At 71.4% G+C, this 110,300-nt stretch carries 97 protein-coding genes, 4 tRNA genes and 1 pseudogene (1 of these 102 running past the window's edge); 74 read left to right on the plus strand and 28 right to left on the minus strand.

The features are described 5' to 3' along the window. Both IF61_RS0112810 and IF61_RS0112815 read right to left on the minus strand, forming a co-directional pair. Nucleotides 1–487, minus strand: the 5' portion of a protein-coding gene (locus tag IF61_RS0112810) for an amino acid permease (RefSeq protein WP_030366462.1). 926 nt of this gene lie to the left of the window's left edge; only the first 487 of its 1,413 coding nucleotides appear in the window; it begins with the start codon at nucleotides 485–487; its stop codon lies beyond the left edge, outside the window. Nucleotides 488–658: 171 nt separating this feature from the next. Then, on the minus strand, nucleotides 659–2,053 hold the full coding sequence (locus IF61_RS0112815; RefSeq protein WP_030366463.1) for an amino acid permease: 1,395 nt from the start codon (nucleotides 2,051–2,053) through the stop codon (nucleotides 659–661). 294 nt (nucleotides 2,054–2,347) lie between these two features. On the opposite strand from IF61_RS0112815, the gene IF61_RS0112820 reads away from it, so the two are divergent. Next, nucleotides 2,348–2,950, plus strand: coding sequence for a biotin transporter BioY (locus IF61_RS0112820; protein ID WP_030366464.1), 603 nt, complete (start codon nucleotides 2,348–2,350; stop codon nucleotides 2,948–2,950). A gap of 74 nt (nucleotides 2,951–3,024) precedes the next feature. Here IF61_RS0112820 and IF61_RS0112825 read toward each other — a convergent pair whose 3' ends face one another. Then, nucleotides 3,025–4,467: an amino acid permease gene (locus IF61_RS0112825; protein ID WP_107043033.1), complete on the minus strand. Its 1,443-nt coding sequence runs from the start codon at nucleotides 4,465–4,467 to the stop codon at nucleotides 3,025–3,027. A gap of 168 nt (nucleotides 4,468–4,635) precedes the next feature. Between IF61_RS0112825 and IF61_RS0112830 the strand changes: the two genes are divergently transcribed. Both IF61_RS0112830 and IF61_RS0112835 read left to right on the plus strand, forming a co-directional pair. Then, complete coding sequence (locus tag IF61_RS0112830) at nucleotides 4,636–5,124, plus strand: ribose-5-phosphate isomerase (RefSeq protein ID WP_030366466.1); 489 nt, start codon at nucleotides 4,636–4,638, stop codon at nucleotides 5,122–5,124. A 105-nt stretch (nucleotides 5,125–5,229) separates the two neighbouring features. Continuing rightward, a complete protein-coding gene (locus IF61_RS0112835) occupies nucleotides 5,230–6,036 on the plus strand; it encodes an Fpg/Nei family DNA glycosylase (protein ID WP_030366467.1) in 807 nt (268 codons plus the stop codon). A 34-nt stretch (nucleotides 6,037–6,070) separates the two neighbouring features. Here the strand turns inward: IF61_RS0112835 and IF61_RS0112840 are convergent, their stop codons facing one another. Beyond that, nucleotides 6,071–7,300 (minus strand): GNAT family N-acetyltransferase, encoded by a 1,230-nt coding sequence (locus IF61_RS0112840; RefSeq protein WP_030366468.1) that lies wholly within the window; start codon nucleotides 7,298–7,300, stop codon nucleotides 6,071–6,073. 149 nt (nucleotides 7,301–7,449) lie between these two features. On the opposite strand from IF61_RS0112840, the gene IF61_RS0112845 reads away from it, so the two are divergent. Both IF61_RS0112845 and IF61_RS0112850 read left to right on the plus strand, forming a co-directional pair. Further along, on the plus strand, nucleotides 7,450–8,589 hold the full coding sequence (locus tag IF61_RS0112845; protein WP_030366469.1) for a PP2C family protein-serine/threonine phosphatase: 1,140 nt from the start codon (nucleotides 7,450–7,452) through the stop codon (nucleotides 8,587–8,589). Between the two features lie 41 nt (nucleotides 8,590–8,630). Then, nucleotides 8,631–9,077: an HD domain-containing protein gene (locus IF61_RS0112850; protein ID WP_030366470.1), complete on the plus strand. Its 447-nt coding sequence runs from the start codon at nucleotides 8,631–8,633 to the stop codon at nucleotides 9,075–9,077. A gap of 155 nt (nucleotides 9,078–9,232) precedes the next feature. Here IF61_RS0112850 and IF61_RS0112855 read toward each other — a convergent pair whose 3' ends face one another. Next, on the minus strand, nucleotides 9,233–10,333 hold the full coding sequence (locus IF61_RS0112855) for an acyltransferase family protein (RefSeq protein ID WP_043188917.1): 1,101 nt from the start codon (nucleotides 10,331–10,333) through the stop codon (nucleotides 9,233–9,235). A 238-nt stretch (nucleotides 10,334–10,571) separates the two neighbouring features. Here IF61_RS0112855 and IF61_RS0112860 point away from each other — a divergent pair, with 238 nt between their 5' ends. Then, nucleotides 10,572–10,766 carry a hypothetical protein gene (locus tag IF61_RS0112860; protein WP_030366472.1) on the plus strand — a complete coding sequence of 65 codons (195 nt, stop codon included), beginning with the start codon at nucleotides 10,572–10,574 and terminating at the stop codon, nucleotides 10,764–10,766. A 103-nt stretch (nucleotides 10,767–10,869) separates the two neighbouring features. Here the strand turns inward: IF61_RS0112860 and IF61_RS0112865 are convergent. Beyond that, nucleotides 10,870–10,943 (minus strand) — tRNA-Gly (locus IF61_RS0112865). 196 nt (nucleotides 10,944–11,139) lie between these two features. On the opposite strand from IF61_RS0112865, the gene IF61_RS0112870 reads away from it, so the two are divergent. From IF61_RS0112870 to IF61_RS0112905, 8 genes are all read left to right on the plus strand, one after another. Continuing rightward, nucleotides 11,140–11,216, plus strand: a tRNA-Pro gene (locus IF61_RS0112870). Nucleotides 11,217–11,401: 185 nt separating this feature from the next. After that, nucleotides 11,402–12,778: a trigger factor gene (gene tig / locus IF61_RS0112875; protein WP_030366473.1), complete on the plus strand. Its 1,377-nt coding sequence runs from the start codon at nucleotides 11,402–11,404 to the stop codon at nucleotides 12,776–12,778. 365 nt (nucleotides 12,779–13,143) lie between these two features. Next, a complete protein-coding gene (locus IF61_RS0112880) occupies nucleotides 13,144–13,749 on the plus strand; it encodes an ATP-dependent Clp protease proteolytic subunit (protein WP_030366474.1) in 606 nt (201 codons plus the stop codon). An 81-nt stretch (nucleotides 13,750–13,830) separates the two neighbouring features. Further along, nucleotides 13,831–14,499, plus strand: a complete 669-nt coding sequence (locus IF61_RS0112885; RefSeq protein ID WP_374206189.1) for an ATP-dependent Clp protease proteolytic subunit — start codon at nucleotides 13,831–13,833, stop codon at nucleotides 14,497–14,499. A 142-nt stretch (nucleotides 14,500–14,641) separates the two neighbouring features. Next, entirely contained in the window at nucleotides 14,642–15,931 is a 1,290-nt protein-coding gene (clpX, locus tag IF61_RS0112890) for an ATP-dependent Clp protease ATP-binding subunit ClpX (RefSeq protein ID WP_030366476.1), read from the plus strand. Between the two features lie 162 nt (nucleotides 15,932–16,093). Further along, a complete protein-coding gene (locus IF61_RS0112895; protein ID WP_030366477.1) occupies nucleotides 16,094–16,987 on the plus strand; it encodes a hypothetical protein in 894 nt (297 codons plus the stop codon). 83 nt (nucleotides 16,988–17,070) lie between these two features. Beyond that, on the plus strand, nucleotides 17,071–17,487 hold the full coding sequence (locus IF61_RS0112900) for an ACT domain-containing protein (RefSeq protein WP_030366478.1): 417 nt from the start codon (nucleotides 17,071–17,073) through the stop codon (nucleotides 17,485–17,487). A gap of 192 nt (nucleotides 17,488–17,679) precedes the next feature. Further along, entirely contained in the window at nucleotides 17,680–18,201 is a 522-nt protein-coding gene (locus tag IF61_RS0112905; RefSeq protein WP_030366479.1) for a DUF4232 domain-containing protein, read from the plus strand. Nucleotides 18,202–18,208: 7 nt separating this feature from the next. Here IF61_RS0112905 and IF61_RS0112910 read toward each other — a convergent pair whose 3' ends face one another. The 3 genes from IF61_RS0112910 to IF61_RS0112920 form a co-directional block, all read right to left on the minus strand. Then, a complete protein-coding gene (locus IF61_RS0112910) occupies nucleotides 18,209–18,451 on the minus strand; it encodes a hypothetical protein (RefSeq protein WP_030366480.1) in 243 nt (80 codons plus the stop codon). Nucleotides 18,452–18,468: 17 nt separating this feature from the next. Further along, the gene (locus IF61_RS0112915; protein ID WP_030366481.1) at nucleotides 18,469–18,753 is read right to left on the minus strand and encodes a hypothetical protein; all 285 of its coding nucleotides are present in this window, start codon (nucleotides 18,751–18,753) and stop codon (nucleotides 18,469–18,471) included. A gap of 225 nt (nucleotides 18,754–18,978) precedes the next feature. Next, nucleotides 18,979–19,212: a GntR family transcriptional regulator gene (locus IF61_RS0112920; RefSeq protein WP_030366482.1), complete on the minus strand. Its 234-nt coding sequence runs from the start codon at nucleotides 19,210–19,212 to the stop codon at nucleotides 18,979–18,981. A gap of 153 nt (nucleotides 19,213–19,365) precedes the next feature. On the opposite strand from IF61_RS0112920, the gene IF61_RS37575 reads away from it, so the two are divergent. Continuing rightward, on the plus strand, nucleotides 19,366–19,791 hold the full coding sequence (locus IF61_RS37575; RefSeq protein WP_342667989.1) for a hypothetical protein: 426 nt from the start codon (nucleotides 19,366–19,368) through the stop codon (nucleotides 19,789–19,791). 545 nt (nucleotides 19,792–20,336) lie between these two features. On the opposite strand, the gene IF61_RS0112930 is transcribed toward IF61_RS37575, so the two are convergent. After that, a complete protein-coding gene (locus tag IF61_RS0112930; RefSeq protein WP_030366484.1) occupies nucleotides 20,337–21,266 on the minus strand; it encodes a hypothetical protein in 930 nt (309 codons plus the stop codon). Nucleotides 21,267–21,400: 134 nt separating this feature from the next. Beyond that, entirely contained in the window at nucleotides 21,401–22,147 is a 747-nt protein-coding gene (locus tag IF61_RS0112935; protein WP_030366485.1) for a hypothetical protein, read from the minus strand. A gap of 99 nt (nucleotides 22,148–22,246) precedes the next feature. Here IF61_RS0112935 and IF61_RS0112940 point away from each other — a divergent pair, with 99 nt between their 5' ends. After that, complete coding sequence (locus tag IF61_RS0112940; protein WP_030366486.1) at nucleotides 22,247–24,880, plus strand: valine--tRNA ligase; 2,634 nt, start codon at nucleotides 22,247–22,249, stop codon at nucleotides 24,878–24,880. A gap of 153 nt (nucleotides 24,881–25,033) precedes the next feature. On the opposite strand, the gene IF61_RS0112945 is transcribed toward IF61_RS0112940, so the two are convergent. From IF61_RS0112945 to IF61_RS0112965, 5 genes are all read right to left on the minus strand, one after another. Then, nucleotides 25,034–26,206 (minus strand): hypothetical protein, encoded by a 1,173-nt coding sequence (locus IF61_RS0112945; protein ID WP_030366487.1) that lies wholly within the window; start codon nucleotides 26,204–26,206, stop codon nucleotides 25,034–25,036. 197 nt (nucleotides 26,207–26,403) lie between these two features. Continuing rightward, complete coding sequence (locus IF61_RS0112950; RefSeq protein WP_030366488.1) at nucleotides 26,404–27,771, minus strand: XrtP-associated glycosyltransferase; 1,368 nt, start codon at nucleotides 27,769–27,771, stop codon at nucleotides 26,404–26,406. Nucleotides 27,772–27,986: 215 nt separating this feature from the next. After that, nucleotides 27,987–29,117, minus strand: a complete 1,131-nt coding sequence (gene wecB / locus IF61_RS0112955; RefSeq protein WP_030366489.1) for a non-hydrolyzing UDP-N-acetylglucosamine 2-epimerase — start codon at nucleotides 29,115–29,117, stop codon at nucleotides 27,987–27,989. A gap of 122 nt (nucleotides 29,118–29,239) precedes the next feature. Further along, nucleotides 29,240–29,968 (minus strand): response regulator transcription factor, encoded by a 729-nt coding sequence (locus tag IF61_RS0112960; protein ID WP_052392664.1) that lies wholly within the window; start codon nucleotides 29,966–29,968, stop codon nucleotides 29,240–29,242. Then, the gene (locus IF61_RS0112965; RefSeq protein ID WP_245684495.1) at nucleotides 29,965–31,032 is read right to left on the minus strand and encodes a sensor histidine kinase; all 1,068 of its coding nucleotides are present in this window, start codon (nucleotides 31,030–31,032) and stop codon (nucleotides 29,965–29,967) included. Before IF61_RS0112965 ends, IF61_RS0112960 begins: the two co-directional genes overlap by 4 nt. A gap of 168 nt (nucleotides 31,033–31,200) precedes the next feature. Between IF61_RS0112965 and folC the strand changes: the two genes are divergently transcribed. The 15 genes from folC to obgE all read left to right on the plus strand — a co-directional run bounded on the left by folC (nucleotide 31,201) and on the right by obgE (nucleotide 51,735). Continuing rightward, nucleotides 31,201–32,727, plus strand: a complete 1,527-nt coding sequence (gene folC / locus IF61_RS0112970) for a bifunctional tetrahydrofolate synthase/dihydrofolate synthase (RefSeq protein ID WP_030366492.1) — start codon at nucleotides 31,201–31,203, stop codon at nucleotides 32,725–32,727. Between the two features lie 2 nt (nucleotides 32,728–32,729). Then, nucleotides 32,730–33,074 carry a DUF4233 domain-containing protein gene (locus IF61_RS0112975; protein ID WP_030366493.1) on the plus strand — a complete coding sequence of 115 codons (345 nt, stop codon included), beginning with the start codon at nucleotides 32,730–32,732 and terminating at the stop codon, nucleotides 33,072–33,074. A gap of 108 nt (nucleotides 33,075–33,182) precedes the next feature. Next, nucleotides 33,183–33,596 (plus strand): nucleoside-diphosphate kinase, encoded by a 414-nt coding sequence (ndk, locus tag IF61_RS0112980; protein ID WP_030366494.1) that lies wholly within the window; start codon nucleotides 33,183–33,185, stop codon nucleotides 33,594–33,596. A gap of 290 nt (nucleotides 33,597–33,886) precedes the next feature. Continuing rightward, nucleotides 33,887–34,906, plus strand: coding sequence for a rod shape-determining protein (locus IF61_RS0112985; RefSeq protein ID WP_004950903.1), 1,020 nt, complete (start codon nucleotides 33,887–33,889; stop codon nucleotides 34,904–34,906). Nucleotides 34,907–35,191: 285 nt separating this feature from the next. Beyond that, nucleotides 35,192–36,124, plus strand: coding sequence for a rod shape-determining protein MreC (mreC, locus tag IF61_RS0112990; RefSeq protein WP_030366495.1), 933 nt, complete (start codon nucleotides 35,192–35,194; stop codon nucleotides 36,122–36,124). A 3-nt stretch (nucleotides 36,125–36,127) separates the two neighbouring features. Next, a complete protein-coding gene (mreD, locus tag IF61_RS0112995) occupies nucleotides 36,128–36,757 on the plus strand; it encodes a rod shape-determining protein MreD (protein ID WP_030366496.1) in 630 nt (209 codons plus the stop codon). 136 nt (nucleotides 36,758–36,893) lie between these two features. Then, complete coding sequence (gene mrdA, locus IF61_RS0113000) at nucleotides 36,894–39,032, plus strand: penicillin-binding protein 2 (RefSeq protein WP_030366497.1); 2,139 nt, start codon at nucleotides 36,894–36,896, stop codon at nucleotides 39,030–39,032. Continuing rightward, nucleotides 39,029–40,228: a rod shape-determining protein RodA gene (gene rodA / locus IF61_RS0113005; protein ID WP_030366498.1), complete on the plus strand. Its 1,200-nt coding sequence runs from the start codon at nucleotides 39,029–39,031 to the stop codon at nucleotides 40,226–40,228. Before mrdA ends, rodA begins: the two co-directional genes overlap by 4 nt. 230 nt (nucleotides 40,229–40,458) lie before the next feature. Then, complete coding sequence (locus IF61_RS0113010; protein ID WP_030366499.1) at nucleotides 40,459–42,012, plus strand: CYTH and CHAD domain-containing protein; 1,554 nt, start codon at nucleotides 40,459–40,461, stop codon at nucleotides 42,010–42,012. Nucleotides 42,013–42,076: 64 nt separating this feature from the next. Next, entirely contained in the window at nucleotides 42,077–44,002 is a 1,926-nt protein-coding gene (locus IF61_RS0113015) for a TIGR03960 family B12-binding radical SAM protein (protein WP_030366500.1), read from the plus strand. A 140-nt stretch (nucleotides 44,003–44,142) separates the two neighbouring features. Beyond that, complete coding sequence (locus tag IF61_RS0113020) at nucleotides 44,143–44,928, plus strand: TIGR03936 family radical SAM-associated protein (RefSeq protein WP_030366501.1); 786 nt, start codon at nucleotides 44,143–44,145, stop codon at nucleotides 44,926–44,928. Between the two features lie 224 nt (nucleotides 44,929–45,152). Beyond that, on the plus strand, nucleotides 45,153–49,331 hold the full coding sequence (locus tag IF61_RS0113025) for an Rne/Rng family ribonuclease (RefSeq protein WP_030366502.1): 4,179 nt from the start codon (nucleotides 45,153–45,155) through the stop codon (nucleotides 49,329–49,331). A 257-nt stretch (nucleotides 49,332–49,588) separates the two neighbouring features. Continuing rightward, nucleotides 49,589–49,909 (plus strand): 50S ribosomal protein L21, encoded by a 321-nt coding sequence (gene rplU, locus IF61_RS0113030; RefSeq protein WP_030366503.1) that lies wholly within the window; start codon nucleotides 49,589–49,591, stop codon nucleotides 49,907–49,909. 14 nt (nucleotides 49,910–49,923) lie between these two features. Further along, nucleotides 49,924–50,178 carry a 50S ribosomal protein L27 gene (gene rpmA / locus IF61_RS0113035; RefSeq protein ID WP_030366504.1) on the plus strand — a complete coding sequence of 85 codons (255 nt, stop codon included), beginning with the start codon at nucleotides 49,924–49,926 and terminating at the stop codon, nucleotides 50,176–50,178. A 120-nt stretch (nucleotides 50,179–50,298) separates the two neighbouring features. Next, nucleotides 50,299–51,735 carry a GTPase ObgE gene (obgE, locus tag IF61_RS0113040; protein ID WP_030366505.1) on the plus strand — a complete coding sequence of 479 codons (1,437 nt, stop codon included), beginning with the start codon at nucleotides 50,299–50,301 and terminating at the stop codon, nucleotides 51,733–51,735. A gap of 335 nt (nucleotides 51,736–52,070) precedes the next feature. On the opposite strand, the gene IF61_RS0113045 is transcribed toward obgE, so the two are convergent. Then, nucleotides 52,071–54,107 (minus strand): hypothetical protein, encoded by a 2,037-nt coding sequence (locus tag IF61_RS0113045; protein WP_052392665.1) that lies wholly within the window; start codon nucleotides 54,105–54,107, stop codon nucleotides 52,071–52,073. Nucleotides 54,108–54,381: 274 nt separating this feature from the next. Here IF61_RS0113045 and proB point away from each other — a divergent pair, with 274 nt between their 5' ends. The 5 genes from proB (at nucleotide 54,382) to IF61_RS0113070 (ending at nucleotide 59,490) form a co-directional block, all read left to right on the plus strand. Further along, entirely contained in the window at nucleotides 54,382–55,482 is a 1,101-nt protein-coding gene (gene proB / locus IF61_RS0113050) for a glutamate 5-kinase (protein WP_030366507.1), read from the plus strand. Between the two features lie 312 nt (nucleotides 55,483–55,794). Then, nucleotides 55,795–56,178, plus strand: coding sequence for a hypothetical protein (locus IF61_RS0113055; protein WP_397945236.1), 384 nt, complete (start codon nucleotides 55,795–55,797; stop codon nucleotides 56,176–56,178). Between the two features lie 101 nt (nucleotides 56,179–56,279). Beyond that, the gene (locus IF61_RS0113060; RefSeq protein WP_030366509.1) at nucleotides 56,280–57,599 is read left to right on the plus strand and encodes a glutamate-5-semialdehyde dehydrogenase; all 1,320 of its coding nucleotides are present in this window, start codon (nucleotides 56,280–56,282) and stop codon (nucleotides 57,597–57,599) included. A 50-nt stretch (nucleotides 57,600–57,649) separates the two neighbouring features. Continuing rightward, nucleotides 57,650–58,291, plus strand: coding sequence for an SCO2584 family spore wall biosynthesis protein (locus IF61_RS0113065; protein WP_030366510.1), 642 nt, complete (start codon nucleotides 57,650–57,652; stop codon nucleotides 58,289–58,291). Nucleotides 58,292–58,446: 155 nt separating this feature from the next. Next, entirely contained in the window at nucleotides 58,447–59,490 is a 1,044-nt protein-coding gene (locus tag IF61_RS0113070; RefSeq protein WP_030366511.1) for an SCO2583 family membrane protein, read from the plus strand. 254 nt (nucleotides 59,491–59,744) lie between these two features. On the opposite strand, the gene IF61_RS0113075 is transcribed toward IF61_RS0113070, so the two are convergent. Beyond that, nucleotides 59,745–60,869: a M48 family metallopeptidase gene (locus IF61_RS0113075; protein ID WP_030366512.1), complete on the minus strand. Its 1,125-nt coding sequence runs from the start codon at nucleotides 60,867–60,869 to the stop codon at nucleotides 59,745–59,747. Between the two features lie 76 nt (nucleotides 60,870–60,945). On the opposite strand from IF61_RS0113075, the gene IF61_RS36285 reads away from it, so the two are divergent. The 9 genes from IF61_RS36285 (at nucleotide 60,946) to phsA (ending at nucleotide 67,526) form a co-directional block, all read left to right on the plus strand. Continuing rightward, nucleotides 60,946–61,113, plus strand: a complete 168-nt coding sequence (locus tag IF61_RS36285; RefSeq protein WP_043188928.1) for a hypothetical protein — start codon at nucleotides 60,946–60,948, stop codon at nucleotides 61,111–61,113. 138 nt (nucleotides 61,114–61,251) lie between these two features. After that, nucleotides 61,252–61,416, plus strand: a complete 165-nt coding sequence (locus IF61_RS36290; protein ID WP_030366513.1) for a hypothetical protein — start codon at nucleotides 61,252–61,254, stop codon at nucleotides 61,414–61,416. A 55-nt stretch (nucleotides 61,417–61,471) separates the two neighbouring features. Further along, entirely contained in the window at nucleotides 61,472–62,077 is a 606-nt protein-coding gene (gene nadD / locus IF61_RS0113090; protein ID WP_030366514.1) for a nicotinate-nucleotide adenylyltransferase, read from the plus strand. A 31-nt stretch (nucleotides 62,078–62,108) separates the two neighbouring features. After that, nucleotides 62,109–63,815 carry an LCP family protein gene (locus tag IF61_RS0113095; protein ID WP_030366515.1) on the plus strand — a complete coding sequence of 569 codons (1,707 nt, stop codon included), beginning with the start codon at nucleotides 62,109–62,111 and terminating at the stop codon, nucleotides 63,813–63,815. Nucleotides 63,816–63,960: 145 nt separating this feature from the next. After that, nucleotides 63,961–64,407 (plus strand): ribosome silencing factor, encoded by a 447-nt coding sequence (rsfS, locus tag IF61_RS0113100; RefSeq protein ID WP_030366516.1) that lies wholly within the window; start codon nucleotides 63,961–63,963, stop codon nucleotides 64,405–64,407. A 6-nt stretch (nucleotides 64,408–64,413) separates the two neighbouring features. Continuing rightward, nucleotides 64,414–65,061 (plus strand): histidine phosphatase family protein, encoded by a 648-nt coding sequence (locus IF61_RS0113105; RefSeq protein ID WP_030366517.1) that lies wholly within the window; start codon nucleotides 64,414–64,416, stop codon nucleotides 65,059–65,061. A 111-nt stretch (nucleotides 65,062–65,172) separates the two neighbouring features. Further along, a tRNA-Ala gene (locus IF61_RS0113110) sits at nucleotides 65,173–65,245 on the plus strand. 124 nt (nucleotides 65,246–65,369) lie between these two features. Next, nucleotides 65,370–65,603, plus strand: coding sequence for a hypothetical protein (locus tag IF61_RS0113115; protein WP_030366518.1), 234 nt, complete (start codon nucleotides 65,370–65,372; stop codon nucleotides 65,601–65,603). Between the two features lie 108 nt (nucleotides 65,604–65,711). Next, nucleotides 65,712–67,526, plus strand: coding sequence for an O-aminophenol oxidase PhsA (gene phsA / locus IF61_RS0113120; RefSeq protein WP_030366519.1), 1,815 nt, complete (start codon nucleotides 65,712–65,714; stop codon nucleotides 67,524–67,526). A 22-nt stretch (nucleotides 67,527–67,548) separates the two neighbouring features. Here the strand turns inward: phsA and IF61_RS0113125 are convergent. After that, nucleotides 67,549–68,733, minus strand: a pseudogene (locus IF61_RS0113125) (glycosyltransferase 87 family protein); the annotation flags it as partial. Between the two features lie 221 nt (nucleotides 68,734–68,954). On the opposite strand from IF61_RS0113125, the gene IF61_RS0113130 reads away from it, so the two are divergent. Then, nucleotides 68,955–69,027: transfer RNA gene (locus IF61_RS0113130), tRNA-Ala, on the plus strand. 50 nt (nucleotides 69,028–69,077) lie between these two features. Here IF61_RS0113130 and IF61_RS0113135 read toward each other — a convergent pair. Beyond that, nucleotides 69,078–70,613 (minus strand): NADH-quinone oxidoreductase subunit NuoF family protein, encoded by a 1,536-nt coding sequence (locus IF61_RS0113135; RefSeq protein WP_030366521.1) that lies wholly within the window; start codon nucleotides 70,611–70,613, stop codon nucleotides 69,078–69,080. Between the two features lie 313 nt (nucleotides 70,614–70,926). On the opposite strand from IF61_RS0113135, the gene IF61_RS0113140 reads away from it, so the two are divergent. The 7 genes from IF61_RS0113140 (at nucleotide 70,927) to IF61_RS0113170 (ending at nucleotide 82,699) form a co-directional block, all read left to right on the plus strand. Continuing rightward, nucleotides 70,927–72,894 carry a S53 family peptidase gene (locus IF61_RS0113140; RefSeq protein ID WP_030366522.1) on the plus strand — a complete coding sequence of 656 codons (1,968 nt, stop codon included), beginning with the start codon at nucleotides 70,927–70,929 and terminating at the stop codon, nucleotides 72,892–72,894. 344 nt (nucleotides 72,895–73,238) lie between these two features. After that, nucleotides 73,239–76,127, plus strand: coding sequence for a leucine--tRNA ligase (locus tag IF61_RS0113145; RefSeq protein WP_030366523.1), 2,889 nt, complete (start codon nucleotides 73,239–73,241; stop codon nucleotides 76,125–76,127). A 187-nt stretch (nucleotides 76,128–76,314) separates the two neighbouring features. Next, nucleotides 76,315–77,097: a hypothetical protein gene (locus tag IF61_RS0113150; RefSeq protein ID WP_030366524.1), complete on the plus strand. Its 783-nt coding sequence runs from the start codon at nucleotides 76,315–76,317 to the stop codon at nucleotides 77,095–77,097. Between the two features lie 133 nt (nucleotides 77,098–77,230). Then, nucleotides 77,231–78,076, plus strand: coding sequence for a DegV family protein (locus IF61_RS0113155; protein WP_030366525.1), 846 nt, complete (start codon nucleotides 77,231–77,233; stop codon nucleotides 78,074–78,076). 312 nt (nucleotides 78,077–78,388) lie between these two features. Continuing rightward, nucleotides 78,389–79,156, plus strand: a complete 768-nt coding sequence (locus IF61_RS0113160; protein ID WP_078660171.1) for a ComEA family DNA-binding protein — start codon at nucleotides 78,389–78,391, stop codon at nucleotides 79,154–79,156. A 106-nt stretch (nucleotides 79,157–79,262) separates the two neighbouring features. Further along, complete coding sequence (locus IF61_RS0113165; RefSeq protein ID WP_078660172.1) at nucleotides 79,263–81,875, plus strand: ComEC/Rec2 family competence protein; 2,613 nt, start codon at nucleotides 79,263–79,265, stop codon at nucleotides 81,873–81,875. A gap of 14 nt (nucleotides 81,876–81,889) precedes the next feature. Next, nucleotides 81,890–82,699 (plus strand): arylamine N-acetyltransferase family protein, encoded by an 810-nt coding sequence (locus IF61_RS0113170; RefSeq protein WP_043188933.1) that lies wholly within the window; start codon nucleotides 81,890–81,892, stop codon nucleotides 82,697–82,699. Between the two features lie 19 nt (nucleotides 82,700–82,718). On the opposite strand, the gene IF61_RS0113175 is transcribed toward IF61_RS0113170, so the two are convergent. Then, nucleotides 82,719–82,991, minus strand: coding sequence for a hypothetical protein (locus tag IF61_RS0113175; RefSeq protein WP_245684498.1), 273 nt, complete (start codon nucleotides 82,989–82,991; stop codon nucleotides 82,719–82,721). A 72-nt stretch (nucleotides 82,992–83,063) separates the two neighbouring features. Here IF61_RS0113175 and holA point away from each other — a divergent pair, with 72 nt between their 5' ends. After that, nucleotides 83,064–84,050, plus strand: coding sequence for a DNA polymerase III subunit delta (gene holA, locus IF61_RS0113180; protein WP_030366530.1), 987 nt, complete (start codon nucleotides 83,064–83,066; stop codon nucleotides 84,048–84,050). Nucleotides 84,051–84,362: 312 nt separating this feature from the next. Here holA and rpsT read toward each other — a convergent pair whose 3' ends face one another. After that, on the minus strand, nucleotides 84,363–84,629 hold the full coding sequence (rpsT, locus tag IF61_RS0113185; protein WP_030366531.1) for a 30S ribosomal protein S20: 267 nt from the start codon (nucleotides 84,627–84,629) through the stop codon (nucleotides 84,363–84,365). Nucleotides 84,630–84,835: 206 nt separating this feature from the next. Here rpsT and lepA point away from each other — a divergent pair, with 206 nt between their 5' ends. The 3 genes from lepA to hemW all read left to right on the plus strand — a co-directional run bounded on the left by lepA (nucleotide 84,836) and on the right by hemW (nucleotide 90,080). Continuing rightward, nucleotides 84,836–86,698 (plus strand): translation elongation factor 4, encoded by a 1,863-nt coding sequence (lepA, locus tag IF61_RS0113190; RefSeq protein WP_030366532.1) that lies wholly within the window; start codon nucleotides 84,836–84,838, stop codon nucleotides 86,696–86,698. Between the two features lie 220 nt (nucleotides 86,699–86,918). Continuing rightward, nucleotides 86,919–88,808, plus strand: coding sequence for an AMP-dependent synthetase/ligase (locus IF61_RS0113195; RefSeq protein WP_030366533.1), 1,890 nt, complete (start codon nucleotides 86,919–86,921; stop codon nucleotides 88,806–88,808). A 39-nt stretch (nucleotides 88,809–88,847) separates the two neighbouring features. Continuing rightward, nucleotides 88,848–90,080 (plus strand): radical SAM family heme chaperone HemW, encoded by a 1,233-nt coding sequence (gene hemW / locus IF61_RS0113200; protein ID WP_030366534.1) that lies wholly within the window; start codon nucleotides 88,848–88,850, stop codon nucleotides 90,078–90,080. Nucleotides 90,081–90,167: 87 nt separating this feature from the next. Here hemW and IF61_RS0113205 read toward each other — a convergent pair whose 3' ends face one another. Beyond that, on the minus strand, nucleotides 90,168–91,004 hold the full coding sequence (locus IF61_RS0113205) for a DUF3097 domain-containing protein (RefSeq protein WP_030366535.1): 837 nt from the start codon (nucleotides 91,002–91,004) through the stop codon (nucleotides 90,168–90,170). 160 nt (nucleotides 91,005–91,164) lie between these two features. Continuing rightward, entirely contained in the window at nucleotides 91,165–91,908 is a 744-nt protein-coding gene (locus tag IF61_RS0113210) for an MBL fold metallo-hydrolase (RefSeq protein WP_030366536.1), read from the minus strand. A 185-nt stretch (nucleotides 91,909–92,093) separates the two neighbouring features. On the opposite strand from IF61_RS0113210, the gene hrcA reads away from it, so the two are divergent. From hrcA to IF61_RS36540, 5 genes are all read left to right on the plus strand, one after another. Continuing rightward, nucleotides 92,094–93,110: a heat-inducible transcriptional repressor HrcA gene (gene hrcA, locus IF61_RS0113215; RefSeq protein ID WP_030366537.1), complete on the plus strand. Its 1,017-nt coding sequence runs from the start codon at nucleotides 92,094–92,096 to the stop codon at nucleotides 93,108–93,110. After that, nucleotides 93,111–94,247 (plus strand): molecular chaperone DnaJ, encoded by a 1,137-nt coding sequence (dnaJ, locus tag IF61_RS0113220; RefSeq protein WP_030366538.1) that lies wholly within the window; start codon nucleotides 93,111–93,113, stop codon nucleotides 94,245–94,247. 98 nt (nucleotides 94,248–94,345) lie between these two features. Beyond that, nucleotides 94,346–95,449 carry a nitronate monooxygenase gene (locus IF61_RS0113225; protein WP_211264878.1) on the plus strand — a complete coding sequence of 368 codons (1,104 nt, stop codon included), beginning with the start codon at nucleotides 94,346–94,348 and terminating at the stop codon, nucleotides 95,447–95,449. After that, entirely contained in the window at nucleotides 95,446–96,198 is a 753-nt protein-coding gene (locus tag IF61_RS0113230) for a 16S rRNA (uracil(1498)-N(3))-methyltransferase (RefSeq protein WP_030366540.1), read from the plus strand. Before IF61_RS0113225 ends, IF61_RS0113230 begins: the two co-directional genes overlap by 4 nt. Nucleotides 96,199–96,282: 84 nt before the next feature. Beyond that, nucleotides 96,283–97,029, plus strand: a complete 747-nt coding sequence (locus tag IF61_RS36540; RefSeq protein ID WP_078660173.1) for a response regulator transcription factor — start codon at nucleotides 96,283–96,285, stop codon at nucleotides 97,027–97,029. 130 nt (nucleotides 97,030–97,159) lie between these two features. Here IF61_RS36540 and IF61_RS34105 read toward each other — a convergent pair whose 3' ends face one another. After that, on the minus strand, nucleotides 97,160–97,360 hold the full coding sequence (locus IF61_RS34105) for a DUF397 domain-containing protein (protein ID WP_078660174.1): 201 nt from the start codon (nucleotides 97,358–97,360) through the stop codon (nucleotides 97,160–97,162). 10 nt (nucleotides 97,361–97,370) lie between these two features. Further along, a complete protein-coding gene (locus tag IF61_RS0113240) occupies nucleotides 97,371–98,222 on the minus strand; it encodes a helix-turn-helix domain-containing protein (protein WP_030366542.1) in 852 nt (283 codons plus the stop codon). A gap of 614 nt (nucleotides 98,223–98,836) precedes the next feature. On the opposite strand from IF61_RS0113240, the gene IF61_RS37720 reads away from it, so the two are divergent. From IF61_RS37720 to IF61_RS36545, 9 genes are all read left to right on the plus strand, one after another. Further along, nucleotides 98,837–99,073, plus strand: a complete 237-nt coding sequence (locus IF61_RS37720; RefSeq protein ID WP_397945212.1) for a DUF6255 family natural product biosynthesis protein — start codon at nucleotides 98,837–98,839, stop codon at nucleotides 99,071–99,073. Next, nucleotides 99,070–99,375, plus strand: a complete 306-nt coding sequence (locus IF61_RS0113245; protein WP_030366543.1) for a DUF6247 family protein — start codon at nucleotides 99,070–99,072, stop codon at nucleotides 99,373–99,375. The genes IF61_RS37720 and IF61_RS0113245 overlap by 4 nt, the downstream gene beginning before the upstream one ends. Before the next feature lie 217 nt (nucleotides 99,376–99,592). Then, the gene (locus IF61_RS0113250) at nucleotides 99,593–99,892 is read left to right on the plus strand and encodes a hypothetical protein (RefSeq protein WP_052392672.1); all 300 of its coding nucleotides are present in this window, start codon (nucleotides 99,593–99,595) and stop codon (nucleotides 99,890–99,892) included. Nucleotides 99,893–100,210: 318 nt separating this feature from the next. Next, nucleotides 100,211–100,801 carry a hypothetical protein gene (locus IF61_RS0113255; protein WP_052392668.1) on the plus strand — a complete coding sequence of 197 codons (591 nt, stop codon included), beginning with the start codon at nucleotides 100,211–100,213 and terminating at the stop codon, nucleotides 100,799–100,801. Nucleotides 100,802–100,941: 140 nt separating this feature from the next. Next, nucleotides 100,942–101,316 (plus strand): WXG100 family type VII secretion target, encoded by a 375-nt coding sequence (locus IF61_RS0113260; RefSeq protein ID WP_043188954.1) that lies wholly within the window; start codon nucleotides 100,942–100,944, stop codon nucleotides 101,314–101,316. A 38-nt stretch (nucleotides 101,317–101,354) separates the two neighbouring features. After that, nucleotides 101,355–105,623 (plus strand): HNH/endonuclease VII fold putative polymorphic toxin, encoded by a 4,269-nt coding sequence (locus IF61_RS0113265; RefSeq protein ID WP_245684501.1) that lies wholly within the window; start codon nucleotides 101,355–101,357, stop codon nucleotides 105,621–105,623. Between the two features lie 16 nt (nucleotides 105,624–105,639). Continuing rightward, on the plus strand, nucleotides 105,640–106,038 hold the full coding sequence (locus tag IF61_RS34110; protein WP_157848602.1) for an Imm50 family immunity protein: 399 nt from the start codon (nucleotides 105,640–105,642) through the stop codon (nucleotides 106,036–106,038). Between the two features lie 51 nt (nucleotides 106,039–106,089). After that, a complete protein-coding gene (locus tag IF61_RS0113270) occupies nucleotides 106,090–106,437 on the plus strand; it encodes a hypothetical protein (RefSeq protein WP_030366548.1) in 348 nt (115 codons plus the stop codon). Between the two features lie 62 nt (nucleotides 106,438–106,499). Next, nucleotides 106,500–107,702, plus strand: coding sequence for a barstar family protein (locus tag IF61_RS36545; RefSeq protein ID WP_211264879.1), 1,203 nt, complete (start codon nucleotides 106,500–106,502; stop codon nucleotides 107,700–107,702). On the opposite strand, the gene IF61_RS32300 is transcribed toward IF61_RS36545, so the two are convergent. Then, nucleotides 107,671–108,207, minus strand: coding sequence for a hypothetical protein (locus IF61_RS32300; RefSeq protein ID WP_245684499.1), 537 nt, complete (start codon nucleotides 108,205–108,207; stop codon nucleotides 107,671–107,673). The genes IF61_RS36545 and IF61_RS32300 overlap by 32 nt on opposite strands. Before the next feature lie 76 nt (nucleotides 108,208–108,283). Continuing rightward, the gene (locus tag IF61_RS0113290; RefSeq protein WP_030366550.1) at nucleotides 108,284–108,574 is read right to left on the minus strand and encodes a hypothetical protein; all 291 of its coding nucleotides are present in this window, start codon (nucleotides 108,572–108,574) and stop codon (nucleotides 108,284–108,286) included. Nucleotides 108,575–108,751: 177 nt separating this feature from the next. Here IF61_RS0113290 and IF61_RS33360 point away from each other — a divergent pair, with 177 nt between their 5' ends. From IF61_RS33360 to IF61_RS0113305, 3 genes are all read left to right on the plus strand, one after another. Next, entirely contained in the window at nucleotides 108,752–109,243 is a 492-nt protein-coding gene (locus IF61_RS33360) for an RICIN domain-containing protein (RefSeq protein WP_078660176.1), read from the plus strand. 246 nt (nucleotides 109,244–109,489) lie between these two features. Further along, a complete protein-coding gene (locus IF61_RS0113300) occupies nucleotides 109,490–109,996 on the plus strand; it encodes a hypothetical protein (protein WP_157848603.1) in 507 nt (168 codons plus the stop codon). A 34-nt stretch (nucleotides 109,997–110,030) separates the two neighbouring features. Then, nucleotides 110,031–110,300, plus strand: a 270-nt coding sequence (locus tag IF61_RS0113305) for a tetratricopeptide repeat protein (RefSeq protein ID WP_030366553.1), incomplete at its 3' end; no start/stop codon positions are given.

The raw sequence follows: 110,300 nt of genomic DNA on the forward strand, positions 1-110,300 counted from the left end.
CGAAGTTGCTGACCGCCGCGAGGTTCGTCCCGCAGAAGACGGCCATGAAGATCAGCACCCACATCCACGAGGCCGTGGAGGGGAACCAGGACTGCATGATGTGCGCGGCGCCGATCGCCTCGACGGCTATGCCCACGCACAGCTCGACCCAGAACATCCAGCCGGCGGTGAAGCCGGCCCAGGGGCCGATCGCCTTCTCGGCGTGCACGGAGAAGGTGCCCGAGGCCGGGTTGGCCGCGGCCATCTCGCCCAGCATCCGCATCACGAGCATCACGAGCAGCCCGGAGGCCGCGTACGCGAGCACGATCGCCGGACCGGCCGCGGCGATGCCCGCGCCGGAACCGACGAAGAGGCCGGCCCCGATGACCCCGCCGAGGGCGATCATCGACAGGTGGCGCTGCTTGAGGCCGTGCGACAGATCCGTGCCGCCCGGCGCCTGGCCATTGACCGCGCGCTCGGGCGCGGAGGTCGCAGAAGTCCGAGTCATGGTCGTGTGTGTCCCGTGGGGTGAGAGCGGAAAAGTTGCCTCAGTGTGGGGGTCATGTTCGCCCAGGACAACACCTGTGACAGAGCTGTCCGATATTCAGACGCAGGTATGACTGTGCGTGCCTGACATCTCGCCAGAAGGCGATGGAATCGAGCCGACCCGGCGGGCCGGTCAGGCCGCGCGGCGCAGCCGGAGCTCGCGCACCCAGGCCACCACGAGCACGGCGCCGGTCGCCGCCGCCGACCACAGCAGCTGCGGGCGGGCCCCCTCGTCGGTGATCATCAGCACCAGCACGCCGGCCATCCCGGCCAGAGCGACCCAGGTCAGATAGGGGAAGGCCCACATCTTCAGGGCGAGCCGCTCCGGCATCTCGCGCTCGATGCGGCGCCGCAGCCGCAGCTGCGAGACGGCGATCAGGCCCCAGACGAAGAGCAGTACCGCACCCACGGCATTCAGCAAGTACCGGAAGATCGAATCCGGCCACTCCAGATTGAGTATCACCGAGGCGAAACCGAACGCGACCGACGCCAGCACGGCCCGGCGCGGCACCCCGCCGCCCGACACCTTCAGCAGCCCCTTGGGTGCCTCGCCGCGCTCGGCGAGCGAGAAGACCATCCGCGACGAGCCGTAGAGGTTGGCGTTGAGCGCGGACAGCAGGGCCACGAAGACCACGATGTTCATGATCTGGCCGGCGGCCGGGATGCCGACGTGGTCGAGCACGGCCACGTACGGGCTCTTGCCCGGCTGCATCGACGACCACGGCAGGAGGGTGACGATGACGAGCATCGAGCCCACGTAGAAGAAGAGGATGCGCCACACGGCGCTGCGCACCGCACGGCCCACCGCGCGCGCCGGGTCGTCGGACTCGGCCGCGGCGATCGTGACGACCTCCAGGCCGCCGAAGGCGAAGACGACCGCGAGGACGCCGGAGACGACACCGCTCACGCCGTTCGGCAGGAAGCCGCCCTGACCCGTGAGGTTGGAGAAGCCCACCGCCTCGGTGTCCGGCAGCACGCCGAAGATCGCCAGCAGGCTCAGCGCCAGGAAGAGGACGATCGCCCCGACCTTGAGCGCGGCGAACCAGAACTCGAACTCGCCGAAGTTCTTCACCGCGGAGAGGTTGGCGGCCGTGAAGACCACCATGAAGATCAGCACCCAGGCCCACTGCGGGACGCCCGGCACCCAGCCGTTCGCGATCTGGGCCGCGCCCGTCGCCTCCACGGCCAGCACGACCACCAGCAGGAACCAGTACAGCCAGCCGACCGTGAAGCCGGCCCAGCGCCCCAGCGCCCGCTCCGCGTGCACCGAGAACGCGCCCGAGGCGGGCATCGCCGAGGACATCTCGCCGAGCATCCGCATCACCAGCATCGCGAGCGCGCCCGCGATCAGGTACGAAATGATGATGCCCGGGCCCGCGACGGCGATGCCGGCACCGGAGCCCACGAACAGGCCGGCGCCGATGACGCCGCCCAGTCCGAGCATCGTCAGATGACGCTGCTTGAGCCCGGCCGACAGGGGTTCTTTCTCGGCCGCGAGGGAATCGGCGGCGGGGGGTGCGTCGTGCATGGGCTTCGTACTCTCGGATCCGCGCGAAAAGCGCTGAGGATCTTCACGCAGGCGCAAAGAGCAGGCGCAAAGAGGTATAGGTGACTCCACATTCTCCCGAGGAGGCGCTCCGAGCCAAGCCTCAAGGGAATCCAGTGACGAGCATCACGCGTAATTCCGTCTGCCGAGGGAACCGCGCTGGGAAGTCTCCAAGCGGAACGGCCCGCCTTTGTCATTGCCGCGCGCTGTCCGCCCGAGACCACTCGGCTAACGTCACAAAGTCACTTGTCCCCACCACTTATCTGCGGAGTAACGATGGCCACCGCCGCTGCCTCTGTTCCCCGGACCGGTACGGTCCTCGCCGATCTGCTCCCTGCGTCCACCGCCGGGCGCGCCCGTGTGCGCGACGCGGCCCTGATCCTCGGTGGAGCCGCCCTCACCGGCCTCGCGGCGCAGATCGCCGTCCCCGTGCCCGGCTCCCCGGTCCCGGTCAGCGGCCAGACCTTCGCGGTCCTCCTGGTCGGCACCGCCCTCGGCGCCCGCCGCGGCTTCCTCTCCCTCGCCCTGTACGCCGTCGCGGGCGTCGCGGGCATGCCGTGGTTCGCCGAGGCCCGCTCCGGCGCCGCCTTCCCGTCCTTCGGCTACGTCCTGGGCATGCTGCTCGCCGCGACCGTCGTCGGCGCCCTCGCCCGCCGCGGCGCCGACCGCTCCGCCCTGCGCACCGCGGGCACGATGGCCCTCGGCTCGGCGATCATCTACGCCGTCGGCGTGCCGTACCTGGCCCTGTCCGTGCACCTGTCCTTCGCGGACGCCGTGGCGGCCGGTCTGACGCCGTTCCTCATCGGCGACGTCCTGAAGGCGACGCTGGCGATGGGCGCGCTGCCCACCGCGTGGAAGCTTCTGGGACGCCGGGGCTGACCGCTCTGCTCTGCAAACCGCGACGGGCTCGCGCCCCCGAAAGGGGGCGCGAGCCCGTCGCGGTTTTCGGGTTTTCAGCGCCCGGCGCTCACACGATGCTTGCGGTCCAGCACCAGGCCGATCGCCAGGACGACCGCGCCCACCAGGACGGAGGCGAGCACCGTCTCCCGGTTGTCACCGCCGGTGTAGAGCATGTAGCCCAGCACGAAGGTGATCATGCCGATCGTGGCCCACGTCAGGTACGGGAAGAGCCACATCTTCACCGTCAGCTTCTCCGGCATCTCCCGCAGGATGATCCCGCGCATCTTCAGCTGGGTGAAGCAGATCACCAGCCAGACGAAGAGGGCGACCGCACCGGAGGAGTTCAGCAGGAACTTGAAGACGGTGTCGGGCCACACGTAGTTGAAGAGGACCGACACGAAGCCGAAGACGACCGAGGCGAGGATCGCGACCTGCGGGACGCCCCGCTTGCTGACCGTGGCGAACGCCTTCGGCGCGTCGCCGCGCTGACCCAGCGAGAAGGCCATGCGGGAGGCCGTGTAGAGGCCCGAGTTCAGGCAGGAGAGGACGGCGGTCAGCACGATGACGTTCATGACCTGGCCGGCGTGCGGGATGCCGATCGAGTCGAGCGCCGCGACGTAGCTGCCCTTCTCCGCGATCTCCTTGCTGTCCCACGGGAGCAGGCTGACCACGACGAAGATCGAGCCGAGGTAGAAGACGCCGATGCGCCAGATGACGCTGTTGGTGGCCTGGCGGACCGCGCGCTGCGGGTCCTCGGACTCACCGGCGGCCAGCGTGACGATCTCGCTGCCCATGAAGGAGAAGACGACCATCAGCACACCGGTGAGGATCGCTCCCGCACCGTTGGGCAGGAAGCCGCCGTGCGCGGTGAGGTTGTCCAGCCCGGAGCCCGGGTTGTCCGAGCCCGGCAGCACACCGAAGACGGCCAGCAGACCGAGGACCACGAAGCCGGCGATCGCGACGACCTTGATGCCGGCGAACCAGAACTCGAACTCGCCGTACGAGCTGACCGAGGCGAGGTTGGTCGCCGTCAGCACGATCATGACGAGCAGGGCCCAGGTCCACTGCGGGACGCCCGGTATCCAGCCGTTGAGGATCTTGGCTCCCGCGGTCGCCTCGACCGCCTGCACCACGACCCAGAAGAACCAGTACAGCCAGCCGATGGTGAAGCCGGCCCAGCGGCCCAGCGCACGGTCCGCGTAGGCGGAGAACGACCCGGAGGTCGGGTTGGCCGCGGCCATCTCACCGAGCATCCGCATCACGAAGACGACGAGCGTGCCGACGAGGGCGTAGGAGATGAGGATGCCGGGGCCGGCGGCGGCGATGCCGGAGGACGAACCCACGAAGAGGCCCGCTCCGATGACACCGCCAATGGCGATCATGGACAGGTGGCGGTTCTTGAGTCCGGCCTTCAGGCCGTCCCCGCCCGCCTCCGGGGCGTTGCCGGGATCGCCGGTCGTCGACCCCTTCGTCATGGTCGGCGGTGTCGCGCTCATGTGCACGTTCCTTCGGGTTGTTCCTTAGGTTCTCGGGTTACGAGTGACCGCATTAGAACTTTTCGAAGGCGACTTTAGGAAGACCCGAATCCAATTCGTTGTGTTCACTCAGCGTTACCTCCCACCTGCTGGCCGATCGGCGGCCCGGGACGTGCCACACTCGGACGCATGCGCGTGTACCTCGGCTCCGACCATGCCGGCTACGAACTCAAGAACCACCTCGTCGAGTGGCTCAAGGCCCACGGCCACGAGCCCGTGGACTGCGGTCCCCACATCTACGACGCCCAGGACGACTACCCGCCGTTCTGCCTCCGCGCCGCGGAGCGGACCGCCGCCGACGCCGGCAGCCTCGGCATCGTGATCGGCGGCTCCGGCAACGGCGAGCAGATCGCCGCGAACAAGGTCAAGGGCGTCCGGGCCGCCCTCGCCTGGAGCGAGCAGACGGCCGCGCTCGGCCGCGAGCACAACAACGCCAACGTCATCAGCATCGGCGGCCGCATGCACACCGAGGAAGAGGCGACGAAGTTCGTCGAGATCTTCCTGGCCACGCCGTACTCGGGTGAGGAGCGGCACACCCGCCGCATCGAGATGCTGGCGCGCTACGAGGAGACGGGCGAGCTCCCGCCGATCCCGGCGCACCACCCGCAGGAAGGCTGACCCTTTTGTCCTTAATCGCCGGGCAAGCTGAATATTCGGCCTGTCCGGCGATTGAGGGCGCCGCGCGCAGCGCGGTCACACGGAAAGCGCACAGGAGACACCGCCGTGCCTGAAGGGCATACCATCCATCGCCTCGCGGCGGACCACAACCACGCCTTCGCGGGGCGCGCGGTCCGGGCGACCAGCCCCCAGGGCAAGTTCTCCGACGGCGCCGCCCTCGTCGACGGCCGCGTCCTCGAAACCGCCGAAGCCCACGGCAAGCACCTCTTCCTCGGCTTCGGCGACGACTGGGTCCACATCCACCTGGGTCTCTTCGGGAAGTACGCCTTCGGCGCAGGCCCCGTGCCGCCGCCGACCGAGACCGTCCGCCTGCGCCTGGCGAACCCCGACTCGTACGCGGACCTCCGCGGCCCCACCACCTGCGCCCTGATCACCGGCGCCGAGAAGCAGGCGATACACGACCGGCTCGGCCCGGACCCGCTGCGCCCCGGCGACGACCCCGGCAAGGCCTGGCAGCGCGTCTCCCGCAGCCGCACCAGCGTCGCCGCCCTGCTCATGGACCAGAAGGTCGTGGCGGGCGTCGGCAACGTCTACCGCGCCGAGGTCCTCTTCCGGCACGGCATCGACCCGTACCGCCCCGGCCGCGACCTCACCCGCTCCGAGTGGGACGGCATGTGGGCCGACCTGGCCGCCCTGATGCGCGAGGGCGTGCGCAACAACAGGATCGACACCGTGCGGCCCGAGCACACCCCGGAGGCCATGGGCCGCCCGCCGCGCGTCGACGACCACGGCGGCGAGGTGTACGTCTACCGCCGGGCCGCCATGCCCTGCCACGTCTGCGGCGGGGAGATCCGCACGGCCGGCCTGGCCGCCCGCAACCTCTTCTGGTGCCCGGGCTGCCAGCAGCGCTGACAGCCCGTCACCCGTACCGGCGGCTGCCGGGTGCTCAGAAGCCGTGCGGCAGCCACGGCGCCACGTCGCTGCCGAACGCCGTCGCCGCCTCCTCCAGCGCGCCCTCGCGCAGCTCCCGCACCCGGCCCGCCCCCGCGAGCGCGGCCAGGGACACCCCGCCCAGATAGGCCGAGCCCAGCTCCCGTACGGACAGGGCCAGGTCGGCCGCGTCCTCGGTGCGCTCGCAGGACGCGCCCTTCCGGTCGCCCGTCAGCCGCCACCGCCCCGCGTTCCAGGGGCAGAAGTCGTCGGCGACCTCCAGCACCACGTCCACCGCGCTGCGGTACGTCCGCGCGGCGAGCGCCGCCCCCACGTCGACCAGCCGCACGTGCAGCGAGTCCTTGACCCGCGCCTCGCACCGCCGCACGTCGCTGACCAGGTGCAGCAGCGGATCGTCCACGGGCCGGTTGTGGGCGGAGACGTACGACGTCAGGTCGATCTCCGTCAGATAGCGCCACAGCGCGGCGTACGCGGCCGGGGTCTGCGCCTCCGCGTCGCGCAGCAGCACCGTGCCGTTCGCGCCCGAGTCGGACCAGTCCGGGCGCACCGCGTACCGCGCGTACCCCACCGTCCGCCCGTCCTCCTCGGCGAGCACGCACTTCAGCGGCGACGCGCCCTCGCGGCCGGCCGCCGGGTCCAGCACCGGCAGGGCCTCCCAGCCGGGCTGCCGCGCGAGCATCCCCGGGCGGGCGGCTACCCGGCGTGCGTAGACCGCCTCGCAGGCGTCGCGTGCTTCAGCGGGCTCCGACAAGCGCAGCCGCACCCCCTCCGTGCCCGGCGGGACGGACAGCCGCACCCGGGCCGTATCGATACGGACGCTCAGCGAGTGGGTCGCGATGCCGTAGCCGAACCGCCCGTAGATGTCCGGCTCGGAGGCCGTCAGGACGGCCAGCGGCTCACCCCAGGCCCGCACGTCGTCCAGCTGCCGCCGCATCATCCGCCGCAACAGGCCCCGCCTGCGGTGCGTCGGCCGCACGGACACCATCGTCACCCCGGCGGCGGGAACCCGCTCCCCGCCCGGGACCGTGATCCGGAACGCGAACGCCCCGGTCGTACCCACCGTCTCCCCGCCGTCCCAGACCCCGATCGACCGGTCGAAGCCGGTCAGCTCACGCCACAGGGCGACTTCCTCGGGGGACTCGGGGACACCGCCGAACGCCAGCTCCAGGCTGGCGTACCACGTGTCGAATTCCGCATCGTGCAGGACCCGCAACTCCGTCGTCATGCCCCCATCCCTAGCAGCGATCCCGCCCCGCACGCGAAGGAATTTCACATAAGGGGCCGACCTCTCCGCACGGGACGTACCGCACCCCGGCCGTGTCGGCGCGGCGTGAGTCGACGCACCGCCGAATGGGTGGATAAGGTCACGATGCAATGACTGGCGGTGCGGAGACCCCGACGGCACGGATGCGCAAAGCATGGCACCGGGCCCGCACAAGCGTGCGCAAAGCCGGGGTGGACTACTTCCGCGGCGACGGCTCCGACTGGATCGCGCTGGCGGCCCTCCTCCTCACGGTCCCCGCGCTCGCCCTCACCACCATCGCGCTGCCCGCCTGGTGCGTGCCCACCGCCCTCGTCCTGCCCATCGTCGCCGGCGGTCTGCTGCTGCGCCCCGCCAGCCTGCTCGCCCTCTACGGCGCTTCCGCCGTGGCCCTCATCGCCGAGGCCGGCGTGCTGAACGCCGAGGCCTCCGGCGACGGCGTCCGCGTCACGCCCGGCACGATCCTCGTCGTCGCGGCCGTCGGCTTCCTCGGGCTGCTCATCGCCCAGTTCCGCAGCCGTGTCGGCGTGCCCTGGCGGCGCGGCGGCACCATGCTCTTCGACCTGCGTGAACGCATCCGCGTCCAGAGCAAGCTGCCGAAGCTGCCGCGCGGCTGGCACCGCGAGATGGCGCTCCGCCCGGCCGGCGGCCAGTCCTTCTCGGGTGACTTCGTCGTCGCGGCCCGCACGAACGGCGGCCGCACCCTGGAAGTCGTCCTCACGGACGTCTCCGGCAAGGGCATGGACGCCGCCTCGCGCGCCCTGCTGCTCTCCGGCGCCTTCGGCGGCCTCCTCGGCTCCCTGCCGCCCCACGCCTTCCTGCCCGCCGCCAACGGCTACCTGCTCCGCCAGGACTGGGACGAGGGCTTCGCCACCTCCGTGCACCTCGTCCTCGACCTCGACAGCGGCGACTACGAGATGTTCTCCGCGGGCCACCTCCCCGGCCTCCAGCTCAGCGCCGGCACCGGCCGCTGGGAGGAGAAGGCCGCGGAAGGCCCGCTCCTGGGCGTCTACGACGGAGCCCAGTTCGACCCCATAAAGGGCACCCTGCGGCCGGGCGACGTCCTGATGCTCTTCACCGACGGCCTAGTCGAGACCGCCGAGCGCGACCTCACCGAAGGCATGGACCGCCTCACCGGCGAGGCCGACCGCTACGTCTCGGCCGGCTTCCAGGGCGCGGCCTGGCACCTCATCGAGGCCGTCGCCAAGGACGTCAACGACGACCGCGCCCTGCTGCTGATCTGCCGGCACTGAACCCGGTGCCGGACCCCGGCACCGCACCACGGAGGACGCCCATGACCGCTCTCGACCTCGCCGCCGTAGAGGCCCTGGCGCGCCGCGCCCACGCCGCCCAGACGGACAAGGCCGGCCGCCCGTACACCGAGCACCTGGCGGCCGTCGCCGAGGGCGTGCGGCGGCGCGGCGGCAGCGACGAGCAGATAGCCGCGGCCTGGCTGCACGACGCCGTCGAGGACGGCGCGGTGAGCGAGGAGTGGCTGGCGGCCGCGGAGCTGCCCCCGGCGGTCAAGGACATGATCCTCGCGGTGACCAAGCGCCCGGGCGAGGCGCCGGAGGAGTACGCGGCCCGCATCCTGGCCACGCCCGGCGCCCTTCTGGTCAAGGAGTCCGACCTGGCCCACAACTCGGACCCGGAGCGCGCGAGGGAACTGGACGAGCCGACGCGGGAACGCCTGGCGGCGAAGTACGCGAAGATGCGGGGGTTGCTGGGCCTGGCGGGCTGACCGTTCGGCCTTCGCCTTTCGGCCGACCGTACGACCAATCTCCGCCGCGACGGCGATGAACCACAGCAGCGGAGACCGGCGGTGCCGAACGGGCGCGGCCAAGACATGATCGGCAACCCGCACCGGAGGTGAACCGCGGTGCCGAACAGGCCTGATCAGTGGGGCTTGTCGGTCGCGGAGGGAGCGCGGAACGCCCACTCCATCCGCGGTTCCATCACGCACCGGAAAACCCGCCGTACCGGCGGCGTACACAGCGCCGTCATCACTGCGATCGCGATCAGGGTGACCACGACCTCACCGACCGGCCGGCGGACCCACGCAGCCGCGTCGTACCACTCCCACCAGCGCGACAGCTTGATCAGGAAGCCGTGCAGCAGGTACCCGTACAGCGTTCCCGCGCCCAGTGACGTGAACCACGTGGCCCGGCGCGGGACCCAGGCGAGGAAGCCCGCCGTGAGCACGGCCGAGCAGAGGAAGAGGGCCAGCGTCATCACCGGCGCCGTCCAGACCGGCTCGTGCAGGTCCTGGACGGCGCTGTTCCGGTAGAACCAGCCGGTGTCCAGCGTGGGCGCCTGCCAGTACGCGACCGCCACCGCCGCCGCGAACACCGGCACCGCCGCGACCCGCACCCACCGCCGCCGCACCAGCTCGAAGTGCTCGCGCCGCAGGTGCAGGCCGATCACGAAGAACGGCAGGAACTGCAGCACCCGCTGCAGATCGAAGTCGCCGCCGATCTCGGGGGAGACCGCGGCCAGCACGGCCACCGCGAAGGCGACGGGCACGGGCCAGCGGATGAGTTTCCAGATCGGGGTCGTGATCCGCCAGACGAAGAGCGCGGCGAGGAACCAGTTCAGGTACCACGGGTTGAGCAGTGAGAGGGGCTCCGGCGCCGCGTCGGGCTCCGCCCAGTGCTGGAAGTACGTGTAAGCGACCTCGAAGACCAGGTACGGCACGACCACGCCCGTGAGCAGCCGCTTGAGCTTGGCCGGACTCATATCGAAACCACGGGAGAAATAGCCGGATATCAGGATGAACGCCGGCATGTGGAAGGTGTACACGGTCATGTAGAGAGCCATCGCGGCTCGGCTGGAGTGCGAGAGCGGCTCCCACGCGTGCCCCAGCGCCACCAGGACGATCGCGAGGTACTTCGCGTTGTCGAAGAAGGGATCGCGCTGCGCCGGGGCGCCGGCGGGCGCGGTTCCGGCCTGCTCCGAGGGGGTCACCGCGCGGGCGGGGGGTGTGACGGCGGGGGACATCCGACGCACCCTAGCGGCGTCTCGCCGCGACCGCCACGCCGTCCGCCAAGTCCCCCGATATCCACTGACCACGGCTTTGCGGACAGTTTCTGGACGAAGTGCCGATGAAATGTCACGGGCCCACAGAAACAGGCAAGTTGGTGGCACGATGGTTGACGGGCGAGGGCTGCGGGGAGCATGTCTCCCGGGCCGACCAGTGGGTGGACCGGTGTGTATCCGACCGAGGGTGTGATCAGTTGTGGCCATTTCACTGTCAGTGGTGCTGCTCTTGGCGATCGTGCTGGTGGTGCTCTTCCGCTCCGGCAGCATCAAGGGCGGCCCGGCCCTGGTCGCCATCCTCTTCGGCTTCTTCCTCGCCTCGACGGGAATGGCGCCGTCGATCCAGAGGTTCCTGAACTCGATCACCGAGACGATAAGCGCCATCAAGTTCTGAGGCGACGGGCGATGCGGCAGCCGCGAACACCCGGGAACCAGCGGAAAGCGGGCCCGTACGGCAGCCGTATGACAAACGCCCCCGGCAGGGCCGGAGGCGTCGGTGGAGCGGGCGACGGGAATCGAACCCGCGTAGCCAGTTTGGAAGACTGGGGCTCTACCATTGAGCTACGCCCGCACGCGCCGCGAGCCCGGAAGGGCTGTACGGCACGGTGTGCATCGTAGCGGGTCCGGGCGGTGCGCCGCACGTCACCCCTTCGGCCCCGGTCCCCGCGCGTCTCCGCGCCGGTCCCGCGCCGCCCCGCGCTCCCGGGCGCCGCCGGTAATCCGGCCACCGACCCCTCCGCGGGCATGTACCCTACGTCTCGCACTTACGGGGTGTGGCGCAGCTTGGTAGCGCGTCCGCTTTGGGAGCGGAAGGCCGTCGGTTCGAATCCGGCCACCCCGACCACACGAACGGCCGCGGCCACCGGGAACCACGGGGCCACGAGCAAGATCACATTGTGGGGCTCATCCTGCTTGCGGTTACTATGCAAGCTGCGTGCCCGTGTGTCTGCACTACCGAGTCTGCCTACCGGGCGCGATCCGCTGAACCTCAGCAGAATCACCAGAAGTCAGCCCCAAGGAGACCGAACCGTGAAGAGCGCCGTGGAGACCCTGAACCCGACTCGGGTTCGGCTCACTGTCGAGGTGCCCTTCGAGGAGCTCAAGGCCAGCCTCGACGCGGCGTACAAGAAGATCAACCAGCAGGTCACGGTGAAGGGCTTCCGTCAGGGCAAGATCCCGGCCCGTGTCATCGACCAGCGCTTCGGCCGCGGTGCGGTGCTGGAGGAGGCCGTCAACGACGCGCTTCCGAAGTTCTACACCGAGGCGATCAACGAGGCCGAGCTGAACCCGCTGGGTCAGCCCGAGGTCGACATCACGGAGCTGAAGGACGGCGAGCTGCTGGCCTTCACCGCCGAGGTGGACATCCGCCCGACCCTGGAGATCCCGGACTACTCCGGCATCGAGGTCACCGTCGACTCCGTCGAGGTCACCGACGAGGACATCGAGAAGTCGATCGAGCAGCTGCGCGACCGCTTCGCGACCACCGCTCCCGTCGAGCGCGCCGCCGCCGAGGGTGACATCGTCACCGTCGACCTGGAGGCCAAGGTCGACGGCGAGGTGCTGGAGGACGGCGTCGCCAAGGGCGTCGACTACACCATCGGCTCCGGCCAGCTGCTCGACGGCATCGACGAGGCCGTCACCGGCCTGGAGGCCGGCGGCACCGCCACCTTCACCTCCGAGCTCAAGGGCGGTTCCGCCGAGGGCAAGGAGGCCGAGGTCAAGGTCGACGTCACCGCCGTCAAGTCCCGCGAACTGCCGGAGCTCGACGACGACTTCGCCCAGCTGGCGAGCGAGTTCGACACGCTGGAGGAGCTGCGCGCCGACAGCCGCAAGCGCCTCGAGCGGATGAAGAAGTTCGACCAGGCCACGCAGGCCCAGGAGAAGGTCCTCGACGAGCTGATCAAGCTCGTTGAGGTCCCGATGCCGGAGAAGCTGCTCGAGGACGAGGTCAACACCCGCAAGCACAACCTCGAGCACCACCAGCTGGGCCAGATGGGCCTGGACCTGGCGAAGTACCTGGAGATCCAGGGCAAGTCCGCCGAGGAGTTCGACGCCGAGCTCAAGGAGCAGGCCGAGAAGGGCATCAAGACCCAGTTCATCCTCGACGAGATCGTCAACAAGGAGAAGGTCTCGGTCGGTCAGGACGAGCTCACGGAGCACCTGATGCGCCGTGCCCAGTCCTCCGGCATGAGCCCCGACCAGTTCGCCCAGGCGGTCGTCGAGGGCGGCCAGGTCCCGATGCTCGTCGGTGAGGTCGCCCGCGGCAAGGCGCTCGCCACCGTGGTCGAGGCCGCCACCGTCAAGGACGCGTCCGGCGAGGTCATCAGCCTGGACGACGAGGACGAGGAGACGGTCGAGGCCGCCACCGAGGCCGTCGAGGCGGCTGAGGGCACGACCGAGGCCTAAAGCCCCGGTCTCCCGCGCAGGCGCCGCAGGGCGCCCGTGAGGCAGCTACGGAACGGGTCCGGACGTGTTCGCACGTCCGGGCCCGTCCGTGTCCCCTGGGGCTGCTGCCCGCGCCTGTGCGACCTGCGGATCCCGTGCTGAGCCCGCACCGGTGTCACAGCGAACCTGCGCTCAGAGCGAACAGTTCCTGATGCGGGATGGCGGCCGCCGAACAGCGCGTTAGGGTCCGTAGATACGAGGGCAGGGGACCACGTGGCGACCGCCGGAAGCAGTCCGGCCGCGCCGGCCGGACCCCGGTCCCCGGAGAAGACGCGGAGACGGCCCGTTGCCGTCAGAGACGAGCAGGTGGATACGTGACGAATCTGATGCCTTCCGCCGCCGGTGAGATCGCCATCGGTGGTGGCCTCGGCGACCAGGTCTACAACCGGCTGCTCGGGGAGCGGATCATCTTCCTCGGCCAGCAGGTCGACGACGACATCGCCAACAAGATCACGGCGCAGATGCTCCTCCTGGCCGCCGACCCGGACAAGGACATCTACCTCTACATCAACAGCCCCGGCGGCTCGGTGACGGCCGGCATGGCGGTCTACGACACCATGCAGTACATCCCGAACGACGTGGTCACCATCGGCATGGGCCTCGCGGCCTCGATGGGCCAGTTCCTGCTGACCGGCGGCACCCCGGGCAAGCGCTTCGCGCTGCCCAACACCGACATCCTCATGCACCAGGGGTCCGCGGGCCTCGGCGGCACCGCCTCGGACATCAAGATCCAGGCCGAGCAGCTGCTGCGCACCAAGAAGCGCATGGCCGAGATCACCGCGCTCCACACCGGCCAGACCGTGGACACGATCATCCGTGACGGTGACCGCGACCGCTGGTTCACCGCGGACGAGGCCAAGGAGTACGGGATCATCGACGAGATCATCACCCACGCTTCCGGCGTTCCGGGCGGCGGCGGCACCGGGGCCTGACGCCCCGGCGCAGTACGAACCGCCAGACAGCCCGCATCCGGGCCGGGGAGGCTGCCTCCCGGCCCACCGACCGCCACCAGGATGGTGAAAACCCGCATGAACATCTCGTCCCCGAGCGGCCTGTACACCGGCCCGCAGGTTGACTCCCGCTACGTCGTCCCGCGCTTCGTCGAGCGCACCTCGCAGGGCGTCCGCGAGTACGACCCGTACGCGAAGCTCTTCGAAGAGCGCGTGATCTTCCTGGGCGTGCAGATCGACGACGCCTCCGCCAACGACGTCATGGCGCAGCTGCTGTGCCTGGAGTCGATGGACCCGGACCGCGACATCTCGATCTACATCAACAGCCCCGGCGGCTCGTTCACGGCCCTCACGGCCATCTACGACACGATGCAGTTCGTGAAGCCGGACATCCAGACGGTCTGCATGGGCCAGGCCGCCTCCGCCGCCGCGATCCTGCTCGCGGCCGGCACCCCGGGCAAGCGCATGGCGCTGCCCAACGCCCGCGTGCTGATCCACCAGCCCTCCAGCCAGACGGGCCGCGAGCAGCTCTCCGACCTGGAGATCGCCGCGAAGGAGATCATGCGGATGCGCACCCAGCTGGAGGAGATGCTGGCCAAGCACTCCACCCAGCCGATCGAGAAGATCCGGGACGACATCGAGCGCGACAAGATCCTCACTGCCGAGGACGCGCTCGCCTACGGCCTGGTCGACCAGATCGTTTCTACCCGCAAGAGTTCCGTAAACGTTTGATCGCCGTGCCGCTGGTATCCCCCTTGCGCTGACCGAGTAAGGGCAAGGGGGGCCCGCTCGGGGGGCCCGGCAAGGTACCGTCGATAGGCAAGCACCCGGGTTCGCAGTGCAAGGCGGATCCCAGGCGAAGGGGAAGCACCTCGTGGCACGCATCGGTGACGGCGGCGATCTGCTCAAGTGCTCGTTCTGCGGCAAGAGCCAGAAGCAGGTGAAGAAGCTCATCGCGGGTCCTGGTGTGTACATCTGCGACGAGTGCATCGACCTCTGCAACGAGATCATCGAGGAAGAGCTCGCGGAGACGAGCGAGGTCCGCTGGGAAGAGCTTCCCAAGCCCCGCGAAATCTACGAGTTCCTCGAGGGCTATGTCGTCGGCCAGGAAGCCGCGAAAAAGGCCCTCTCCGTCGCCGTCTACAACCACTACAAGCGGGTGCAGGCCGGTGAGACCGGCGCGCACAACCGCGACGACGGCATCGAGCTCGCCAAGTCCAACATCCTCCTGCTGGGCCCCACGGGCTCCGGCAAGACGCTGCTGGCCCAGACCCTGGCCCGCATGCTGAACGTCCCCTTCGCCATCGCCGACGCCACCGCCCTGACGGAGGCCGGCTACGTCGGCGAGGACGTCGAGAACATCCTGCTGAAGCTGATCCAGGCCGCCGACTACGACGTCAAGAAGGCCGAGACCGGCATCATCTACATCGATGAGATCGACAAGGTCGCCCGTAAGAGCGAAAATCCGTCGATCACACGGGACGTGTCGGGCGAGGGCGTCCAGCAGGCCCTGCTGAAGATCCTGGAAGGCACCACCGCGTCCGTTCCGCCGCAGGGCGGCCGCAAGCACCCGCACCAGGAATTCATCCAGATCGACACGACGAACGTGCTCTTCATCGTCGGCGGCGCCTTCTCCGGCCTGGAGAAGATCATCGAGTCGCGGGCGGGCGCGAAGGGCATCGGCTTCGGCGCCACGATCCGCTCCAAGCGGGAGATCGAGGCCAGCGACCAGTTCCAGGAGGTCATGCCGGAGGACCTGGTCAAGTTCGGCATGATCCCGGAGTTCATCGGCCGCCTGCCGGTGATTACTTCGGTGCACAACCTCGACCGCGAGGCGCTCCTCCAGATCCTCGTCGAGCCGCGCAACGCCCTGGTCAAGCAGTACCAGCGGCTGTTCGAACTCGACGGCGTCGAGCTCGAATTCGACCGCCCGGCCCTGGAGGCCATCGCCGACCAGGCGATCCTGCGCGGCACGGGCGCGCGCGGCCTCCGCGCCATCATGGAGGAAGTCCTCATGTCCGTGATGTACGAGGTCCCGTCGCGCAAGGACGTCGCGCGGGTCGTCATCACCGCGGACGTCGTCCACTCGAACGTCAACCCCACGCTGGTCCCGCGCGAGCCGCGGATCGTGGGGAAGGACGAGCGGCACGAGAAGAGCGCGTAGCGCGCTGCGCTGAGCTTGTGGGGGAGGGGTGCCCGGCGGTTTGCCGGGTGCCCCTTTTTGCTGTTTGCGGGTTCGTAGAACTGGTGAACAGCCCGATGCTCGAACGGGTGGCCGGGTTTGGAGCGCCGGACGTGATCGGGCTGGTGTCCCTACGGTCGGATCATGGTGACAGCGAACCACGAGGCATCGCACCGGATCTTCCAGGAACGGCCGGAGTTACTCGCGCCGGTGTTCCGGATCCTGGGCGTTCCCCTGCCGGAGGAGGTGTCCGTCGAAGTGCTCTCGCCGGACGCCACAGAGATCAGACCACTGGAGCGGCGCGTGGACAGCGTGCTGCGTATCCAGCCACGTGACAGTAGTAAGAGCTTTCTGCTGGCCATCGAGGCACAAGGGCGCCGCGACAGCGACAAGGCGGTCAGTTGGGCTTACTACCTCGCGTTTCTCAAGGCCAAGTACGGGCACCCGGCACTGCTGCTCGTGGTCTGCCAGGACAAGGCGACCGCCGAATGGGCGGCAGGCCCTTTCAAGCTCGGACCCGAGGGCTGGAAAGCGCTGTCCGTGCACCCTCTGGTTCTGGGGCCCGGAAACGTCCCGCCGATCATCGACGAAGAGGAAGCCGCCCAGAACCTGGCCATGGCGACCTTCTCGGCCATGACGCATGGGCGAGACCAGGATGCTCCGGCCATACTGGACGCGCTGGCGCGTGCCCTGGGGACGGTAGACGAAGAGTCCGTCGCGTACTACTCGGAACTGCTGGAAATCGGCCTGGGAGAAACCCCGGCGAGGGAGACCTGGAGGAATCTGATGACCATCCGCACGTACTTCCCTGGCCGGGGCACGCTCATCGAGGAGACGCTCCTGAAGGGTGAGGCCAAGGGCCGGGCAGCTGCGTCGTCGGCAATGGTGCTGCGCGTACTCGATCACCGGGAAATCTTCATGCCGGAGGCGGCCCGCGAGCGCATCACGAGCTGCACCGACCTGGACGTCCTGGAGCGCTGGATGGACCGCGCTCTCACCGCGTCCACGATCGATGAGGTCTTCGCCGAGGAGAGCTGAGCGGTAGCGTGGAGGAGGGCGTCCGGACGAGTGCCGGGCGCCCTTTCGCGTGTCCGTGCATGCTCGTACGTAGGGTGGCGGGCATGGCAGGAGAACGTGATCTGAGCAAGCTGCTGAGCGGAATGCGGCCGGAGCTGAACGCCGGCCGGTACGTCTACGCGACGGTGGAGGGGGAGCCGCCTGCGGGCGTCGCCCCCGTGGTGACGGTGCGCGAACCGGAGGGTCTGACCCTCGTCGTACGCCAGGAGGAGGCCGACGCGGCGGGCCTGTCGTACGGCTACGTGGCGGGCTGGATCACGCTGCGGATCCACTCGGCGCTGGAGGCGGTAGGACTGACCGCGGCGGTATCCCAGGCCCTGGCCCAGGCCGACCTCAGCTGCAACGTCGTGGCGGGGTTCCACCACGACCACCTCTTCGTCCCGTACGAGCGGGCGGAGGAGGCGGTGGGGGTCCTGGAGGCGCTGGCGAGCGCGGCCGAGTGGGATCGGTCCGGCGGCTGAGGAGCCCCGGTGCGTCCCGCTGCGGCATTCCAGGAGAGCGGTGTTTCCGCAGGTCAGGTGGAGTGAGAGCGTTCCGGTGTCCCGGATGGCGCGGTGGGGCCTTGTGGGCGGCGAAGATCCGCGGAGAGGCTGGCGGCACGCCCCGGGCAATCCCGCCCCGGGAGGCGATCCGTAACCATTGGAGACACCCGTATGCGTACCGCCCGCCTCACCGTCACCGGCCTCGCCCTCGCGGCCGCGCTCCTCGCCGGCACCGCCGCCACGACCGCCCAGGCGCAGGCCGCGGAGCCGGCGCCGATCCCGGCCTGCTCGCTCACCAACACCAAGACCACGGTGCAGAACGTGCCCCGCCCGATCAACCACCAGCTGCTCACGACCACCAACACCAGCTCCGAGCCGTGCTTCGCCTACGGCCACCCGCACCTGGCCTTCGACGCCGCGCAGCACGTGGTGCCGGTCGTGGACGACTCGATACCGCAGGCCGTCGTCACCCTGGAGCCGGGCCAGTCCGCCTACGCCGGCATCAACCTGTCCGCCGCCGACGGATCCGGCACGGACGGGCGCTACGCGAGCGTCCTGCGCGTGAGCTTCGACGAGGGCGACGGCACGGAGAGCCGGGCGCGCACGGTGACGCTCCCCGAGGGCACGTGGGTCGACAGCAAGGCGGCGGTGACGTACTGGCAGAGCGACGTCGAGAGTGCCCTGATGTGGTGACGCCGTATCAGCCGAGGTAGTCGATCTGGAAGATGTGCAGTGTCTTCGTCTGGTGGCCGAGATAGAGGACGACGAACAGGTCGCTGAGGACGAGGGTGCGCATGATCCCGTCGTCTTCGTCGTAGGGCTCTGTGGCGGCGATCGGGTCGGCGCAGGCCGCGGCGAGGGCGAGGGTGAGTCGTTCGCTGACGGGCTGGGGCAAAGAGTCCCAGACCGCCTGGTTCGTGGCGTTGCAGTGGAGGGCGTACACGGGCCCAGCGTGTCAGGTCAGGCGGCGCCGCGTGCCTGGATTCGGTCGGCTTCCCGCAAGACGCGGTCGGTGACGTCGGTCCACTGACCGGGGACGTCGCCGCCGGATTCCTGGGCGGCTGCGGCTTCGCGCCCACGCTGCACCGACGCGAGAGTGCGATCGGCGATGCCCTGCCACTTGGCGAACACGGCAAGGACGTCGTGCGCGGGCGCCTTGTTGATTTCGCTGAGGAAGCGCTGGGCGAGTGTGGGATTGCCGAGGGCGTCGTGGATGCGTTCGATGGTCCACGGTTGGGTGCTCATGAGTCCTCCACGCGTCGACTGCTCGCCGGGCCCACGGTAGCGGGTTCGCCGTGCTTGCGGGTGCGTGATGGCGCGGGACTGGGGCCGGGGCCGGGGTGGTCCAGGCCCTACGGGGCTGCATGATTTACGGACTCTGTCGCACGTTGGGCGAACCCGGAGCGTTTCCGCAAATCACGCTTTACGCCCCTTGCCGGGCCAGGACCACCCCGGCCCCTCCCGTGCGATCTACGGCTGCGGGGTGACGAACGAGCCCATTCCCGGCTCGGTGTAGATCAGCCCCTCCGAGCGGAGTGCTCGGTGCACCTTCTGGGCCGTCACGCTCGCGATGCCGAACTCTTCGGTGAGCTGGACGACGGACGGCACGCGTGATCGAGGGCCGTAGGTGCCGTCCTTGATGCGTTGCCGGATTACATCGGCCACCTGGCGCCAGCGCGGGATGTCGGGAGCGAATTCGATCACTTGACCACGCTACGTACACCATGGCGTCCTAGTCGAGATATTCCATGTTCCAGCGTGCTATAGCATGGCTACGCTAAGGTCTTGCACGTAAAGGACCCCGGCGGTCGCTGACGCGACCCCGGGGCATGGTCAACGCCGTAAAGGAGCGTCGACATGCGCAACCTTATCCGCCGCTGGTTCCGCCGTGAACGGCAGATTTCCGCCCCCGAATCGCCGCCTGTTCCCGAGCCTCGCGCCGCCGAACCTGAACCCCGCACCTCACAGGGCCCCACCTGTGGCGTCTACGTATGGGCCACCGCCCACGGCGTCAACCTTCAGTCCAGTTCCCCGCTGGGCATCTGCACCTGTTCCGAACGGGCGCACCAACCGCTCCCCGCCATCGGTTCGTTCGTCGTGGACAAGCGGGACGGCAGTGTCGGACAAGTCATGCGCAACGGCGGGTCGCAGCTCCTGCTGCGTGCGCCCTCCGGCGGGGGCGACTGGGAAGCTGACCCCGACGCGGTCCGACTCGCAACCGAGGCCGAGCTCCTCAGCGCCAAGGTTCAGGCCGCCAACACCGCCAGTAGGTGGGGCAGGTGATGTAGAGACCAAAGGCCGCTGCGAACCCTGTAGGGGTGCGCGGCGGCCTTGGTGGTGTTGAGCGCGCTTAGACCTGTGGCCAGGCTGGGTCTGATAAAGGTTGCGGAGAGGCATCAGTGGTATTCGCAAGCAAAGGTGGCCCGGTCATAGTTGACTCCGAGAGTCGTCAGGGCCAGCTGGCAGGGGCCTCCAAGAACATTCGTGTTCTCCCACCAGTCGTTTGCGGCAGCCTGGCACGCCTGCTTCACCTTGGGGCCGACGTTGTAGCCGTATGACTTCAGATACGACGTGCACTGGGCAGGGGTGGCCTGTGCCGAAGTGGATGTTGAGAGCTGAAGAGTGCCCGCTGCCAGGACCAGCCCTGCAGTAACTGCCACTCGCTGCGCCAACTTACGCACGATGTCGTCTCCCTCACGCATGCATAGCCTGCCGAACAGCCTCAACGGCTTGCTCGGCAGGCATGATCATTTTCGTGGGCGACGCTATCAGCCATGGCCAACGATCAAAGGTTGCTATTCAGTCACCTTTGATGCTGCCCCAACGGTTCACTTGTCCTTACGGACCTCGTTGCGGACCTTGGCGGTCGCCTCGGCCAGCTCCTGGGCGGACATAGCCTTACCGTTGGACGTCTCGCCTCCGTAGGGGCTGTTGCTTTGCGAAGCCGACTGCCGGACGTAGCCGACAGCGCTGGAGTCGCCCCAGATGCACGTGCTGGCCTGGCTCGTGGACGAGATGGCGCCAAGGCTGACCGTGGCCTTCTTGGTCGTGCACTTCATGACCGCGCCGTCGAAGCCGCTCGGCGAGAACTCCGTCCAGGGCGTGACCGTCTCGATCTTGAGTCCCTGCGCGCCCGCGGTGCTCTGCTTCTGGTTCTCTTCGTTCTTCGCGATCATTGCGTCGACTGTCTTCGTCGGGTCGGAGAGTTCGCCGTACACGCCCGACACTACGAGCGTCTCCTTCTCGGCGTTGAGGTAATGACCTGAAACGGCGGTGCCGTTGGAGATCCCGGACTCCTTGGCGTTCTTGTTGTCGGTCAGGTCCTGAGTGTCCGTCTGCTTCGCACCCGGCGCGCTCGCACTCGCCTTCGTGTACTTCCCGTCCAGCAGCTTGTCCGGCAGGACGATCGTGTACGGCGCCACATCCCCGCCGCCGCCCATGAAGTACATCGCACCCGCAATGAGCGCACCCACGACCGCCACCGCGCCGATCGTGATGCCGATCGCCTTGCCCTTGCCGCCGCCGCTCTGGGGCGGGACCGGCGGGGGGTACTGGCCGCCCGGGTAGCCCGGCTGGGGCTGCTGGGGGACGCCCCAGGGCTGCTGGGGTGCCGGGGGCTGCTGGCCGTACGGCGTGCCCGGGGGCGGCGGGGGCGGCGGCGGGTAACCGTAACCGGGCTGGCCGGCCGGGGCGCCCTGGCCGTACGGGCCCGGCTGCTGGGGCGGTTGGCCGTAGGGGCCCGGCTGGTTGTAGCTCATTGCGACTCTCTTCGATCCGTGGGGGGACTCGTGTGACAGTCCTGCCATCCTTCCGGATCTCTTACAGGGGACTTACCGCCGGGCGGCAACGGTTTCGGAACAGTTGCCGCACAGGAGCGGCAACTTCGGGCGAATCACCCCCGTGCCGCCCGCCGTAGCATCCCCGCCGCCTCCGCCGCCGCCGCGATCTCCGTCCGCTCTCCCAGGGCTGCGCCCACGACGCCCAGCGTGCTGTGGTCCGCCCAGACGCAGTACGGGAGGGTCAGGGGCGTGCCGGGCTCGCCCTCCGCCGGGGTGAAGCTCACCGGCTGGCACTTCATGACGGCACCGTCCACGCTCACCCGCTCCGGGCTGCCCATGACCTCCTCCCGCGCGCCCCGCCGCACCGGCTCCCGTCGCGCGTCCTCCGCCATCGCCTCGAACATGCCGTCCACGGCCCGCTCGGGGTCCCTCACCTCGCCCCAGATGCCGCTGAACATCAGCTTTCCGCGGGCCGAGGAGTAGCCGGCCGTGACGCTGCCCGCGTCCCGTACCCCCAGGCTCCGCAGCCGCTCCAGGTGGTCCGTCCGGAACGTCCGGCCGACCGGCGAGTCCATCCGGAAGCCGGCCACGCGCTCCGGGGCCGTCAGCCGGTACCGCGCGCCGCCGGCCGCCTTGCTGCCGCCGCCCGTGAGGAGCAGGAATCCGCCCAGAAGTGTGCACACCAGGATGAGTGAACCGATCACCACGCCGGCCACGACCCTGCCACTGCCGGCGCCCCGCCGGTCCGGGACCGGCGGTGGCCACACGGCTGCGCCGTAGCCGTTCGGGCCGCCCGGCCGGGCGTAGGACCGGGGCGTCACCGGGAGCGGCTCGTACAGGGTGGCCTGCTGCTTGCTCATCGTTCTCTCGCCGCTTCTCTCGTTGCGTGGGCGTCATCCTTGCCGATCCCGCGGGAATGGGTTCGAAACCCCCGCGCGTGCCCCCGTAGAATTCATCCCGTGACCGACAACACTCAGCGCCCCGACAGCGGGCACGCCGACCGCACCCCCGACCTGCCGACCCAGTACGCGCCGGCCGATGTAGAGGGGCCGCTGTACGAGCGCTGGGTAGAGCGGGGCTACTTCGAGGCCGACGCCAAGAGCGAGAAGGAGCCCTACACGATCGTCATCCCGCCGCCGAACGTCACCGGTTCCCTCCACCTGGGCCACGCCTTCGAGCACACGCTGATCGACTCCCTCACGCGCCGCAAGCGCATGCAGGGCTACGAGGTCCTGTGGCAGCCGGGCATGGACCACGCGGGCATCGCCACGCAGAACGTGGTCGAGCGCGAGCTGGCCAAGGAGGGCAAGTCGCGCCACGACCTCGGCCGCGAGGCGTTCGTCGAGCGCGTGTGGCAGTGGAAGGGCGAGTCCGGCGGCCAGATCTCCGGCCAGATGCGCCGTCTGGGTGATGGCGTTGCGTGGTCGCGCGAGCGCTTCACCATGGACGAGGGCCTGTCCAAGGCAGTCCAGACGATCTTCAAGAAGCTCTACGACGACGAGCTGATCTACCGCGCCGAGCGCATCATCAACTGGTGCCCCCGCTGTCTCACGGCCATCTCCGACATCGAGGTGGAGTACCAGGACGACGAGGGCGAGCTCGTCTCCATCCGCTACGGCGAGGGTGACTCCTCCATCGTCGTCGCCACGACCCGCGCCGAGACGATGCTCGGCGACACCGCCGTGGCCGTCCACCCCGAGGACGAGCGCTACCAGCACCTCATCGGCACCGAGATCGAGCTGCCGCTGACCGGCCGCCGCATCCCCGTCGTCGCCGACGAGCACGTCGACCCCGAGTTCGGCACGGGTGCCGTCAAGGTCACCCCGGCCCACGACCCGAACGACTTCGAGATCGGGCGACGCCACGACCTGCCGTCGCTCACCGTTCTCGACGAGCACGGCGTCATCACCGTCCACGGGCCCTTCCTCGGCCTGGACCGCTTCGAGGCCCGCTCCACCATCGTCGGCGCCCTGCGCGCCGAGGGCCGCATCGTCGCCGAGAAGCGGCCGTACACCCACTCCGTGGGCCACTGCTCCCGCTGCAAGACGACGCTGGAGCCGCGCCAGTCCATGCAGTGGTGGGTCAAGACCGCCCCGCTGGCCAAGAACGCCGCCGACGCCGTCCGCGACGGCAAGGTCAAGATCCACCCCGAGGAGATGTCGAAGCGCTACTTCGACTGGGTCGACAACCTCCACGACTGGTGCATCTCGCGCCAGCTGTGGTGGGGCCACCGCATCCCGGTCTGGTACGGCCCGGACGGCGAGATGGTCTGCGTCGGCCCGGACGAGCAGCCGCCGGCCGGCGAGGGCTGGCACCAGGAGACCGACGTCCTCGACACCTGGTTCTCCTCCGGCCTGTGGCCGTTCTCCACCCTCGGCTGGCCCGAGAAGACCGAGAGCGTCGAGAAGTTCTATCCGAACTCCGTCCTCGTCACCGGCTACGACATCCTCTTCTTCTGGGTCGTCCGGATGATGATGTTCGGCCTGTACGCGATGGACGGCACCCCGCCGTTCCACACCATCGCCCTGCACGGCATGGTCCGCGACCAGTTCGGCAAGAAGATGTCGAAGTCCTTCGGCAACGCGGTCAACCCGCTCGACTGGATGGACAAGTACGGCTCCGACGCCGTCCGCTTCACCCTCGCGCGCGGCGCCAACCCCGGCGTCGACGTGCCGATCGGCGAGGACTGGGTCCAGGGCTCGCGCAACTTCGCGAACAAGATCTGGAACGCGACGCGCTTCGCGATGATGAACGGCGCCACGGTGGAGGGCGACCTGCCGCCCGCCGAGCAGCTGTCGGCCACCGACCGCTGGATCCTCTCGCGCCTCAACGCCGTCGTCGCCGAGGTGGACGCGCTCTACGACGACTACCAGTTCGCGAAGCTCTCCGACGCGCTGTTCCACTTCGCGTGGGACGAGGTCTTCGACTGGTACGTCGAGCTGTCCAAGACCACGTTCCAGAAGGGCGGCCCCGAGGCCGAAGCCTCGCGCCGCGTCCTGGGCGAGGTCCTCGACGTCACCCTCAAGCTCCTGCACCCGGTCGTGCCCTTCGTCACCGAGACGCTGTGGACCACGCTCACCGGCAAGGAGTCGATCGTCATCGCCGACTGGCCGAAGGACAGCGGCTTCCGCGACGCGGCCGCCGAGCAGGAGATCGCCACGCTCCAGCAGGTCGTCACCGAGGTCCGCCGCTTCCGCTCCGACCAGGGCCTGCAGCCGGGCCAGAAGGTCCCGGCCCGCCTCGACCTGACCGGCACGGCGCTGGCCGCCCACGAGGACGCGATGCGTTCGCTGCTGCGCCTGCAGCCGGCCGGCGAGGGCTTCGCCGCGACCGCCTCGCTGCCGGTCGCGGGCGCGACCGTCGCCCTCGACCTGTCCGGCACGATCGACGTCGAGGCCGAGCGCAAGCGCCTCACCAAGGCGCTCGCCGCGGCCGAGAAGGACAAGGCCCAGTCCACGGCCAAGCTCGGCAACGAGGCGTTCCTGGCCAAGGCGGCGGAGGCCGCCGTGGAGAAGATCCGTAAGCGGCTGGAGACGGCCGACGCTGATATTGAGCGGCTCAGCGCGCAGCTGGCGGGGCTGCCTCAGGGCTGAGCCCTTGCCCTTCGGGCATTGAGCGGCCCCCTGTGCCATGAGGCGCAGGGGGCCGTTTGCATGTCGGCTGCGGGCCGGTGGGGGCTTGTCGCGCCCACGCGGCGGAGCCGCAGATTGACACCGCCCCGCGCCCCTTATGGGGCGCTGCAGCGCCTAACGGGCTGCCCACGGCCTTGATCGGTTCGGGTCCCACATCGGTCCCCACGGCCCCTCCACGAGGGCCTCTTCCTCCTGGGCCGGGCGGCGGCGCCGTTTCCGCCGGTGCTGCGGCCAGAACAGTACGTACGTCGTCGACACCGCCACGAATCCGAGCCGGATCAGGCCCTTGGCCGACTCGTCCGGTACGGCGAACACGCTGCCGTACAGCACGATCAGTGCGATCCAGCTCCACCACGGCACGAGGCGCCGCTGCCCGCACACGTCCCACAGCAGCGTGCCGAGCAGCACCGACGCCGTGTAGTACGTGTAGACGCTCGGGTCGAGGAGGATGCGGGCGTTCGCGCCCAGCAGGACGACCCCGGCCCAGCGGCCCCGCCACACCGCGATCGCGCCCAGGGTGAGGCCGAGGGCGGCCTGGGCGGGGCGGGCCCAGTCGGGGGTCACGGGGGTGTTGCCGCCCAGCCAGCGCAGGGCGGAGGCCGGGCTGTTGGGGATGGTGAACTTCGCGGCGGCGAAGGAGTCCGGGGCCGCGAGGAAGAACGGCAGCCAGGCGACGGCCAGCAGCGCCGCGCACCACAGGACCGCCCGCATCCAGCGGTCGCGGGGCAGGGCGAGGATCAGCGGCACGAAGGCGAGGGCCGTCGGCTTGGAGTCCATGGCCAGGGCCAGGCAGGCGCCGACGGCAGCCGGGTTGCAGCGGGTGAGGAACCAGACCGCCAGCGCCGTGAAGAACAGCGCCAGGACGTCGTCCAGGTGCCCGAACCGGACCGACACCTCGATCCACATCGGGATGAACGCCAGCCCCGCGATCAGCACGCGACGCCGCAGCCGGTCGTGGTTGGTGCCCGTGCCGAGGAAGTGCATGGCGGCGCTGCGCCCCGCGAGCACCATGATGACCAGGCCCAGCACGGACATGAACGCCGCCGCCAGGAACTGGCCCGTGTGCTCGGAGAACGGGTTGAACAGGCCCGCCACCAGGAAGCTGATGGGGCCCATCTGCAGCTCGGGGTGGTGGGCGTAGAGGTTGAGCCCGCCGGTCCCGTCGCCCGCCGCGCCCTGGTAGATCAGCTCGCCGCCGGTGCGCAGGTAGTGCCAGGAGAAGCCGCCGTTGGGTTCCACGACGGCGAACCACAGCACGGTCCACGCCGTGAGCAGCAGCAAGTGCATCCGTGTGCTGATTTCCGGTACCCGCACCCGCACAACGCTCCCGTTCCGCTGCCCGGTCCTGCTCCGGACATGTGTCACCAGGGGTCAGATGGCCGAACGGGGGCGGAGGTTGCTCCGGGGCCGGAAAATGTGACCCGGCTCATGGTTTGCGTGCCGTGGTGCGATGTGGCATGACGTGACATGACGTCAGCTCACGATCAGCTCTCGATCGCGACCGGGCCCGACGTGACCACCTCGGCGTTGCGCCGCGTCTTCGCCCAGCCGTTGCGGCCGCGCAGCATCCGCACGAAGCCGCGCGCCGACGCCGGGAAGAGGTGGTACGCGTACAGCCACAGCGCGAGGCCCCACAGCAGGGCGGACAGCAGCGAGCTGCCGGAGGCGCGGTCCCGGCGGTAGACCGGGCCCCACAGCACGAACGGCAGCACGGAGACCACGGCCAGGCCCAGCACCAGCGGCCACAACGCGAGCATGCCGCCGAACGCGGCACCGAAGCCGTCCTCGGCCGCGGTCAGGCCCAGCAGGGCGAACATGACCGCGCACAGCGCGAGGGTCACCAGGTGGGCGACCGGCTGGAGGAAGGTGTAGAGCGTCTCCAGGACGCCCTTGCCGCCGTAGTGGCGCGAGGAGACGATGCGCGGCGCGTAGCGGACGCACTGCAGGTTGCCCTGCGCCCAGCGGGTGCGCTGGGTGAGGAAGCGGCGGGCGTGCGGCAGGCCCTCCTGGGAGACCCAGGTGTCGGCTATGTGGGATATCCGGTCACCGCCCAGGATCATGTGCAGGCCCAGCTCGTAGTCCTCCAGGAGCGCACCGCGCTGCCACGGGCGGCGCTCGGCGGCGGCGATCCGGTCCAGCGCGGCGAGCCGGGTGAACTGGCCGTTGCCGCCGAGGCCCACGGAGCCGGTGCGGCCGCGCAGCAGCTGCATGCCGGCGTTGGAGACGGAGAACTCCATGTCCTGCATGCGGACGAGGAGACGGGCGAAGGCGTTGCGGAGGCGGCCGTGGTCCTCGCCGAGCGGGCGGGGGTCGCCGGCGTTGCGCATGCGCACGCTGACCTGCACGCCACCGGTCTCCGGGTCGCCGAAGCCGGCAGGGCCGCTCACGCGCTCCAGCGCGTGCGGGTCGAGCTGGCCGTCGGCGTCGATGACGCACACGACGACGCGCTCGCGGTCGGCGTCCTTGGAGAGGAACTGGTTCAGCTCGTCGTACGCGGCGTTGAGCGCGGCGCCCTTGCCCTGGCGGGCGTTGGGACGGACCCGGCTGACGAGGTGCACGCGGCGGTCCGTCTCGGCGAGCGCGGCGACGATGGCGCCGGTGCGGTCGTCGCTGTCGTCGTCGATGACCCACACGTGGGCGCGGGGGTGGTCGGCGCGCAGGCGCTCGACGGTGGTGCCGACGACTGCCTCCTCGTCCCGGCACGGGACGAAGAAGTGCCAGTCGAAGGCGTCGGCGTCGCCGTTCTCCGCCTCGGGGCGGCGGAGGTAGGCGTGGCGGGCGCCGGCCCAGTAGAGGAGGAAGCAGGCGAGGAGGAAGAAGGGGAAGGCGAGGAGGAAGGGGCTGGAGAACACGGGTTTTGCTCCGGGGGGCTTCGGCGGGTACGGCACCGCCGGTCACGTGCGTGGGGGTTGTTCGCCGTTGCGGCGGGGGAGAGGCGTTTCCCGGGCTGCGCCCGGACCCCGCGCATTTCAGCCCGTCCGGCGATTGAGGACGAGCGCGTTCAGCGCGATACGGGGTCCGGGGCGGAGCCCCGGTTACGGGAAGGGGCGGGGTGGGGGAGAGACCCCTACGCGGCCGCGGCCAGTTCCTGCGGCGCGGCGATCGCCGTCAGCAGCGTCACGATGCGGTCCGACGCCAGGCCGTCGCCGAACGGGCTCGGCAGGGCCGACAGGCGGGACAGGCCCTCCGGGCCCTCGGCCAGGCGTCGCCGGGCGATCCGCCCGATCTCCGCCCCCGGCTCCACCAGGTCCGCGAAGTCCGCCATCGCCTCCGGCCGCTCCGTGGAGCGCCGCACGACGACCAGCGGCCGGCCGAGCACCGTGCACTCCTCCTGGATGCCGCCCGAGTCGGAGACGAGCAGCGCCGCGTGCCGGGCCAGGGCGAGGAACTCGCCGTAGCCGAGCGGGCGGGTGACGGTCAGGCCGGCCAGCAGGCCCTCCAGGCCGGCGGCTTCGAGGCGGGCCCGGGTCCGCGGGTGCAGCGGCACGACGACCGGCCGGCCGTCGGCCACGAGCGCGGCGAGCTCGGTGAAGACGGCGCGCAGGGCCTCGGGGGAGTCGGTGTTCTCGGGGCGGTGGACCGTGGCCAGGACGTACGAGTCGGCGGTCAGGCCGTGCAGGCGCAGCAGCTCCGCGCGCTCGGCCGCGGGCGGCAGCTGGCCGTGCACCGCCTCCACCACCGTGTTGCCGGTGACGGCGATGCGGGCGTCGTCGACGCCCTCCGCGAGGAGGTTGGCGCGGTTGTCCTCGGTGGCGGCGCACAGGACGTCCGCGATGCGGTCGATGAGGACGCGGTTGTGCTCCTCGGGCATGTTGCGGTCGTGGCTGCGCAGGCCGGCCTCGACGTGCAGCAGCGGGATGCCGCGGGCGTTCGCGGCGAGCGCGCCGGCGAGGGCCGCGTTGGTGTCGCCCTGGACGACGACGGCGAGCGGCGGCTCGGCGGCGAAGAGGTCGTCGAGCTGGGCGAGGGCGCTGGAGATCTGGACGGCGCGCGGCTGTCCGCCGACCCCGGTCAGGAACGTCGGCTCGGGCAGCCCCAGCTCGGTCAGGAAGCGGCCGGACAGCTCCTCGTCGTAGTGCTGACCGGTGTGCACCAGGTGGGCGGCGGGGCCCAGGAGGCGTACGAGGTCGGTGAGCTTGACCAGCTCGGGGCGGGTGCCGAGGACGACGGCGACGCTACGGGCGGGCAGGGACTGCACGAGGTGACTCCTGGGGCCGACGGGCTGCTGACAGCTCACGACCTTGCGGTGCCTCGGTTGCACCCCCGGGGTGCCTTCGGTTGCCCGACGGTTGCGAAACCGGAATCGGGGCGGAAAAGGGGCTAGAAGGGACTTTCGTCCTCGTCCGGGGCGGGGCCTTCGTCCCCGCCGTCGGCCCGGTAGCGATAGCCCAGGCCCCGTACGGCCTCCAGCGGGTCCGCGGCCTCGTCGCCGGCGGCCTGCCGGAGCTTGCGCCGCAGCCGCAGGACGGCGAACTTCACCCGCTCGCGGCCGGTGCCCTCGGGGTCGTCCCACACCCGGTCGAGCAACTGGTCGGTGGTGATCACCCGGCCCCGGTTGCGGACGAGCACCTGCAGCAGCCGGTACTCGATGTCGCTGAGCCGGGCCTCGTGCCCCTGCCAGACCGCCGAGCGCCGCTCGGGCACGAGCCGCAGCCCGTCGTCGAAGGAGTCGCCGGCCCAGCGGGTGGGCGCGGTGCGGCGCAGCAGCGCCTCGACGCGGGCGAGCAGCTCGTCGTTGCCGAAGGGCTTGGGCAGGTAGTCGTCGGCGCCGGCGCGCAGGCCGCGGACCCGGTCGGTCTCGGCGCCGCGGGCGGTGAGCAGCAGGACGGGCAGGTCGCTGAGGTCCCGGGTGCGCTCCAGCACCTCCCAGCCGTTGAGCTGCGGCAGCCCGATGTCCAGGAGCATGAGGGCGGGGCGCTCGGCGAACAGCAGCCGCAGCCCGTCGCGGCCGTTGCCGGCGTGGGCGACCTCGTAGCCGGCGCGGGTGAGGAGGGTGCGCAGGGCGAGGGAGAGGTCGGGGTCGTCCTCGACGACGAGCACGCGGGTCATCCGGCGGCCTCCTCGCGCGGGGGCTCGCCCGGTCCCGCGACCGGCAGCCGGATCAGGAAGGCCGCGCCCCCGTCCGCCGTCTCGCCGACAGTGATCGTCCCGTCGTGCAGCCGGACGATGGCGCGGCTGATGGCGAGGCCGAGACCGGTGCCGGGATATTCGCCCGTACGTGCGTTCGGTGCCCGTACGAAACCATTGAAGATCTCCTCCCGGAATTCCTCCGGTACGCCGATTCCGGTATCGGCGACTTCGATCTCCCAGAACTCGCCGCGCGGCGCCGCCGTGACCGAGATCCGGCCACCCGCGGGGGTGTATTTCGCGGCATTCTCCAGAAGATTGGTCAGGACGTGTCGCAACCGGTGCCGGTCGCCGCGCAGGACGGGCCCGGGGGTGCACTCCACAACGGTGAACAATCCCGCCTCCTGCGTCGTGCTCATCCGGTCGAGGACGGCGTCCTGGAGCATCCGGTCCACCTCCACGTCGCCGAATTCCAGCTCCAGGCCGGCGGTGGCCCGCATCCGGGTGGTCAGCAGCAGGTCGGCGATCACCCGCTGCATGCGGTCGGCGTTGCGCCGGATGGCGTCCAGGAAGGAGGACTGCTCGTCGGTGAGGGTGCCGAAGGAGGGGTCGGTGAGCAGCTCGCAGAAGCTGATCACGGAGGTGAGGGGCGTGCGCAGCTCGTGGGAGGCGGCGGCCGTGAAGGCGTTGCGCTGCCGGGCCAGCTCGGTGAGGGCCACGTTGTCGCGCTGCAGGTCCCGCTCGCGCCGCTTGCGCTCGGTGACGTCCTCGTACGTCCACAGGGCGCCCAGGTAGGCGCCCTCGTGGCGGAGCGGTTCGATCACGCGGCGGACGGTGCGGCCGTCGGGGAGGGGGAGTTCGGCCGTCCGGTGGACGTGGTGGCGGGCCGGGACCTCGCCGGCCCGGACCCCGGCGCCGAACATGCGGGTGAACCTCCGGTTGGCCGCGAGCACCCGGTCGTCCGGGCCCTGCACGGCGGCGCCCGCGGGCAGCGCCTCCAGCAGCGCTTCCAGCAGCGTCCGCCACCGGTCGTCGTCCTCGCTCACCACCCGGCACCACCCGGCTCCCGTGCATGAGGGGTCTTCCAGGGAAGACAGAAGAAAACAGAAGCAAGCAGAAGAAAACTGAAGAAAGGGGTCTTCCGGGAAAACCGTAGGGCAAGGCCGCCGGGCCTGCCGCCCGCGCTGTCGTACCCCCTCCGTAGACTGGTCCGCGTGAGCGAGCGCCCCCTGAACGACGACAACGGCAGCACCGGCCCCGACGACAATGACCGTTTCGAGGACATTGTCGATGCCGAGACCGACCGCGACCCCGACCTCGCCGTCATCGAGGCCGGCAGCCGGACCCTGCGCGCCCAGGCCGGGCCGCCGCAGGGCGACATCCCCGCCCGGCCCGAGGACCCCGAGACCGACCGCGCGCTGCGCGAGGTCGAGACCGAGCTCGCCGGCCGCTGGGGCGAGACCAAGCTCGACCCCTCGCTGGTCCGCATCGAGGCCCTGATGGACATCCTGGGGCAGCCGCAGCGCGCCTACCCCGCGATCCACATCACCGGCACCAACGGCAAGACCAGCACGGCCCGCATGATCGAGTCGCTGCTGGGCGCCTTCGATCTGCGCACCGGCCGGTACACCAGCCCGCACGTCCAGTCGATCACCGAGCGCATCAGCCTCGACGGCGCCCCGATCTCCGCCGAGCGCTTCATCGAGACGTACCAGGACATCAAGCCGTACGTGGAGATGGTCGACGACCGCGAGGACTACCGTCTGTCCTTCTTCGAGGTCATGACGGGTATGGCCTACGCGGCCTTCGCCGACGCCCCGGTCGATGTGGCCGTCGTCGAGGTCGGCATGGGCGGCACCTGGGACGCGACGAACGTGGTGGACGCCTCCGTCGCCGTCGTCACCCCCATCTCGCTCGACCACACCGACCGCCTCGGCGCCACCACCGGTGACATCGCCGGCGAGAAGGCCGGCGTCGTCAAGCAGGACGCCACCGTCGTCCTCGCCCAGCAGCCGGTGGACGCGGCGCAGGTGCTGCTCAAGCGCGCGGTCGACGTCGACGCCACCGTGGCCCGCGAGGGCATGGAGTTCGGCGTCGTCTCCCGCGAGGTCGCCGTCGGCGGCCAGCTGCTGACGCTGCGCGGCCTCGGCGGCGAGTACCCCGAGCTCTTCCTGCCGCTCTACGGCGCCCACCAGGCGCACAACGCCGCGGTCGCCCTGGCCGCCGTCGAGGCTTTCTTCGGCATCGGCGCGCAGCACGCCCGCACGCTCGACATCGATACCGTCCGCCGCGCCTTCGCGCAGGTCAGCTCCCCGGGCCGGCTGGAGGTCGTGCGCCGCAGCCCCACCGTCGTGCTGGACGCCGCGCACAACCCGGCCGGTGCGCAGGTCACGGCCGAGGCGATCACCGAGGCGTTCGGCTTCAGCCGGCTCATCGGCGTCGTCGGCGCCAGCGCCGACAAGGACGTCCGCGGCCTGCTGGAGGCCTTCGAGCCGGTCTTCGCCGAGGTCGTCGTCACCCGCAACTCCACCCCGCGCTCCATGGACCCCGACGAGCTCGCGGCCGTCGCCGTCGAGGTCTTCGGCGCCGAGCGCGTCCAGGTCGAGCCCCGGCTGGACGACGCCCTGGAGGCCGCGATCACCCTCGCGGAGGAGGAGTCCGAGTTCTCCGGCGCGGGCGTCCTGGTGACCGGCTCGGTGATCACGGTCGGCGAGGCCCGGCTGCTCCTCGGAAAGGGCTGATCATGAGAACGCTGTGCGCCAGCACTCTGATCGGTGAATTCTTCGTCATCGGATTCGCCGGTCTGGTCGCCATGCAGATGTCCGACCTGTCGACGGGCACGGTGTGGGCCGTCAGCGGCACCGCGATGGCCCTGAGCGTGCTGCTGTGCGGCATGCTCACCCGCCCGGGCGGCGTCCAGCTGGGCTGGCTGCTGCAGTTCGGGCTGGTCCTGAGCGGCTTCATCGTCCCGATGATGTTCATCCTCGGGGTGGTCTTCGGCGGCCTGTGGTGGGCGTCGGTGCACTTCGGCCGGAAGATCGACGAGGCGAAGGCCCGCTTCGCGGCCGAGGCGGCCGACGCCGCGTAGCCCGGGCGCCGGCCGGCCGCCGCCCGGCCCCGGTCCGGGTGCCGCGCGTCCGCCGCGCCCCTGTACCCTCTGGCCCACCAGACTCGATCGTCCGCAAGGAGCCGCAGTATGAGCCAGCGCACCCTCGTCCTTCTCAAGCCCGACTGCGTCCGGCGTCAGCTGGTCGGCGAGGTCATCGCCCGCATCGAGCGCAAGGCCGGATGGACGATCAGCGCGCTGGAGCTGCGCACCCTCGACCGCGACACCCTCGCGCAGCACTACGCCGAGCACGAGGGCCGGGACTTCTACGAGCCGCTGATGGGCTTCATGTCCTCCGGCCCCGTCGTCGCCATGGTCGTCGAGGGCGAGCGCGTCATCCCGGGCGTGCGCGCCCTGGCCGGCCCGACGGACCCGATTTCGGCCGCCCCGGGATCCATCCGTGGTGACTTCGGCACCATCACGCGCGAGAACCTCATCCACGCCTCGGACTCCGAGGAGTCGGCCGAGCGGGAAATCAAGATTTTCTTTCCCGGTCTCGCCTGATAGCGCATCAGGCCCGGAGCCTTTCCGATCAGGGGCGACCGATTTTATTTCGGTCGCCCCTGGCATATGCGTGGCGAACGAGGGAACCTCTCACTCCGACACGACGTCACCATTACTAGGGGAAGCTCCACTTCCGCCGACAATGGCGGAGGAACCCTCGCACCGTGTTCGACCGGTCGAGACTACGATGAGAGCTTCCGCGCCCGCCGCGCACCGCACACCTGCCGACCTCAAGTAAGCAATCGCTCACTCCAGCTGGGAAGGCCAGACGTATCCTCATGGGGAACAACATGTCGTTCATCGGCCGTGACATGGCTGTCGACCTCGGGACCGCCAACACGCTGGTGTACGTCAGAGGCCGCGGAATCGTCCTCAACGAGCCATCCGTCGTCGCCATCAACACCAACACCGGCGGCATCCTCGCGGTGGGTGCCGAGGCGAAGAAGATGATCGGCCGCACCCCGGGCAACATCGTCGCGGTCCGGCCGCTGAAGGACGGCGTGATCGCCGACTTCGAGATCACCGAGCGCATGCTCCGCTACTTCATCCTCAAGATCCACAAGCGGCGCTGGATGGCCCGGCCCCGCGTCGTGGTCTGCGTGCCCTCCGGCATCACCGGCGTCGAGCGGCGCGCCGTCATCGAGGCGTCCACCCAGGCCGGCGCCCGCCAGGTGCACATCATCGAGGAGCCCATGGCCGCCGCCATCGGCTCCGGCCTCCCCGTCCACGAGGCCACCGGCAATATGGTCGTCGACATCGGCGGCGGCACCACCGAGGTCGCGGTCATCTCCCTCGGCGGCATCGTCACCGCCCAGTCCATCCGCGTCGCCGGCGACGAGCTCGACAACGCGATCATCCAGCACATCAAGAAGGAGTACAGCCTCCTCCTCGGTGAGCGCACCGCCGAACAGATCAAGATCACCATCGGCTCGGCCTACGACCTGGAGCAGGACGAGCACACCGAGATCCGCGGCCGGGACCTGGTCAGCGGCCTGCCCAAGACCGTCGTCATCTCCGCCGCCGAGGTCCGCAAGGCCATCGAGGAGCCGGTCAACTCCATCGTCGACGCCGTCAAGACCACCCTCGACAAGTGCCCGCCCGAGCTCTCGGGTGACGTCATGGACCGCGGCATCGTTCTCACAGGCGGCGGCGCCCTCCTGCGCGGCCTCGACGAGCGGCTGCGCCGGGAGACCGGCATGCCGATCCACATCGCCGAGGACCCGCTGGACTCCGTCGCGCTGGGCTCCGGCAAGTGCGTCGAGGAGTTCGAGGCCCTCCAGCAGGTCCTCGACGCGCAGCCGCGGCGCTGACGCGCTCGCCCCTTCGGGCGGGTGCGCCGGGGCCTCGGCCGGAGAGCGGCGCTCCGGCGCCGTGGCGCCGCCTCGGAGCACCGCTCCGGGACGTCGCCCGGGGGGCCACGCCCGGCGCGTTCCACCCGGCGGGGGACCGGCGCCACCCCCTTGGCAGGGGGCGGTGCCAAAGCCACCCGGCGTACCACCGCTGCCGGGAAACAACCTGATATACAGGCACAACGCTCCGGATGACCGGCCCGCCCCGCAGCCCGCCGGTCCTACGAGAAGGGCACGCCGCCGCACGTGAGGGACACACGAGAGAGCCGGCTGCTGCTGGTGCTGCTGGTCGCCATCGCCTTCGCACTGATCACGGTCGACATCCGTGGCGGTGAGCGGTCCCCGCTCGACGGCGTCCGGCACGCGGCGGCCTCCGTCTTCGGGCCCGTCGAGAAGGGCGTCGCCTCCGCGGTCGACCCCGTCGGCAACGCCGTGGCGGCCGTGCGTGACTCCGACGAGCGGCACAACCGCATCAGCGCCCTGGAGCGCGAGAACACCAGCCTCAAGCAGCGGCTCGGCAGCGACGACCGCAACCGCGGCCGGGCCGCCGAGCTCGACGCCATGCTCAAGACCGCCGGCCGCGGCCAGTACGGCATCAAGGGCGCCCAGGTCATCGCCATAGGCGCGGCCCAGGGCTTCTCCTGGACCGTCACCATCGACGCCGGCAGCCGCGACGGCATCAAGCGCGACATGACCGTCCTCAACGGCGACGGCCTCGTCGGCCGCGTCACCACCGTCGCCCGCGACACCGCGACCGTGCTGCTCGCCAACGACCCCAAGTTCACCGTCGGCACCCGCATGGAGAAGAGCGGCGAGCTCGGCTTCGCCAACGGCCAGGGCGCCGGCGTCCTGCGCGTCGAACTGCTCAACGGCAAGGCGGCCGTCCAGCCCGGCGACCGGCTCGTCACCTTCGGCTCCAGCCGCGACAAGCCGTTCGTGCCCGGCGTCCCCGTCGGCGAGGTCACCCGCGTCGAGCCCGCCGGCGGCAGCCTCACCCGCACCCTCCAGGTCCGCCCCTTCGTCGGCTACAGCAAGCTCGACATCGTCGGCGTCGTCGTCGAACCCCCGCGCACCGACCCCCGCGACACCGTGCTGCCGCCCAAGCCGGAAGCGCCCAAGCCCACGCCCACCGTGACCGTCACGGTCACGCCCTCCGCGAGCGCCAAACCCGAGGACTGACCGATGCGCCTCAACCGGATCCTGCTCTCGACCGCGCTCGTGGTGGTCGCCCTCGTCGTGCAGGTCACCGTCCTGGCACGGCTCCACCTGCCGGGCGCCGTCCCCGATCCACTCCTCCTCGTCGTGGTCGGGCTCGCCCTCGTCCACGGCCACACCAACGGCGCCGTCGTCGGCTTCGCCGCCGGTCTGCTGGCCGACCTGGCCCCGCCCGCCGACCACGCCACCGGCCGGTACGCCCTCGTGCTGTCCGTCGTCGGCTACCTCGTCGGCCTCGTCCGGCCCGAGACGGGCAAGCTGCGCTCCGCCACCGTGCCCATGCTCGTCGTCGTGGCCGCGGCCGTCGGCTCCACGCTGCTCTACGCGGGCGTCGGCTCCCTCGTCGGCGACACCGCCGCCCGCAACGTCGGCCTCACCAGCCTCGTCTTCACCGCGGCCCTCTACGACCTGCTGCTCGCGCCCTTCGTCGTCCCGCTCGTCATGGCCATGGCCAGGCGCGTCCAGAACGACCCGCTGACCGCCGACGGGCCCAGCACGATGGGGGGATCGCGCACGAGCCGCGTCAGCGGCCAGCGCACGGGCATGCGCATGGGGATGCGCCGGCCCGGCCGCCTCAAGGGGATGAAGCGGCTGTGAGCGCCCGCCCGTCTCCCACCGCCACCCTGCACGAGACCCTTCGCGCCACGCCTTTCGACGGCGCGGCCGCCGGGCCGCACCCGATCACGGTGCCCGCACCTCTGCGCCGTGCGGGCGGAGAAGCGAAGGGGGCACTGTGACCAACCTTCCCGACTCGGGGCGGACCTCGCGCGTCACCATCCGCCTCATCGTCATCCAGATCCTCGTCTTCTCCCTCCTCCTCACCCTCGCCGGCAGGCTCTGGTACCTCCAGATCCGCAACGGCGACGAGTACACCGCCGAAGCCGCCGACAACCACATCCAGCAGGTCGTCGCCCCCGCCACCCGCGGCTCGATACTGGACGCCCGCGGCGTCCCCCTCGCCGACAACGAGACCCGCCTCGTCGTCTCCGCGAGCCGCACCGACCTGATGAAGATGAAGGACCGCGGCCGCACCGTCCTCGCCCGCCTCGCCGGCGTGCTGAACATGAAGCCCGAGGACGTCGCCGCCAAGGTCCGGCTCTGCGACGCCAAGACCCCCAAGCCCTGCTGGGCCGGCTCGCCCTACCAGCCCATCCCCATCACCGACGAGGCCACCACCCAGCAGGCCCTGCAGATCCGCGAGCGCGCCGAGGACTTCCCCGGCATCACCGCCGAACCCACCGCCGTCCGCCGCTACGCCGGCCCCGGCGGCTCCAACACCGCCCAGGTCCTCGGCTACCTCTCGCCCGTCACCGACGAGGAGATCACCAAGGCCAAAGCCGGACGCTCCCCGCTGCTGCGCTCCGACCAGGTGGGCCGCTCCGGCCTGGAGCGCCAGTACGACTCCCAGCTGCGCGGCAAGGCAGGCGTCACCCGCTACGAGGTCGACAACCTCGGCCGCGTCATCGGCAAGGCCAAGAGCGACAAGGCCGTCCCCGGCGCCAACCTCGTCACCAGCATCGACGCCCGCGTGCAGGCCATAGCGGAACGCGAGCTGGACCAGGCGATGAAGGACGCCCGCAAGGAGGTCGACAAGAACACCGGCACCAACTACAAGGCCGACGCCGGTGCCGTCGTCGTCATGGAGGCCAAGACCGGCCGCGTCGTCGCCATGGCCTCCAACCCCACCTACGACCCCAACGCCTGGGTCGGCGGCATCTCCGCCAAGGACTACCAGAACCTCACCGGCAAGGACTCCGGCTTCCCGCTGCTCAACCGCGCCATCCAGGGCCAGGCCGCCCCCGGCTCGATCTTCAAGGTCATCTCCGCCACCGCCGCCGTCAACGCCGGCTACGGCTTCAACGACAACTACAACTGCTCGGCCTCGTACAGCATCGGCAACCAGGTCTTCAAGAACTTCGAGTCCAAGGGATACGGCCCCATCAACCTCGGCCGCGCCCTGGAGGTCTCCTGCGACACCGTCTTCTACGACCTGGCCTACCGCCAGTGGCAGAAGGACGGCGGCAACAACCCCAAGCACCCCGCCGACTGGTTCTACAAGACCGCGCACGAGTTCGGCCTCGGCAAGGAGACCGGCATCGACCTCCCCAACGAGGTCACCGGCCGCGTCCCCGACCGCGAGTGGAAGAAGAACTACTGGGAGGCCAACAAGGACTCCTGGTGCAAGCAGGGCAAGACCGACACCAGCTACGCCGGCCAGATCGCCAAGGAGAACTGCGAGTCCGGCATGCGCATGCGCGCCGGTGACTCCGTCAACTACTCCATCGGCCAGGGCGACACCCTTGTCACCCCCCTGCAGATGGCCACCATCTACGCCGGCGTCAGCAACGGCGGCACCCTCTGGAACCCCACCGTCGGCAAGGCCGTCATCAGCCCCGACGGCCGCACCGTCCACGAGATCGCGCCCCAGTCCCACGGCAAGCTGCCGTTCGACAAGAGGACGCGCGACCAGATCGACGGCGCCCTCGCCGGCGTGGCCACCCAGGGCACCGCCGCCTGGCGCTTCGAGGGATGGCCCCAGAAGGAGATCCCGATGCACGCCAAGACCGGCACCGCCGAGGTCTACGGCAAGCAGACCACCTCCTGGTTCGCCACCTACACCGGCGACTACGCCGTCGTCATGACGATCTCCCAGGGCGGCACCGGCTCCGGCGCCTCCGGCCCCGCCGTGCGCAACATCTACAACGCCCTCTACGGAGTCGACGAGAAGGGCAAGATCGACGCCAAGAAGGCGCTCCTGCCCCACCCGGAGACCGGGCTGCCGAAGATCGAGAAGGACGGCACCATCGAGGCCCAGCCCATCGAGCCGGCCCCGCCCAGCCCCTCGGCCCGGAAGGAAGAGCAGGACTCGTGACCACCACCGGCGGTTACCGCGCCCGCCGCTACAGCCCCGAGCGCTCCGCCTGGGGCCGGCTGACCGCCCGCGACTCCGTCATGCGCCGCCTCGACTGGGTGATGGTCTGGGCCGCCCTCGCCCTCTCCGGCATCGGCACCCTCCTCGTCTACTCGGCCACGCGCAACCGCACCGAGCTCAACCAGGGCGACCCGTACTACTTCCTGCTCCGCAACATCCTCAACACCGGCATCGGCCTGGGCCTGGCCGTCGGCGCCGTCTGGGTCGGCCACCGCGCCCTGCGCGGCGCCGTCCCCATCCTCTACGTCATCTCCGTCCTGCTCACCGTCGCCGTCCTCACCCCGCTCGGCGCCACCATCAACGGCGCCAGGTCCTGGATCCAGCTCGGCGGCGGCTTCTCCCTGCAGCCCTCCGAATTCACCAAGATCACCATCGCGCTGGGCATGGCGATGCTGCTCTCCGCCAAGGTCGACGCCGGCGAGCGGCTCCACCCCGACCACCGCACCGTCGTCGAGGCCCTCGGCCTCGCCGCCCTGCCGATCGCCGTCATCCTGCTGATGCCCGACCTCGGCTCCGTGATGGTCCTCGTCGTCATCGTCCTCGCCGTGCTCCTGGCCTCCGGCGCGTCCAACCGCTGGGTCGCCGGCCTGCTCGGCACCGGCGTCCTCGGCTGCATCCTCATCTGGCAGCTCGGCGTCCTCGACGAGTACCAGATCAACCGCTTCGCCGCCTTCGCCAACCCCGCGCTCGACCCCTCCGGCGTCGGCTACAACACCAACCAGGCCCGCATCGCCATCGGCTCCGGCGGCCTCCTCGGCTCCGGCCTCTTCCACGGCTCCCAGACCACCGGCCAGTTCGTGCCCGAGCAGCAGACCGACTTCATCTTCACCGTCGCCGGCGAGGAGCTCGGCTTCGTCGGGGCGGGCGCGATCATCTTCCTCGTCGGCGTCGTCATCTGGCGCGCGTGCCGGATCGCCCGCGAGACCACCGAGCTCTACGGGACGATCGTGGCGGCCGGGATCATCGCCTGGTTCGCCTTCCAGTCGTTCGAGAACATCGGCATGACGCTGGGGATCATGCCGGTCACGGGGCTGCCGCTGCCGTTCGTGTCGTACGGGGGGTCGTCGATGTTCGCGGCGTGGATCGCGATCGGACTCCTGCAGTCGATCAAGGTCCAGCGACCGGTTTCGGCGTAGAACCGGCCCGGGGCGCGTCGGCCCGGGTGGCCGGACATTCCACCGGACGCTCGCCGCGGGGGGTTGCCCGCCGTGGCGGCGGGCTTGTTCTTCGCGCCGCAACGGCACGGCCGCGATGTTTCTTCCGCCGCAGCAGTGAGCAACCACCACGTCGTGGACCGGCGGTGCCGGACCCGCCCGCGGCGTGAAAAGGGCTGCCCCCTGGGGCACAAGCGCACTACATTCGCCTTATGGCGGACACTCTGCGCGAGGTCGAGCGGAAGTACGAAGCCGACACCCCCGCGGCAGCGGCCTCGCTGCCCGACCTGAGCCGGGTCGCCGGCGTCGCGGCCGTCACCGGCGAGGGACCGCACAAACTCGACGCCGTCTACTACGACACCGCGGACCGGCGCCTCGCCGCGGCCGGCATCACCCTGCGCCGCCGCACCGGGGGCTCCGACGAGGGCTGGCACCTCAAGCTCCCCGTCGCCCCGGGCGTGCGGGACGAGATCCGGGCGCCCCTCTCGCCGGACGTGCCGCGGGCCCTCGCCGCCCTCGTCCGGGCCCGCGTCCGGCACGTCCCGCTCGTGCCCCTCGTCCGCATCCGCTCCCGCCGCACGATCAGCCGGCTCCTCGACGCACAGGGCACGCTCCTCGCCGAGGCCAGCGCCGACAAGGTCAGGGCCGACCGGCTCGGCGACGGCGGCCGCAGCGCCCGCTGGACCGAGTTCGAGGTCGAACTCGGCGGCGGCACCGACCCCGCCTTCCTCGACGCCGTCGAGAAGCGCCTCCGCAAGGAGGGCCTGCACCCCTCCGACGCGCCGTCGAAGCTGGCCAGGGCGCTGCAGGAGACGGCCGGCAAGAAGAAGGCGGAAGAGAAGAAGGCGGCAGAGAAGAAGACGGAAACGGACCGCGGGCCCGCCACCGCCGGCGACCACGTCCTCGCCTACGTACGGCAGCAGACCGACGCCCTCCTCGCCTACGACACCGCCGTCCGCCGCGACGCCGAGGACTCCGTCCACCAGATGCGCGTCGCCACGCGCCGCCTGCGCAGCGTCTTCCGCTCGTACGGCGACGTCCTGGACCGCAAGGTCACCGACCCGCTCGGCGCGGAACTGAAGTGGCTCGCCGAGGAGCTCGGCGCGGACCGGGACCGCGAGGTCGTCACCGCCCGTCTGAAGGACAGCCTCGCCGGGCTGCCGGGCACGCTCGCCCTCGGGCCCGTCCGCGCCCGGCTGCGGATCTACGCCGCGGGCCGTGCCAGGGGCTCCCGCAAGCGCGTCCTCGCCCTCCTCGACGGCGAGCGCTACCTCGCCCTCCTCGACGCGCTCGACGCCCTCCTCGCCGGCCCGCCGCTGCGGCGGGCCGCCGCCCTGCCCGCGCCGGAGGTCCTGGCCGGGGCCGTCCTGCACGACTACGAGCGGCTGGCGGGCCGCGTCGAGAAGGCCCTGGAAACCGGCCCCGGGACCGCGCGCGACACCGCCCTCCACGAGGCTCGCAAGGCGGCCAAGCGCGCCCGCTACGCCGCCGAGGCCGCTCGGCCGGCCCTCGGCAAGCCCGCCAAGCGCTTCACGTCCCGCATGAAGGACGTCCAGACGCTCCTCGGCGACCATCAGGACAGCGTCATGACCCGGTCCGCCCTGCGCGCGCTCGCCGTCCGGTCCCACGCGGCGGGGGAGAGCACGTTCACACTGGGGCTGCTGTACGGGCGCGAGGAACAGAGCGCGGCCCGGTACGAGCGGGAGCTGCCGGAGGTGTGGCGCGAGGCGTCCCGCAAGCGGTACCGGGCCGATCTGCGACCGTGAGGGGCCGCTCCGCGGGCACGTTACCCTTGAGGGTCACCCCCTTCCGCTCATGAGAGACATTGCGATGCCTGTCGAGTCGGTCTTCCCGCGCCTCGAAGCTCTCCTCCCGCACGTGCAGAAGCCCATTCAGTACGTCGGTGGCGAGCTGAACTCCACCGTCAAGCCCTGGGACGAGTGCGACGTCCGCTGGGCCCTGATGTACCCGGACGCGTACGAGGTCGGCCTGCCCAACCAGGGCGTCATGATCCTGTACGAGGTCCTCAACGAGCGGGAGGGCGTCCTCGCCGAGCGCACGTACAGCGTGTGGCCGGACCTCGAGGAGCTCATGCGCGAGCACGAGGTCCCGCAGTTCACCGTGGACAGCCACCGGCCGGTCAAGGCGTTCGACGTCTTCGGTCTGAGCTTCTCCACCGAGCTGGGCTACACCAACATGCTCACGGCCCTGGACCTCGCGGGCATCCCGCTGGAGTCCAAGGACCGCACGATCGACGACCCGATCGTCCTCGCGGGCGGCCACGCGGCCTTCAACCCCGAGCCGATCGCGGACTTCATCGACTGCGCGGTCATCGGCGACGGCGAGCAGGCCGTCCTGGAGATCACCGAGATCATCCGGGCCTGGAAGGCCGAGGGCCGCCCGGGCGGCCGCGAGGAACTGCTGTTCCGGCTCGCGAAGACGGGCGGTGTGTACGTCCCGGCGTTCTACGACGTCGAGTACCTGCCGGACGGCCGCATCGGCCGCGTCGTGCCCAACAAGTCCGGCGTGCCGTGGCGCGTGTCCAAGCACACCGTCATGGACCTGGACGAGTGGCCGTACCCGAAGCAGCCGCTCGTGCCGCTCGCGGAGACCGTCCACGAGCGCATGTCCGTCGAGATCTTCCGCGGCTGCACCCGCGGCTGCCGCTTCTGCCAGGCCGGCATGATCACGCGCCCCGTGCGGGAGCGAAGCATCACCGGCATCGGCGAGATGGTCGACAAGGGTCTCAAGGCGACCGGCTTCGAGGAGGTCGGCCTCCTGTCGCTGTCCTCCGCCGACCACACCGAGATCGGTGACATCGCGAAGGGCCTGGCGGACCGGTACGAGGAGGACAAGATCGGTCTGTCCCTCCCGTCCACCCGCGTGGACGCCTTCAACGTCGACCTCGCCAACGAGCTCACGCGCAACGGCCGCCGCTCCGGTCTGACGTTCGCCCCCGAGGGCGGCTCCGAGCGCATGCGCAAGGTCATCAACAAGATGGTCTCGGAAGAGGACCTGATCCGCACCGTCTCCACGGCGTACGGCAACGGCTGGCGCCAGGTGAAGCTGTACTTCATGTGCGGCCTGCCGACCGAGACCGACGAGGACGTCCTCCAGATCGGCGACATGGCGGTCAACGTGATCGCCAAGGGCCGCGAGGTCTCTGGCTCCAACGACATCCGCTGCACCGTCTCCATCGGCGGCTTCGTGCCCAAGCCGCACACGCCGTTCCAGTGGGCCCCGCAGCTCTCCGCCGAGGAGACGGACGCCCGCCTGGCGAAGCTGCGCGACAAGATCCGCGGCGACAAGAAGTACGGCCGCTCGATCGGCTTCCGCTACCACGACGGCAAGCCCGGCATCGTCGAGGGCCTGCTCTCGCGCGGTGACCGCCGCATCGGCTCCGTCATCCGCGCCGTGTACGAGGACGGCGGCCGCTTCGACGGCTGGCGCGAGCACTTCAGTTACGACCGCTGGATGAAGTGCGCCGAGCGGACGCTGCCCGAGCAGGGCGTGGACGTCGCCTGGTACACGACGCGCGAGCGCACGTACGAGGAGGTCCTGCCCTGGGACCACCTGGACTCCGGTCTCGACAAGGACTGGCTCTGGGAGGACTGGCAGGACGCGCTCGACGAGACCGAGGTCGAGGACTGCCGCTGGACGCCGTGCTTCGACTGCGGCGTCTGCCCGCAGATGGACACGTCCATCCAGATCGGCCCGACGGGGAAGAAGCTGCTTCCGCTCTCCGTCGTCAAGTAGGAACGTTTGTTCGAGCGGGGGCCCTGCCGGGTTGGCAGGGCCCCCGCGGCACGTACTCTAGGTAGCAGTACGACCGCACTCACGAAGGAATCAGACCACTGGGCAAGCGACAGCCCGAAGGCCCGCCGCCCGCACCCGCGGTGCAGCGCATCCGCCTGCGCTACACCAAGCGCGGCCGCCTCCGGTTCACCAGCCACCGTGATTTCCAGCGCGCCTTCGAGCGGGCCCTGCGCCGGGCCGAGGTCCCCATGGCCTACTCGGCGGGGTTCACCCCGCACCCGAAGGTGTCGTACGCCAATGCCGCACCCACCGGCACGGGCAGCGAGGCCGAGTACCTGGAGATCCAGCTCGCCGAGGTCCGCGAGGTCGAACAGCTGCGCAAGCTGCTCGACGAGTCCCTGCCCGCCGGGCTGGACATCACGGACGCCGTCGAGGCACGGACGTCCTCCTTCGCCGAGCGGCTGGAGGCCTCCGTCTGGGAGCTGCGGCTGGACGGCGTGGAGCCCGCGGACGCCGAGCGCGCCGTGGCGGCGTTCCTCGCGGCCGGGCAGGTGGACGTCCAGCGCCGCACCAAAAATGGGTTGCGGACCTTCGACGCACGTGGCGCCGTGGTCCGGCTCGAGGCGCGGGACGCCGCGGCCGATAGGCCCGGCGACGGTCCCTGTGCGATACTGCGGCTGGTTGTTCGGCATGCCACACCCGCCGTTCGACCCGACGACGTCCTGTCCGGTCTCCGCGCTACGGCCGACCTGGCGCCGCCGGTCCCCGCTGCGGTGACCAGGCTGGCGCAGGGGCTGCTCGATGAGGAGTCCGGCACGGTGACCGACCCGCTCGCGCCCGACCGCGATGCCGCCCCGGCCTTCCCCACCACGGCCGCCGGGCCGAGCCCCGCCGGCGGCGCGCAGGTGCCGGAAGGTTCCGCGTAAGGACGGCCGTCGAAGCGCCGCCGGACACCAGGGAGCCACCCGGTGCGGCAGGCGCACTGACCAGGAGACTTTCGCCGGTCCCGAGGACATGGTTCGGGCCCGGCGAGCGAGACGACAGCTCCCGTGCGGCGACCGCGCCCCGGACGGCGGTACCGCGCTCATCACGCGGACCGGCGGGCCGGAACCGGCGCGGCGCCCGGGAGCGTGACGGGAGAACCGCCCGCATGCTCGAATCCATTGAGCCCGCTGAGCCCGGCCCTGCCGGGACCGAATCCGACAACAACAGCCCCAGCGACACGCTGCCGGCACGTCGCCGCCGCCGTGCGGCCTCCCGCCCCGCGGGCCCGCCGGCCGGGGCCGCCGAGGCCCCCGAGGCCGCCGCACCCGCTGCCCCGGCCGCCGCGCCGGAGGCCGGGGCCCCGGCCGCTCCTTCGACGCCCGCGCGCCCGCGCCGCCGTGCCACCCGCAAGGCCACGGCCTCCACCGGCGCCCCCAAGGTCGCCGAGCCCGCCGTGGAGACCGCCCCCGAGGTGGCCGAGTCCCCGCAGCCCGTCGCCCTGACCGCCGAGCCCGTCGAGGAGCCCGCCGTGGAGCCCGCTCCCCGTACCCGCCGCCGTGCCACCCGTAAGGCCACCGCCCCCGCCGGCGCCCCGAAGGGCGCCGAGGCCGTCGTCGAGCCGCTCGAGCCGGCCGTCGCCGCCGCCGTCGCGGAGGAGGCCGAAGAGGCCGAGGAGCCGCAGGAGGCTCCGGCCGCCCCGGCCCGTCCGCGCCGTCGCGCCGTGCGTCGTGCTTCCGCTCCGGCGGGTGCGCCGCAGGCCGAGGCCGTGACGGAGGCCGCTGCCGAGCCCGCTCCGGTTGCTGAGGCCGCCCCTGAGGCCGCCGAGACCGCCGCCCCGGCCCGTACGCGCCGCCGTGCCGTGCGCCGCGCTTCCGCCCCGGCCGGTGCGCCGCAGGCCGCCGAGGCCGCTGTGGAGGCGCCCGCGCAGGCCGCCGCCCCGGTCGCCGCCGAGCCCGTGGCCGAGGAGCCGCAGGAGGCTCCGGCCGCTCCTGCCCGTCCGCGCCGTCGCGCCGTGCGTCGTGCTTCCGCTCCGGCGGGTGCGCCGCAGGCCGAGGCCGTGCCGGAGGCCGCTGCCGAGCCCGCTCCGGTTGCTGAGGCCGCCCCTGAGGCCGCCGAGACCGCCGCCCCGGCCCGTACGCGCCGTCGTGCCACCCGTAAGGCCACCGCCCCGGCGGGCGCCCCGCAGGCCGCCGAGCCGGCCGAGGCCGTCGCCGCCGAGCCGGTTGCCGAGCCCGTCACCGAGGCCGAGGAGCAGGCTCCCGCCGAGCCCCGCGGCCGCCGTACCCGCCGCCGGGCCACCGCCCCCGCCGCGGCGCCCGCCGCCGCCGAGCAGCCCGCCGAGGCCGCCGCCGAGCCGGCTCCCGCCCGTTCGCGCTCGCGCCGTCGCGTCGCCGCCGGTGACGCCGAGCAGGCCGCCGCCGCCCTGGAGGCCGCGAAGGAGGCGAGCCGCGCCCGCGAGGCCGCCGAGGCCGCGCCGGAGGAGGCCGCCGCCCCCGCGCGGGGTCGCCGCCGTGCCGTGCGCCCCCCGACGGCCGTCTTCCAGGCGCCCGTCTTCACCGAGCCGATGTTCCAGACCCCGGAGACCGCCGCCGCTGCCGCTGCCGCGGCCGCCGTGGAGGAGCCGGCCGAGGCCGAGGAGGAGCGCGAGGAGCGCGTCGTCGCCGAGGCTCCGGCCGCCGGCCGCCGCCGTCGCCGCCGCCGCGGCGAGCCCGCCGAGGCCGAGCAGGCCGAGGCCGCACCGGTCGCCGCCGAGGAGGAGCCGGAGGCCGAGCCCGAGGAGGCCGAGGCCGCCGCCGAGGACGAGGAGCAGGGCGAGCGCCCCTCCCGCCGCCGTCGCCGGGGTGGCCGTCGCCGCCGCCGTGGCGAGGCCGCCGAGGGCGAGACCGAGGAGGAGCCGGAGGCCGAGCCCGAGGAGGCCGCCGAGGCCCGCGAGGAGGAGCCCGAGGAGGACGAGGAGGCCGCAGGCCTGGGCACGGCCGGCAGCCGTCGCCGCCGTCGCCGCCGCCGTCGCACCGGTGAGGCCATCGAGACCGAGCCGGGCGCCGACGAGCCGGAGCGCACGGTCGTCAAGGTCCGCGAGCCCCGCAAGCGCGAGGAGCGCGAGCCCGGCACCGGCTTCGACGAGGTGCAGTCCATCAAGGGCTCGACCCGCATGGAGGCGAAGAAGCAGCGCCGCCGCGAGGGCCGCGAGCAGGGCCGCCGCCGCGTGCCGATCATCACCGAGGCCGAGTTCCTGGCCCGCCGCGAGGCCGTCGAGCGCGTGATGGTCGTCCGCCAGAGCGGCGAGCGCACCCAGATCGGCGTGCTGGAGGACAACGTCCTCGTCGAGCACTTCGTCAACAAGGAGCAGGCCACCAGCTACGTCGGCAACGTCTACCTGGGCAAGGTCCAGAACGTGCTGCCGTCGATGGAGGCCGCCTTCGTCGACATCGGCAAGGGCCGCAACGCCGTCCTGTACGCGGGCGAGGTCAACTTCGAGGCGCTCGGCATGGGCAACGGCCCGCGCCGCATCGAGACCGCGCTGAAGTCCGGCCAGTCCGTGCTCGTCCAGGTCACCAAGGACCCGATCGGGCACAAGGGCGCGCGTCTGACCAGCCAGGTCTCCCTCCCGGGCCGCTACCTCGTGTACGTGCCCGAGGGCTCGATGACCGGCATCAGCCGCAAGCTCCCCGACACCGAGCGGGCGCGCCTGAAGACCATCCTCAAGAAGATCGTCCCCGAGGACGCGGGCGTCATCGTGCGCACCGCCGCCGAGGGCGCGAGCGAGGACGAGCTGCGCCGCGACGTCGAGCGCCTGCAGGCGCAGTGGGAGGACATCCAGAAGAAGGCGAAGCAGATCTCGACGAGCTCGCCGAGCCTGCTCTACGGCGAGCCGGACATGACCGTCCGCGTCGTCCGCGACATCTTCAACGAGGACTTCTCCAAGGTCATCGTCAGCGGTGACCAGGCCTGGGAGACCATCCACGGCTACGTCTCGCACGTCGCGCCCGACCTGGCCGACCGGCTGCAGAAGTGGACGTCGGACGTCGACGTCTTCGCCACGTACCGGATCGACGAGCAGCTGATGAAGGCGCTGGACCGCAAGGTCTGGCTGCCGAGCGGCGGATCGCTCGTGATCGACCGGACCGAGGCGATGGTCGTCGTCGACGTCAACACCGGCAAGTTCACCGGCCAGGGCGGCAACCTGGAGGAGACGGTCACCAGGAACAACCTGGAGGCGGCCGAGGAGATCGTGCGCCAGCTGCGGCTGCGCGACCTCGGTGGCATCATCGTGATCGACTTCATCGACATGGTGCTGGAGTCCAACCGGGACCTGGTGCTGCGGCGCCTGCTGGAGTGCCTGGGCCGTGACCGGACGAAGCACCAGGTCGCCGAGGTGACCTCGCTGGGTCTGGTCCAGATGACCCGCAAGCGGGTGGGCCAGGGCCTGCTGGAGTCCTTCTCCGAGGGCTGCGTGCACTGCAACGGCCGCGGCGTCATCGTCCACATGGACCAGCCGGCGTCGGTCGGCGGCGGTGGCGGCGGCAAGCGCGGCAAGAAGAAGGGCAAGGCCGGGCACGAGCACGTGCACGAGGCCGCCGCGGCTCCGGCCGCGGAGGAGGCCCCGTCGGCCGAGGAGGCCCCCGAGGCCGCCGAGGCGCCCGAGCTGGAGCCCGTCGCCGTCACCGAGGCCGAGCTTCAGCCGGCCGTCGGCGGTGACGAGGAGTGGTTCAGCAGCGCGTCCGAGGCGGAGGCCGCGGCCAAGCGCGGCGGCCGTACGCGCCGCCGGGCGACCCGCAAGGCGTCCGCTCCGGCGGGTGCGCCGCGGGTGGCCGAGGCTCCGGCCGAGGTCGTGGTGGAGGCGCCTGCGCCGGCCGCTGAGGCTGCTGCTGTCGCCGAGCCGGTCGAGGAGCCCGCGCCCGTCGCGGAGCCCGTGGAGGAGGCGGCTCCGGCCGCTCCCGCGCGGCCGCGCCGCCGGGTGACCCGCAGGGTCTCGGCTCCGGCGGGATCGCCGGCGGACGCCGAGGCGGCCGTCGTGGTCGTCCCGGCCGCGGCCGCGGCCGAGCCGGCAGCGGAGGCCCCCGAGGCCGCCGAGCCGGTCGCCGAGCCCGTCTCCGAGGGTGCCGAGGAGGCCGAGGCCGTGGCCCCGGCCAAGAAGACCGCCCGCAAGACGGCCGCGAAGAAGACGGCTGCCAAGAAGGCTCCGGCGAAGAAGGCCGCCGCCAAGAAGACGGCGGCCAAGAAGACGACGACCGCGAAGAAGGCCACGGCCAAGAAGACCGCCACGAAGACGGCGGCCAAGAAGGCCCCGGCCAAGCGGACGACGAAGAAGGCGGCGGAAGCGGTGTCCTCCTCGGAGGACTGAGCAACGCTCCGGTGCGGCGGGAGGGGTGCGCTGAGCCCAGCGCGCGACTCCCGCCGCACCGGTGATCGGCCGGTTTGACCCGTTCGTCAAGGGCACGTAATCTTGACGGTCGGTGTCTGTTACGGCACCACGCCACTGAGCAAACCCCTCCCGGCCCGCCGGGAGAGGCCGCTCGTCCACTCGGACAGTCACGGTCTCCGGCCCGTGCGAGCGGCTGGCATCAGAGGTCCCTTTACTAGCGAGAGAGTGAGATCCGCGTGTACGCAATCGTGCGTAGCGGCGGTCGCCAGCACAAGGTTGCTGTCGGCGACATCGTCGAGGTTGACAAGATTTCCACCGGCAAGGTGGGCGACGCGGTCGAGCTCTCGACGCTGCTCGTCGTCGACGGCGAGAACGTCACCAGCGACCCGTGGGTCCTGGCCGGCATCAAGGTCTCGGCCGAGATCGTCGACCACCACAAGGGTGCCAAGATCGACATCCTGAAGTACAAGAACAAGACCGGTTACCGCAAGCGCATCGGTCACCGCCAGCAGTACACCGCGGTGAAGATCACCGGCATCCCCACGGCTGCGAAGTAAGGGACTGAGGAGACATGGCACACAAGAAGGGCGCATCGTCCACCCGGAACGGTCGCGATTCCAACGCTCAGCGGCTCGGCGTGAAGCGCTTCGGCGGTCAGCTCGTCAACGCCGGTGAGATCCTGGTCCGCCAGCGCGGCACCCACTTCCACCCGGGCGCCGGTGTCGGTCGCGGCGGCGACGACACCCTGTTCGCGCTTGAGGCCGGTGCGGTGCAGTTCGGCACCCACCGTGGCCGCAAGGTCGTCAACATCGTTCCGGCTGCCTGACCCAAGGCTTCCGTAGAGCGATAAGCGAGGGCGGACCTCCCTTCCCTGCGGGGAAGCGGGGCCGCCCTCGCTGCGTTACAACGTAAGACATCCCCTGTACGTATCTGGAGGCACACTGCTATGACCACCTTCGTGGACCGCGTCGAGCTGCACGTCGCCGCGGGTAACGGAGGCCATGGCTGCGCCTCCGTGCACCGGGAGAAGTTCAAGCCGCTCGGCGGCCCGGACGGCGGCAACGGCGGCCGTGGCGGCGACGTGATCCTGGTCGTGGACCAGTCCGTCACCACCCTGCTCGAGTACCACCACAGCCCGCACCGCAAGGCCACCAACGGCAAGCCCGGCGAGGGCGGCAACCGCTCCGGCAAGGACGGCTCCGACCTCGTCCTGCCCGTCCCGGACGGCACCGTCGTCCTGGACGCCAAGGGCAACGTCCTGGCCGACCTCGTCGGCGAGGGCACCACCTACATCGCCGCCCAGGGCGGCCGCGGCGGCCTCGGCAACGCCGCGCTGGCCTCGGCCCGCCGCAAGGCCCCCGGCTTCGCGCTGCTCGGCGAGCCCGGCCAGACCGGCGACGTCGTCCTGGAGCTCAAGACCGTCGCCGACGTGGCCCTCGTCGGCTTCCCGAGCGCCGGCAAGTCCTCGCTGATCTCGGTGCTCTCCGCGGCCAAGCCGAAGATCGCCGACTACCCGTTCACCACGCTCGTCCCGAACCTGGGCGTCGTCACGGCCGGTGCGACCGTCTACACCATCGCCGACGTGCCCGGCCTGATCCCCGGCGCCAGCCAGGGCAAGGGCCTCGGCCTGGAGTTCCTGCGCCACGTCGAGCGCTGTTCGGTGCTCGTGCACGTCCTCGACACCGCGACGCTGGAGTCCGAGCGCGACCCGCTGACCGACCTCGACGTCATCGAGGCGGAGCTGCGGGAGTACGGCGGCCTGGAGGACCGGCCGCGCATCGTCGTCCTCAACAAGGTCGACATCCCCGACGGCCAGGACCTCGCGGACATGATCCGCCCCGACCTGGAGGCCCGCGGCTACCGCGTCTTCGAGGTCTCCGCGGTCTCCCGGCACGGCCTGAAGGAGCTGTCCTTCGCGCTCGCCGGCATCGTCGCCGAGGCGCGCGCCGCGAAGCCGAAGGAGGAGGCGACCCGCATCGTCATCCGCCCGAAGGCCGTCGACGACGCGGGCTTCACCGTCACCCTGGAAGAGGACGGCCTCTACCGCGTGCGCGGCGAGAAGCCGGAGCGCTGGGTGCGCCAGACCGACTTCAACAACGACGAGGCCGTGGGCTACCTCGCCGACCGCCTCAACCGCCTCGGCGTCGAGGACCAGCTGATGAAGGCCGGTGCCCGCGCGGGCGACGGCGTCGCCATCGGCTCCGAGGACGACGCGGTCGTCTTCGACTGGGAGCCGTCGATGGCCGCCGGTGCGGAGATGCTGGGGCGTCGTGGTGAGGACCACCGCCTCGAGGCGCCGAGGCCTGCGGCGCAGCGGCGTCGGGACCGGGACGCGGAGCGGGACGAGGCGGACCGGGAGTACGACGAGTTCAACCCGTTCTGACGGTTCCCGTGCCGGGTGCGTCTGTGCGGCCCCACGCGCTGCACGGACGGGCCCCGTCAGGGGCGCGGGGAACGGCGCCCCGTCAAAGGGGCGCGGGGAACTGCGCGACCAGCCGAAGACGGCCTTCAGTCGACGCAGCACCTGGCCTCCGGCCATACGTAAGGCCCCCGGGAGGGAAACCTCCCGGGGGCCTTACTCATGCCTTGTCAGTCGGCTGCGGGCCGACCGTGGTTGCTCGCGCCGTTCCCCGCGCCCCTTACGGGGCGCGGCACCGCACACAGCATGACGAAGGCCCGGGAGGAAACCTCCCGGGCCTTCGTCATGCTGACGCAGTCTTACACCGCCGCAGCCGCATCCGCCTCGCGCTGCATCGGGATCTCGGAGGCGCGAGCCTCCATCCGTGCGCGCCGGGCGTCGGCCTCCGCGGCGAGCGCCAGCGCCGCCGCGTTGAAGCGGACCAGGGACGGCGGGTCGGACGGGCCGAGGAGCTGGACCTTGAGCTCGGCGCGGGCCTCGGCGAGGCCGTCCAGGCGGGGGTTGCGGACGGCCGCGAGCAGGCCCGCGACCTCGCCGGCCTCCGGCGTGAGGATCGTCGCCGCGCTGACGGTCGGGAAGTTCGAGCGGAACTCCTCCTCGGTCATGCCGCTGGTGTTGGCGACGGCGTACGGCTTCTCGCTGATCAGGTAGTCCGAGACGACGCTCGACACGTCGCTGATCAGGACGTCCGCTTCGTTGAAGCAGCTGAAGAGCGCCGGGCGGGCGGTGGTGATGATCTGGTGCTCCCACTCCGGCAGGGAGGCCCAGTAGGCGGCTTCCCAGGCGGCGGTGGCGGCCTCGACGGTCGCGGCGCGGCCCGCCTCGGGCGTGCCCTGGAGCATCATCCGCTCGATCTCGTCCGCGCTGTCGCGGAACGTGCTCGTCGTCAGGCGGTCCAGCTCGGCCGTGCGGCGGTCGAGCTCGGCGGCGGCCTCCGGGCCCGGGCGGGCGCCGGTGCGGGCTGCGGCGGCCTCGCGGATCATGGCCTGGATGCGCTCGTTGGCGCGGCCCGCGCGCGGGTCGACGGAGCCGGTCATCGGGTGCGGCTTGTAGAGGAGGCGCACCTTGGGGTCGGCGAGGAGCGCGCGGACGACGTTCTCGCCGGCGAGCATCACCGAGGTGTTGCCGGGGTTGCCGTCCCAGCCCTCCCACGTGGGGGCGTACAGCACGGTGGTGAACTCGCGCGTCGGTGCGCCCGCGTACGGGCGGATCGGGGCCAGCTGCGGGCGGCCGACCTCGACCACGTCGCGGTCGTCGACGCCGATGTCGGCGAGCTGGTAGCGCTCGCGGGCGGCGGGGCCGGCGACCCAGATCTCGTCGTACGCCTTGGAGTACGGGTTGCAGCTGGAGAGCTTGTCGCTCTCGCCGTGGTTGATGAACGCGTGCTTGATCGACGGCATCCGCAGGACCTGCGAGGTCTTACCGGAGTTCGCCGGGTGGATCATCATCTTCAGCGAGGACTTCTCCAGGGCCATCAGGTGGACGACCTTGGGGATGCAGATGATCGGCACGTCGGTGGCCTCGATCTTCTGCACCATGAAGCGCTCGCGGAGCACGATCACGGGGTTGCCGTCGAGCGCGGCGAGGGTGGAGAGCCACATGTTGGCCTGGTAGGCCGAGGTGGTGCCGCCGGAGAAGTACATGCCCGCGGTCGGCTGGTAGTCGGCCAGCCAGCGGTCGAGCCACTCCAGGGCGCGCTGCTCGTCCGCGATGCGCTTCTTGGGCCGCAGCCAGCCCGCCAGGTGGACGGTGCCGCCCGCGGCCAGCAGGAGGGCCACGGCGATGCCGAGGATGCCCCACAGGGGCTTCTCCGTGCCGGCGGTGACCAGCATGCCCGCGGTGGCGGGGATCGCGAAGCGCAGCAGGCGGCGGCCGTGCTGGCGGGCCAGCAGGCGCGGCGGCGCGGCGGTCAGGCGCAGGCCGGTCGTGTCGATGTTGCGGGTCACGAAGGGCAGCGTGCGGCTGCGCCGGACCAGGATCGCGGTGGCCTGGCAGGCGAGGTGCGCGGCGTAGAAGAGGACGAGACCGACGAAGAGGGGGGCGTATCCGCGCAGCGAGCCGTCGCCCTGGAGCCGGAGCAGCCCGAGGAGGACCAGCATGTCGCGCAGCAGCTGCCGGACCATGACGTCGAAGCGGACCTTGCCGAGGACGGCGACGAGACCGGGGTCACGGTGCTGCAGGTAGAGATCGAGGGCGAGCCCCGCCGCGGAGGCGGCGATCAGCAACGGCACGTTGGGCAGCAGGGCGCCGGCGAGCTGCGTGGCGAAGAACACCAGCATCGCGAGCAGCGCCGCGGCCTGGACGGCGCGTCGGGAGGCTGTTCCGGCAGAAGGCACTGGGAGGGCTCCTGGCAGGCGGACGTAGGGGGGACTGTTTGGGTGTGGGGGAACCGTGCCTGGGCAACGGTCGACTACCGACCGTATGACGCGGGCTGGTCCAGGAGCAATCTTCCGTGATGGCAATCATCGCAAAACAGGGCCGAACGACCACAATCTCAGACGGTAGATTTGCGGGCCTGAGGCAGCCCGGCAGAGGCGGGCGACCGGCGAATCGGCTGAGGTGTGTGCGGTGACTGGGGCAGGGGAGCAGCAAGGGGTCCGTGCGGCGGCGGTGGCGGCCGCGCGCAGGATCGTGGTCAAGGTGGGGTCGTCCTCGCTCACCACCGCGGGCGGGGGACTGGACGCCGACCGCGTTGACGCGCTCGTCGACACGCTCGCCAAGGCCGGCGGCGAGAAGGAGATCGTGCTGGTCTCCTCCGGCGCCATCGCGGCCGGGCTGGCCCCGCTGGGCCTCGCCCGGCGCCCGCGCGACCTGGCCCGCCAGCAGGCCGCCGCCAGCGTCGGCCAGGGCCTCCTCGTCGCCCGTTACACCGCGTCGTTCGCCCGTTACGGCCGGCGCGTGGGTCAGGTGCTGCTCACGACGGACGACACCAGCCGCCGCGCGCACTACCGCAACGCCCGCCGGACGCTGGACCAGCTGCTGGCCATGGGCGCGGTGCCGGTCGTCAACGAGAACGACACGGTGGCCACGGACGAGATCCGCTTCGGCGACAACGACCGGCTGGCCGCCCTCGTGGCCCACCTCGTACGGGCGGACCTGCTGGTGCTCCTCTCCGACGTGGACGGCCTCTACGACGGCGACCCGTCCACGCCGGGCACCTCGCGGATCGACGAGGTCACCGGGCCGAAGGACCTGGAGGGCATCTCGATCGGCAGCGCGGGCAAGGCCGGCGTCGGCACGGGCGGCATGGTCACCAAGGTCGACGCCGCCGGGATCGCGGCCGCCGCCGGCATCCCCGTCGTCCTCACCTCCGCCAGCCGCGCGGCGGACGCCCTCGCCGGCCGCTCCACCGGCACCTTCTTCCACCGCACCGGGCGCCGCTCCGCCGACCGCCTGCTGTGGCTCGCGCACGCCTCCACGCCCCAAGGCGCGCTGACCCTCGACGAGGGGGCCGTCCGGGCCGTGGTCGACGGCACGGGCTCGCTGCTGCCGGCGGGCATCGCCGGGGTCGAGGGCGAGTTCAGCGCGGGCGACCCCGTCGAGCTGCGCGACACCGAGGGCCGGGCCGTGGCGCGCGGGCTCGTGGCCTTCGACGCGGGCGAGATCCCGCAGCTGCTCGGCCGCTCCACCCGCGACCTGGCCCGGGAGCTCGGGCCGGAGTACGAGCGCGAGGTCGTGCACCGCGACGACCTGGTCGTGCTGCGCCGCTGACGAGCGTCACCCACGGCGACACAGCGGTAACGGATCCGGCCCCACGGCGGGGCCGGACGGTGCGGTAAGTCCAGCCTTTCCATGGGGCCTTTCCGCAAAAACCCCACGCGGCCGCCCGCAGACTGGTCAACTTTGATGCGAGAGCGACGACCAGCACCACCGCTCCGCCGTACGCACGCGGAGCAGCGAGCAAGGAGGCCGCCGGTGAGACGAGGGCGCCCAGGGGCGCTGCCCCGCGCTGGAGGCACGCCCCCAGCCACGGCCGCGGGCTCCTCCGCCCAGGCCCGCGGGGCCGTGGGGGAGACGCGCGCGCTGACGAGCGTCGCGGGCGGGGGCGGGGGCGATGCCGTGGAAGTGTCGCGGTTGTGGCACATCACGCTCAGCGTCTCGGGCGCCGAGGCGCCGCTCGCCGAGGTGCGCCGCGCGCTCGAACAGCTCGCCCACGACCACCCCTTCCTGCTGACCAGCCGCTACGCCCGCGACCACGCCGAGATCCGGTACTGGGAGGAGGCGCGCGATCTACACGACGCCGCGGCGGTCGCACTGCGCCTGTGGGGCGAGCACCGCTCGACGGCCCGGCTGCCCCCGTGGGAGATCGTGGGCCTGGAGGTCATCGACCGGGAGACGTATCACCAGCGGATCGCCGAGGGCTACGGCCCGCTGCCGGCCACGCCGGTGGGTGTGCACCCGTTCTGAGCGGACCGGCGCGTCCCTCCGGCCCGTCCGCGGGCCGGACCCTGCGTCCACAGTCCGGAATGCGTGGTGACCCCGGGCCGCGCGCGACTACCCTGCCAGTCATGAGCAGCGTTTTCCCCTCCCCCCTCGCCGACCCGATGCCGCAGTCCCCGGTGCTGCGCGCCGCCTACCGCGCCCGCGCCGCCGCCGCGGAGCTCGCGCCACTGCCGCGCTCGGTGAAGGACGAGGCGCTGCTGGCCATCGCCGACGCCCTTGAGGTGCGGACGAAGGAGATCGTCGAGGCCAACGCCGAGGACGTCGCCAAGGCCCGCGCCGCCGGGACGAGCGAGAGCGTCGTCGATCGCCTCACCCTCACCCCGGAGCGGGTGCGGGCCATCGCCAAGGACGTGCGCGACGTGGTGGCCCTGCCCGACCCCGTCGGCGAGGTCGTCCGCGGCTCCACCCTTCCCAACGGCATCGACCTGCGGCAGGTCCGCGTGCCGCTCGGCGTCGTCGGGATCATCTACGAGGCCCGGCCCAACGTGACCGTCGACGCGGCCGCGCTGTGCCTGAAGTCCGGCAACGCGGTCCTGCTGCGCGGCTCGTCCTCCGCGTACGCCTCCAACACCGCGCTCGTGCGCGTCATCCGCGACGCCGTGGGCGGGGCCGGCCTGCCGGCCGACGCCGTGCAGCTGGTGCCGGGCGAGAGCCGCGAGTCGGTGCGCGAGCTGATGCGCGCCCGCGGCATGGTCGACGTGCTGATCCCGCGCGGCGGCGCCTCCCTGATCCGTACGGTCGTGGAGGAGTCCACGGTCCCCGTCATCGAGACGGGCACCGGCAACTGCCATGTGTACGTGGACGCGCAGGCCGACCTGGACATGGCGGTGGACATCCTCGTCAACTCCAAGGCGCAGCGCGTGAGCGTGTGCAACGCGGCCGAGACGCTGCTCGTGCACCAGGACATCGCCGCGGAGTTCCTGCCGAAGGCGCTCGCCGCCCTGGCGGAGGCCGGCGTGACGGTGCACGGCTGCGAGCGCGTCCTGGAGCTGGCCGAGGGCAGCCCGGCCACGGTGGTGCCGGCCACTGTCGAGGACTGGGAGACCGAGTACCTCTCGTACGACATCGCCGCCGCCGTCGTGGACGACCTGGACGCCGCGGTCCGCCACATCCGGCTGTGGTCCTCCGGCCACACCGAGGCCATCGTGACCACGTCGCAGGCCGCCGCCCGCCGCTTCACCCAGCTCGTGGACGCGACGACCGTCGCGGTCAACGCCTCGACGCGGTTCACGGACGGCAGCCAGTTCGGCTTCGGCGCCGAGATCGGCATCTCCACGCAGAAGCTGCACGCGCGCGGCCCGATGGGCCTGCCCGAGCTGACCTCGACGAAGTACATCGTCACGGGCGACGGTCACGTGCGCGGCAACGGGCTCCCCGCGAGCTGAATTCCCCTACGGGCTGAGCGGATTGACCGTTCCGGGGCTACGCTGGACGGGTGCCGGACGACGTGGGGGGCCAGCCGTTCCCGGACGGCGAGGAGCCCGACAGCAACCGCAGCGGGGACGATCGGGACGACCCCTTCGCCTCCGTGGTCTTCGACGAGGATTTCGTGCGGTCCGCGAGGATCCGCGAGCCCTCAGCGGTCGAGCGGATGCTCGCCGCCGACCGGGCACGCGCCGAAAGCGAGACGTCACAGTCCGCTCCGTCGCCGCGCTCCCGGTCCGGCGGCGGCCCCGCCGACGATGATCTCGACGCCTATGAGGACGGCTTCGGCGGCGCCCTGCCGGGGTACCACCCGGGCCGTGCGGGCACCTGGCCGACCCTCACCCACGACCTGGACCCGGACGACGCCTACGGGCCGTACGGCCGCCACGGCGGCCCCCGGCGCCCCTACCGGGGCCATGCCCGCTGGCACCGTCCGGTGGCCTGGGTGCTCGCGGTGGTGATGGGCATAGGCGTGGTGGCCCTCGCCTTCGCCGCCGTCTACCGCAGCGCCTCCTCGGGCAATCGGCCGAGCTCCGATCCGCCGCCCGCGACCACCGGCGTGGACGCCCCGGCGGGCTCCCGGCCGGGCCCGCTGCCCTCCGTATCAGCGGATTCCGAGCCTCCGGTGGCTTCGGCGGCGCCCCGCCCCTGACCGGCCCCGCCGGAGGCCAGGGGCTCACCCGCCGCAACCGCTGTGACCTGCACGTATGCGCGTGCCCCCGGCAGGCTTATCCGATCCGGAATTTCTTCGGAACTTGTCGTGTACCACGGCGTTTACCGGAGCCCCGGTAGACCTACTCTTGATGTATGGACGGGCCTGGAGACCCACCTGAGGGCACGCCCGAGGGTGTCCCGGCAGGTGGGGACGACGAGTACCGATCCGTCGTCTTCGACGAATCGTTCGTCCGCGCTGCCCGCCTGCAGGAGCTCTCCGCCAGCGAGCGCATGGGTGATCACGCGCTCGCCGTCCGCACCCGGCACGTGTGGTCCCGGGTCAGCACCTCCCGGCAGGTCCTCGTCCTCGTGATCCTCATAGCCCTGGCCTTCGGCACGGCCGTCTACATGGGATTGCGCCATCCCTACAAGGACCCGGTCGTGCCCGCGGCCGAGCCGATGCGCGCCATGCTCGTGCCGCTGGCCCCCAAGGAGCCGGTGCCCGGCGGCGGCGCGCAGGAGCTGTTCGACCGCAGCCCCGCCGCGCAGTTCCGGCTCGGCACCGAAGGCGTGAATCTGCCCCCGGCGCGCAGCACCCAGCACTTCTCCGAGAGCCAGGTGATGGCGGCCCTCGCCGCCGCCAAGGAGTACACGGTCAAGTCGGCCCTCGACCCGGCCGTGCTCACCGGAGGCTCCCAGCGGACCGTCCGGCTGCTGCTGGACCCGGCCCAACTCGACCAGTTCGACCGGAGCTTCGACCGGCCCGCGAACGACGGGCGGCACGCGGCCACGGCCTGGCTCGTGCGCTTCGACCCGGCGCGGGTCGCCCTCGTGGACACGCCCGTCCGCACGCGCGGCGTCTTCCACATCTCCGAGAGCGGGCCGGCGACGCTGGAGGTCTCCGCCGACCACACCTTCGTCTACGCCGTCCGCCCGGCGACCGGCCCGCAGGACGCGTCGCTGTTCACCGTGCGGCGCGAGATGCGGTTCCGGTTCGACCGGGACGGGCTGCAGGAGCACCACCTGATCGTGGTGCAGAGCTATCTGCAGGCCGGCCCGCAGTCCTGCTCGGCCGACGACGAGGCCTACCTGCGGCCCCTCCTGGCCGGCCAGAAGCCGGACGGATCCGTGCCGGGCACGGATCCGTACAGCACGGATCCGCCTGCCGGCGCGGTGTGCGGGGTGCTGGGGCGCTAGCCGTTTCGCCGAACGTGGGGGTCGCCCACGGTTCGGCACCGCCGGGATCCGGCGCGGTGGCTGATCGCCGCCGCGGCGGAAAGAGTTTGCCGAGCCCGGCAAAGTTCTGCAGCCGCGAGGCCTGAGGCGCCGCCGGCGCGGAATCCGCCGAGCCCGGCAAGGACTCCCCGCCGCGACGGCGCTCAGCACCCACCGGCCGTTCCGGCGGTGCCGTACGACCCCGGTCCCGGCCGGAAACCCGGGCGAAAAGGCCGCTAGGCCTTCTCCGTGCCCTCCGAGGGTCCCTCGGGGCCCTTCCCGGGGTCCTTGGGGGAGCCGCTCCCCGAAGGGCCGGGGCGGCCCGTGAACGCGTCCCGCAGGCGCCCGCCGAGGTCGCCCGCGCCGCCGGCGATGTCCCGCACCAGCCCCATCAGGGGGTCCTTGCTCGCCTTCACCGACTCCGCGTAGTGGTTCGCCGACTCCCGGAAGGAGTCGGTCACCGACGCGTCCTTGTCCTCGTCGCGCCGCGGGTAGTGCCCGTCCATGATCCGCTGGAAGTCCCGGCTCGCGGCCCACTTCTTCAGCTCCGCCGCCCGCACGGTGGTGAACGGGTGGCTGCGCGGCAGCACGTTCATGATCTTGAGGACGGAGTCGCGCAGGTCCCCGCCCGCCTCGTACTCCTCGGCCTGCGCGAGGAACGCGTCGACGTTCATCTCGTGCAGGTGGTTGCCGCCCGCGATCTTCATCAGGCCGCGCATCGAGGCCTGGACGTCCTGGCCCACCAGCAGCCCCGCCCGGTCCGCGGACAGCTCCGACTTGCGGAACCACTCCCGCAGTGCCGTCACGATCGCCATGATCGCGACGTTGCCCAGGGGGATCCAGGCGACCTTGACGGCGAAGTTCGTCAGGAAGAGCAGGATGGTGCGGTAGACGGCGTGCCCGGAGAGGGCGTGCCCCGCCTCGTGGCCGACGACGGCCCGCATCTCCTCCTCGTCGAGCAGCTCGACCAGGCCCGTGGTGACGACGATGACGGGCTCGTCCAGGCCGATGCACATCGCGTTGGGCTGGGGGTCCTGCGTGACGTACATCGGCGGGACCTTCGGCAGGTCCAGGAGGTAGCAGGCGTCCAGCAGCATGGTGTGCAGGTGCTGGAACTGCTGCTCGCCCACGCGCACCGAGTCCGACAGGAACAGCAGGCGCAGGCTGCGCTCGGGCAGCAGCCCGCTCAGCGCCTTGAAGACCGTGTCGAAGCCGCTCAGCTTGCGCAGCGCCACGAGGGCGGAGCGGTCCGCCGGATGCTCGTAGGCGCGGGAGGAGATGCCCGGGAAGCGCCTTCGCTGCCGGCCGGGCAGCCGGTCCCCCGGAGCGTGGCCGTTGCTGCCGTTGCTGCTGTCACTCATCGAGACCCCCTCGGCGGCGTATGCACCTTCCGGACCCCACCCTAGGCGCTGCCGCCGGCGGGGCTACCGTGGAGGCATGTCCCCTTTGCATGCACTCGCCGCGCAGCCAGGCGTCACCGAGCTCCTCGCCGTCTCCAAGGACGACACGGGGCCGGGGCCCGTCATCCGTACGGTGCTCATCGTCGGCGTGGTCGGGATCGTCTTCCTGGCCTGGTTCCTGCTGCGCGGCTACAAGAAGGACTGACGCGGGAGGGAAGGACGGCGGAAGAACGGCTGACGCCGCGCCGCAAGGCGTGGAGTCGGCGTGAGCCCGCCCGCGGCCCCCGCATACGATGTGGCAGAAGTCTCTGCCCGCTACCGTCCCGGATAGGTCCTGCCGACGATGACTGCCTTCGCCTCAGCGCACACCGCCCTCGCCACCCTCGCCTCCGAGGGCGAGCACGTCGATACGCACGCGAGCATCAGCCCGTTCATGACCGGCGGCGCCGCCCTGGTCATCCTGCTGCTCCTGCTGTGGGTCACCACCCGCTTCAACCGCGACCGCTGAGCGAGCCGGTCCCTGGGCGTCCGGCCTCCGGCCGCGCCCAGTAGGGTCTGCACGCATGGGAGAGCAGACAGGGCCCGTGAAGCGGCGGCTCGGCGTGATGGGCGGGACCTTCGACCCGATCCACCACGGCCACTTGGTCGCCGCGAGCGAGGTGGCCGCGCGTTTCCACCTGGACGAGGTGGTCTTCGTACCGACGGGACAGCCGTGGCAGAAGAGCCACCGCGAGGTGTCGCCGGCGGAGGACCGCTATCTGATGACGGTGATCGCCACGGCGTCCAACCCGCAGTTCTCGGTCAGCCGGATCGACATCGACCGCGGCGGCCCGACGTACACCACGGACACGCTCCGTGAGCTGGCCGCGCTCAACGACGACTCGGACCTGTTCTTCATCACGGGCGCCGACGCGCTGTCCCAGATCCTCACCTGGCGGGACACGGAGGAGCTGTTCTCCCTGGCCCACTTCATCGGCGTGACCCGGCCCGGCCACATACTGACCAACCCCGGGCTGCCGGAGGGCGGCGTCTCCCTCGTCGAGGTGCCGGCCCTCGCGATCTCCTCCTCGGACTGCCGGGCGCGCGTGGCGCAGGGCGATCCGGTCTGGTATCTGGTCCCCGACGGTGTCGTGCGCTACATCAACAAGCGCAAGCTCTACCGGCACTGAGGCACGGACCGAGGGGTACCGAGGGGAACCGGTGAACGACCGACAGGACCCGTACGCACACCAGCCGCAGGTGTACGGCTACGACGCCTACGGGCAGCCGGTGTACCGGCCGGACGCGCCCGAGCTGGTCTACGACCCGTACGGTCAGCCGGTGCAGCAGCAGCCCTATCCTCCGCAGGAGCCCGTGCACGGGGCCCAGGGCGGCGGGTACGGCGGGTACGACGCGGCGGGCGGCTACGACCCGTACGGCATGCCCGCGCAGGAGTCCTCTCAGCAGCCCGTCCAGCAACCTGTTCAGCAGCCCGTCCAGCAGCAGTGGATCCCGCGGCAGGCGGGCCCGCCCTACGCCGGGGGGCAGGGTGCCCAGGCGCCCGGAGCGCGGGCCCCCGAGCCGTACGAGCAGCAGCCCCGGGAATCCGCGGCCGGTCCGCAGGCCGCGTCCGGCGGGCCGGGCGGGCAGGCCCCCGGCAGCGACGCCGATCCCACCGCGGCGGCGGACTACCGCACCGAGCAGTTCTCGTTCATCGAGGAGCCCGACGAGGACTCCGAGGACGTCATCGACTGGCTCAAGTTCAGCGAGAGCCGCACCGAGCGGCGCGACGAGCGCAAGCGCAAGGGCCGCAACCGGATCGTGGCGCTCGCCGTGGTGCTCGTCCTCGCGGTGGGCGGCGCGGCGGCCTACCTGTTCCTGAGCGGCCCGGACGACAAGAAGGGCGCGGCCGCGTCCGGCGGCGGGCAGAAGCGCGACGTGATCGTCGTCCACCTGCGGCAGACGCACGGCGGCGGCTCCTCCACGGCCTTGCTGGTCGACAACGAGACCACCCGGAAGGGCACCACGGTCCTGCTGCCGAACACCCTGGCCGTCGCCAAGGAGGGCGGCGCGGGCGCAACGACGCTCGGCAAGTCCGTCCAGGACGACGGCACCGGCGCGACCCGGGACGCCCTGAACACGCTGCTGGGCTCCGACATCAAGGGCAGCTGGCGGCTGGACACGCCCTACCTGGAGAACCTGGTGGAGCTCGTCGGCGGCATCGAGGCCGACACGGACACGGACGTCCCCGGCGAGAAACAGGGCGACGGGCCGGTGGTCCGGCGCGGCACCGCGCAGAGCCTGAGCGGCCGCATGGCGGTGGCCTACGCCACCTACCGGGGGCCCGGCGAGGACGAGGGCAAGCAGCTCACCCGGTTCGGCCAGGTCATGCAGGCGGTGCTGAAGAAGATGCCGGCCGACGGCGCCTCGGCGACGCGCACCGTGGAGACGCTGGCGCAGATCCCCGACCCGTCGCTGTCCACCGAGCAGCTGGGCGCCTCCCTGGCCCACCTCGCGGCGCTGGCCAAGAAGGGCTCGTACGCCACCTCCGTGCTCCCCGTGCAGCAGGACGGCACCCTCGGCGAGAAGGCCACCGGCGGGCTCGTCAAGGACGTCCTGGGCGGCACGGTGCGCAACACCGACCCGAACGCGGCGCCCCGGGTGAGCGTGAAGAACGCCACAGGCGGCAAGGGCGCGGCGACCTCCGCGCAGATCACCTTGGTCAACAGCGGCTACAGCGTGATCGACGGCGGCACGGCGGGCGCCGCGGAGACGGCCTCGGCGGTGCTCTACGCGGACGAGAAGCGGGCGGCGCAGGCCCGGGAGGTCGCCAAGACCCTGGGGCTGCCGGCGGGCGCCGTGAAGCAGGCAAAGGACGCCGGCACGGCCGACGTCACCGTGGTCCTGGGCAAGGACTACAAGGGCTGAGCACGGCTGATCACGCTGGTCACGGGGGCGGGGACACCGCGGTCGGCGGTCACGGACGGTGGCCGCCGAAATGCCCAGGAGGGCCACCGGTGGGTCGTGAGACCCTTGATGGGTACCTGACCCCCTTCGACCGAAAGCATGGCTTGTGACCGCCACGGACCGCTCCATCGAGCTCATCAAGGCCGCCGCCCAGGCGGCCGCCGACAAGCTCGCGCACGACATCATCGCGTACGACGTCAGCGACGTACTGTCGATCACCGACGCCTTCCTGCTGGCCTCGGCCCCCAACGACCGCCAGGTCAAGTCGATCGTCGACGAGATCGAGGAGCACCTGCTCAAGGAGCTCGGCGCCAAGCCGGTGCGCCGCGAGGGCGACCGTGACGCCCGCTGGGTGCTGCTGGACTACGTCGACATCGTCGTCCACGTGCAGCACAGCGAGGAGCGCGTCTACTACGCCCTGGAGCGGCTGTGGAAGGACTGCCCGGAGATCGAGCTGCCCGCCGACGCCGCCGCCACCCGCGGCAAGGGCGAGGAGCACGCCCGGGCCCGGGCCGCGGAGGCCGGCGAGGGCTTCGACGACGCGGGCCGGTGAGCTGAGCTGACCAGCAAGAGCAGCGGCCGCCGCATCGTCCTGTGGCGGCACGGCCAGACCGCCTGGAACCTGGAGCGCCGCTTCCAGGGCTCCACGGACATCGAGCTGACCGGGACCGGCGTCGCGCAGGCGCGCCGGGCCGCCCGGCTGCTGGCCGGGCTCCGGCCGGACGCCATCATCGCCTCGGACCTCCAGCGGGCCGCGGCGACGGCGGCGGAGCTCGCCGCGGTCACCGGCCTGGAGGTCAGCCACCACTCCGAGCTGCGCGAGACGTACGCGGGCGTGTGGCAGGGCCTCACGCACGAGGAGATCATCGCGCGGTACGGCGAGGAGTACACGGCGTGGAAGCGCGGCGAGCCGGTCCGGCGCGGCGGCGGCGAGCTGGAGACCGAGGTCGCCGACCGGGCCGCCCCGGTCGTCCTGGAGCAGGCTGGGAAGCTGCCCGAGGACGGCACGCTCGTCGTCGTCAGCCACGGCGGCACCATCCGCACCACCATCGGCCGGCTGCTCCAGCTGGAGTCCCGGTCGTGGGAGGCGCTGGGCGGCCTCACCAACTGCTGCTGGTCCGTGCTGGGCGAGGGTGCGCGCGGCTGGCGCCTGCTGGAGCACAACGCGGGAACGCTCCCCGAGCCGGTCCTCGGCGACGACGACTGAGCGCCGCCGGGGCGCCCCGGGCCCGGATTTCACATCGGGGCAGGTGGCAGGCTAAAGTTCTTCTTGTTCGCGGGGAACGCCGGGGGAAACGCCGGAAGACCTGAGAACAGCGGGGCTATAGCTCAGTTGGTAGAGCGCCTGCATGGCATGCAGGAGGTCAGGAGTTCAATTCTCCTTAGCTCCACAGTTCGAAATGATCCCGTCTCCGTCACCGGAGGCGGGATCGTTTGCTTTACCGGCACATTCCCGTGGCAGAATCCGGCTGTCGGGAGCGGAGGACGAGCCGAAGGGGAGGGAACGGCTGACCCATGGGTGCTCACAGCCGGAAGTGCGACTGGTGCGGCAGCGGCACGCCGATCGTCCGAGACATGGAACCGCTCAACTCGGCCTACCAGTACTGGTGCGTGGAGTGCGCACGGGCGCTGATCATAAAAGGCGACCCCATCGAGACCTACCGCGAGCTGGAGGGCGAGCCGATCTACGGCCGGCTGCTGGACGAGCACTGCGCCCTGAAGCGCTTCTACTCCTTCGCGACAGCCTGAGGGCCGCGCACGCCGGGGCAACCCCCCGGGGAGGCGGACACGTCCTGAGGGGTGAAGCTGCCGCCGGGAACGGCCGGCGGCACGGGGGAAGCATGCGGAGGACACCGCGTGACCGAAACAGTCGTCAGCCCGGCCGGCTCCGGAGAGGGCTCCGAAGCGCCCGTGGCCGAACTCACACCCTTCCTCGACGCCCTGCGCGTTCCGCCGGTGCTCCGGCCCGGCCGGACCGAAGCGCTCCACGGCATCGAGATCGAACAGACCGCCACCTGGGTCCGGCTGCACTCACAGCTGCCGCCCACCCGCGTATGGGCCTACGAGGGCCACGTCCCGGGGCCGACGATCGAGGTGCGCCGCGGCCGCCGGCTGCGCGTCACCTGGAGCAACCGCCTCACCGGGCCCCACCCGGTGACCGCCGTGGAGGCCTCGCAGGCGCCCGGCGCGCCGGTGCCCGACACGCTGCCCGGCCGCGGCGGGGCCGCACCGCTGGCCGACGTCGCCGCGCTGCCGCCGTGGACGGTCACCCACCTGCACGGCGCGCCCACCGGCGGCGGCAACGACGGCTGGTCCGAGAACGCCGTCGCGCCCGGTGACAGCCAGCTCTCCGAATATCCCAACGACCACCGCGCGGTTGCCTGGTGGTACCACGACCACGCCATGGATATCACCCGGTGGAACGTCTTCGCGGGCCTGGCGGGGATGTACCTCGTGCGGGACGACGAGGAGGACGCCCTGCACCTGCCCTCGGGCGGGCACGAGATCCCGCTGATCGTCCAGGACCGCAACCTCGACACGGACCCGGACGGCAGGCTGTCCGGACGGCTGCTCCACAAGACCGTGATCGTCGGCAAGGACGCGCAGGGAAAGAACGTCACCCGGGCCTTCAACGGCCCGTACACCCTTGTCAACGGCGTCATCTGGCCGCATCTGGACGTGACGGCGCGGTGGTACCGCTTCCGGCTGCTCAACGCCTCCAACGCCCGCACCTACGACCTCCGGCTGGTGGACGACGAGACGGGCGCGCCGGTGCGGGGAGCGGCCTGGCGGATCGGCACGGACGGCGGGCTGCTGCCGCGCCCCCTGCCGCTGGACGGGCCGCTGTCCGTGGCGCCCGCCGAGCGGATGGACGTGCTGATCAACTTCGGCCTGCTGCGGGGTCGCCGCGTCCGCCTGGTCAACGAGGCGCCGGGGGTCGTGTACCCGCAGGTCATGGAGTTCCGGGTGGCGGACGACGAGGAGGACGACCCGTTCGTGCTGCCGCCGGTGATCTCCAGCTCCTTCGAGCGGATCACCCATGACACGGCGCCCGGGCACGAGCACCGGCTGATCGCGCTGGTCCCGCCCGGCACGGCGGGGAACGCCCACCCGGGCATGTGGGAGATGCGGAAGGCCGAGCCCGGGGACGTGCAGATCCCGGGTGAGGGCGTGATCCAGGTCAAGGGCGCGGACGGCAAGCTGCGCACGTACCGCAGGACCGCCCGGACCTTCGACGACGCGCTGGGCTTTATGGTCACCTACGACGGCTGGGAGCAGTGGAGCTTCCTCAATCTGGGCGGTCCCACGCACCCCATGCACATCCACCTGATCGACTTTCAGGTGCTGAGCCGGGACCTCTACCCGGCGGGCCCGGAGAGCCCGTTCGACACGGCCCTGGGCGGCACGCTGTCGCCGCTGGAGCACGGGGGGACGGCGCCGGTGCCGGACGGCGACGCGGGCTGGAAGGACGTGATCCAGGTGCCCGCCGGGCAGATGGTGAACGTGATCGGCCGCTTCCGCGGTGCGCGCGGCCGGTTCATGTACCACTGCCACCTGCTGGAGCACGAGGACATGGGGATGATGCGTCCGTTCGTGGTGATGCCGGGCGAGGTACTGAAGTTCCACCACGGGGAGCACGGCGGCCACGGCCACGGCGGTCACTCGGGCTGACGCCGCCGCCGGTGCCGGCGCATCGCAGGGCGGCCAGGGCGAGGAAGGCCGCCGCGGCCGCCGGGTAGCCGGCGTCGAGCAGCATCTGGCCGCCGCTCTGGTGGAGTTCGGGCCGGCCCTCGACGCTGTGCGGGACCCGCCACAGCACGTACGAGCAGAACAGCACGGCGGCCGCCGCGGTCCCCGCCCACCAGGCGGGGCTGCGGCGCTCGGCCGCCTCGCGGGCGAGCAGCAGCCCGGCCGGCACGCACCACACCCAGTGGTGCGACCAAGAGACGGGGCTGACGAGCAGCGCGGTGGCCGCGCAGGACAGGGCGCCCCAGGCGGCGCCCCGCGGCCCCACGCGCCGGGTTCGTACGGCCACGGCCAGGCCGAGGACGGTGACGGCCGCCGCGGCGACCGCCCACCACGGGCCGGGGTCGCCGGTGTGCAGCAGCCGGGCGAGGACGCCGCGCAGCGACTGGTTGGCGGTGTCCTCGGCGTGGCCCACCCGCTCGGCGGCGAAGACGGCGTCGGTCCAGAAGCGGCGCGAGTCGTGCGGCAGGGCCAGCGCGGCGAGTGCCGCCGTGCCGCCGAAGGCGGCGGTGGCGACGGCCGCCCGGCGCAGCCACGCCCCGCCGTCCGCCCGGCGGGCCAGGCCCGTGGCGGCCAGGTGGACGACGAACAGGGCGGGGGTGAGCTTGATGCCCGTCGCGAGGCCGGTGCCGAGGCCCGCCCAGCGGTGCCCGGCCGGCCGCGTCAGGTCCCACAGCACCAGGACGGCGACGAGGAGGTTGACCTGGCCGTTGCGCAGGGTCTGCCAGACGGGCTCGCACCAGACGCACAGGGCGGCGGCCGTGAGCGTCACGGCGGCCCGCGGGCGGCCGTCGACGAGCCGTACGGAGAGGTGGGTGAGGGCGAGCAGCAGGCCGAGGTTGACGAGCTCGGTGAGGACGCGCAGCGCGGTCGTGCCGGGCAGGGTGAGGGCGGTGAACAGGAGCGCCGCGAAGGGCGGGTAGGTGGCGGGCAGGCCGCGGTGCGTGGCGCGCATCGCGTAGAGGTCGCCGCCGGTGCGGACGGTCCAGCCCTCGGCGCGGTAGACGAGGACGTCGATGGAGGCGACGTGGGAGGCCCGCTGGGCGAGGAGGAAGAGACCGAAGGAGACCAGACAGCCCGCGGCGGCGGCCAGGGTGCTGCGGCGGCCGGGGCGGCCGGGCCAGGCTGTCACGAGGAGCGCTCCGGTTCCACGAGTGACAAAACGAGGAGGTGAGGAGTGAGGGGTGAGGCGTGATGCTGACAAATCGGACGAATAGGGGGCGATGTTATCCCATTCGCCCGGCTTCCCGGCGCCGGTGGGCAGCCGATTTGGCAGGTGGAGGGGGTGTCCGTGTAATGTTGTCGATGTCGCCAGGGGAACCGGAAAGGGAAACCCGGCGGCGAGCATCGCAAGGGGCTATAGCTCAGTTGGTAGAGCGCCTGCATGGCATGCAGGAGGTCAGGAGTTCAATTCTCCTTAGCTCCACAGGAGATAAGCGGGTCGTCCGGAAACGGGCGGCCCGCTTTTTCGTGCGCTCAGCGCTCCTTGCCGAGCTGCTCCTTGTCGAGTCTCAGGGCCAGCGCCGGGCAGCGGCGCACGGCCCGCTGCGCCCGGCCCCGCAGGTGGTCCGGCACCCCCGCGTCCGCGAGCGAGGGATAGCCGTCCGGCCCGATCCGTACGAGCTGGGGCAGCAGGCCCGCGCACAGCCCGTGCCCCTCGCACAGCGTCCAGTCCACCGCCAGCCGCTCCACGCGTCGCGGGCCGTCCGCGGCGGCGTCCGCGCCGGCGCCCGAGGGCAGCGGTAGCACCCCGGCCGTGGGGCGCCCGCAGCCGCCGTTCAGGACGTGCGCCGCCAGGTCGTCGGTGAAGGCCGACAGCGCGCTCAGGACGAACCGTGCCGCGCCGTCCGGGTGCCCGCACGCCCCGCGGCCCCGCACCGCCCCGGCCGCCTCCCGCACGCGCTCCAGGGCGCCCTGGCCGGCGCCCGCCGCCACGTCCGCGAGCGCCCCGGCGAGCGACGGCAGCCCGGACCGGCACGGCCCGCACTGCCCGGCCGACTCGGCGGCCAGCCAGTGCGCGGCCCGTACGGTCTCGCCCAGCGGGCAGGTGTCCGCGGGCAGCGCCAGCACGGCACCCACCCCGAGGGCCCCGCCGCACTCCGCGAGGCCCCCGTAGGAGACCCGGGCCCGGGCTGCCGTCGCCGTGTCCAGCCACGCGCCGTGGCAGCCGCCCGTCAGCACCCCCTGCGGGGCGGGAGCGGCGCCGCACACCTTCAGCACGTACGCGAGCGGCACGCCGCCCGGCACCTCCACGACCTGCGGCTCGGGCACCGCGCCCGAGACGGTCAGCAGCAGGGTGCCCGGATCGCCCGGGGCGCCCGTGGCCGCGTAGCCCTCGGCGCCCAGGCGGGCGGCGAGGGCGAGTTGGGCGAACGTCTCCGCGTTGGACAGCAGCGTCGGCGCGCCGCCCAGGCCCTCGCGCGAGGCCCGGTCGTGCCGCCCGGGCGGCAGCGGCAGCCCGCCGTCGGCGGCCCGCAGCAGCGCCGAGGACTCGCCCGACACCAGCCGCTCGGGCAGGCGCACCACCCGGGCCCGTACGGACCGGGCCCGCCGGTCGGCGAGCCCCCGCTCGGCCAGCGCCTCGCGCACCGAGGCCTCGGCCGCCGCCCGGGTCACCCCGACCACCACGGAGCCCGCGCCGAGGGCCGCCGCCGTCAGCAGTGCCCCGTCCAGCACCAGGTGCGGGGCCCGCGCGAGCAGCACCGCGTCCTTGCGGCTGGACGGGTCGCCCTCGCAGCCGTTGACCACCACGGCGGGGGCCGCGCCGCGCCGCCGCACCGCCTGCCTCACCGCTTGGAGCTTGCGCGCGAAGGGGAAGCCCGCGCCGCCCCGGCCGCGCAGCGCGACCGCCTCCGCGAGGGCCGTCAGCTGCGCCTCGGTGTGCTGGGGGAGCGAGCCGTGGACCGACAGGTGGGCGCTGCGGTCGAGCCGGGCCGCCCGGTCCAGCCCGGCCAGCAGGCGCGGGCGGCCGAGGGCGAGGACGGCCGGCTGTTCGGGGAGCGCCGGGCTCACCGGGCCCGGCCCGGAGCGACGGCGTCACCGGTGCGGTCGGGGAATGCGAGCAGGTGGAGGAGGTCCATGGCTCGGCACCGTAGGGAGCCCACCGGCGGCGTGCGGTCCGCTTCGCGCAACCCCGGTGCGAGGGGCCTCACCACTGCTAACGTCGGGTCTTTTGCCCCTGCCGGTCTCTCCGGCGCCTCCTTGATCTCTTCTTGACGAACTCATGCCCCACGGTTGAGGAGTTCGCCGAAAGAGTGACGCACTGTGGGCGTGCTCATGCCAGCACGCCCCGCTGTTTGCGACCACTCGTTTCGCAGGGGGTTCCATGAGATCAAGCCGCTCCCGTGTGCGCGCCGGACTGGCCCTGGCGGCAGCGCTGCCGCTGGCCGCCGGGGCGCTCGCGCTCGGCACGCCCACCGCCCTGGCGGCCCAGGCAGGGCCCGGGCCGCACGACCGGCAGGCGCTGGCGGGCACCAAGCCGCTGTGGGCGACGCCCTCGGCCGACCGCGGCACGGCCGACGCGTCGGAGAAGGTCACCGCCCGCGTCTACCTCGCCGGCCGCGACGCCAAGGGCCTCGCCGCCTACGCCCGGGCCGTCTCCGACCCGGCGTCCGCCTCGTACGGCAAGTACTTGACGGCGCGCCAGGCGAAGGAACGATTCGCGGCGACGAAGGAACAGATAGCCGGGGTCACCGGCTGGCTGACCTCCTCCGGCCTGAAGGTGACCGGCACCAACGACCACTACGTCACCGTAACCGGCGACGCCGCCGCGGCCAGGAAGGCCTTCGGCACCGAGCTGCACCGCTACGTCAAAGACGGCCGCACCTACCACGCGCCCTCCACCACGGCCTCCGTTCCCGCCGCGCTCGACGGCGCCGTCCTGACCGTCGTGGGCCTGAACGACGCCCCGCGCCTGGCCAAGCACCGCGAGACCCTTCCCGGCCCGTCGGCCGCCTTCCGCAACGCCGGCCCGTTCTCCACGTACTACGGCTCGAACGTGAACAAGAGCCTGCCGTCCGCCTACGGCTCCCACGCGCCGTACGCGATCAAGGGCTACACGGGCAAGCAGCTGCGCGCCGCGTACGGGGCGAAGAACTTCACCGGCAAGGGCGTCACGATCGCCATCACCGACGCCTACGCCTCCCCGACCATCGCCCAGGACGTCCAGCAGTACGCCAAGCGCAACGGCGACAAGAGCTGGAGCAAGGGCCAGTACTCCCAGGTGCTGCCCGCCGGCTGGACGCACACCGGCGAGAAGGAGTGCGACGCCTCCGGCTGGTACGGCGAGGAGACCCTCGACATCGAGGCCGCCCACGCCGTCGCCCCGGACGCCGGCATCGTCTACGTCGCCGGCGCCTCCTGCCAGGACGACGACCTGATCGACGCCCTGCACAAGATCGTCGACGGGCGGCTCGCGGACATCGTCTCCAACTCCTGGGGCGACGTCGAGAGCAACGAGACCCCGGACGTGGCCGCTGCCTACGACCAGGTCTTCCAGACCGGCGCCGTCGAGGGCATCGGCTTCTACTTCTCCTCCGGCGACGACGGCGACAACGTCGCCAAGCACGGCACCAAGCAGGCCGACACGCCCGCCAACTCCCCGTGGGTCACCTCGGTCGGCGGCACCTCCCTCGCCGTCGGCAAGGGCGACAAGTACTTGTGGGAGACCGGCTGGGGCACCCACAAGGCGGAGCTCTCCAAGGACGGCCTGAGCTGGGAGGGGTCGGTCTTCACGGGCGGCGCCGGCGGCGGCACCAGCAAGATCCACCAGCAGCCGTTCTACCAGCGCGGCGTCGTCCCCGACGCCCTCGCCAAGGCGGGCGGCAGCACCCCCATGCGCGTCGGGCCCGACATCGCGGCCGTCGCCGACTCCAGCACCGGCTTCCTCGTCGGCCAGACCCAGACCTTCCCCGACGGCTCGGTGAAGTACGACGAGTACCGCATCGGCGGCACCTCCCTCGCCGCCCCGGTGATCGCCGGCGTCCAGGCGCTCGCCCAGCAGGCCCGCCACGGCGTGCCGATCGGCTTTGCCAACCCCGCCATCTACGACCGGTACGGCACCGCCGCCTACCACGACGTCACCGACCACCCGCTCGGCAAGGGCCAGGGCATCGGCGTCGTCCGCGTCGACTACAAGAACAGCGTGGACGCCAAGGACGGCCTGGTCACCACGCTGCGCAGCCTCGGCGGCGACAGCTCGCTCTCGGCCGTTCCCGGCTACGACGACGTCACCGGCGTGGGCACGCCGGGAGACTCCTACGTGACGTCGTACGTGCCGGGGCACCGGCGCTGAGCAGGGCGAACCGCGCCCCGTAAGGAGCGCGGGGCGGTTTCCTATGCGGCTCCGCCGCGTGGGCGCGAGCAACCGCGGACGGCCCGCACCCGCCGGACAAGGCCCGCCGGCACGGCGCTCACCCGGGGCCACAGGGCCCGCACCGACGGTGCGGGCCCTGTGGCCCCTGCGGTAATCTGACTCCATGCGTGCCGTACGCCTTCTGCTTAGCGGGCCGCGCTGATCAGTACCGACCGGTGACCACGGTCGGCATCGGCGCGGCGTCCCCTCCTGTGCGAGGGGATTTTTCATTTCCGCAGGTGCCGCAGGTAGAGACGACGACGATCGATGGAGCTTTGAGGACGATGAGCGAGACCAACACCGCCGCCGAGGTGGCTGCCCCGCACCGCTACACGGCCGCGCTGGCCGCCGACATCGAGGCACGCTGGCAGGACGCCTGGGACGCCGAGGGCACGTACGAGGCGCCCAACCCCAGCGGTGACCTGGCGGGCGACCCGGCGGTCGTGGCACGCCCCAAGAAGTTCATCATGGACATGTTCCCGTACCCCTCGGGTGCGGGCCTGCACGTCGGCCACCCGCTCGGCTACATCGCCACCGACGTCTACGCGCGCTACCACCGCATGACCGGGCACAACGTCCTGCACACCCTGGGCTTCGACGCCTTCGGCCTGCCCGCCGAGCAGTACGCCGTGCAGACCGGCACCCACCCGCGGGTCTCCACCGAGGCCAACATCGTCAACATGAAGGCGCAGCTGCGCCGCCTGGGCCTGGGCCACGACAAGCGCCGCTCGTTCGAGACGATCGACCCGGCCTACTACAAGTGGACCCAGTGGATCTTCCTGCAGATCTTCAACTCCTGGTACGACGAGGAGGCGAAGAAGGCCCGCCCGATCGCCGAGCTGGTCGAGCAGTTCGAGAGCGGCCGGCGCGAGGTCCCGGGCACGCGCGCGTGGAGCGAGCTGAGCGCCGCCGAGCGCGAGGACGTCCTGGGCGGCTACCGCCTGGCCTACGCCTCCGACGCGCCCGTCAACTGGTGCCCCGGCCTGGGCACCGTGCTGGCCAACGAGGAGGTCACCGCGGACGGCCGCTCCGAGCGCGGCAACTTCCCCGTCTTCAAGTCCAAGCTGCGCCAGTGGAACATGCGGATCACCGCGTACGCGGACCGCCTGCTGGAGGACCTGGACGCCCTGGACTGGCCCGAGGCCATCAAGCTCCAGCAGCGCAACTGGATCGGCCGCAGCGTCGGCGCCCGCGTCGACTTCGCCGTCGAGGGTCACGCGGACGCCAAGGTCACCGTCTTCACCACCCGCCAGGACACCCTCTTCGGCGCCACCTACCTGGTCGTCGCGCCCGAGCACCAGCTGGTGACCGAGGACGAGGCGCACCGCTCCGCCATCCCGGCCGCCTGGCCCGAGGGCACCCACGAGGACTGGACCGGCGGGCACGCCACCCCGGCCGAGGCCGTCGCCGCCTACCGCAAGGAGGCCGCCGCCAAGTCCGACGTCGAGCGCCAGGCCGACGCCAAGGAGAAGACCGGCGTCTTCACCGGCGTCTACGCGATCAACCCGGTCAGCGGCGACAAGCTGCCCGTCTTCACCGCCGACTACGTCCTCATGGGCTACGGCACCGGCGCGATCATGGCCGTCCCCGCGCACGACAGCCGCGACTTCGCCTTCGCGCGCGCCTTCGACCTGCCGATGCGCTGCGTCGTGCAGCCGGCCGACGACCGCGGCACCGACCCGGCCGCCTGGGCCGAGTCCTTCGACTCGTACGACGCCGAGATCATCAACTCGGCCGGGGAGGGCGTCTCCCTGGACGGCCTGGTCGTGAACGACGCGAAGGCCCGCATGGCCGCGTGGCTGACCGAGCAGGGCATCGGCGAGGCCACCGTCAACTACCGTCTGCGCGACTGGCTCTTCAGCCGCCAGCGCTACTGGGGCGAGCCCTTCCCGATCGTCTACGACGAGCAGGGCGTCGCCCACTCGCTGCCCGAGTCGATGCTGCCGCTGGAGCTGCCCGAGGTCGAGGACTACTCGCCGCGCACCTTCGAGCCCGACGACGCCGACACCGAGCCCGAGACCCCGCTCTCCCGCAACGAGGAGTGGGTCAACGTCACGCTGGACCTCGGCGACGGCCCGAAGCGCTACCGCCGCGAGACCAACACCATGCCCAACTGGGCCGGCTCCTGCTGGTACGAGCTGCGCTACCTGGACCCGCACAACGACGAGCAGCTGGTCTCCCCCGAGGCCGAGCAGTACTGGATGGGCCCGCGCGAGGGTCAGCCGCACGGCGGCGTCGACCTGTACGTCGGCGGTGCCGAGCACGCCGTGCTGCACCTGCTGTACGCCCGCTTCTGGTCGAAGATCCTCTTCGACCTGGGTCACGTCTCCTCGGCCGAGCCGTTCCACAAGCTCTACAACCAGGGCATGATCCAGGCGTACGTCTACCGCGACGCGCGGGGCATCGCCGTCCCGGCCACCGAGGTGGAGGAGCGCGAGGGCGCGTACTACTACCAGGGCGAGAAGGTCAGCCGGCTGCTCGGCAAGATGGGCAAGTCCCTGAAGAACGCCGTCACGCCGGACGAGATCTGCGCCGAGTACGGCGCCGACACCCTGCGCCTCTACGAGATGGCGATGGGCCCGCTGGACGTCTCCCGCCCCTGGGACACCCGCGCCGTCATCGGCCAGTACCGGCTGCTGCAGCGCCTGTGGCGCAACGTCGTCGACGAGGCCACCGGCGAGGTCACCGTCGTGGACTCCGAGGCCGACGAGGCGACGCTGCGCGCCCTGCACAAGGCGGTCGACGGCGTCGGCCAGGACCTGGCGAACCTGCGCTTCAACACCGCCATCGCCAAGATCACCGAGCTGAACAACCACGTGACCAAGCTGAGCGAGGTCCCGCGGTCCGTCGCCGAGGCCATGGTGCCGCTGATCGCGCCGCTGGCCCCGCACATCGCCGAGGAGCTGTGGCACAAGCTCGGCCGCTCCGGCTCCGTGGTGCACGCGGACTTCCCCGTCGCCGACCCGGCTTACCTGGTCGACGAGGCCGTGACCTGCGTCGTCCAGATCAAGGGCAAGGTCAAGGCGCGCCTGGAGGTCCCGCCGTCCATCTCCGACGTGGAGCTGGAGAAGGCCGCGCTGGCCGACCCGGCGGTCGTCGCGGCGCTGGGCGGCGCGGGCATCCGCAAGGTCATCGTGCGGGCGCCGAAGCTGGTGAACATCGTCCCGGCGTAAGGTCCGGGTCCTTTCCGGTCAGGGCCGGTCCGGGACCGGCCCGGGGCCGGTCCGGGGCCGGTCCGGCCACTGAGGGTTCTTCCCTACGGGCAGGTTGGGGGTTCGTTCGGAACCCGCGGCCTGCCCGTGCCGTTTACGGTGGAGGGGAGACGGCGGACGCCGTCCCCACACCGTCCCGAGGAGCGTCATGGAAGCCGTGGCCGTGATCGTCGCACTGATCTTCGCGGTCCTCGTCGCGCTGGCAGTGATCGCCACGGTCAGGACGGTGCGGGCGGTCAAGCGCGGCGTGGACCGCACGGTCCACCAGGCGCGGCGCACGGTCGAGGACACCCGCCTCAAGGCCAGGCAGTTCGCCCAGCCCGGCGCGGCCGGGGAGGTCGCACAGCTGCGCCTCTCGCTGCGCACGTCGATGCGCGCCACGCAGGACGCCCTGCAGACCGCCGCCCCCGAGGACCCCTCGCTCTCCGAGGCGCTCGCCCTCTTCCAGCGCCTCAGTGCCCACGGCCGCGAGCTGGACGACGAGCTCAAGCGGCTGGAGACCGAGCCGGACAAGGCCCGGATCACGGCCCGCCTGCCCGAGCTCCGCGAACGCACGGCCCGCGTCAAGGACTCCGCGGACTCGCTGCGCTTCGCCGCCCAGGACCGCGCCCGGCGCTTCGCCGACGACGACCTGGAGACGCTGAGCGGCCAGATCCGCATGGAGGCGGGCGCGCTGCGGCACTGGAGCGATGAGGGGACGGGGGAAGCTGCGGGGATGAGCGGGGCCGCAGGGATGGGGGACGGGGCTGCGCGGGCGGGTGCCGGTGGGACAGCCGGTACAGCAAGTGCTGCCGAGGCTCCGGGGGCCGGGGCGCCGGCGGGGGAGCAGCAGGAACCGCAGGCGATCACCGGGCGGGACAGGGACCGGGACGCATGGCGCTCGCCGGGCTACTCGTGGCAGAAGGCCGGCCGGCCGGAAAGTGCGGGCTGACCGACACGCTGGGGGAATTGCGCCGCATGAGGTCTACCGCATGCGGCCCCGGCTGTCCGGCCGTCCCGCAGGATGATCACCTGTACGGGGCCCGTACTGCCGTCGGAGCGCCCCGGCGGGTAACCTCCGGAACATGTCCCGCCATGTCGCTGTGATTACTGATTCAACGGCCTATCTGCCGCAGCGGGCGATGGAGCGGCACAGCATCACCGCCGTACCGCTCACCGTCGTGCTGGGGGACGAGGCGCTCGAAGAGGGCACCGAGGTCTCGGCCCGCTGCGTGGCCCAGGCGCTGCAGAAGCGCAGGCCGGTGACCACTTCGCGGCCCGGCCCCGAGGTCTTCGCGGCGGCCTACCGCGCGGCCGCCGAGGCGGGTGCGGAGGGGATCGTCTCGCTGCACCTGTCGTCGGAGTTCTCCGGCACGTACGACGCGGCGGTCCTCGCGGCGCGCGACGCGGAGGTGCCGGTGCGGGTCGTGGACACCGGCATGGTCGCCATGGCCCTCGGCTTCTGCGCGCTGGCCGCCGCCGAGACGGCGGACGCCGGCGGCACCCTCGACGAGGCGGTCGCCGCCGCGGAGAAGCGCGCGCAGGGCACGGCCGCGTTCTTCTACGTCGACACCCTGGACTACCTCCGCCGGGGCGGCCGGATCGGCGCGGCCCAGGCCCTGCTGGGCTCGGCGCTCGCCGTCAAACCCCTGCTGCAGCTGGAGGGCGGCCGGATCGAGCTGCGCGAGAAGGTGCGCACGGCCTCCAAGGCCATCGCGCGGCTGGAGGAGATCGCGGTGGAGCGCGCGGGCGCGTCGCCCGTCGACATCGCCGTCCACCACCTGGCGGCGCCGGACCGCGCGACGGAACTGGCCGACCGCCTGCGAGAACGACTCCCGGCGCTGGAGGAGCTGCACGTCAGCGAGGTGGGAGCGGTCATCGGCGCCCACACGGGCCCGGGGCTGCTGGGCGTGGTGGTGGCGCCGAAGTAGGGGGAGCGGGCGGTCGGCGGGCGCGCGCCAGGCCCCTGGCCGCGGCGCCGGGCTTCCAGCTGGAGCTTCCGACCGGTTCTTTCGGCTCAGCATCCGCCGTTCTTGCCGGGGCGGCAGCAACTCTTCCGCCGCATCGGTGCTTCACCACCACGGCGAGGGGCCGGCGGAATCGGTGGTCACCGGAAGTGACGGGCATCGGACCCGGCCCCCTATTCCCTCGTCGCAGTGGCGAAGTTATCCACAACTGCTGGGTTATCCACCGGAATCAGACCTTCCGGGCGAGATCAGGGCAATCGCCCTACCGTCTTGCCCATGACGGATCGCGTGAAAGGGCGCCTCTCGCCACCCGGGCGCAACGGCCCGCCGTTCGGCGGAAGTTGGCGGCTCGCGGTGCGCGAGCGCCTGCCGCTGTGGCTGCAACTGCGCTGCGGCATCGAGCCGAAGACGCTTGCCGCACTGGCGGTCGTGCTGGTGGCGGCGTGCGCCTTCGCCGCGTACCACTTCCTGGCCGGGCGTCCGCAGACCGTCCGGGTGCCCGTGCGGGAGACACCGGCCGTCGTGACCCCGCCGTCTCCGCCGGCCGTGCCCTCGCCGTCCCGTACGGGCGGGGCCGTGGTCGTGGACGTGGCGGGCAAGGTCCGCAGGCCCGGCGTGCTGCGCCTGCCACCGGGTTCGAGGGTGGCCGATGCGCTGGCCGCGGCCGGGGGAGCCCGCCCGGGCGCGGATACGACGGGCCTCAACAGGGCGCGTGTGCTCGCGGACGGGGAGCAGATCGTGGTGGGTGCCCCGACGGGCGGCCAGGGCGGCCAGGGCGGCCAGGGCGGTCCGGCCGGTCCGGGCGGTGCGCCCGCGTCGGCCGCCGCGGCCGGGGGAGGCCTCGCGCCGGGCGGGCCGGTGAGCCTGAACTCCGCCACGGTCGAGCAGCTGGACGCGCTGCCGGGCGTCGGCCCCGTCCTGGCCCGGCACATCCTCGACTACCGCACGCAGCACGGCGGTTTCCGCTCCGTCGAGGAGCTTCGCAAGGTCAACGGAATCGGCAGTCGCCGCTTCACCGACCTCCGCCCCTTGGTGCAGCCGTGATGGCGCCGCCGTCCCGGCCCCGCGGGGGCTGCTTCGAGGCTTTGCGGCTGCTCGGGCCCGTGTTCGGGGCACGCGGCCTCGCGGCCCTTCGCCCTCAGGCGCAGCCATGACGGCGGTCGTCGGCGCACAAGAGCCCGCAGCGGCCCGTTCGGGGCCGGGGCCCCGGGACGAGGGCCCGCCGGACCTGCGGCTGGTCGCGCCCGCCGTCGCGGCGTGGGTGGCGGCGGCCGCGGCCCTGACCGCGCCCGGCTGGGCGGTGGCCCTGGCGGCGGGCGCCGGGGCCCTGGCGGCCGGCGTGCTGCCGGCCCGGGGGAAGGCGGGCCGCACGGCCGGCCGCGGGATCGCCGTCGCCCTCGCCGCCGTCCTGCTGTGTGCCGCGGCCGGCGCGGCGGTGGCCGCCCTTCGGGGCGCGGATTCCCGCCGCGGGCCGCTGCCCGGGCTGGCCCGCGGGCGTGCCGAGGCCGTGGTCGAGGCGACGGTCACGGCCGACCCGAGGGCCGCACGCCCGCACCTGCGGGGAGCCGCCCGGGCGGCTCCCGCGGCCGTCGTCGAGGCCGAGGCGGTCAAGGTGACCGCAGGCCGCGTGACGACCACCGTCCGCACGCCCGTGCTGCTGATCGCACCGCCTTCGTGGCTCGGGCTGCTGCCGTCCACCCGGGTGCGGGCCGAAGGGCGCCTCGCGGTGCCGTCCCGGGCGGGAGGCCCCGGCCCGCTGCCCGCCGCGGTGCTGCGGATCGCCGGCCGGGAGCCACCGCGGGTCGTCGGCGGTCCGAGCGCGGTGCAGCGCATCGCAGGCAGGTTCCGCGCGGGGCTGCGGGCGGCCACGGACGGGCTGCCGGAAGACCCGCGGGCGCTGCTCCCCGGTCTCGTGGTGGGGGACACCTCCCGGGTGCCGGCTGACCTCGACGAGGCGTTCCGGGCGACCGGGATGACGCACTTGCTGGCCGTCTCGGGGAGTAACCTCGCGATCCTGCTCGCCGTGCTCGTCGGGCCGCCGCACCTGGCCGCTCGCGCCGAGCGCCGCGGCCTCGCGGCCCGGCTCGGCGTGCCGCTGCGGGCGACGGCGGTGCTGGGCGCGGGGCTCGTGCTGGGCTTCGTCATGGTGTGCCGGCCCGATCCGAGCGTGCTGCGCGCGGCCGCTTGCGGGCTGGTGCTGCTGCTCGCCCTCGGCACGGGCCGGCGCCGCAGCCTGCTGCCCGCTCTCGCGGCCGCCGTCCTGCTGCTCGTCCTCTACGACCCGTGGCTCGCCCGCAGCCCCGGCTTCCTCCTCTCGGTGCTGGCCACCGGCGCCCTGCTGACCCTCGCGCCGCGCTGGAGCACGGCCCTGCAACGGCGCGGGGTGCCACGTCGCCTCGCCGAGGCCCTGGCGGCGGCCGCCGCCGCGGAGGTGGTCTGCGCGCCGGTGATCGCCGTACTGGCGGAGCGGGTGAGCCTGGTGGCGGTGCCCTGCAATCTCCTCGCCGAGGCGGCCGTAGCGCCCGCCACGGTGCTCGGCTTCGCCGCGCTCGCCGTGTCGCCCGTGGCCCTGCCCGCCGCCGTGTGGCTCGCCCGGCTCGCGTCCTGGCCCGCCTCCTGGGCCGCCGCGGTGGCCCGTACGGGGGCGGACCTGCCCGGGGCGGAGACTGCCTGGCCGGGTGGCTGGACCGGCGGCCTGCTGCTCGCCGCGGCCGCGGCAGCTGTCGTGCTCACGGCCCGGAAGCTGCTCCGCAACCCCTGGGCCTGCGCGGCCTGCGCGCTGCTGCTGCTCGTCGCGGTCGTCCGCCCGGCGCCCCTCAACCGCGCGGTGACGGGCTGGCCGCCGCCCGGCTGGCGGCTCGCGGTCTGCGATGTGGGGCAGGGCGACGCGCTGGTCCTCGCGGCGGGCGAGGGGAGCGCGGTCGTCGTGGACGCCGGTCCGGAGCCCCGGGCCGTGGACCGGTGCCTGAGCGCCCTCGGCGTCGAGCGGATCCCCCTCGTCCTGCTGAGTCACTTCCACGCCGACCACGTGGACGGGCTGCCCGGGGTGCTGCGCGGCCGGGCGGTCGGGGGCATCGAGACGACGCCGTTCGCGGAGCCTGCGGGTCAGGCCGCGTTCGTCCGCCGCGAGGCCGGGCGCGCGCACGTGCCCGTGACCACGGCCCGGGCGGGGGAGCGGCGCCGCCTGGGCGAGCTGACGTGGGAGGTGCTGTGGCCGCCGCCGGCGGGGACGTCGGCGGCGGCCGAGGAGGGCCCCAACGACGCCAGCGTCACCCTGCTGGTCCGCAGCGCCGGCCTGACCGCGCTGCTGCTCGGCGACCTGGAACCACCCGCCCAGCAGGCCCTCCGGGAGGCCCACCCCGAGTTGCCCGCCGTGGACGTCCTCAAGGTTGCCCACCACGGCTCCGCCCACCAGGACCCGCAGCTGATGCGCGGGCTCCGGCCCCGCCTCGCGGTCGTCTCGGCCGGCGCCGGCAACCCCTACGGCCACCCCTCGCCCCGCACGCTCGCCGCGCTCCGGGAGCAGGGCACGGCGGTCCTGCGGACCGACACGGACGGGCCGGTCGCGGTGACCGGCAGCGGGGCGGCGGTCACGGCGGTCACCGGTGCCACGGCCGGACGACGGAGAGGCGTGGGCAACGGGCCGGGGCCCGGATGCAGGCACGGGCCGCGGCGCAGACGCGGGCCGCGGCGCAGGCGCGCAGGGCCACGACCTAGGACCACGGCGTGGGACCGCAGCCCGATGACATCACCCGTGATCTGAGGGATAACTGACCCATGGACAAGATCATCAGCGGTGCGGACGCCGACGCGTACCTGGCCCGTATCGGCGTCACCCGCCCGGCCGTGCCGGACCTGGCCGCACTGCGCGAGCTCCACCTCCGCCACCTGCACGCGGTGCCCTTCGAGAACCTGTCGATCCACCTGGGCGAGGAGATCGTGCTGGACCCCGCCGCGCTCGTGGCCAAGGTGACGGCCGGGCGGGGCGGCTTCTGCTACGAGCTCAACGGCGCGTTCGCGGCGCTGCTGGACGCCCTGGGCTACCAGGTCACGCTGCTGGCCGCGCGGGTGATGGGGCCCGAGGGGCTGTTCGGCCCGCCCTTCGACCACCTCGCGCTGCAGGTCCGCACGGCCGACAGCGCGGAGCCGTGGCTGGTGGACGTCGGGTTCGGCCGGAACAGCCACTACCCGCTGCGGTTCGACGAGCGGGGCGAGCAGGCCGACCCCGCCGGCACCTTCCGGCTCGCCGGGACGGCGGACGGGGACCTCGACCTCCTCCGGGAGGGCGACGTGCAGTACCGCCTGGAACCCCGGCCCCGGGAGCTGGCGGACTTCGAGGGCGGCTGCTGGTGGCACCGCACCTCGCCCAAGTCCCGCTTCACCAAGGCGGTGATCTGCTCCCGGCTCACCTCCACCGGCCGCGTCACCCTCAGCGACCGCGCCCTCGTGACCACCGGAGCGACGGGCCGTCAGGAGCTGCCGCTGGCGGCGGAGGAGATCCTGCCCGCCTTCCGCGAGCACTTCGGCATCGCGCTCGACCGGTCGCCGCAGGTGCGGCGCATCCCGGAGGAGCAGGTCACGCCGTAGGCGCGGGGCGGGCGGTGGGTCACTCCCGCTCGAGCCAGCCGTCGTACTCCTCGGCGAGCTCGCGCAGGGCGGCGAGGTCGAGGTCGCCCTCGGGGGCCTCCAGGACGACCAGCCACTGGGCGTCCTCGGCGTCGTCCTCGCCGGCCAGGGCCTCGCGGACTATGCGGGGGTCGTCGTCGAGCGCGAAGCGCTGCGCGGCCTCCTCGGCCGCCTCCTCCGCGGCGTCGCGGTCGGGAAGCACCAGGAGGTGTCGTACGGAATCGGTGTCTGAGGAGAGATAAGGGCTGCTCACAACGCACATTGTGCGATATGGCGGACGGACGCGCGGGGGGAGGTGTCAGTAGCGCGTGGGATGCTGGTCGCGATGGCCAGGAAGACTGCAACCGACGATGTTCTCGCCCCCGTCACGCTCGCCGTGGGCCAGGAGGATCTCCTCCTGGACCGGGCGGTCCGGGAGGTGGTCGCGGCCGCCCGCGCCGCCGATGCGGACACCGACGTCCGTGACCTCACCCCCGACGCCCTCCAGCCGGGCACCCTCGCCGAGCTCACCAGCCCGTCGCTCTTCTCCGAGCGCAAGGTCGTGATCGTGCGCAACGCCCAGGACCTCTCGGCGGACACGATCAAGGACGTCAAGGGCTATCTCTCCGCGCCCGCCGAGGAGATCACCCTGGTGCTCCTGCACGCCGGCGGCGCCAAGGGCAAGGGCCTGCTGGACGCGGCGCGCAAGGCCGGGGCGCGCGAGGTCGCCTGCCCCAAGATGACCAAGCCTGCCGACCGGCTGGCATTCGTGCGCACCGAGTTCCGCACGGCCGGCCGCTCCGCGACCCCCGAGGCCTGCCAGGCCCTGGTGGATGCGATCGGCAGCGATCTGCGGGAGCTGGCGAGCGCCTGTACCCAGCTCGTCGCCGACATCGACGGCACGATCGACGCGGCCGTCGTCGGGCGGTACTACACGGGCCGCGCCGAGGCCTCCAGCTTCACCGTCGCCGACCGCGCGGTGGAGGGCCGGGCCGCCGAGGCCCTGGAGGCGCTGCGCTGGTCCATGTCCACGGGTGTCGCACCCGTCCTGATCACCAGCGCCCTCGCGCAGGGCGTCCGCGCCATCGGCAAGCTCGCCTCGGCCCCCCGCGGCGCCCGCCCGGGTGACCTGGCGCGGGACCTCGGCATGCCGCCGTGGAAGATCGACCGGGTCCGGCAGCAGATGCGGGGATGGTCCGCCGACGGTGTCGCGGCGGCGCTCATCGCGATCGCGGAGGCCGACGCCGGCGTCAAGGGTGGCGGCGACGACCCGGAGTACGCCCTCGAAAAGGCGGTCGTGGCGGTGGCCCGCGCGGCCAGAAGCCGCGGCTGAGCACAAGATCGCAGGACGGGCCGAGATCGCAGGACGGGCCGCATTCCACTGAGGACCTCAGCGGAATGCGGCCCGTCCTGCGATTGAGGACCGGAGCCCCGAAAAGTCTCCCGAGCCCCGAAGAGCCCAAAGGCCCCGCGCCGCCCTTGGGGAAAGGGGGTACGGGGCCTTTGGATCGTTCATCGAGCCGTGAGGCTCATGCCGCGCCCGCGTGGCGAACGACCGAGCGCGGCGGGGTGCCGGACCGGAGCGGTAGAGGGGCCGCTGGTTCCGATACCGGCGAAGGACCGGGGCTCACGCCCCGGAGAGGCTTCAGCCCTTGAGGGCGGCAACCTGCTTGGCCAGCGCCGACTTCTTGTTAGCGGCGGCGTTCTTGTGCAGGACACCCTTGGTGGCGGCCTTGTCGAGCTTCTTGCCGGCCAGGGCAACGGCGGCGGTGGCCTTGACGGCGTCACCGGCGACGATGGCCTCGCGGGCCGCACGGACAGCGGTCTTGACCGCGGACTTGACGGCCTTGTTACGCAGGCGCGCCTTCTCGTTGGTCTTGTTCCGCTTGATCTGGGACTTGATGTTCGCCACGAAAGAGCCTTTTCAGGTTCGTTGGATTTCGAGATGTGTGCCCCACGACTGAGAGGGTCGCGAAGCACAGTGGACCAGGCTACCAGCAGCCCCTCCGGCCGCCCAAACCGGACGACGGCCGCCGCTCATGGGACGATGGAGGGGTCGTATACCCGACTCCCGCCGAGACTGGCGTACCAACGCCGAAGTCACCGAATGGATCCTGCGTGCCCGCGACCCCTACCAACGTGCCCGAGCCGAGCCGTACCGACCCGGCTCTGATCCGCAACTTCTGCATCATCGCGCACATCGACCACGGCAAGTCGACGCTCGCCGACCGGATGCTTCAGCTGACCGGCGTGGTCGACCAGCGGCAGATGCGCGCGCAGTACCTCGACCGGATGGACATCGAGCGCGAGCGCGGCATCACGATCAAGTCCCAGGCGGTCCGTCTGCCGTGGGCGCCCACCGGCGATGAGGGCAACACCCACATCCTCAACATGATCGACACCCCTGGTCACGTCGACTTCACCTACGAGGTCTCGCGCTCGCTCGCCGCGTGCGAGGGCTGCATCCTCCTGGTCGACGCCGCGCAGGGCATCGAGGCCCAGACCCTCGCCAACCTCTACCTGGCGATGGAGAACGACCTCACGATCATCCCGGTCCTCAACAAGATCGACCTGCCTGCCGCCCAGCCGGACAAGTTCGCCGCCGAGCTGGCCAACCTCGTCGGCTGCGAGCCCGAGGACGTGCTGCGCGTCTCCGCCAAGAGCGGCGTCGGCGTCCCCGAGCTGCTGGACAAGGTCATCCGCGAGGTCCCGGCCCCGGTCGGCGTCAAGGACGCCCCGGCCCGCGCGATGATCTTCGACTCGGTCTACGACTCCTACCGCGGCGTGGTCACCTACGTCCGTGTCATCGACGGCGAGCTCAAGAAGCGCGAGCGCATCAAGATGATGTCGACCGGCGCCACCCACGAGCTGCTGGAGATCGGCACCAACTCGCCCGAGATGCTCCCGGCCGACGGCCTCGGCGTCGGCGAGGTGGGCTACATCATCACCGGCGTGAAGGACGTCCGGCAGTCCAAGGTCGGTGACACGATCACCTCCCAGCAGAACGGCGCCACCGAGGCCCTGGGCGGCTACAAGGACCCGAAGCCCATGGTCTTCTCGGGCCTGTACCCGCTGGACGGCTCGGACTACCCGGAGCTCCGCGAGGCCCTCGACAAGCTGCAGCTCAACGACGCCGCGCTGGTCTACGAGCCGGAGACCTCGGCCGCCCTGGGCTTCGGCTTCCGCGTCGGCTTCCTCGGCCTGCTCCACCTGGACGTGGTCCGCGAGCGGCTCGAGCGCGAGTTCGGCCTCGACCTCATCGCCACCGCGCCGAACGTGGTCTACAACGTCCGGATGGAGGACGGCGTCGAGCACGTCGTCACCAACCCGAGCGAGTTCCCCGAGGGCAAGATCGCCGAGGTGCACGAGCCGGTCGTCAAGGCGACCGTCCTCGCGCCCACCGAGTTCGTCGGCGCGATCATGGAGCTCTGCCAGTCCCGCCGCGGCACGATGCTGGGCATGGACTACCTCTCCGAGGACCGGGTCGAGCTGCGCTACACCCTCCCCCTCGCGGAGATCGTCTTCGACTTCTTCGACCAGCTGAAGTCCAAGACCCGCGGCTACGCCTCCCTCGACTACGAGCCCACGGGCGAGCAGACCGCCGACCTGGTCAAGGTCGACATCCTGCTGCACGGCGACAAGGTCGACGCCTTCTCCGCGATCACCCACAAGGAGAAGGCCTACGCCTACGGCGTGCGGCTCGTCGCCAAGCTGCGCGAGCTCATCCCGCGGCAGAACTTCGAGGTGCCGATCCAGGCCGCGATCGGCTCTCGCGTCATCGCCCGTGAGACCGTCCGCGCCATCCGCAAGGACGTCCTCGCCAAGTGCTACGGCGGTGACATCTCCCGTAAGCGGAAGCTGCTGGAGAAGCAGAAGGAAGGCAAGAAGCGGATGAAGATGGTCGGCAGCGTGGAGGTCCCGCAGGAGGCCTTCATCGCGGTGCTGTCCAGCGACGAGGCGGGGGAGAAGGGCAAGAAGTAGCCCGCCCCCGGCCGGCCCCCGGTCAGCCCCGGCAGTCACGGAAGCGCCCGTTCCCACCTTGCGGAACGGGCGCTTCCGTCAGTTCCGGCCGTCCCGCCGGTCACAGCTTCGACAAGGCGTTCTCACCCTCTTACGCCACGGGCCCCGGCCGCTTACGCTGATCACTGCTTGGAAGGTTACTCGTGAGTCACCAGCAACGCATCGGGCCCCGGAGGACGCCGTGACCGAGACACAGGCTTTGATCGAGAACCGGCCGCCCTCCGTGGCGTCGATCCTCCTCGAACGCGTCGGGGCGACGCCCGGCGCGGAGGCCTACCGCTACCCGGTCCCCGCCCCCTCCGGCCAGGGCCCCGACACCTGGGCCTCGCTCACCTGGGGCCAGGCCGCCGAGCGCGTCTTCGCGATCGCCGCGGGCCTGGTCGACCTCGGCGTGCACCCCGAGGAGCGGGTCGCCCTCTCCTCCAGCACCCGTGTGGAGTGGATCCTCACCGACCTCGGAGTGCTCTGCTCCGGGGCCGCGACCACCACCATCTACCCCAGCACCAACGCCGAGGAGACGGCGTTCATCCTCTCCGACTCCGAGAGCCGGGTGCTCATCGCCGAGAACGCGGCCCAGCTCGCCAAGGCCCGGCAGCACCGCGCCGACCTGCCCGGCCTCGCGCACGTCGTGGTCGTCGAGGAGGAGGACGCCGTCCCCGCCGAGGGCGACCCCGAGGGCTGGGTGCTCTCCCTCGCCGAGCTGGAGCGGCGCGGCGCCGCCCGCCTGGCGGCCGACCCCGAGGCCGTGCGCGAGCGCATCGAGGACCTGCGCTCCGACCAGCTCGCCACGCTCATCTACACCTCCGGCACCACGGGCCGCCCCAAGGGCGTGCGTCTGCCCCACGACACCTGGTCGTACATGGCCCGCGCCATCCAGGCCACCGGAATGGTCCGCCCCGACGACGTGCAGTTCCTGTGGCTGCCGCTCGCGCACGTCTTCGGCAAGGTGCTGACGTGCAGCCAGATCAGCACCGGGCACGTCACCGCCGTCGACGGGCGCCAGGACCGGATCGCCGAGAACCTCCGGGCCGTCCGCCCCACCTACATGGCGGCCGTCCCGCGCATCTTCGAGAAGGTCTACAACGGCGTCGCGGCCAAGGCCCGCGAGAGCGGCGGCGCCAAGTACAAGATCTTCCGCTGGGCCGCCGAGGTGGCCCGCGAGTACGCCAAGGCCTCGCAGGAGAACTTCCGCCGCACCGGCAGCGCGGGCGTCCCCTTCGGGCTCGCCGCCAAGCACAAGGTCGCCGACGCCCTCGTCTACGCCAAGATCCGCGAGGCCTTCGGCGGCCGCCTGCGCGCCTGCGTCTCCGGCGCCTCCGCGCTCCCCCCGGACATCGGCTACTTCTTCTCCGGCGCCGGCATCCACATCCTGGAGGGCTACGGCCTCACCGAGACCAGCGCCGCCAGCTTCGTCAACCCCGGCGAGGCCTATCGCACCGGCACGGTCGGCAAGCCCCTGCCCGGCACCGAGGTCCGCATCGCCGACGACGGCGAGATCCTCCTGCGCGGCCCCGGCATCATGGCCGGCTACCACCGCCTGCCCGAGAAGACCGCCGAGGTCCTGGAGAGCGACGGCTGGTTCCACACCGGCGACATCGGCGAGCTGTCCCCCGACGGCTACCTGCGCATCACCGACCGCAAGAAGGACCTGATCAAGACCTCGGGCGGCAAGTACGTCGCACCGACCGAGATCGAGGGCCGCTTCAAGGCCCTCTGCCCCTTCGTCTCCAACGCCGTCGTGCACGGCGCCGACCGCAACTACTGCACCGCCCTCATCGCCCTCGACGAACCCACCCTCATGACCTGGGCCGCCGATCACGGCCTCGCCGGCAAGCCCTACGCCGAGGTCGTCGCCGACCCGCGGACCGTCGAGCTCGTCGAGGGCTACGTGCAGCGAGTCAACGAGGGCCTCCAGCGCTGGCAGACGATCAAGAAGTTCCGGCTGCTCCCGCGCGACCTGGACGTCGAGCACGGCGAGCTCACCCCGAGCCTGAAGCTGAAGCGGCCCGCGGTCGAGCGGCAGTACAAGCACCTGATCGACGAGATGTACGAGGGCGCCCGGGAAGCGTGAGCCGGCCGGTCCACTCCGGCGATGCCGGACAATGGACCCATGCCTTCCGTACTGCCTGACGGCGAACCCATGCCCGAGGACGGGGCCCTGCCCGGTCATGCCCTTGCCGGCGCCGGGCAGCGGCCGCTCGGGTTCTACCTGCACGTGCCGTACTGCGCGACGCGCTGCGGGTACTGCGACTTCAACACGTACACCGCGAGCGAGCTGCGCGGCTCCGGCGGCGCGCTCGCCTCGCGGGACAACTACGCCGAGACGGTCGAGCAGGAGATCCGCCTCGCACGGAAGGTCCTGGGCGACGACCCCCGCCCCGTCGAGACCGTCTTCGTCGGCGGCGGCACGCCCACCCTGCTGCCCGCCGCCGGCCTCGTCCGGATGCTCGCCGCGATCCGCGACGAGTTCGGCCTCGCGGACGGCGCGGAGATCACCACCGAGGCGAACCCCGAGTCCGTCGACCCGCGCTACCTCGCCGAGCTCCGCGAGGGCGGCTTCAACCGGATCTCCTTCGGCATGCAGAGCGCCCGCCAGCACGTCCTGAAGATCCTCGACCGCACGCACACGCCGGGCCGCCCCGAACGCTGCGTCGCGGAGGCGCGCGAGGCCGGCTTCGAGCACGTCAACCTCGACCTGATCTACGGCACGCCCGGGGAGTCCGACGACGACTGGCGCGCCTCCTTGGACGCGGCCATCGGCGCCGGCCCCGACCACGTCTCCGCGTACGCGCTGATCGTCGAGGAGGGCACCCAGCTCGCCCGCCGGATCCGCCGCGGCGAGGTCCCCATGACCGACGACGACGTCCACGCCGACCGCTACCTCATCGCCGAGCAGGCGCTCACGGCCGCCGGCTTCTCCTGGTACGAGGTCTCCAACTGGGCCACGTCCGACGCCGGCCGCTGCCGTCACAACGAGCTCTACTGGCGCGGCGCGGACTGGTGGGGCGCGGGCCCCGGCGCGCACTCCCACGTCGGGGGCGTGCGGTGGTGGAACGTCAAGCATCCGGGCGCGTACGCGCAGGCGCTGGCCGAGGGGCGGTCGCCCGGCGCGGGGCGGGAAGTCCTGCCGGACGAGGACCGGCGGGTGGAGCGGATCCTGCTGGAACTGCGGCTGATCGACGGCTGCCCGCTGTCCCTGCTGAAGCCGGCCGGCGCCGCGGCAGCCGCCCGCGCTTTGGCGGACGGCCTTCTGGACCCCGGCCCGTACGAGCAGGGCCGCGCGGTCCTGACCCTGCGGGGCCGGCTGCTGGCGGACGCGGTGGTGCGGGACCTGGTGGACTGACACGGGGCTCCGCCCCGGACGCCGGTCCTCAATCACCGGACGGGCTCAAAATATTTGAGCCCGTCCGGCGATTGAGGACGACGCGCGTCAGCGCGGATCGGGAGCCGCCGTCACAAAGTCGATCAGCTCCTCCACCCTGCCCAGCAACTCCGGCTCAAGATCCTTGTACGAGCGGACGGACGACAAGATCCGCTGCCACGCCGCCCCCGTGTTCGCCGGCCACCCCAGCGCCCCGCACACCCCCGTCTTCCAGTCCTGCCCCCGCGGCACCCGCGGCCACTCCCGGATGCCCACGGAGGAGGGCTTGACCGCTTCCCACACGTCCACGTACGGGTGACCCACGACGAGGACGTGCTCGCCCGTCACCTCCGCCGCGATCCTCGACTCCTTCGAGCCGGGCACGAGGTGGTCCACGAGGACGCCGAGCCGCGCGTCCGGCCCGGGGGCGAAGGAGCGGACGATGGCGGGCAGGTCGTCGATGCCCTCCAGGTACTCGACGACCACGCCCTCGATGCGCAGGTCGTCGCCCCACACCCGCTCCACGAGCTCCGCGTCGTGGCGGCCCTCCACGTAGATGCGCCCGGCCCGGGCGACGCGCGCCCGTGCGCCGGGGACGGCGATCGAGCCGGAAGCCGTCCGCGCGGGCCCCTGCGGCGCGGATGCCGAAGCGGGCCGTACGAGGGTGACGACGCGCCCCTCCAGCAGGAAGCCCCGCGGCTCCATCGGGAAGACGCGGTGCTTGCCGAAGCGGTCCTCCAGGGTGACCGTGGGCCCCTGCGCCGTCTTCTCGCAGCGGATCACCGCCCCGCAGAAGCCGGTGGTGACCTCCTCGACCACGAGGCCCGGGTCGGCGGCCACCTCGGGCGCGGGCTGCTGCTTCTTCCACGGCGGGGTGAGGTCGGGTCCGTACTGTCTGCTGCGCATGGGGGCTTTCCGGTTCGGGATGGGCACGGTGAGCGATCGCGAGGGCCGCGGTCCTCGGTGGCTGGGGGTCCGGGGGTTATCTCCCGGGAAGATGCAGCCACGGCGGGGTGAGGTCGGGTCCGTACTGTCTGCTGCGCATGCGCGCCATTGTGGATCACGATCACGACACACCGAAGCGCGCCGCCAAGGCGTCCCGCTGCGCCCGTACGAATCCCGCGTCCACCGCCGCTCCGTGCCCCGGCACGTACACCGCGTCCTCGCCGCCGAGATCCAGCAGCCGGTCGAGGGCCGCGGGCCACCGCCGGGGCAGGGCGTCCGGGCCGGCCTGTGGCTCGCCGGACTCCTCGACGACGTCCCCGCAGAAGACGACCTCGGGCGCGCCGCCGCGGCCCGCGACGAAGACCGCCAGGTCGTGCGCGGTGTGGGCGGGCCCGAGGTTGGCGAGGAGGGCCTGCCGTCCACCGCCCAGGTCCAGCGTCAGCTCCCCGCTGACCGGGTGCCGGGGTACGACGAGGCGCTCGGCGGCCTCCGCCGCGGCCCCGGGCGCGAGCCCGTACCGCTCCGCGTCCAGGCGGAGCTCCTCGCGCTCGCGCCGCATCAGCTCGGCGGCGCCCACGGCCCCGTACACCTCCGCGCCCGGGAACGCGGCCGTGCCGAATACGTGGTCGAAGTGGGGGTGCGTAAGAGCGATATGCGTCACGCTCCGGCCGAACAGCTCCCGCACCTCGTGCCCGAGCTCCGCCCCTTCCGCAACCGTCGCCCCGGTGTCCACGAGCAGCACACCCGTACTGCCCACGATCACCCCCACTGTGGCGTCCCACGTAGGCATTCGGCGGCGTGCGACGCCCGGCGCGAGCCGTTCCCACCGCGCTTCCGCCCCCTGGCCTTGCTGACCGCTGTCCATACCAGGACGCTAGCGGGAGCGCGGTACGGTTGCCCGTCCGGCCGTCCACGGCGGGCGCGCGGCGCGGACGGCTCTTGCCCTGGCTGTGGTGCACGGCCGTACACTGGCTGGAGGGCTTTGGCACTCGCCACCACTGAGTGCCAGGATCGGCCCCGTAAGACGGTCTGGACTTGGAGGTGCGCGCGATGCTGAGCGAACGCAGGCTCGAGGTGTTGCGCGCCATCGTCCAGGACTATGTGGGCACCGAGGAGCCGGTCGGCTCCAAGGCCCTCACCGAGCGGCACCGGCTGGGCGTGTCCCCGGCCACGGTGCGCAACGACATGGCCGCGCTGGAGGAGGAGGGCTTCATCGCCCAGCCGCACACCAGCGCCGGCCGCATCCCGACCGACAAGGGCTACCGGCTCTTCGTCGACCGCCTCGCGGGCGTCAAGCCCCTGTCGACGCCGGAGCGGCGCGCCATCCAGAACTTCCTGGACGGCGCCGTCGATCTGGACGACGTCGTGGGCCGCACGGTCCGCCTGCTGGCGCAGCTGACCCGGCAGGTCGCCGTGGTGCAGTACCCGTCGCTGACCAGGTCGACGGTGCGCCACGTGGAACTGCTCTCGCTCGCGCCGGCCCGCGTCATGCTCGTCCTGATCACTGACACCGGGCGCGTCGAACAGCGCATGATCGACTGCCCGGCCCCGATCGGGGAGACCTCGCTGGCGGACCTCCGCGCCCGGCTCAACAGCCGTGTCGTGGGCCGCCGGTTCACGGACGTGCCGCAGCTGGTCTCGGATCTCGCCGAATCCTTCGAGCAGGAGGACCGCGGAACCGTTTCTACGGTGCTCGCCACCCTGCTGGAGACGCTCGTCGAGGAGACCGAGGAGCGGCTTATGATCGGCGGCACCGCGAACCTCACCCGTTTCGGGCACGACTTCCCCCTGACCATCCGGCCCGTGCTGGAGGCGCTGGAGGAGCAGGTCGTGCTGCTGAAGCTGCTGGGCGAGGCCAAGGACTCCGGGATGACGGTGCGCATCGGCCATGAGAACGCTCACGAGGGACTCAACTCCACATCGGTCGTCGCCGTCGGCTACGGTTCGGGCGACGAGGCAGTCGCCAAACTCGGCGTGGTCGGACCGACCCGCATGGACTACCCCGGAACGATGGGAGCGGTACGCGCAGTGGCACGTTACGTCGGACAGATCCTGGCGGAGTCGTAAGTGGCCACGGACTACTACGCGGTCCTGGGCGTACGGCGCGACGCCGGGCAGGACGAGATCAAGAAGGCCTTCCGCCGCCTCGCCCGCGAGCTGCACCCGGACGTGAATCCGGACCCGAAGACGCAGGAGCGGTTCAAGGAGATCAACGCCGCTTACGAGGTGCTCTCGGACCCGCAGAAGAAGCAGGTCTACGACCTCGGCGGCGACCCGCTCTCGGCGTCCGGCGGCGGTGGCGGGGCCGGCGGCTTCGGCGCGGGCTTCGGCAATTTCTCCGACATCATGGACGCCTTCTTCGGGCAGGCGTCGCAGCGTGGCCCGCGCTCGCGCACGCGGCGCGGCCAGGACGCCATGATCCGTCTCGAAGTGACCCTCGACGAGGCCACGTTCGGGACCACCAAGGAGATCCAGGTCGACACCGCCGTCGTCTGCACCACGTGCAGCGGCGAGGGCGCGGCCCCGGGCACCTCCGCCCAGACGTGCGACATGTGCCGCGGCCGCGGTGAGGTCTCGCAGGTCACCCGCTCCTTCCTCGGCCAGGTCATGACGTCCCGGCCGTGCCCGCAGTGCCAGGGCTTCGGCACGGTCGTGCCGACCCCCTGCCCGGAGTGCGCCGGTGACGGCCGCGTCCGCTCGCGGCGCACCCTGACCGTCAAGATCCCGGCCGGTGTCGACAACGGCACCCGGATCCAGCTCGCGGGCGAGGGCGAGGTCGGCCCCGGCGGCGGCCCCGCCGGCGACCTCTACGTGGAGATCCACGAGAAGCCGCACACGGTCTTCCAGCGCCGCGGCGACGACCTGCACTGCACGGTCACCATCCCGATGACGGCCGCGGCCCTCGGCACCAAGGTGCCGCTGGAGACCCTGGACGGCATCGAGGAGATCGACATCCGGCCCGGCACGCAGTCGGGCCAGTCGATCCCGCTGCACCAGCGCGGTGTCACGCACCTGCGCGGCGGCGGCCGCGGTGACCTCATCGTCCACGTCGAGGTGATCACCCCCGGCAAGCTGGACCCGCAGCAGGAGGACCTGCTGCGGCAGCTGGCGAAGCTGCGGGGCGAGGAGCGGCCGATGGGCGAGTTCAAGCCGGGGCAGCAAGGGCTGTTCTCGCGGCTGAAGGACGCGTTCAACGGACGCTGAGCGCCGTGACCTCGTTGTCACCCCCTCGTAGACGATCGCCGGACGGGCCCGTAGCGGACCCGTCCGGCGATTGTCATCGCCTGTGACACGATGTGTGCATGGCTTACGAACCCAGGGTGGCTCGCGCGCTCGCCGGACTGTGCCGGCACCCGGTCGTGCAGGCCCCCATGGCGGGCGGTGCCTCCGGGCCCGCCCTCGCGGCCGCGGTCTCCGAGGCGGGCGCCCTCGGCTTCCTGGCCGCCGGCTACAAGACGCCCGCGGCGATGTACGAGGAGATCAAGCAGCTCCGGGCCCGTACCGCCGCACCCTTCGGTGTGAACCTGTTCATGCCGCAGCCCCCCGCCGCCGATCCGGCCGCCGTCGAGGTCTACGCCGAGCAGCTCGCCGGCGAGTCCGCCTGGTACGAGACGCCGCTCGGCGACTGGGACCAAGGCTGCGACGACGCCTACGACGCCAAGCTCGCGATCCTCCTCGACGACCCCGTGCCGGTCGTCTCCTTCACTTTCGGCTGCCCGTCGGCCGAGGCCGTCGCCGCCCTGCGCGCCGCCGGCACGTACACCGTCGTGACCGTGACCTCGGCCGCCGAGGCGCTGGCCGCCCGCGACGCCGGCGCGGACGCCGTGTGCGCCCAGGGCGTCGAGGCCGGCGGCCACCAGGGCACCCACCGCGACGACCCGCACGCCGACGGCACCGGCGCGGGCATCGGCCTGCTGTCCCTGCTCGCCCAGGTCCGGGACGCCGTCGACCTGCCCGTGATCGCCGCCGGCGGGCTGATGCGCGGCGAGCAGATAGCCGCTGTCCTCGCCGCCGGCGCCTGCGCCGCGCAGCTCGGCACCGCGTTCCTGGCCTGCCCGGAGTCCGGCGCCCACGGGCTGCACAAACAGGCCCTGACCGACCCGATGTTCGCCGGTACGGAGCTGACCCGGGCCTTCTCGGGCCGCCCGGCCCGGGGGTTGGTGAACCGTTTCATCCGGGAACACGGCCCGTACGCCCCGGCCGCCTACCCCCAGGTCCACTACCTGACGGCAGGGCTGCGCAAGGCCGCCGCGGCGGCGGGCGACCCGCAGGCGATGAACCTGTGGGCGGGCCAGGGCCACCGCCTGGCGAGGCCGCTGCCGGCGGCGGAGCTGCTGCAGGCCCTGCTCGGGGAACTGGAGGCGGCGCGGGGGAAGTTGAGCGATATGCGAGGGAGCAAGTCATGACAGCGCCGGTGTTCCTGGTCGAGGAGGACGCCCTGACGGGGGTCTTCCCCGGTACGGTCTTCCCCCTCGACGGCCCGGAAGGCCGCCACGCCGTCTCCGTCCGCCGCCTGCGGGTCGGCGAGGAGATCGGGCTGACAGACGGTCAGGGCACGGGCGCGTTCGGCACCGTGACCGCCGTCGAGGGCAAGGACCACCTGGACGTCACCGTGACGTCCGTACGCTCCGAGCCGCTCCCCGAGCCCCGCATCACCGTCGTCCAGGCCCTGCCCAAGGGCGACCGCGGCGAGGTGGCCGTCGAGACGATGACCGAGACCGGCGTCGACGCCGTCGTCCCCTGGGCCGCCGCCCGCTGCATCACCCAGTGGAAGGGCGACCGCGGCCTGAAGTCCCTCGGCAAGTGGCGCGCCACGGCGCGGGAAGCCGGCAAGCAGTCGCGCCGCCTGCGCTTCCCCACGGTCAGCGAACCGATGACGACCCGGCAGGTCGCTCAGCTCCTCGCGGACGCGGCCTTCGCCGCCGTCCTCCACGAGGAGGGCCACAGCGCCGCCCTCGCCACGGCACCGCTGCCCGCCACGGGCGACATCGTCCTCGTCGTCGGCCCCGAGGGGGGCGTCTCCCCCGAGGAGCTCGCGGCCTTCGCCGAGGCCGGGGCGCAGCCGTACCGGCTGGGCGCGAGCGTCCTGCGCACGTCCACGGCGGGCACGGCGGCCACGGCGCTGCTGCTGGGGCGCACGGGACGCTGGTCCTGACGGACTGTTTTCCGGCACCGGGGGAACTTCTGAGGATCTGAGGAACGGGATGACGGGGGTCACGAGGGGGGAGCAAGCTCTGCCATGGCAGCACAACTCCGCACACGGGACTACGGTCAGATGCTTGATCTCGTCGTCGCGGTTCTGGAGAACGAGGATGCCGACGCCGCCTGGCACGTGATGGCCCGGCAACTGCTGGACTCACTGGGCTGCGACTCGGCGACCTTCTCGCACGTACGGGTCGCGGAAGGCACGGGCGCGGTCGTCGGCTGGGCACCGGAACCGCTGAGCCGAGTCGTCGACGGCCTGGTCCAGCGCCGCATCCGGCAGCAGCACCCCCTCCTGGAATACGGGATGACCGAGACCGCGCCGGTCAACATCGCCGACATCTGCGACGGCTGGCGCAACACCAACTGGTACCGCGAGGCCCGCCGCGACTTCGGCGTCACCCAGCAGGTCGGCGTGCCGCTCACCCACGACAACGGCAGCATGTGCGTCGCCCTCCTGGGCCGCCGGGGCGACTTCCTGTCCCATGACCTCGCCTTCCTGAGACGCCTCCAGCCGGTGATCCAGACCATGGGCCACCACCTCGCCGAGATGAAACGCCTCCGCAGCGTGGGCGCTCCCGCTGCGGGGGGCGACCTGACGCCGCGGGAGGCGACGGTGCTGGGCCTCTTGGCCGAAGGCCTCACGGCCGCCGCCATTGCCCGCCGGCTGGCGATCTCCCCGCACACGGTGAACCGCCATCTGGAACGGATCTACCGCAAGCTCGGCACGAACAACCGGGTGACGACGGTGATGGTGGCACGGGCGGAGGGGCTGGTCGCCTGACCCCGCATACCGGGCGCCCGCCCGAGTAGGAAGATCTTCCTATGGTGAGGGGCACCTGCCGTGGGCGACGCTTGACCTCGGAAGAACCGAGGCCGGCCGCCGGATACGGGGGTACCGGCGGCCGCCGGGTTCAGCGTGGGGCGCTCGCGCTGAGCGTTCGGGTTTTTATGCGGGTTATGAGGGGGCGGAGTCTCGCCGCTGTCGTGGCGAGTATGACGTCGGGGGCGTCGCTTTCGTGCACAAGCACCTCTCCTGACGGTGCCACAGCCAGATGGACACAAGCGGAGGCCTCTTGACTGTAGGAGGACTTCTGCCAGTTGAGCGTGGACACTGCGTTCCCTTCAGTTGCCCTTGGCGATGCGGTGGATGATGTCGCGTGAAGTCGCAGGCGATACTGCTGCCTCCTGCATACGGTCCTGCACGAGCCGGTACTTCTGAAGTTTCGCTGCGCTGTCGATCAGTGCACCGCCGTGCTCCGTATCGATCTGTACGGTGTCCAGCTGGGTGACCGGACCATAGAGGTAGTCGACTCCCTGGCCGGAAGTGGGGAAGCCTTTGCCGCCGAAGGGGATGACCACGATGGTGATGTGGTCGCGCTCGCTCATGTCCAGGAGGTGGGCGAGCTGTTCGTCTGCGATCGCGGCGCCGCCGAAGCGCATGCGCAGTGCGGCTTCGTGGATGATCGCCGTATAGGGCGGTGGGCTTTCCCGATGGAGAACGGCCTGTCGCTTGATCCGGTGTGAGACCCGGTATTCGATTTCGTGCATCAAGAGCTGAGGCACGGCCTCGCGAAAGATAGCGCGGGCGTAGTCCGTGGTCTGGAGCAGTCCGGGGACGTTGATGACTTGTGAGATGCGCAGCGCAGTGGCGTGATGTTCGAGCTCGGCGAGGTCGATCAGACTGGCTGGCAGGAAATCGCGGTACTCCTCCCACCAGCCACGCCTACGTTCGCCTGTCATCCCGGCCAGGGCATCGATGAGGGATTGGTCCGAGCAGTCGTAGTGCCGGGCCAGCGTCCGTACTCTCTCCGCGCTGACACCGTAACGACCGGCTTCGATGTTGCTGATGCGCGACTGGGTGGCACCCAGCAACTGTCCCGCTTGTGTGGCGGACAAATCGGTCTGCTCGCGAAGTCTCCGCAACTCCGCCCCGAGGCGACGTCGACGCACAGTCGGTAGAGGTGTGCTGGACATTGCGCTCCCTTGTGCTCGCACGCGCGTGCACTGCATCGCTCGATCCGGTTTCACATGGCCTCCAGGCCACACTTTTCGTGGAATGGATTCCATGCCGGGCGCTACGGTGGCGTGACGCAGGCCACCCGAATGGTCCAACTCCCCTCTTCGCCAGGAGGCGCGCATGGTCACCGTATCCGCAACGCAGCCGTGGACGTACGTGCTCGAACTGCCGCGCGACCCGAGCGCACTGGTCGTCGCGAGGGCCGCACTGCGGGCCGTCCTGGCGGAGCGCCGGATGTCGGAACTGGTGGACGACGCCGAGACATTGACGTCCGAGCTCATCGTGGGCGCCCCCGCGGCCGCCGGGGACACGCTGCGGCTGAGGCTGCGCGGCGACGAAAGGGGCCGCCTCCGGGTGAGCGTGGGCGGCCACATCGTGGAGCTGCCCGAACCCGAACGGCACGCAGTATCGGCCACACCCCTGGCCGGCTGCGAAACGTGCGCAGAGCTGAACGCCGCGCTGCGGACGGCCGAAGCCCGGGGTGTCGGCGGCGAGGAGGCGGTGCACGCCGCCATCGCCCCCTGCGCCGGCACTTCCGCAACACGCACCGGCTCTGGGAAGGGGCGGCGGGATGACCGTCGCGGTGGGCCGCCTCGTGTCGCGGTGCGCACACGCGGGCGGCTGGACGCAGGAGGGCGACGCGGCAAGGTGCGACCACTGCGGAACCCGCCGCTTCACGGGCTACGCCGCGCTGCTGATCCCGGAGTTGCCTCAGCGCACCACGCACGCAGGCACTGCCAAGGGGCCGCAACGGGATGCGCGTCGGCGCTACGGTGGCGCCAGGACCCCGTACGGAGGACACGCATGAGTGCTCAGCCCGACCACGTGCCCGCCCTGCCCCAGCCACCGGCCCCGGCCGCCGCAGCGCAGCTGCTCATCCGTATCCGCTCCCACCGCCGGGCTGCTCAGTGGGAGCCGGCGTTCGAGCGGGACTGGGCGAAAGCCCTGGAGGACTCCCGGACGAGCTACATGCTGACTCCACTGCACGAGGTCGTGCGGACGTGGCAGATGCGCCTCGACACCGCACCGGCCGTCGAGGCCTTCACCGCAAGCGGCCTGGACGATGAGGACGGGGTGGACCTGGACGAGATGCTGGGGGCGTGCGAATGACGGGAAATCAGTCGTGGCAGGTCCGTCTGTCACCGGCGGTCGCGAAGGCCGTCGGCTGACAGACCTCGCAGGCGGTGAGGCTGGTGCACGTCGCCCTGCTGGTCCCGGAGCGGCCACGGTGGCAGGGTTGTTTGCCACTGTCCGTGAGCACCAGCATGGTTCCCTGACGGGAACGGGGCGATGGGAGTGATCGGCAGTGGCTGTCCGGGATGGCGACATGATCCGGGTCGAAGCGAGCGGTTCGGGGTGGGTCGACGGGGTCGAGGGCGTCGTTGCCGGGACGTGGGAAGGGCGCCTGCGGATCAAGGTCACCAAGAACGCGCCGCCAGGGGTGAACGCGGTCCTCTTGGAAGAGGACGCCGTATACGACGTATGCGACCAGATCGAGGTGCCGGGACCGATGCCGCTGTGCTCATCGTGCCAGGGGAGCGGAAAGATCGAGTGGGAGGACGAGGAGGGGTGGCAGCACGAAGCGCCGTGTACGACGTGCAATGGAGAAGGTGAAGTGAACCGCTGAGGTGTGGGCGTCGGGGGCCTCTCGGCGCGGAAATCCACCGCCCGGGCGGGCTGCGCGGCGTACAAGCGGGCTGAAGGTGTCGGCCGTGCGCCTCAGCGGTCCCACCGCTGATGGACTGAGCGCCCTCCGGACCGGCCCCCGCCCTCGCCCCTGCGCCGCAGTCAAGCTACTTCCAACACGGAATCACATCGTCCGATTCGCGCTTGCGAGCGTTGACGGGCCGGTCCTCCCGACCCCAGGATTCCGCCGTTCTGTCGTTCCGTCACTCAACCAGGACACCGGGAGGACGTAATGCGAGCACGGATCACAGCAGCAGCCATGGCTCTCACCGCCGGCGCCGCGCTTCTGACCGCCACACAGGCAGGGGCCGCACAGACAGGGGCCGCACCGGCAGCCAAGCCGGTCACGCCCGCGGCATGGTGCCTGCAGAAGGGCGGCACGCCCGCCGACTACCGCGCGTACTACGACAACCAGCTCAACCTCACCCCGCTGGGCACGGTGCGCGAGTTGTGCCGGTTCCAGAACGCGAAGGACAACACCCGGATCATCCTTCCGTCCGACACCCTCGCCGCGGACAAGCCGACCCTCGCAGCCCTGGCGTACATCCGTAAGCCCGCTCTGCCGCCCATTCCCGGAGGCGTCAACCCGGCCGCGGTGTACTGCGCCCACCTGGGCGGGACCTCGCAGTTCGGCGAGAACAAGCTCGACGTCGGCGGATGGATCAGGGAAGGGGATCGCGTCAGCCGCGACAACCTGCACTCCATGTGCATGTTCGCCGACGGCTCGGCCATCGACGAGTGGGGGCTGACGTACCACACGTTCGGGGTCGTGCGGGGAGCGAACCTGGAGAACAAGTTCCGGGCGCACATCCCGTCCGCGAAGGGCAAGGAGGCGTGGAACCGGCTGTAGGCCGGAGGGCTGTTCAGGCAACGGGGTGAGGCGGCCCGGAGCCGCACCCCGTTGCCGTGCCGACTACGTGTCAGACGCCAGACCGTCATACCTACGTGCGATTATTGGGCGTTGGTGTACGACCTGGCGGGGGAGGCGGCATGGGCGACAGCCCGGGCGGCGACGGCAAGATCTTGGACATCAAGACCGCGGACCTGAAGTCCGCGGCTCCGGCGTTCAGCGAGCAGAGTGGCAAGCTGCGCGAGGCGCTGACCGAGCTGACGACGACGCTTGACGGCCTCGGTGCGCCTTGGGGTGCGGACGAGCAGGGGAAGACGTTCGGCGACTCGTACAAGCCCGCCCGCGAGAGGATCGAGCACGCGACGAAGATCTTCGTTGCCGGCCTCGCGAGCATCCACGAGGCGATGGTGGACATGTCCGACGGCCACATCGAGAACGACAAGCTGATCGCCGGGATGTTCTCGAAGAACGGCGTCAAGGGTGGGGACCCGGGTAAGGCCGGTAGCGGCAAGTGAGTGTCAAGCACAAGGTCCAGCACTTCCTCGTCGAGTACATGGGCCTCTATTGGCCCGACGGCGATGCGGACAAGCTCCGTAAGGCCGCCAAGGCGTGGCGCAAGTTCGCGGGCGAGGTAGAGAAGGTCCGTACGCCGGTCAACAACCAGGCCACGTCGCTGATCCACAACAACAAGGGTGAGGCGATCGAGGCTTTCGAGGTCTTCTGGCACCGGTATGCCAAGGGCCCGAAGGACGGCTGGCTGCAGGACCTCGCGGAGTCATCCAAGGAGATGGCGGACGGGCTGGAAAAGCTCGCCGAAGCCATCGATAAGGCGATGGACGACCTCTGGGAGAAGATCATTGAGGACGTCGTCGTCCTGGGCGCTGCCGTCACTCTGGCCTTGGCAACCGGTGGTGCCCTCACTCCCGCCGCCGGAGCCGCCGCGACCGCGATCGTGGAGGCCGGTGCAGCGCTCGGCATCGCCGTGTCCACGACCGTGGCCGAAGTGGCGGGCGTGACGCTGGCCTCGGCGGCCCTCGGCGGCCTGGAGTCCGTCACGGTCAACCTGGCCGTCGCCCAGCCCATCAGGATCGCGCAGGGGCGGCAGGACGGCATCAACTTCACCGAGGCCGGCAACGCCGCCAACGACGGCATGCTTTACGGCGGCATGTTCGGCGGGATGGGCAGCCTCGCGAAGAACGCCGGAGCCGCGGGCGGTTTCCGCAACCTCTTCAAGGGCGTCCGCCCCATGGACGTCGAACTCGCCCAGGCCGCCCGCCTCCCCGTCAACATCGACTGCGCCCTGGACCCCATCGACGTCGCGACCGGCGCCATGCTCCTGCCGGCGACGGACGTGACCCTCCCCGGCGCGCTGCCGCTGGTCGTCGAGCGGACCCACGTCTCCTCGTACCGGTCGGGCGCCTGGTTCGGCCCGACCTGGGCGTCCACCTTCGACGAGCGCGTCCAGATCGACGGCGACGGCGTCGTCTACGCGGCCGCGGACGGTATGCGCCTGGTCTACCCGGTGCCGACGCCCGGCGAGCAGGTCCTTCCGGTGAAGGGCCCGCGCAGGCCCCTGACCTGGGACGGAACGCCCGGCGGCGTGATGACCATCGCCGACCCGCAGACGGGCATCACCCGCACCTTCGGCGGCCTGGTCCCGACCGAGGAGCCCGGCATCCTCCAGCTGCCGCTGGAGAGCGTGGAGGACCGCAACGGCGCGCGCATCGACTTCGAGCGCACGGCGACGGGCACGCCGACCGGGATCCGCCACTCGGGCGGCTCCTACGTGGCCGTCGAGACGGACGTCATCGGCGAGGCGGGCGCCCGCGTCACGGCCCTGCGCCTCCTCGACGAGCCCCCGTCCCCGTACGAGCCCCCGACCGCCCCCGGCCGCGGCACGACCCTCATCCGCTACGGCTACGACGACGCGGGCAACCTCACGGAGGTCACCAACTCCAGCGGCAAGCCCCTGCGCTTCACGTACGACGCCGAGGGCCGAATAACCTCCTGGACCGACCGCAACGACACGTCGTACGGCTACACGTACGACGCGTCCGGTCGCGTGGTCCGTACGGAGGGGAGTGACGGTTTTCTCTCGGGCACGCTGGCGTACGACACCGCGACCCGCACGACTACGGTCACCGACTCCCTCGGCCACGAGCGCACGTACCGCTACAACGCGGACGCCCTGGTCACGGAGGAGACTGACCCGCTCGGCCACAAGACGCTGACCAAGTGGGACGATCGGGGTGCGGACCGCCTTTCGGTGACGGATCCGCTGGGCCGGACGACGCGTTACGAGTACGACGAGGCGGGCAACCTCGCGCAGGTGACCCTGCCGGACGGCTCACAGGGTTCGGCGCTCTACAACGAGTTCCGCAAGCCGGTGGAGGTCACGGAGCCGGGCGGCGCGACGTGGCGCCACACGTACGACGACCGGGGCAACCTCCTCACGACGACGGACCCGGCGGGCGCGGAGACGCACTACGCCCACGACGACCAGGGCCGCCTGGCCGCGGTGACCGACGCCCTCGGCCACACCTCCCGCATCACCTGCGACGCGGCCGGACTCCCGGTGGAGATCACCGACCCCCTGGGCCACCGGACGACGGTTGTCCGGGACCCCTTCGGCCGGATCGTCGAAGCGGTCGACCCACTGGGCCGGGCCACCCGGACGACGTGGACGACGGAGGGCAAGCCGTCGCGGCGCGAGTACCCGGACGGGACGAGCGAGACATGGACGTGGGACGGCGAGGGCAACCTCGTCACCCACACGGACCCCGCGGGCAACACCACCCGTCACGAGGCCGGACACTTCGACCTCCCCACGTCCCGCACGGACCCCGACGGCACGACGTACGCGTTCGCGTATGACACCGAGCTGCGGCTGACGGGAGTGACGAACCCGCAGGGGTTGGTGTGGTCGTACGCCTATGACGCGGCGGGTCGGCTCACGTCCGAGATGGACTTCAACGGCCGCACGCTGACGTACGTGCACGACGCGGCGGGCGGGCTGACCACCCGCACGAACGGTGCGGGCGAGTCCTTGCACTTCACGCGTGACGCGCTGGGCCGCGTCACGGAGCAGCGCGATGACGCCGATGCGGTGACGACGTTCTCCTACGACGCCGCGGGCAACCTGGCCGGTGCCGTGAACGCCGACGCGTCGCTCGTCTACGAGCGGGACGTGCTCGGCCGGGTGCTGACGGAGTCGGTGAACGGGCGTACGGCGAGCTACGCCTACGACGCGCTGGGCCGCCGGGTGAGGCGCGTGACGCCGTCCGGGCTGGCGTCCGAGTGGACGTACGACGCGGCGGGTCGGCCGGTGGAGCTCAGCGGCGAGGCGGGCGGGCTGACGTTCACCTACGACGCGGCAGGGCGGGAGACGGAACGCCGCCTGGGCGAGGGCGCGACACTCACGCAGGAGTGGGACGCGGCGGACCGCGTGACGCGCCAGGTAGTGAAGGGCGCGGAACGCCTCCTCCAACACCGCGAGTACGCGTACCGCGAGGACGGCTACCTCACGGAGATCCGCGAACTGACCTCCGGTACGCGCCGCTTCGACCTGGACCCGTCCGGTCGCGTCACGACGGTGCGGGCGCACGGCTGGACGGAGCGGTACGCGTACGACGGAGCCGGCAACGTCACGAGCGCCACGGCCCCGGCCCACGCGGCTGCCGGCCGACGGGAGTTCGAGGGCACGCTCATCCGCCGGGCGGGCGGAACGCGCTACGAGCACGACGCGCAGGGCCGCCTGATCAGCAAGACGGCCCGGCTGCTGAACGGTCAGACGCGCGTCTGGACGTACACGTGGGACGCGGAAGACCGCCTCAGGGAGGCGGTGACGCCGGAGGGGGAGCGCTGGCGGTACGCGTACGACCCGCTGGGCCGCCGCATATCGAAGAGCCGCGTGGCAGGCGACGGCGAGGCTGCCGCTGCTGAAGAAACGCTGTTCTCCTGGGACGGCACGAGGCTGGCGGAGCAGACGACAGCCGACGGCAGGGTCACGACCTGGGACTACGCCCCGGGCACGCACCGCCCCCTGACGCAGACGGACCGCACGCACCTGGTGCGGTCGGCGGGCAAATCCCTGATCGCGGATTTCGCAGAGGGCGACACCGAACGGGACTTCGGCACCCGTTTCCACGCCATCGTCACGGACGCGGTCGGCACCCCCACGGAACTGATCACGCCCACGGGCGAACTGGCCTGGCAACACCGCACGACCCTCTGGGGCACCCGCCTCCCGTCCCCACCGTCAGACGGCATCGACTGCCCCCTCCGCTTCCCAGGCCAGTACGCGGACTGGGAAACGGGCCTGCACTACAACCTTTTCCGCTACTACGATGTTGAAGCCCATCGTTATGTGACTCCGGACCCATTGGGCTTGGAGCCGGCAGGCAACCACTATGGCTATGTCGTCAACCCCTATGTCTGGGCCGATCCTCTGGGCTTGGCGCCTCAGGGATGCAAGGTTGTTCAGCAGTCACACAAGTACTCACCCAGCAGGAATGCATCATTCCGGGAGGCGAAGCGGGACTTGGGGATCCCGATGTCGCAGCAGCCAGACGAACTGCAAATGGTGCCCATGACTGGTCGTTCTGGTCGGCAGATCATGGATGATAATGGGAATCCTGTGATGACGCGTGAGTACATATACACCCGCAATGACGGTAGTCGTGTCATTATTCAGGATCACTCGGCCGGTCATAAGTACGGGGAGGGGGGAGTGGGCGATCAAGAGCGTCATCTCAATGTGAGACCGATCGACAACCCTCGGACCGGCAAGGTGCCTGGCACTGCGCAACACTATGAGTACTAATGAAGGTGATCTATCGATGTGGGCTGAGCTACTGACGAACCCAGCCGGAATCACCAGCATTTATGGGGGATCCCTGCCTCCGCTCCAGGGGGTTCATATCCATGAAGTTTCTCTGAATCGAGAAGGGCCGACTCTTAAAGTGCGGTTCGATCTTTCTGAGTACCCTGAGCGGGCGCCAAGGAAGTGGGTGTCTCAGGGGTTCAATACCGTTCAGATCGAGCTTTGCCTGTCGGGAGTCCGTGATGTCGCCTTGACTGGTTTTGGGACTGACCCGATTGCGGATATCATCTTGACGCGCACCAATTCCATCGAAATGGAATTGGTGTCCGCTCAGGCTCGAATTAAAGCAACCGCGGATTCCGTGTTCATCTCGAACATCTCCGCGTATCTTGATGATCGTGAGGGAGGGTCCTGAAAGGGCTGATCGAATGCGAAGATCTCGATGAATGGCGTTGGTGAAGGTGGCATGGACTGGCTCTCCGTCGAAGAGGAGTGTGTCCTTGTTAATGCCAAGGAGATGTCGCCTCTCTGGTCCGTGCTGGCTGACTGGACTGATAGCGAAGACGAAGCCGAGTGGTCGGCTGTTATCCCTGTTTTCGCTGAGATCATCGGTCGGTGGGAGCGCTCCGGGTACGTCGAGGTGTACCGAGGTGAGGAGTGGCCGGCGCATCAGGGTGGGGAGAGGCTGACCGGGGACGTGCTTGAGGAGACGCTTCGCCGACCGTCCACCTGGGAGTATCGGGAACGCCCTCCGGTGATCGGGTTGCTGGCGGTGCCCGGAAGCTCCGTGCTGTATTCCCCGCCATCGGATTGATGTCCGTGAATCCCGATGAGTATCCGGAGATCAAGTCCTGGGTCGACAGTTACACAGGCGACTTGGACTCCGTCGACTTCTTCAATCAGCACTGCGCGGTGGGCACGTGGTTGGCCTTCGTTCACCTGATGAACCCAGAGTTCGTCGAGGTGCGGGGGTGCGTGTTGCGGAAGCGTTCGTACACGCCCGGGAACTTTGACGACTGGTACCGCCAGCTGAATGGTGACGTCCGCAGCATCGAAGCCCTCCTCAACCGCTTCGTGGTCGGGTACGAGATCGGCTGCGGTGACACCGCCGAGGAAGAAGAGGCGCTCGGGGACATTGCCCGGGCGGTGGCTCGGTCCTGGGAGGCGGCGCTTGGGCGGGCCTTTCCGCAGAGGCGGTTTGATGTGCGGGTTCTGGATACCGACGATGGGCCGACCGTTGTGTTCGGCCAGGTGCCGTCTGCTCCTGCGGCCCTTCAGGAGCCGTGGCTGCGTGTGGTCTCCCGGGACACCATCGCCAGGGAAGTCGACCTCTTGCCTGCGTCGTCCGGGATGACGTTCGTCGCGCGGCTGGACGGGGCCGCGATGGCCGACGGTGACGGGATCTTCGAGCAGTTCTGGGAGCGGTTCAGGTTTCCCGACTACTTCGGCTGGAACTGGAACGCGCTCTCCGACTGCCTGCGGGATCTCAACTGGCTGCCTGCCGACCGGTACCTCGTCGTGATCGAGAACTCGGCGCAGTTGCTCTCAGCGAGCCCGGAGGACAGGGCTGCATTCTTCGCTTTGCTGAAGCAGGTGGCGGAGCACTGGCGCAGCCCGCACCACAAGCCCCGAGGCGTCGGGATTCCGTTCACCGTGCTGCTCGTTTGCGAGCCCGGCGAGGCGGGTGCGGACCTCCTCGGTCCGGGGGAGATTCCTGACGTGTTTGTCTACCCTGTGGAGTTTCTCCGAGCGGTCGAGAGCGGTCTCGTAGGGCTCGAACCGTGGTGGCTGCTGGAAGGTGACGCGTTGCGGGCGCGGGCCGTGGGGCTTCTGGAGCGGTTCCCCGAGCGGCGCCTGCTGCCGTTCGCACGGCGTGAGGACAACGACGACGTCGCCTGCTGGGACCTGGACAGCGGGGCGGTGCGGGTCGTTCATGACTTCGCCACGCCCGGACGGGAGAATCGGCAGGAATTCGCTACGTTCTACGACTGGCTACGAGCTGCGTTGGAAGACTTTATTGAGTTTGCGGGGGCAGACAGTCCCAGGGCTACCACGCCCGCGGCGTATGGCGGGGCGTGACGCGGCCGGACTGTTCTGACGCGGCGCTCCGGAACGCTTCCATCAGGGGGCTTCCCGGGTACTCGTCGAACCACGGGTACTTCCGGCGGTAGTAGCAGGACCAGTAGCTCACCGCGCGCCGTTGAGTGCGGGCGAAGAACGCAGGGTTCTGTGTGATGAAGTCGCCGTAGAGCCTGCGCTGGGCCGAGTGGGGGACGGTGAGACCGGGGAGGCCTCGGGAGATCGACTCCAGGATCTCCACCACGTATTCGCCGGAGAGCTGGACGACGAATGGGACTACCCAGGGTTTATCGCACCTCGTGATCTGTTCGAGGTGGTCCTGCCGGACCCTGCCGTCGTGGTGCCGGGTGTACAGGCAGTGCAGAATCGTCTGCTGTGTTGCCGTCAGGGCCCGTACTGACTCTGCGGGCGGCGCGCCGTTGTAGATCCGGGACGGGATGGTGAGGGATTCACCCTCCACCTTGACGTGGAAGGGCGGCATCGGCGAAAAAGTGGCATCTGGCATGACTGCCACTACACGCTCTACGTCGCCCCCAAGGGCGCGCGGAAACGCTGATGAAAGCTGCACGGGCGGCGCTTCTTCAGTGGCGAATCAGCAGGAGCAACGTGCTCAGGGCCAGCATCACGAGGCCCGCGAAGGTGAAGCCCACGCCCCTGAAGCGGAAGTTGGTCGTGGTGAGGCTGCTGGTGGTGACCGACGGCATGGTCAGGCTGTTGGAGCCGGTGAGGCGGCGGTAGATCCGTTCGGATCTCGCGCGGGCTATGGCCGCGTGTGAGTCGGCGGCGCCGCCGATGTTGAAAACGAGACGCAGGCCGAAGACGATCGTGGCCAGGCCGCCTATTGCGAACAGGATGGGGATTGCTATGCGCATGATGCCTCATCGTATCGGCGTGACACGTGGGGGTCCGACTCCCGCAGCTCCTGTCTGCGGCTGCGGTTTAGTTCGTCCGGAATTTGGTCGTTTACTTCATCTGTCGGCCTGGCCACTGCATGACCCTTGTGGCCGGATGGCCCTGGCACACTCCCTCGCTCAGAAGAGAGGCCGACTATGCGCAAGTCCCGAGCAGTACTCGGCATTGCCGCCGGGCTGGGTGCCGTCGCGTTCACTCTGGGGACCGGGGCAGGGGCCCAGGCCCAAGCACCGCACCCCCTCACCGGGCCCGCCGCCGGCAAAGCTGTGGTCGACGTCAGATCCGGCGCCGAGCTGCCCGGCATCAGGTCATCCGTCAGACCCGCCGCCGACACCGTCTACCGCACCCCCGCGTTTACCAACAACCTCGGCAACCAGTGCCTCGACGGAGACCGGACCACGATCCCCAACAACGGCGCCAAGGTGCAGCTCTGGGGTTGCAACAGCTGGGACAACCAGAGCTGGTACTGGACGCCCGTTCCCAACCAGCCCGTCGGCCACTACACCATCCAGAACGGCTACCGCTCGCAGTGCCTCGACGGCGACCTCAACACCATCCCCAACAACGGTGCCAAGGTGCAGCTCTGGGCCTGCAACGGGTGGAACAACCAGAAATGGGTCTTCCGCTAGGCCCCACTCCCTGTAGCCCCCACTCCCTGTAGCCCCCACCGGGCCCCGCTCCGTGCGCTGCCGGTTCCTGTGCGCGCCCCGGCAGCGCACCCCGCTCCCCTCACTCGTCTCCCCAGTCAGCATGCCTCCCCCTGGAGTCGTCCGGCCTTCCGCCCGGCCCCGGTGAGTGGGAAACTGCCGCGTATGCGGGCATTGGGGCGCCTACGGGGACGATCGGTGCTGTGTGCAGCTGGTGCAGTGGTGCTCATGGGCGCCGCGGCCGTGGGGCTCGCCGGCTGCCGTCAGGAAGGGCCCGGCGGGCTGGACTCGGTCGTCGTCGCCGTGAACGCCGGCAAGCGGGCCACCGCTCGCCTGGAGCACGACGGCTATCCCGTTCAGTGGCTGACCTGCACGGGCAAGGCCGAGGACCCCGGCGTCACGGAGAAGGGCGGGGCGCGCCCGGTCACCGCCGTGGGTGTCGACTGCGACGGCCGCACCACCGGCGGCCAGAAGATCATCGTCTACGGGCGGGTGACCGGCCTGTACGACGACTCCTGTGTGCAGGGGAAGCTGACCGCGAAGGTCGACGGGAAGACGGTCTTCACCGCGAGCGTTCTCGGTGACTGCTCCGGGAGCGGGATCACGAACGGCGGCGGCAACGGCGACAAGCCCACCAGCAACGGCGACAAGCCCACCAGTAACAACGGCAACAGCGGCAACAACGGCGGCAAGGGCGACAAACACTGGCAGGGCGGGCACCCACAGTCCAAGTAGGAAGCCGTCCAGCACCCCCGCTTACCCTTGGTCCATGCCCGAAGAGTCCCCGCTCATCAAGAGCCTGCGTGCGGCCGTCGACGCCGCGCCCGACGACGTGCCCCTGCGCCTGCACCTCGCCCAGCTCCTTCTCGAAGCGGGGCTCGTCCAGGACGCGATATCCCAGGTCGCCGCGGCTCTGCAGCGGGAACCGGGCAACGCCGAGGCGCAGGCGCTGATCGCCCGCGCCGTCGCCCCGCCGGTGACCGCCCCGGCCACGGCCCAAGCCCCGGCCACCCCGGCCCCCGCCCCGGCCACTCCGGCC

It is taken from the genome of Streptomyces roseoverticillatus (assembly GCF_000719265.1).
Taxonomy (GTDB): Bacteria; Actinomycetota; Actinomycetes; order Streptomycetales; family Streptomycetaceae; genus Streptomyces; species Streptomyces roseoverticillatus.

Coding starts and splice junctions, on each gene's coding strand:
- IF61_RS0112815 (WP_030366463.1), bottom strand. CDS start 2,053: ATGCACGACGCACCCCCCGCCGCCGATTCCCTCGCGGCCGAGAAAGAA.
- IF61_RS0112820 (WP_030366464.1), top strand. CDS start 2,348: ATGGCCACCGCCGCTGCCTCTGTTCCCCGGACCGGTACGGTCCTCGCC.
- IF61_RS0112825 (WP_107043033.1), bottom strand. CDS start 4,467: ATGAGCGCGACACCGCCGACCATGACGAAGGGGTCGACGACCGGCGAT.
- IF61_RS0112830 (WP_030366466.1), top strand. CDS start 4,636: ATGCGCGTGTACCTCGGCTCCGACCATGCCGGCTACGAACTCAAGAAC.
- IF61_RS0112840 (WP_030366468.1), bottom strand. CDS start 7,300: ATGACGACGGAGTTGCGGGTCCTGCACGATGCGGAATTCGACACGTGG.
- IF61_RS0112845 (WP_030366469.1), top strand. CDS start 7,450: ATGACTGGCGGTGCGGAGACCCCGACGGCACGGATGCGCAAAGCATGG.
- IF61_RS0112850 (WP_030366470.1), top strand. CDS start 8,631: ATGACCGCTCTCGACCTCGCCGCCGTAGAGGCCCTGGCGCGCCGCGCC.
- IF61_RS0112855 (WP_043188917.1), bottom strand. CDS start 10,333: ATGTCCCCCGCCGTCACACCCCCCGCCCGCGCGGTGACCCCCTCGGAG.
- IF61_RS0112880 (WP_030366474.1), top strand. CDS start 13,144: ATGCCTTCCGCCGCCGGTGAGATCGCCATCGGTGGTGGCCTCGGCGAC.
- IF61_RS0112885 (WP_374206189.1), top strand. CDS start 13,831: ATGGTGAAAACCCGCATGAACATCTCGTCCCCGAGCGGCCTGTACACC.
- IF61_RS0112895 (WP_030366477.1), top strand. CDS start 16,094: ATGGTGACAGCGAACCACGAGGCATCGCACCGGATCTTCCAGGAACGG.
- IF61_RS0112900 (WP_030366478.1), top strand. CDS start 17,071: ATGGCAGGAGAACGTGATCTGAGCAAGCTGCTGAGCGGAATGCGGCCG.
- IF61_RS0112905 (WP_030366479.1), top strand. CDS start 17,680: ATGCGTACCGCCCGCCTCACCGTCACCGGCCTCGCCCTCGCGGCCGCG.
- IF61_RS0112915 (WP_030366481.1), bottom strand. CDS start 18,753: ATGAGCACCCAACCGTGGACCATCGAACGCATCCACGACGCCCTCGGC.
- IF61_RS37575 (WP_342667989.1), top strand. CDS start 19,366: ATGCGCAACCTTATCCGCCGCTGGTTCCGCCGTGAACGGCAGATTTCC.
- IF61_RS0112930 (WP_030366484.1), bottom strand. CDS start 21,266: ATGAGCTACAACCAGCCGGGCCCCTACGGCCAACCGCCCCAGCAGCCG.
- IF61_RS0112935 (WP_030366485.1), bottom strand. CDS start 22,147: ATGAGCAAGCAGCAGGCCACCCTGTACGAGCCGCTCCCGGTGACGCCC.
- IF61_RS0112945 (WP_030366487.1), bottom strand. CDS start 26,206: ATGCACTTGCTGCTGCTCACGGCGTGGACCGTGCTGTGGTTCGCCGTC.
- IF61_RS0112960 (WP_052392664.1), bottom strand. CDS start 29,968: ATGACCCGCGTGCTCGTCGTCGAGGACGACCCCGACCTCTCCCTCGCC.
- IF61_RS0112975 (WP_030366493.1), top strand. CDS start 32,730: ATGAGAACGCTGTGCGCCAGCACTCTGATCGGTGAATTCTTCGTCATC.
- ndk (WP_030366494.1), top strand. CDS start 33,183: ATGAGCCAGCGCACCCTCGTCCTTCTCAAGCCCGACTGCGTCCGGCGT.
- IF61_RS0112985 (WP_004950903.1), top strand. CDS start 33,887: ATGTCGTTCATCGGCCGTGACATGGCTGTCGACCTCGGGACCGCCAAC.
- mreD (WP_030366496.1), top strand. CDS start 36,128: ATGCGCCTCAACCGGATCCTGCTCTCGACCGCGCTCGTGGTGGTCGCC.
- IF61_RS0113010 (WP_030366499.1), top strand. CDS start 40,459: ATGGCGGACACTCTGCGCGAGGTCGAGCGGAAGTACGAAGCCGACACC.
- IF61_RS0113015 (WP_030366500.1), top strand. CDS start 42,077: ATGCCTGTCGAGTCGGTCTTCCCGCGCCTCGAAGCTCTCCTCCCGCAC.
- IF61_RS0113025 (WP_030366502.1), top strand. CDS start 45,153: ATGCTCGAATCCATTGAGCCCGCTGAGCCCGGCCCTGCCGGGACCGAA.
- rpmA (WP_030366504.1), top strand. CDS start 49,924: ATGGCACACAAGAAGGGCGCATCGTCCACCCGGAACGGTCGCGATTCC.
- obgE (WP_030366505.1), top strand. CDS start 50,299: ATGACCACCTTCGTGGACCGCGTCGAGCTGCACGTCGCCGCGGGTAAC.
- IF61_RS0113060 (WP_030366509.1), top strand. CDS start 56,280: ATGAGCAGCGTTTTCCCCTCCCCCCTCGCCGACCCGATGCCGCAGTCC.
- IF61_RS0113070 (WP_030366511.1), top strand. CDS start 58,447: ATGGACGGGCCTGGAGACCCACCTGAGGGCACGCCCGAGGGTGTCCCG.
- IF61_RS0113075 (WP_030366512.1), bottom strand. CDS start 60,869: ATGAGTGACAGCAGCAACGGCAGCAACGGCCACGCTCCGGGGGACCGG.
- IF61_RS36285 (WP_043188928.1), top strand. CDS start 60,946: ATGTCCCCTTTGCATGCACTCGCCGCGCAGCCAGGCGTCACCGAGCTC.
- IF61_RS36290 (WP_030366513.1), top strand. CDS start 61,252: ATGACTGCCTTCGCCTCAGCGCACACCGCCCTCGCCACCCTCGCCTCC.
- nadD (WP_030366514.1), top strand. CDS start 61,472: ATGGGAGAGCAGACAGGGCCCGTGAAGCGGCGGCTCGGCGTGATGGGC.
- IF61_RS0113115 (WP_030366518.1), top strand. CDS start 65,370: ATGGGTGCTCACAGCCGGAAGTGCGACTGGTGCGGCAGCGGCACGCCG.
- IF61_RS0113140 (WP_030366522.1), top strand. CDS start 70,927: ATGAGATCAAGCCGCTCCCGTGTGCGCGCCGGACTGGCCCTGGCGGCA.
- IF61_RS0113145 (WP_030366523.1), top strand. CDS start 73,239: ATGAGCGAGACCAACACCGCCGCCGAGGTGGCTGCCCCGCACCGCTAC.
- IF61_RS0113150 (WP_030366524.1), top strand. CDS start 76,315: ATGGAAGCCGTGGCCGTGATCGTCGCACTGATCTTCGCGGTCCTCGTC.
- IF61_RS0113155 (WP_030366525.1), top strand. CDS start 77,231: ATGTCCCGCCATGTCGCTGTGATTACTGATTCAACGGCCTATCTGCCG.
- IF61_RS0113160 (WP_078660171.1), top strand. CDS start 78,389: ATGACGGATCGCGTGAAAGGGCGCCTCTCGCCACCCGGGCGCAACGGC.
- IF61_RS0113165 (WP_078660172.1), top strand. CDS start 79,263: ATGACGGCGGTCGTCGGCGCACAAGAGCCCGCAGCGGCCCGTTCGGGG.
- IF61_RS0113170 (WP_043188933.1), top strand. CDS start 81,890: ATGGACAAGATCATCAGCGGTGCGGACGCCGACGCGTACCTGGCCCGT.
- holA (WP_030366530.1), top strand. CDS start 83,064: ATGGCCAGGAAGACTGCAACCGACGATGTTCTCGCCCCCGTCACGCTC.
- hemW (WP_030366534.1), top strand. CDS start 88,848: ATGCCTTCCGTACTGCCTGACGGCGAACCCATGCCCGAGGACGGGGCC.
- IF61_RS0113205 (WP_030366535.1), bottom strand. CDS start 91,004: ATGCGCAGCAGACAGTACGGACCCGACCTCACCCCGCCGTGGAAGAAG.
- IF61_RS0113210 (WP_030366536.1), bottom strand. CDS start 91,908: ATGGACAGCGGTCAGCAAGGCCAGGGGGCGGAAGCGCGGTGGGAACGG.
- hrcA (WP_030366537.1), top strand. CDS start 92,094: ATGCTGAGCGAACGCAGGCTCGAGGTGTTGCGCGCCATCGTCCAGGAC.
- IF61_RS0113225 (WP_211264878.1), top strand. CDS start 94,346: ATGGCTTACGAACCCAGGGTGGCTCGCGCGCTCGCCGGACTGTGCCGG.
- IF61_RS0113230 (WP_030366540.1), top strand. CDS start 95,446: ATGACAGCGCCGGTGTTCCTGGTCGAGGAGGACGCCCTGACGGGGGTC.
- IF61_RS36540 (WP_078660173.1), top strand. CDS start 96,283: ATGGCAGCACAACTCCGCACACGGGACTACGGTCAGATGCTTGATCTC.
- IF61_RS0113240 (WP_030366542.1), bottom strand. CDS start 98,222: ATGTCCAGCACACCTCTACCGACTGTGCGTCGACGTCGCCTCGGGGCG.
- IF61_RS37720 (WP_397945212.1), top strand. CDS start 98,837: ATGACCGTCGCGGTGGGCCGCCTCGTGTCGCGGTGCGCACACGCGGGC.
- IF61_RS0113245 (WP_030366543.1), top strand. CDS start 99,070: ATGAGTGCTCAGCCCGACCACGTGCCCGCCCTGCCCCAGCCACCGGCC.
- IF61_RS0113250 (WP_052392672.1), top strand. CDS start 99,593: ATGATCCGGGTCGAAGCGAGCGGTTCGGGGTGGGTCGACGGGGTCGAG.
- IF61_RS0113255 (WP_052392668.1), top strand. CDS start 100,211: ATGGCTCTCACCGCCGGCGCCGCGCTTCTGACCGCCACACAGGCAGGG.
- IF61_RS0113260 (WP_043188954.1), top strand. CDS start 100,942: ATGGGCGACAGCCCGGGCGGCGACGGCAAGATCTTGGACATCAAGACC.
- IF61_RS0113265 (WP_245684501.1), top strand. CDS start 101,355: ATGGGCCTCTATTGGCCCGACGGCGATGCGGACAAGCTCCGTAAGGCC.
- IF61_RS34110 (WP_157848602.1), top strand. CDS start 105,640: ATGTGGGCTGAGCTACTGACGAACCCAGCCGGAATCACCAGCATTTAT.
- IF61_RS0113270 (WP_030366548.1), top strand. CDS start 106,090: ATGGACTGGCTCTCCGTCGAAGAGGAGTGTGTCCTTGTTAATGCCAAG.
- IF61_RS32300 (WP_245684499.1), bottom strand. CDS start 108,207: ATGCCAGATGCCACTTTTTCGCCGATGCCGCCCTTCCACGTCAAGGTG.
- IF61_RS0113290 (WP_030366550.1), bottom strand. CDS start 108,574: ATGCGCATAGCAATCCCCATCCTGTTCGCAATAGGCGGCCTGGCCACG.
- IF61_RS33360 (WP_078660176.1), top strand. CDS start 108,752: ATGCGCAAGTCCCGAGCAGTACTCGGCATTGCCGCCGGGCTGGGTGCC.
- IF61_RS0113300 (WP_157848603.1), top strand. CDS start 109,490: ATGGGCGCCGCGGCCGTGGGGCTCGCCGGCTGCCGTCAGGAAGGGCCC.